The sequence below is a fragment of the Francisella sp. SYW-9 genome, assembly GCF_008711465.1.
GTDB lineage: Bacteria > Pseudomonadota > Gammaproteobacteria > Francisellales > Francisellaceae > Francisella.
The window spans coordinates 57,672-173,014 of the sequence record NZ_VXKQ01000030.1 but is presented as its reverse complement, the minus strand read 5'-3'; the positions used below and the strand labels follow the sequence as shown (position 1 = coordinate 173,014).

Genomic DNA, 115,343 nt, shown 5'->3' with positions numbered 1-115,343 from the left:
CAAGTAAAGAAATCGTTGTAAAACCTATGCTAGCAGAAGAGATCAAACAGGAGTGGTATATATAATGAAAGAATTAAGTCTTGAAAGATTATTATGCCCTATGCCTGTGATTAAGACACAAAATGCTTTAAGAAGTATGCAATCAGGTGAACAGTTGAAAGTAATATGTACAGATCCTGGGACTATGCATGATATACCAGCATGGTGTAAAGTTAATGATTATATACTTGTCAAAGCAGAGCAAGTAGAAGATAAATATGAATTTGTAATCGAGGTGAAATAGTGGATCATTCAGTTTTAAATGTATTGGTATGTGCAGCTTGTAGATCAAGCTTACATTATGATAAAGAGAATAAGTTATTAATTTGTAAGGCAGATAAGCTAGCATATCCAATTAAAGAAAATATTCCAGTAATGTTAGTTGAAGAAGCAAAGAAATTAACTTTGGAAGAGGTTAAAAAATATGACTAATATTCACGTTGTAATTCCAGCACGACTTAAATCAACACGTTTGCCTGGTAAGATGCTTGCTGATATTGCAGGTAAGCCTATGATTCAAAGAGTATATGAGCAGGTCTCTAAGTCGAAATTTAAAAGCATAATTATTGCTACAGATTCTCAGGAGATTAAGGATGTTGCAGAAGGTTTTGGTGCAAAAGTAATCTTAACAAGAGATGATCATGAGTCTGGTACAGATAGAATTGCTGAAGCTGTTACTAGTTTGGGATTTGATGATGAAGATGTTGTAGTTAATGTCCAAGGTGATGAGCCTTTAATACCAGTAGAGAATATTGAGCAAGCTGCGCAGTTATTAATAGATAAGCCTGAAGCTGTAGTATCTACTCTTTGTGAGAGAATCTTAGCTGCAGAAGATATCTATAATCTTAATAACGTTAAGGTAGTTTTTGATAAGAATAATTATGCATTGTACTTTAGTAGAGCTTCAATTCCTTTTGAAAGAGGGCATTCTGAGAATCTACAAGTTAATGTTTCGGAATTTTTTAGACATATTGGTATTTATACGTATAGGGTTGGCTTCCTAAAACATTATGCAGAACTGACTGTATCACCTATAGAAAAATATGAAGCACTTGAACAGCTTAGAGTTTTATATAATGGCTATAAGATAGCTGTTGCTCAAGCACTTAAGCCAACTCCTGCAGGTGTTGATACTCAGCAAGATTTAGATAAAATAAGGGGGCTTTTCAATGTTTAAGCTAGATTCTCGTTTAGAGGCTGATACTTTTGAAGTTTGTGAATATTTGGACTGTAAAATCTTAGTAATGAATAACTCTACGGTACCATGGTTTATAGTAGTGCCTTTTACAGAGAGAACGGAGTGGTATCAACTTGATGATTCTCAGCAATATAATATTAATGAGGTTATTAATAAACTCTCAGAGTTTCTTATTGAGGAATATAAAGCAGATAAGCTAAATGTAGCAACTTTAGGCAATGTAGTTAGTCAAATGCATTTACATGTAGTAGGTCGTTATGAAAATGATCCAGCTTGGCCAGCTCCAGTGTGGGGGAATATTGAATCTAAGCCTTATACAGAACTAGAGAAAAATAGTTTAATAGCGAGCGTTAAAAAAATATTTTAGATTTTATGTGTTCCTTGACAAGCTTTTGAGATATAAAAGTTTGGTCTTATATTAAATTTTGAATAGTAGTTACTTTCTAAGTAGTCACTATATTGTTTAACAATTTTGCTTGGTAAAAGATGTATTGTTGAACCACCAAAACCACCTCCAGTCATTCTAGCACCATAAACATTAGTAAAATCTTTTGATAAGTCAACTAGATAGTTTAGCTCGTCGCAACTAACTTTATAGTCATTTTTTAATGAATTATGCGATTGATACATTAGTTTACCTAGATTCTGCCAGTCTTGGTTTTGCATAGCTTTAGTCGCGTCAATTACTCTTTGATTTTCTGTAAACACATGTAGTGCTAATTTATAATCTTCTTCAGAGAAATTAGCTTTAGTATGTTCAAGTATTTGATTATCTAGTTCTCTTAGTGATTTTATATTGTTAAATTTTGCAATATTTTCACAAACCTGTCTGCGTTTATTATAGGCAGAATCAGCTAAATTATGCTTAATATTTGTATCTGCAATCAAAACAGATAACTCATCAAGCTCAAAAGGAATATTATTATGTTTGTCACTATCACAATCAATCATTGTAGCAGAATTCTCTTGTGAAAATATGCAAGCCATCTGATCCATAAGACCGCATTTAGTACCTATATAGTAGTGTTCAACTTTTTGAGCAATTTTTGCAAGGTCTAGTTTGGAGATGTTTAATTTATAAATTTCATTATAAGCATAAGATATTGCTGTATTTAGTGAAGCTGATGAAGATAATCCAGCACCGAAAGGTAAATCACTAAAGATATAAATATTAGCGCCTTTAATATTTGCTGAGAATTCTTCTTTGATAATATTTATAGTGCCTTTTATATAGTTTTGCCAAGTGTTAGATATCTCTTGTTTAGTCTTTGTTAGATCAAATGATGTTGAATCATCTAAGTTTTCACTATATACATTGACTATATAATCTTTTCTTTTTGCAATTGCGATAAATGTACCTTTATTTATAGCAAATGGCATTACAAAACCATTATTATAGTCAGTATGTTCACCAATTAAATTAACTCTACCAGGAGAGAAGAACATCTCTGGGGTAGTACTATACAAAGATTTAAAACGATTAACTAAATTATCTTTAATACAATTCATGACTATAACTCTCTTAATACTTGTGCTGCTAATTCAGGTGTAATATCTCTTTGAGATTCACCAAGCATCTCAAAACCTACCATAAATTTCTTAACAGTGGCAGAGCGTAATAAAGGTGGGTAAAAATGTGCGTGAACTTGCCAATGGTCAGATTCTTTAGCTCCTATTGAACCATGCCACCCCATAGAATATGGGAATGAAGTATCAAAAAGCTTATCGTATTTCACTAATAATGTTTTAAGAGCATTAGCAAGTGATACACTCTGTTCTGAAGTTAAAAAGTTTAGGTGTGAACATTTGAATTTTGGTAAAAGTAATGTTTCATAAGGCCATGTTGCCCAAAATGGTACAACAACTAGCCAATCATCATTTTGATAAATTATTCTTTCTTTTTCGTTAATTTCACGATTTGTATAGTCTAAAAGCATATTAGATCTATTCTTTTCAAAATATTCTTTTTGAGAATGTTCTTCTTTTTGAGCTTCAGTTGGTAAAAAGTCACAAGCCCATATTTGACCATGAGGGTGAGGGTTTGAGCATCCCATAATAGATCCTTTGTTTTCAAAAACTTGAACCCATTGGTACTTCTTGCTTAGAGCAGAGACTTCATCTGACCATAAATCAATTACTTTAGTTATGTCACTCTCTTGCATAGATGCCATAGTTAAGTTGTGTTTAGCAGAGAAGCAGACAACTTTAGCAACACCTGTTGCGCCACTTACTTGAAATAAATCATCATTGATCTCTAGATCTTTTGCTATTTTTTCTTTTGAAAGAGCCGAAAAATCATTTTCAAATATAAATGTCTCTTTAAAGTCTGGGTTTGTCTCGCCATTTGCTCTAGTATTTGTAGGACATAGATAGCAGTTTTCATCATACTCTGGACGTGTATCTTTTATATTTTCTTCAGATTGACCTTGCCAAGGTCTATTTAATCTATGTGGTGATACCAAAATCCATTCATTAGTTAATATATTTTTTCGACGATGGGAGAGTTTTATCTGAGAAATTTTTTGCGAAATATTCATGTCTATTTTCTATAAAAAGAGTTGTCTTGTATTTTATGTATAGTATATCATCAATATTATAAGTGTTAATTAAATTTAATATTCTAAACAATATAGGAAAACGTAGTATGCAAAATGTAAGTAAAATAAATTTTGTAGTCATTCGCGTGGCTATAATAGCAGCATTAGCTGGATTATTATTTGGTATGGATATCGGTTATGTCAATGGCTCTCTTGATTTTATATCAAAAACCTTTGGATTAAGTGTCGCTGAAAGTGGCCATGTTTCTAGTGTTTTATTAATAGGAGCTGCATGTGGAGCTTTAGTTAGCGGATTTTTATCAAAGCAGTATGGTCGTAGAAAGGTATTATTAATTGCAGCAGCTATTTTTTCTATATTTACTATTGTGGGGATTTTATCTCCCAACTATGAAACCTTTATTGGTTCAAGATTTATTCTAGGTATAGCAGTAGGTATAGCATCGTTTATTGCACCATTATATTTATCTGAAATTGCTCCAAAAGAGTTTAGAGGAGCATTAATCGCTCTTTATCAGCTAATGATAACTATAGGTTTATTCTTAGTTTTTTTAACAAACTCTGCTTTAGTAAGTACAGGTTCTTGGAGAGTTATGTTATCTGTATTAGCAGTCCCATCAATAATAATGTTTTTAGGTTGCTTAACTTTACCAAGAAGTCCTAGGTGGTTAGTTTTAAAAGGTAATGATGATGAGGCAGCTTTAGTTCTTAAAAAAATTAGATCATGTGAAATTGAGGCTTTAGAGGAGCATAAAGAAATTAAGCAAACTACGCATAGAGGTGTAAGTGTTTTTTCTTTACTTAAAAAGAAATTCTTTATAAAAGTTGTACTTTTAGGTATTGCTCTTCAAGCATTCCAGCAATTTACTGGTATGAATGCATTTATGTATTACTCAACAGATATCTTTAAATTAGCTGGTTTTACAAATCCTGCTACATCCACGATTGTTATTGGATTACTAAATATGCTAACGACATTCTTAGCTATTAAATATGTAGATAAATTTGGACGTAAACCAATTTTATATTTTGGTTTAAGCTTACTTATAATCTCTTGTATCGTTGTTGGATTTATTTTTAAAACACATTTTGTCTATGGTCAAGCAATGGTTCTATCACAAGCTTTACAGTGGACTGCTTTGATATTCTGCTTATTGTTTATTTTTGGTTTTGCAATATCTATGGGTCCTGTAATTTGGATTTTATGTTCAGAAATTCAACCTATAGAAGGTAGAGATTTTGGTGTTACGGCATCAACTATGAGTAACTGGATATGTAATGCAATTATAGGTAACTTTGCTCTTACTTGGTTAACATTCCATCCTGATAATACATTCTTTGGTTTCGCTATATCTTGTATAGTTTGTGTACTGTTTGTTAAATTCTTTGTGCCAGAGACTAAGGATGTTTCTCTAGAGGAAATTGAGAATAATTTAAGAGCTGGTAAATCTTTAGCAAAAATTGGACGTTAATAAAAATTTTATAAAATAATAATGGAGATAAAATGGAAGCACAAAAAGAATATAAAAGGATTGTATTTTTAATTGCTATAATAGCAGCTTTAGGAGGATTGCTCTTTGGTTTAGATCAAGGCTTTATTGCAAATGCAGGTAAAACACTAGATCATATTTATAATATGTCCCCTGGTAGTATTGCCGAAGGTAAATTTAATGGTATTCTAGCTTATGGTGGTATATTAGGTACAATTTGTAGTGGCTTCTTTACTAGATATTTTGGTAGAAAAAATACATTATTAATCGCAGGATTTTCATTTCTTATTGGTGCTTTGGTATCATCTTTATTACCTCCTTTGAATATACTTACAGCGTGTAGGTTTATTCTTGGCTTTGGTGTTGGTTTAGCTTCTTTTGCTACACCGCTATATTTGGCAGAGACAGCCCCTAAAGAGATAAGGGGTGCGATGTCTTCATTATTCCAATTAATGATAACGTTTGGTATATTTTTAATATGTTTAGTTAATGTAGTGATTGTTGAAGTATCAGGTCATACTAAAATATCATTAACTTTAATGTTTAGTGTTATTACATTATTTGCTTTTTTAATGTTTGTAGGTTGTTTTTTCTTACCTAAGAGTCCTAGATGGCTTATGATGAAAGATAGAGAAGGGGAAGCTCGAAAAGTATTAGCAAGACTTAGAAATAAAGATGAAATTGAGACAGAGCTTCAAGAGATGAGTCAAAATGATAAGCAAAAATCTCACTCTGTTAAAGAAGTGTTACGAAAAGGATTCTTTTGGAAAATACTTATTGTCGGTATAGTCATTCAGATGTTCCAACAATTAGTAGGTATTAATGCGATGATATATTATGCACCAAGTTTCTTACAAGGGGCTGGGCTAAATATAATTTTAGCAGGTATTGCAGTATTTCTTGTTAATTTTCTTTCAACATTTCCAGCAATTCGTTGGGTTGAAAAATGGGGCAGAAAGAAATTGTTAACTGTAGGTGCATTAACTATGGCTACAGCTTTGATAGTTGTTGCTATATGCTTTTATGCTCTTGATATTGCTCATGTTCATTCAGCATTCCCTAAATATATATTACTAATAGCATGCTTAGTATATATCTTTGGATTTGCTTGTTCTTGGGGGCCAGTTGCTTGGATTATTTGTTCAGAAATATTCCCGCAAAACGTTCGTGAGTTTGGTATGACTATTACAACAGTTATTAACTGGACTTTTGTTTGGATAGTTGTAGCATATTCAAATGTGATAATGGATGCAGGAAAATGGGGTAAACCAATGATATTTGTTAGTTATGCTATATTCTGTGTTATAGCGGTGGTTTTCTTGAAATTATTTGTACCTGAAACTAAAGGTGTAAGTTTAGAGAAAATAGAAGATAATCTAATCTCAGGTAAGAAACTTCGCGATCTTGGCCAATAGGTTAGCTTTTAATTAAGTTGTATATTTGACTTAAATAATGTATTCTTTCGGTTGTAATTACTAATAGTTAAATCAAAAAATAAGGAACTATAATTATGAAAGCTTCAGCTAGACATTTGCTAGTACAATCAGAATCTGAATGTCAACAAATCAAAAAAGACATAACTGAAGGTAAAATTACATTTGAAGAAGCAGCTAAAAAGCATTCTCTATGCCCATCTGGTGCTAGAGGCGGCGATTTAGGTACTTTTTCTCAAGGACAAATGGTTCCTGAATTTGATAAAGTAGTATTTAATGATGAGCTACACAAAGTTCATGGTCCAGTACAAACTCAATTTGGTTACCATCTATTAGAAGTTACATCACGCGGATAATTTAAATTTCTCATAATTTTCAAATTATTAATAAGATTTCTCATAATAAAAATTTACGGATAAAAATGAATTCTGAAACTAAAAAAGATTTTAGTCAGCTTGGACTAAGTCAAGATATCGTAGACACTGTTATTAAATTAGGATATGAAAACCCTACACCAATCCAACAGTATGCTATTCCATATATCTTATCGGGTAGAGATGTGCTTGGTCAAGCACAAACGGGTACAGGTAAAACAGCAGCATTTGCATTACCTCTAATAAACAACATGGATTTTGACTCTAGTGACAGAGCTCCTCAAGTTTTAGTATTAGCTCCTACTAGAGAGTTAGCTATACAAGTTGCAGAACAGTTTGAAGCTTTTGCAAAAAATATACCAAATTTAGATGTTACTTGTATTTATGGTGGTCAGGAATATGGATCACAGATTAGAGCACTTAAAAGAGGTGTTAAAGTTGTAGTTGGTACTACAGGTCGTGTAATGGATCATATTGAGAAAGGTACATTACAACTTGATAACTTAAGAGCACTAGTATTAGATGAAGCTGATGAAATGCTTAGAATGGGCTTTATTGATGATGTCAAATTTGTGCTAAGTCATGTATCAGATGAGTGTCAAAGGTTACTTTTCTCGGCAACGATTCCTACTGATATTGCTGATATTATACAAGAGTACTTAAGAAACCCTTGTAAGATACAAGTAAAAGCAAAAACAAAAACAGCAAATACTGTAACTCAAAAATTTATAGTAATTAAAGGTTTTAGAAAGATAGATGCTTTAGATAGGCTACTTGAAGTTGAAGAAACTGATGGTGTGATTATCTTTGTTAAAACTAAGACTAGTACAATTGAAGTTGCTGATAATTTAAAAACTCTTGGTTATAAGGTTGCAGCGATAAATGGTGATATGCAACAATCTCAAAGAGAATATATCGTTGATCAATTTAGAAGTTCTAAATCAGATATATTAGTGGCTACTGATGTAGTTGCTAGAGGTATCGATCTTGAGAGAATTTCCCATGTGATTAACTATGATATGCCTGGTGATACAGATACTTATGTACATAGAATTGGACGTACAGGTAGAGCTGGACGTGAAGGCATTTCTATCTCTTTAGTCCCTCTAAAAGAAATGAGGTTCTTACGTATCCTAGAAAGATTTACAGGATCTCCAATGCAAGAAGTCTTTATGCCAAGTGCAAAAGATTTAGCAGATAGTAGAATCGAGAACTTTAAGGCTAGAATAACTTCAGCGATAGATAAGAATAAATCTTTAGATAAATATAAAGATATAATTACAGGTATTCGCGATGAGTTAGAAATTGATTCTGATGAGCTTTTAGCTGTGTTGACACTACTAGCTCAAGGTAAGAAATCTTTCTTTCCTAGAGAAATACAAGCTAGAGATGATAAACCTCGCAGAGATAGAAATCCTAGAGATGGTAGAAAAAATGATAGGTTTGAGCGTAGAGGTGACCGTAATGATAGAAATGATCGTGGCGATAGACGCTTTGATAGATCAGAAAGAAAACCACGTAGAGCTCCAAATATAGATTTGACTACATATAAGTTAGAAGTTGGTCGTGATAATGACGTTCAGCCGAGAAATATTGTAGGAGCTATAGCGAATGAAGGAAATATAGATAGTAAGCATATCTGTAATATTTCTATTCAAAAAGATCATACTCTAGTGGATCTACCATCAAACTTACCTCCGAAAGTTGTGAATCACCTTAAAAGAGTGTGGGTTGCTGGCAAAAAGCTAAATATTACAGCTCAATAATTTTCTAATATTTTCCTACTTTCTAGAGAATAAAGCTCCTATAAACATTAGTTTTCTTTATATCATAAATTAAAAAAAATGGGGCTGTCCTAGATAAATTTTCTTAAAAATCTCTTGGTTTGATTCCAAAAATTCCCTATACCATTTATATAGTTATGCTTCTCTACCTCGTTGCTCTTTATGAGTTCCTCCAAAGTAATGGCTAGCAGTAGCCACTTTATTGATACTAATTGTTATGTAGTTCATGCTGTACTTCATGTTATAAATAATACTATTAATTTGTCTTGTTTGCAGGAACTTAACCTACTTTTTCTCATTAAAGCTATCTTAATATAACTTGGCTATCTGAGATAGACCTTTAATTACTATCATATCAAAACAAACCTTGGGACTTGTTTTTAAGTTTTTGTCTGCTATAATCTCAATCTTGCATTCTCAATGCAACCTATAAGGTTTGTTTGGGTGGGTTAAATTGTTATCAAACATTAAAAGGTAAAAGAATGAGAAAAATAAAGAAAAACCTAATTGTAGCAGCTGCTTTAGCTTCTATTAGTAGCATTTCATATGCTAATTGTACTTTAGACAATCAAAAAACTGGTTGGACGGGCTCCATAACTTTTCATTGTGATAAAGACACAGACTTATTACAAAACCCTGTAACCTTTAAGCTAAATAATAATGCTAAAGTAAATAGTGTATGGGGCATTGATGGCAAGCCAACAGTCACTGAGCAAGGGGGAAAAGCTGTTATTGCTATTCAAAAATGGTATCCAGAAGGTCAACCTTATATACTTCCAGCTAATAAATCTGAGACTTTATCATTCTCAGCTAGTACTAATCAATATAAAGTTACAGATTTTAGTATTGGGGATAATCCAAGTATTAGTTATGGTAAAGTATCATTTAAGCAAGGTGATGATAGTAAAAATATACCAGATAATGCAACTATAACACTTAATAAAATAGGCGATGACTCTAAGACTTATACTTTCAAGTGGTTTGATGTTAAAAATGGAGCATCACAAACTGTACTTAGCGGAGATTATACTGTGACTGCGACTACTGTTGATGGTTCGGCAATAAAAGTAGATCCTGCTAATATAAATATAAAGGAAGGCGCAACTGTAAATATAAGTTTAAACTATAGTGGTCAAGTTCAAAAAAGTAGTAAAGCAGAGTTTGTTTTAGGGGATGCTCCAGAAGGGGTTACAGCTGAAAAAATTGTTGCTAAAATTGTTAGTGATAGTGGGGCTGTACAAGATGTTGATTTGCCATGGGGTAAAACAACAGCTGTTGAGCTATCATCTGGACATACATATACATTTTCTGCTGATCCAATTAGTAATGAAGATGCTAAATATGACTTTATATTTAGTCCTAAATCTGTGACAACAACTCAAACGACTAAAGAATACAATGTTAATATTTCTACAGAAAAAACTCAGACATATCAAACTAAATTTAATGTATCTAATTTGCCAGATGCTCTAAGTACAAAGCTAATTATCACAAGCTTAGATCCTAATAATACTCTAACAAAGACTGTTAGTGTGAGTAATGGATTATCTCAACCAATTATGCTTCCTGTAGGTCAGTATAGTGTTGATGCAACAACATTATCTAGAGGTGAATATCAATATTCTTTACAGCAGAAGCAAATCACGGTATCTAGTTCTGGTCAAAATATATTTAATATTGCTTTTGATAAGACAAAAACAGAAGTAAAACATGTCAAAGGCTGGCCGAATTATATAGCTATGGGAGCTGTTACTAATGCTAATCCAACGAGTATATCTCAACTAGAAAATAGAAATGTTGATGCGATATTTAAATATGCTGGAGATGGTGGAAATGGGGATCCAGGAAAAATAGTTTTCCCAGTATACACTCAAAATACTATAAAACTAGCAAATGAACTTTCTAAAGCGAATAATCATGAAGTTAGACCTGTGATGGTTGTTTATACTGGGCAGATGAGTGGAGGTACAGCTTACACAGATTTTGATAGTGTAGATGTACTAGCTAAGCACTTTATTAACTTAATGCTTGTAGCTCAAGTTCTTGAAGGTAAAAATGGCCTTGATACTGACACAACAGGATCTATCATTATGAATCCTGATTTACTTGGTAATATTCAACAAAATAGATTATATAATCCAACGACTAAAGAAATTGGTGATATGAAAGAGATATATGTGAATGAATCTCTAAGAGAAGCATATTGGTTTATTCATACACCTCATAATTGGACATTCCACCTACAGAATGGTTCAGTTCTAACTATACATAATGAGACACCATATCAAGTCGTACGAGATGCTTATAATGGTAAGTTTAAGTCTAAAGGTATTTACTCTCCTTGGGACATTAAACAAGCTTTTGAAGATGAATCGGAGTCTATACTACAAAATGCTCCTACAAATCTACAAAATGCTAATTTACCAAAGTTTGAAAATAATTTTAATGGTTGGGTTCAAGCTACAAATTGGACTATCAAAAAAATGGCACCAGATGTAACATTTGGTTGGCAAGAGAATGTTTGGAATGTTAATTCTGCCAATTGGGTACATAAGTATTCAAATTATGAGCAAATAAAGTCTGAAATTACTGATCCTACCTTAAATCTATGGGATGATATCGGAGTTTATTCAGGAGAGTATAAGCCAGACTTTTTAGTATTTGATAAATATGAAATGGATGCATTACCTGCAGCGGCTGGAATTGGATATCTATGGAATCAAAGAGATTGGAAAAATTATCTAATGTATGTTCAGCAAATGAGTCAGGGCTTGGATGGTGTTCCTGTTATGTTATGGCAAATGCCAGGTGGACACTTACAAATAACTGATAGTAAGTATAGTGGCTATTCTCATGGTAGTACCGCGCCAGATTTCTTCTTTGGGGATGATAGATTAAAACCTAATTTGAGTAATGTGGAAGAATATATACAGAACATAGTATTGCCAAGTAGTGCATATCAGTGTGGAGATAGTTGTGGAGCGGTACAATATTTAAATAAATATAATGCTAATTGGCATACAAATCACTTATCTTTAGCTGCGCATAGTAATGTGTTTGCAATATTGTGGGGAGGTGGACAAACTACTAGTGTAGGAACATTCCCTCTAGCTGGAGGTGGAAGCGATTGGTTAGCGTCGAAAGTTAATAATTATGAGAAAAGCATATAGTTAACTCTATTCAAATAGGTTATATGCACAAAATCTAAATTAGATTGAAAATAACTAAACCTTTATTATTTAGAAGTTGAAAAGTAATAGATATTAAAGGTTTAATAAATTCTTCAATAATATAGTAGAAAATCAATTTATCAACGATCATGAATACATACAAAAAATAAATTTAGCTATGTTTGTTCTATTTGATTAATGAAACCTGTATAATTCATCGAACTATCTATTCAATTATAATTTTTACAAATGAGTAACTATATTTTTATAGTTTCTGCGCCATCAGGTGCTGGTAAAAGTTCTTTATTAAAAGCTTTTTTAGAAACACAAATAGGCAAAGATAACTTTGTAGTAGCTACTTCGCATACAACTAGAGATCCTCGAGTTGGAGAAACAAATGGCAAGGAGTATCATTTTATTTCTATTGAGACGTTTGAGCAAATGCTTAAAGAAGATGGTTTTATTGAGTATGCTAAGGTTTTTAAAAACTATTATGGTACATCAAAGGCTGAGATAGACATGTTATTAGCTGAAGGTAAGAATATAATACTTGAGATTGACTGGCAGGGTGCTCAGCAGACTCGATTGATATATGGTTCAAAAGCTAAGAGTATATTTATATTGCCTCCTTCAATGGATGAGCTAAGAAAACGTTTAGAAAAAAGAAATACAGATTCAAAAGAAACTATTGATTATAGAATGGACCAAGCTGAAGCAGAGATTTCTCATGCTGATGAGTTTGATTACCAGCTAATTAATGATGATTTTAGTCAATCATTGGAACAATTGTGTAAATATTTCGAAGAAAATATCCAAGGTTAAAAAGGAGCATTTGGATGTTAAATCAAGAATTAATAAAAGATAAAATATCACAAGCTAGACAGAAGTTACCAAACTTAAAAATTAAAGATATAGAAAAGCAGAAATATATCGATGAAATAAAAGTATTATTAAAACAAAACAATGCTTGTTTAGTAGCTCATTATTATGTAGATGCAGAAATCCAAGAGCTTGCAGAGCAAACGGGAGGGTTTGTTGGTGATTCTCTTGCTATGGCTAAATTTGGCTTAGAAAGTAAGTGTGAGACGTTAGTTGTCGCAGGTGTGAGGTTTATGGGAGATTCTGCTAAAATCTTGAGTCCTGAGAAAAAAGTCTTAATGCCAACTCTAGAAGCAGAATGTTCATTAGATTTAAGTTGTAATAATGGTGAGTTTAAGAAATTTATAGAAGAGCATCCTGATAGAGAGGTTGTTGTTTATGTAAATACTTCAGCTGAAATAAAGGCTTTAGCTGATTGGACAGTTACCTCTTCAAATTCTCTAGAAATTTGTTCTTATCTTCATAAGCAAAGTAAAAAAATCCTCTGGGGCCCAGATAGGTTTTTAGGTGACTGGATTGCAAAACAGACTGGTGCAGATATGCTACTATATGATGGTAGTTGTATTGTACATGAAGAGTTTAAGGCACAAGCATTAGATGATCTAATACTTGAGTATCCTGAAGCTGCAGTTTTAGTGCATCCTGAATCTCCAGCTGAAATTGTAAAAAGAGCAGACGCTGTTGGTTCAACTTCACAGCTAATAGCAGCAAGTAAAGAAATGGATAATGATAAGTTTATAGTTGCTACTGATACTGGTGTTTTTTATAAAATGAAGCAATTATCTCCGTATAAAGAGTTCATTCCAGCTCCTACTGCTGGCCGAGGTGCTACTTGTCAATCTTGTGCAAAATGCCCATGGATGAAGCTAAATCAGTTGAAGAATCTAAAAGATTGTTTAGTTTCGCAAGATAATCAAATCTTTGTAGATGAGGATGTACGTGAAAAAGCTCTTATCCCTTTAAATAGAATGATAAATTTTTAGGAAATACTTATGTCTAAAGTAATGCTAAATAATAATCAAATATCTGATGTTTCTAAGCATATTGTTGAAAAACTAGTAAAAGAATCTTTAGCTGAAGATGTTGCAGATGGTGATATCACAGCGCAATTAGCTCAGGATATTAATACTACGGCTTTTTGTATTACGCGTGAAGATATGATCCTTTGCGGTCAAAAATTTGCTAATGAAGTAATTAATCAAGTTGATAAGAGTATTCAAATAAAGTGGTTTTATAATGACGCTCAAAAGGTACCAGCAGGTGAAGAAATTTTTGAGCTAAAAGGAAATGCAAGAAGTATTCTTACAGCTGAAAGAACAATGTTGAACTTTATTCAAATGCTTTCGGCAACTGCAACAGCTACAAATAATTTGGTTAGACTAATATCTAACTATAAGACAAAACTACTTGACACTCGTAAGACTATACCAGGTTTTCGTTTGGCACAAAAATATGCAGTTAAATGTGGCGGTGGGTTTAATCATCGTATAGGTTTATTTGATGGCTATTTGATTAAAGAAAATCATATTCGCTCAGCTGGAGGCATATCTCAAGCTGTTGCAAAAGCCAAAGAGTTAGATAGTAGTAAAATTGTAGAAGTTGAAGTTACAAGTTTAGATGAGCTAAGCCAAGCGATAAATGCTGGGGCAGATATTACTATGCTTGATAACTTCTCAATTAAGGATATTTATAAAGCAGTTGGGCTTGCTAAAGATAAAGTTGCTCTTGAAGTCTCTGGTAATATAGATAGTGATACTATCGTAGAAATGGCAAAAACAGGTGTTGATTTTATATCTGTTGGTGCCATTACAAAACATATTAATGCGATAGATTTATCTATGCAGGTTCAAATATAAAATGAACGTTGAAAAATATGATGTAGTCATAGTTGGTGGCGGTTTAGCAGGAGTTATTGCTGCTATAGATTTAGCTGAACATGATTTAAATGTTGCAATTATCTGTGATAAGACAGTAAATTATTGTGCTAGCTCATATGCTCAGGGCGGAATTGCTGCGATAATATCAAAAGACGATACTATAGGCTCACATGTGACAGATACCTATATAGCAAGTGGAAATATTGCAAATCTTGAGAGTATAAATCAAGTTGTAAGTAATTCAAATTCTTCAATAAAATGGCTTGAACGACATGGTGTTGAGTTTGATAGAAATAGCGATGGAAACTATAATCTACATTTAGAAGGTGGTCATTCATTAGCAAGAATTCTTCATATCAAAGACTACACAGGAAGAGCTGTTATTTCAAAGTTATATGAGAGTCTTCACCAGTTTGAAAATATCTCATTATACTCAGAACATAAAGCATTTAGATTAATCAAAAAAGATGAAAAATGCATAGGGTTATATACTTATAATAGCAAGCATCAAGTAATCAAGTTTTTTGCAGAGAAGGTAATATTAGCATCAGGAGGAGCATCTGGTTTATATAAGTATGTAACTAATGCTACTGCTGGTAATGGTAGTGCGATGATTATGGCACATGATATAAGCTGTAAGTTAGAAAATTTAGAGTTTACACAATTTCATCCGACTTGTTTTTTTGGTAAAGGTGGAGAGCCTACGTTAATATCTGAGGCTATTCGTGGTAGTGGGGCAGTATTGGAGACAGAAAAAGGCATAAGAATCATGAAATCTATTCATGAAAGAAAAGATCTTGCTCCTAGAGATATCGTAGCCAGACAAATTTATATTAATATGCAAGCTGGACGAGATATTTATTTAAATGCTACTCATCTAAGTACTAGTCAGTGGCAAGATGAGTTTCCTTATATCTATGAAAAATTATTAAAAAATAATATCGATCCAACTATAGATAGGATACCTATATCACCGGCAGCTCATTATAGTTGTGGGGGAATAGTTGTTGATAAAAACTCTAAAACAAATATACAAAACTTATATGCTGTTGGTGAGGTTTCTTGTACCGGCTTGCATGGAGCAAATAGGTTAGCGAGTAACTCGTTATTAGAGTGTATAGTATATGCTTTAGAGGCGAGTAAAGATATATTAAATAATTTTTCAAAAGATAGATATCAAGATAATGAAAATCTAAAGCTAATTGATTCAAAAGAAGATTATTCTCAACAAATAGCTCAAATAAGGCAGCTAATGTGGGATAAGGTTGGCTTAGTCAGAAGACAGTCTGAGTTAGAAGAAGCATATCAACAAGTTAGTTTGCTTGAAAAAGCTATAGATAATGATACTGCTTTAGATAGCTTTGATATTAATATAGAAAATTATAGAAAAATTTTAAAGATGTCTAAGCTTACTATACAAAGTGCTATAGCAAGAAAAGAGAGTATAGGAAGTCATTATTTGAGAAGCCAGTAAAGGCTTATCCTTGATACATAGGCTATTTTGTTTATTTTTACTTGTTGCAGACTTTTAAATCTTTTTATAAAACTATAGTATTAAGATCATCTTCAACTTATTGATTTAGTATATGAAAAAGTATGTAGTATTTCTCTTAAGCTTTGTTTGCTGTTGTTCATCTTTTGCTATGGCTCATAATAATGTTGGCAAACCATCTGTAGAGACTTATAAAACTAAAATTTTAAATGCAGATCAGCAGATTATTGAATTGATAGCAGAGCGTAAGGGTTGGCGAAAAAAGATGCTAAAGCTTGAGAAGAAGCAAGGTACACCAAGCTATGATCCATTCAAGGATAAATCCTTGGACAAAACTCGTACATCTTTTGCGATACAGTATGATGTTTCCCCTAGACTAGTAGATGAGATTTTTAATATATTAAATACGCAGGATTTAAAAACTGCAGATCAAAGTTTTTAATAAAATATATGAGGTAATAAAATAACATGTCTATTTATGATTTTAAGCTTACATCAGGTGATGGATTAGAGTTCTATTTGCCAAAGAATAAGGTTTTACTAATAGTTAATGTAGCAAGTAAATGTGGTTTTACAAAACAGTATAATGGGTTACAGCATTTGCATGAGATATATCCAGATTTGGAAATTGTAGCATTTCCATGTAACTCTTTTGGTGGCCAAGAGCCGGGCAGTGATACTGAAATCAAAGAGTTTTGTAAGACTAATTTTGGTATTACATTTCCGATTATGAAAAAAACAAAGGTTAATGGTAAAGATTCAGAGCCTTTGTTTGAATATTTAAAAGAACAAGCAAAAGGGATTTTAGGTACAGAAAGAATAAAGTGGAATTTTACTAAATTTTTAGTATCAAAAGATGGTCAAACTGTTGTAAGATACGCACCTAAAACAATTCCTGAAGACTTAATTCCTGATATTGATAATTTCTTAAAAGATTAATTTTTTTCCTTAGATATCTAAAAATACTTAAACTTTCTTTAAAAAAGTATGAGGGTAGGAGCTAGAGAATGTATTGGCTTTAGAAGCTAGCTTAAGTAGAATCTTAGAGTTCATGTGTACACGTGTAACTAACATATAAACTAATAAAGTTTTTAAATTCAATAATAAAATTAGGAGTTAAAAGTGATTTCAACATCTCTTTCTTATATATCATCACTACTATTGATATGTAGTGTAATAGTACTTATTTCTAGTAAGTCTAAGTCAAAAATATTTGAATATTTTCCAGCTATTGTAATTATATATTTTTTGATAGTTATATTATCAATATTTGGGTTATGGAATACTCATTCTATAGAAATAAAACAAACTAAATCTCAACTTGAAGGTTTAATTTTACCTGTAATGTTGTTTTTGATGCTAATACGTTGTGATATTAGACTTGTAATTAAGCTTGGTAGAAAACTCTTGATAGCTTTCTTTGGGGCAAGTATTAGTATAATGATAGCTTTTATAATTATGTATCTAACTATTGGTAGATATATATCGCCAGATGCTTGGAAAGGTTTCTCAGCATTATCAGCTAGCTGGATGGGTGGTACTGGTAATATGATTGCCGTTAAGCAAGCTCTTAATACACCTGATAGTCAGATGGGATATATACTTCTTACAGACTCGATAAGCTATACTATTTGGTTTGCTCTTTTATTTGCTCTTATATCTCGTGCTAAGTTTTTTGACAAATGGACAAAGGCAGGTTCATTAGAGGAGCATATTAGTAAAGTTGACATCGATGATCCTTATAATTTAAAAGGAGATATTAATTTTGTAGGAATCTTTTTATTAATAGCTGTCGCATTTACGGCAACAGATATTGCAAGTATAGTAGCAGCATATTTACCACAAACAGCATTAATAACAACAAAGACATGGACTATTTTAATAGTGACATTCCTAGGGTTTATAGGAGCAATGACTCCTATAGCTAAGATAAGAAGTGATAGTATTATTGCTACTATATTTTTGTATTTTTTAGTTGCGTTAATAGCCTCAGGATCTTCATTTAAGGGCTTCTCTGAAGCACCAATATATATAGCATGCGGGATAATGATTTTAGTAATACATGCTATAATAATGACAATAATAGCTAAGATATTTAGGCTAAATCTTGCAATGTGTTCTATCGCTTCATTAGCTAATATCGGAGGTATTGCAGGAGCCCCTATTTTAGCAAGCGCTTATAGTAGAAGTTTAGTTTCTATAGCTGTAGTTATGGCTTTACTTGGATTTTTAGTAGGGACTCAAGGTGGTTTAATTGTAGCTAAAATACTTTCAGGATTTGCTGTATGAATAAAATAGTTGGTATAAAAACATCTATAGTAAAGATAGCTCTTAAAAGGACATTTGTAACAGCTGTGAGAAGCACAGATCATATTGATGCTTTGGTAGTTGAATTAGTCTTAGATAATGGATTAAAAGGTTATGGCGTAGCTCCAGCAACAACAGCTGTCACAGGTGACACTCTTCAAGGGATGAAATTTATTATAAATGAAATCTTTACACCAGTCATTAAAGGTGCGTATTTAAGTGACTATCAAGAGCTTTTACACCAGGCTTTTAGTAGAGTTATGTTTAATTCAGCAGCAAAAATGGCTGTAGATCTAGCCTTTCATGATTTATTAGCTAAACAAAAAAATATCTCTGTAGCTAATCTTCTTGGAGCAAAGAATAATACTATTGAGACTGATGTGTCTATAAGTTGTGGTACAGTTTCAGAGACTATACAAAATATTCAAAATGGAGTTGAGACTAACTTTTCAGCTATAAAGGTTAAAACCGGTGCTGATTTTAAAATAGATATAGATTTACTTAAAGCTTTAGATAACGAGTTTGATAAGAGTATTAAATTTAGATTTGATGCTAATCAAGGTTGGAGCATCGCTCAAACAAAACAGTTTATTGAAGAACTAAATAAATATAGCTTAAACGTTGAGATAATCGAGCAACCAGTTAAGTATTATGATATATCAGCTATGCATGAGATAACACAGTTTAGTAATATTCCAATAGTTGCTGATGAATCTGTGTTTAACTCTAGTGATGCTAAACGAGTTATAGATGAGAGAGCTTGTAATATGATAAATATTAAGCTTGCAAAAACAGGTGGTATTTTAGAAGCTAAAAAAATAAAGAGATTAGCTGATGAAGCAGGAATACCATGTATGGTAGGTTGTATGATGGAATCTCCCGCTGGAATCTTAGCTACAGCAAATTTTGCGTTAGCTGAAAATATTACTATAGCAGATCTTGATCCTCTAGATTGGGTTGCAAAAGATATTTATAGTGATTATATAACTTTCAATGAACCAAATATTATTTTAAAGGATAATTTAATCGGATTTGGATATAATCTATAAAAATAAATAAGTGTTTGTTGGTAAATGAAAACAGACAAAAGTTTAATACTCGTTCATGGCTTTATCAAAAATAGTAAAGACATGCGTAGCTTAGAGGGTTTCTTTAGGCAATACTATGATGACATTATATCTATAGATCTGCCCACTACTTTTGTTGGTATTGATGTTGCAGTTGCTAAGCTATGTCAAGTTATACAAAATATTCCTAAGACAAAATCTATCACATTTTTAGCTCATAGTATGGGTGGTATAATAGTTTGCAAAACTATAGATAAATTGCAGCTTGAAAATGTAGATAAGTGTGTATTTATAGCCACACCATTTAAAGGATCTAAGATTGCTGATTTTGGTGATAAAATTCCTTTTTATTCTAGAATATTAAAACCCAATAAAGAGCTAATGGTGACGGATAAGTATTTAGATATTTGCAATAAGGTCGCTACAAGGTTTCCAGTTGGTTTAATTGCTGGTAATAAGCATTCGAAATTTAATCTTTTAGCTAATTTATGTCTTAATAAAGGTCATGATGGTTTAGTAGAAGTAGAGTCAGCATTTGCTATTAATAGTAGTGATAGAGTTATTCTAAATAAGAACCATGGTGAGATTCATCATAATCCTGAAACATTTAATAAAGTAGAGAATTTTTTAAAAACAGGTAAGTTTTAGAGTTATAAATAAGAGTTTATTTCTAAATAGTAAAATAATATAGTATTAAGAATCTAGGTTAAGTTTTGCTACAGGAAATGAGTTTGTTGATATTTCATGTGAAAGAAGTGTATATCCAAAACTACTGGAAGATAGAGTAATTAGTATTGTAACTGAGAGAATTAGGTTTTTCATTTTATTACCTTTAATGAAATTTTTATGGTTGTCTAATTTGTATTATCACACCAATTTAGTTATATGTAAAACTAATATTCTTAATATATTATTATGTAAGCTTAGCTTACCAAGTAAGGTATTTAGATTTTTTTAAAAAAATTATTAACAAAGCTTTAATAATAATGTTTTAAGAGATGTTTATCTAAAATATATTTTCATGGTTTTTCTTATTTCTTTTTTAAGAATAATTGTAAGGAAAATGTAGAGTATTACAATAAGGGTTTCTATTGAGTTATCGACGTATATATTATTTTTAATAAGGCTTGTTAAAAATAAATGAATGCTAATAATCTATTATTAAGCTACAATTTATTTGAATTAAAAATAAAAGGAGATAATAATGAATGCAAAAAAAGTACTTTGTATAGGGTGGGAGCCAAATTCTGTAGACTATACTAAATATCCTGGAATGGATCCAGAAAAGCTTCGTAGTGTTCTTGAAGGAGATTTACAAAAGTTAAATGATATTGGTTATGATGCTCAGATGGGTTATATAACTAGTGAGGAAGCTGCTGTTAAGGAAGTTCGTGAGGTACTTTCTAACAACACTTTTGATATTATCCTGATAGGTGCTGGTGTACGTAAGGATGATAGTTGTTTTATTCTATTTGAAAAGTTAGTAAATGTGATACATGAGTCTGCAGCTTCTGCAAAATTATGTTTTAACACAGGACCTACAGATAGTGTTGAAGCCGTTCAGCGTTGGGACATTTAACTTATAATATTTAGTTTAAAAGAAAATTATCTTATTTTTCAAAAAATGTTAAATTATTTTTGCTTTAAGAAAACTTTAGGTGTAGATTTATAGTCTATAAACATAAACTATTTTGAGATTGTTTATGATAGATTGTAAGAGTTTGAGTCTAAAGTTATTTAGTGTAGCAGTATTGAGCATTCCAATTGAGAGCATGGCTCATGATCATGATGTATTTTCACATCATCAATCAAACCGATATGGTTATATAATAAAGGATAGAAATGGTTTAGATATTACGGATGTAGTTTTATCTGAGAGGTCTCCTTATTGTAGTAGCTATGTAGGGAACTATTTTGCTTCAGCAGATGATTTTAATTTAAATCAAAAAAACTCATCATATATGACAGTAAAAATTAATACTGAAGACTGTATTATTATTAGTAATGGAATTCCAAATCATACTTATGATGACGCTGATGTGGGAGCTTTTCCAAATAAAGTAGTGCCACAATACCAAATATATGCAATTTCGAAAAATCCTAAGCAGTTAGCTAAGCCGATTCCTTTATCTTTAAGGATGGATAATGCGATTATGCTAAATGGTGTTAAAGTAGATATCTTAGCTGCTGGTTGTTATGGGGTAGGTGATGGTAGGGTTGGTTGTTTTGATCCAAAGGCTAAATGGCGTTATAATCCAGCATATGAGGACTCTGATTTTATAATGGATACTCACCATGCTCACTCTCAGCCAGATGGAACTTATCACTATCATGCTTCACCGAATGCACTGTTTAAAGATAACTCGTCCGTAGAATCTCCTGTAATAGGCTTTGCCGCGGATGGCTATCCTATTTATGGCAGCTATATTAAGAATAATGGTGAGATTTTTGAGGTTAAATCTAGTTACCAACTAAAAAAAGGTAATCGCCCAGATACACCAGATAGTCCAGGAGGTAAGTATACAGGTGAGTTTGTTGATGATTTTCAATATGTCCCTGGAAGTGGTGATTTAGACGAGTGTAATGGTATGGAGTATGAAGGTAGCTATGGGTATTATGTTACTAAAGGGTTTCCATATATTATTAACTGTTTTAAAGGTGTGCCAAATAAATCTTTTATGAAAAAACCACCAAAACGCAGATTCTAAAAAATCATCGTATTAAAGTTTATATCTTTAGCTTATTATATTTATATATAGAGTTCTTTAGGTCCATAGATATGACTTTTCTAACTGAAAAACAAAATCGTGAAATTGAAGAGTATGCTATTGCACAAGGTTTAAACTTGATTGAGAATGCCTCTGATGAGATAGCTAAGCTTATTTTTGCAAAGTTTGATAAACAAAATAAAATCTTAGTAGCCGTAGGTGCTAGCAATAATGGTAGTGATGGTATTGCAGCCGCAATTAAGCTTTTAAATAATGGCTATAGTGTTGATGTTTATAGAATCTTTGCTAAGGGAAATAAGGATAATCAGTGCTATTATGAAGAGTTCTCAAAACTAAAAGCTCCTTTAGATAATCTACCAAATATTAGTGACTATGATGTAGTAATCGATGGAATATTTGGCATAGGGCTAGATAGAGATTTACAAGGGGATGTTTTAGAGCTAGTTAAATCCATAAATCAAAATGCAAAATATACCTTAGCGATAGATGTACCAAGTGGTTTAAGTGCTTTTAATGCTAAGGTATATGGTGAGGCAATCCAAGCCAATGAGACAATTACATTTTTAGCAGATAAGCAAGGTTTACATACCGGGAATGGCTTAGATTATGCTGGTAAGGTAACTGTTAAAGAGTTAATTAGCAGTGAAAATATCAAAATTAGTCAATCAGAGTATCAAGTTTATAAAAATCATATTCAAGATATAAATCTCGATAATATCCTCAGGAAAAAGAAAAATACCAACAAAGGCACTTATGGTAATTTAGCTATAGTTGGTGGTAATGTTGGTATGAATGGAGCTTTGCAGTTAGCTGGTAAAAGCTCGCTATATAGTGGCTGTGGCAAGGTCTCGATGATTTCTTTAGATAAAGATTTTCGTGCAGACATGTCTATGCCTGAGCTAATGACAAAGTCTTTGCAAAATATTCCTAAAAATCTAAATACTTTCTCGGCTTTGGTAGTAGGGGTTGGCTTTGATACAACTGATGACTCCGAAAAAGTTTTAGAGCTAATAATTGATAATCTAACTCAACCAACAATTTTTGATGCAGATGCTTTAAATAGAATCTCAACAAATCAGCAAATCAGAGAAAAGTTTATAAATATAGAGAATAAAATAATAACTCCACATCCAGCAGAAGCAGCAAGATTACTTGGCTGTACAACCAAAGAAATTCAAGAAGATAGATTTGCTGCAGTTAGATCCTTAGCTAAAAAATATAATACTATAGTCGTACTAAAAGGAGCTGGAAGCCTAATTTGTAAAGATAGTGAAATCTATATAAATACTACAGGTAATCAAGGTATGGCAGTGGCAGGGCAAGGAGATGTATTATCTGGGATTATAGGTGCATTTTTATCACAGGGTTTAGATACTCTATCAGCAAGTAGAGTAGCCGTGTATATTCATGGTTTAGCTGGAGATAATCTAGTTAAAAAACTAGGTGGCTATATTGGGATATTTCCAAGTAGAGTAGCTGAGGAGGTTTGTGAAGTTTTGAATAAAAATAAAAATTAATGGATTAGTCAGTATTTAAATATATGTAGGATTTAATTATTATGCGCAAACTTTATATAATTGGTAATGGCTTTGATATAGCTCATGATTTAAAAACTAGTTATAAAAATTTTTATGATTATTTAAAAAAACAGGAAATATTAGCTGAATTAAAAAGCTATATAGAAAGGATGGATAGCCAAGATTTGTTTCTTAATGAATTAATAGGAAATAATAAGGATGAAAGATTTTTCTGGACTAAATGGGAGAAATCATTTTCAACAGTAGCTATTTATGCAGCTGGAGATTTTAGCGAAGAAAAAGCGTCACAAATAAAAGATGAATTTACAAAATATCTTAATAAGTGGATGCTTGAAAAGATTACACCATGTTTATCAGAGTGGAAAGGTAAATATTTATTTGATGATAATGATCTTTTTCTTTCTTTTAATTATTTAGGCACTTTAGAAAAAGTATATTCCATTAGACGTGAAAATATTATTTATATACATGGTAAATCAGAAAATGAGGATTCAAAGTTAATATTTGGAAGTAGTAGTGTCCCTAAGCACATGCAGCTGCCAAACAGTAAAAAGTTTGAATTAAAGAGCTTGGGAAGCTTCACAGATGCAAAGAGCCTTGAAGAATATATTGCTATGCCAGATAAAATTACAATTCCAGCAGCAGAGCTTTCGAAAGTTTTTTATAAAGATATTTCAACAATTATTAATGAAAACAACTTAGAGGCAAAATATAAGAGTATTGAAGAAATTCATATCATTGGACATAGTATAGGTTGTTATGATTCAAAGTTGGACTTTTTAAGTAGTAACTCAAATATTGACGATGAATACTATGAGGTTTTACTTAAGAAGCTAGAAAAACTACAAACAGTAGTTGTATATGAGTATAAAAACACAGCACAAAATAAAATTAAAAAGTTAAAAGATTTTAATGATAAACTAGAGTATAAAATATTATGATAGTTAAGCTAAATTAGAAGTACTTGATTATGAATAAATTATTTATAGGATATAACAGCTAAAAGTTGGTTAAACTCTAAGGCGTAATATCATCAATCACATCGCCGACAATCTGAAAAGGTAACTTCAATATACAACTATTTAAACTAATACAACAAACAGCTAATGCAGCTACTAAAAATATTTTCTTTAATTTCATTTTCTATAAGATCAGTATTTAAACTTATTTATATAATACCTAAGAGATTTAAGCATTTGTAGATTTTATTTTAGTAATACTTGTTTAAGAGTATATTTGGTATAATTAGTATTAATAAATTTAGATTATCTATTTAGGTAAATACTGTGAAACACCAACTTAAATGGATGGCATGGGAGACAACTAGACGTTGTAATCTTAAGTGTGTTCATTGTCGTTCATCTTCAGAATGTGAGGTGCTTGGTCACCCTGATTTTTCTACTGAGGAAGGCTTTAGAATCATTGATAATATAGTCGAGTTTGCAAACCCTGTATTAGTCCTTTCTGGAGGAGAGCCACTTTTAAGAATAGATATCTTTGAGTTAGCAGAATATGGTGCTAGTAAAGGTCTACGTATGGCTTTGGCTACTAACGGTTCATTAGTTACAGATGAAATTTGCCAGAAAATCAAAAACTCAAGTATAAGCATAGTATCTCTAAGTATAGATGGTGCTACAGCTAAGACACATGATGACTTTCGTAGCCAAAATGGTGCATTTGAAGCAACTATAAATGCTGCAAAATTGTTTAAAAAACATGGTATACCATTTTTGATAAACTCATCATTTACCAAACGCAATCAGCATGAGATCAAAGATGTTTATAGGCTTGCAAAATCTCTTGAAACTACAGCATGGTATCTTTTTATGATAGTGCCGACAGGGCGTGGCGAAGAGCTTATGCAAGAGTTGATAGATGTTGATGATTATCAAGATATTTTAAATTGGCACTATGATATGGAAGCTGATGAGCAAGATATGCTTGTACGTCCAACGTGCGCGCCACATTATTATCGTATTCGCTTTGAGCGTAATAAAGAAGATAATGCAAAGGTTCGCTCACGTGCTCTTAGCTTTGGTACAGGTGGTGGTAAAGGTTGCATAGCTGGACAAAGTATATGTCTACTAGATGTTGATGGTAATGTCTATCTATGTAGTTATTTACCTGTTAGTGCTGGTAATGTTAAGGAAAAATCATTTGCAGATATTTGGCAAAACAGTGATGTAATGCACGATATGCGTGATTTTAGTGCTTATGAGGGTAAATGTGGCTCTTGTGAGTTTATCAAAATCTGTGGAGGTTGTAGAGCTAGAGCCTATAATATTCATGGTAGCTATCTTGCAGAAGAGCCATTTTGTAATCACATGCCGATTAGAATGCAATAATTAGTAAGAATGATTTTATTATAGATATTACTGTCTTTCTAAACCAACTACATCACTCATATTAACAATCTCAATAACTTCTTCTTTTGGTGTTGGCTTAATTATATGTTTGTTTGCTTCGGGAGGAAGATCTGTAAAGTTCATAGCATTTAGGTCATAACTAACATATCCTTCATTAATGCCTGCTGCATAAACTCCAGTAGGACTGTTACCTTGATATGCTGCAATATCTTTATATGAGACTATTAGGTTTTTTAGGTCTTTAATAGTAGTCCATAAAGTCATAGAAATCTCATATGGTGGTACAGATACATTATTAATAATTGATGAAGCATGGAAACAAGCTTCTCTATTTGATTGAGGTTCAGGAACTAGTTGTGAGAGGATGTAAGCTCTAACAAATCTAGATACACCACTAAAATCTCCAGGCATACCTATTAGTTGTGCAACTTCAGGACGAGAACTTGAGACAGTATCTTTATAGCTTATTGCTTTATCAGAAAATTTATTATTACTATTTTCAAAAGGTTCTAATAAAGATTTGTATTCTTTGATATTTTCTAAATGCCAGTCATAAGTAGGAGCATTAGTTAAGACATTACCTTTATTCTCATATACATTAACTTTTTCATCAATGAACTCTACAACAGCAGTATTACCTTTTGAATCTCTTAAGCAAAAATGTACGGGAATATTTTTCACAAATGTACCTGGCTTAAGCTCTAATGCACCACCGACTATTTGATGCTCAGATATAAGCTTCAGCGATTGAGGAACATCTTTTGCCATAGATAATAAAAAATTACCTATATAATAGATAGACAAAACATTTCTTTTATCTTCAGGATTAAAACTAGGGTGTTTTGTAACGTCTAGATATAAAAAACTAAATGATAAACCTTCAGTATTTAAACCATCTGTAAGACATTTGCCAAATGCTAATCTACCAAAAAAACCGTAGTGAGTCTTCCAACTAGTTAACTGAGAATCAGGTATTTTATCAGCATCAATAACTATGTCCATAGTATTATCAACACCTACATAACTTATACAATTTTGAAAAGCTATATTTATTGGGAAATCCATAGATCTAGCTTCTATTTTATACTTATTTTTATTTATAAAAACATTTGTACACATCGTCATCTCCTTTCTTATTTCATTACTAATGCTATACTTACAATAGTAATACTACATTATTTTGGAATGTATAAGAATGACTCAAAAATTTAATAAAATAATTATGTATCGTATGGTAACACCTGAGAAAACTTGTCCATATGGTCTAAAAGCAAAAGCTCTTTTTGAGGAAAAAGGTTGGCAGTTTGAAGATCATATTCTAAAAACTAGAGCAGAAACAGATGCTTTTAAGAAAAAATATAATCTAGAAACTACACCATTGATCTTTATTGATGGTAAGCAAATAGGTGGCTATAGTGATCTAGTTGAGTTTTTAGGTGAAAAATGAAAGATCAATTAAAGTATTTTGTTTATGAAACAAAAGTTTTACCTGAGCATATAGATCCAAATAATCATCTAAATAACATCGTATATCTACAATGGATGCAAGATATTGCAATTGCTCATGTGAAGGCTAATGGAGTATTTGATATTACAGAAACTAATGGTCTAACATGGTTTGCTAAAAAGCATACTATAGAATATTTAGCTCAAGGATTTTTAGGTGATGATATTGTCGCAGTTACATGGGTGGAGAGTATCACAAAGATCTCTACATTTAGAAAATATCACATTTATAGAAAGTCAGATAAAGCTCTTCTGTGTAAAGCAGATACTCTTTGGGTAATGGTAAATGCGCAAAAGGGTAGGCCTGAAAAAATTCCTTTAGAGCTAGTGGAAATCTTTGATAAATACAATAATTTCGAGATTGATGATATTAAAAATCTTTTTTAATTTTTCCTAAAATAAAGAATTTGCTATAGATTATTGTTAGTATATTTATATAAGTGTGCTGACATATTTAATTTAGTAGAGTTTAGTTTTGTTAAATTTCTCAGAAAAACAGTTAAAGTATTTACTACAAAATACACCAGATGGAATCCATATCATTGATCAAAATGGAGATCTTATATTTTATAGTGAATCTTTTATGAATAATCTTGGTTATAATCAAGATGAAATGTTAGATTTAAATGTGGTTGACTGGGATCCATTTGCTCCTAGTAAACAGCTTAGCTCTTTGATTTTGGATTTAATTGATAATCCAGAGATATTTACCTCAAAGCATTTGAAAAAAGATGGTACATTAGTAGATGTTGAGATAAATGCTAAAGGCGTTATTATTGATAATAAAAAATATCTTTTTGCCTCTCAGAGAACTATTCATACAAGAAATACAACACAAGTAGACTTAGCAAATAAGCTATTAACTAAAGAGAAAGCTAAATATAAGACTATCCTAGAGTTAGCATCTGATGGTGTTTTTATTATGGACTTTAAGGGTAAGCTTCTTGACTATAGTAAAAAAGCTCAAGATCTTTTAGGATATTCTGATGATGAAATGAAAGGCTTAAGTGTCTATGATTGGGACAGAAATATTACTACAGAAGAATACTCTCAAATAATCCAGGTTCTTAAGGAAGGACCTTTTGAGATAGAGAGAATACATACTAGAAAAGATGGCTCTAAATATATTGCTTTTATAACAGCAAATATCATTAATATTAAAGGTCAAGAGCTACTTTATGCGGCAGCTAGAGATATAACAGCACAGAAAGAAAGCCAAAGAACAATTATTGAGCAGAATGAACAGTTAGAAGCTATATTCCAGACTGCGTTAGGTGGGATTAGTTTATTAAGCTTAGATGGTAAATATGAGTTTGTTAATAATAAATATTGTGAGATGCTAGAGTATTCTAGTAAAGAAATTTTAGATAAAAGTACATTTGATTTTACAGATGAAGAATTTCTAGATGAGTATAAACATGTGTTTAAAGAGGTTGCTGAAAGGTCTATATATGAGGATTTTGAAATAGTTTGTGTAACCAAATCAGGTAAGTTAAAAAGACTAAGATCATCTATTGCTCTAATGCCAAATAATAGACAGCTTTTGATGACAACAGTTGATAATACTGATCTTTTTAATGCAATGAATATCATTAGAAAGCAGACATATACTGATGACTTAACAAAACTTAATAACAAAAGATCATATAATGAGCATATTAAAGAAAATTTAAAGCTATATGATAGATATGAAATGCCATTTTCTATGATTATCTTTGATATAGATTTTTTTAAGAAAATTAATGATAATTATGGACATTTAACGGGTGATAAAGTACTTACAGAGCTTGGAAGTTTAGTAACATCTAATATTCGTGGAACTGATATAGCATTTAGAATAGGTGGTGAGGAATTTGCATTAATCTTAAAAAACACTTCTTTAAATAATGCAACTATAGCAGCCGAGAAGCTTAGAATAGTAGTTGAGCAGGGGCTAAATACCATTAAAGATCAAACTATAACTATAAGTTTAGGTGTTACCCAAGTTATAAAAGGTGATACCACAGATAGTATTTACACTAGAGCTGACACTTGCTTATATACTGCAAAAAGACAAGGCAGAAATTGTGTCATATCATCTGTCTAAAATTTCACTTTATAATAAAATTTATGCTTATATCTGATTATGGCTATATAAATTAGTTAGCTATTTATCTTCTTTATACATTAATTAAGCCTAAATAATGGCTTTACATTTAACCATAAAGAATATAACTTTAAGTTATAGTATTACCATGTTTGAAGAGGGTTTGTGTGGGATTAAATATTGCAATACTTGAGACTTCAAGCTCTGAGTTAAAAGAAAAATTAAGTGACTTTACCCTTAGAGAGTTTTCAAAATCAGATGATGTCTCTAGAGATTTTGAAGAAATTGATGCTTTTGTGATTGACCATAATAAAGAGTCAGTCAATCTAGATATTTCAGATATTATTGAGATTGTTAAAAAAATTAGATCAAGTGCATATAGTTACCTTAAACCTATATTTTGTAATAATAGTGAGCTTACTAAATATACAGTAGAAAAATTTACAGACGCAAAAGGTTTGGTTAAATCTATCGAGAGTATTAATCAAGGAATCGCTAATATAGAGCAGGTTATTAAAAATATTAATAATGTCACAAATGATTGGCAAGCTCGATTTTTAGTATATCTATGTACGCGAAAATCAGCTAGAGATTTGACGCCATACAAAAATAGTTTTAAAGAAACATGTTATAGCTATCCTGTTTTAGATGTGTTTGTTCAAGATGATGATTTTAGTTATGATGAATGGATAAATGAGCTTAAAAATTTAAATATTATTAAAGTTAAGAAATTAATAAAATCTTTTTTATATTGCTCTAACTGTCCATCATCACATACTTTACTTTCCAAAAGATGTCCTGAGTGTCATAATGAAGATATCATTGTAGGTGTTGATGCTAAACATCCAGAGAACTACACGTGTAGAATGTGTGAAAGCGTATTTGTTAAACCAGAGTTTGTTTCAGAATGTGTGGGGTGTGGTACAGTAGCATCTGTGGAGCAAATGCGTAGACATAATATTATCGAATATACACTTACTAATAATGCTGAAGATCATATTAAAATGAATTTATTAAAATATTCGGTACCTGTATATGATGAAATAAACTATATTGTTCCTGAATTTTTTTATAGCCTTGTTGATTGGGCATATTCAATGCAAAATAGAGATCCAGCATATGAGTTCTCTTTGATACATATCAATATATTTGATTATATAGGAGCTGGTGATATTGAAGCTATATCTAAGGCTTTAAGGGAGATCTTAAGAAAAACTGATATGCTAACTAGGGTGTCTCAGCATGATATATGGTTATGGCTACCAGGGACCTCTCTTGAAGGTGCTGAAGTAGTTGTGAAGATGATTAAAGATGCTCATTTATCTGAAAGGGATAGGATTGAAGATTTAATTGATATAGAGGTATTTCACTCTAAAGAATTAAAAGATTTTCCTACTACAGAAAAGTTCATGCAGGGACTATCAGCAAAAGAATAGCGATATATTCTTGATCTTTATTTTTTATTAAAAACTTTCTTTATCATCTTTATAGCATATTTGAAAGTTTAGTTTCTTATAGAAAAGCCTTAAAAACGATATATAGTTAAAAATATTTTAACTGCTGTTTAGTATAAAATATGTTGTCTAGTTTATATCTCAAAATTATAATCAAGATAGTTACATTTTAAATCTATCTTAGATAATTTAAAAATTTTCTATATAAAGATTCTTTTTATAATGTATATGCCAAATATACAAGTAGGCTAAATTTAAGAATAGCTGTAGTTAATAAACTAACTTAGAGAGGGTGGTTATGAGTAAATCAATAGTTTCAGAGGGAAAGGCAAATATAATAAGCATAGACCTAAAGAAGTCCATGAGTAATCTTAAATATAAACTAGCTACTTTAAAGCTTGATAATGGACTTCTAAAAGAGTTCTCGGATAAGCTGCTTAAAAAGCCAAAACCCCACTTTGACGTTGATGATTTTAAAGAATACTTATCAATTAATGGTATATTATTTGATGATTTATCTAGTGAAGATATAACTAAGCTAATAATTAGTTACCAAAGAGAAAAAGATAATAGATTATAGAAGTTTATTTTATTTCTTGTTATTTTTTACTATTTCAACAGGTCCATGATCATCACAGTGATCGCCATGTGGATGATGTAACCTACCGTCAACGATATAGTCTATATGATCGCCATGAGGTAAAGACTCATGTCCACAATTTGGACCATGGACATGATCACAGCATTCATCTTTGATGGGTTTACAGCCATCTGGATTTTTTTCTGATACATCTAGAGTATGCTCATCGTAGTGATCCTCATGCTTGTGATGTAAGTGTCCATCATGTAAGTAATCATAATGATCACCATGTTTTATTTTTGTATGTCCACAACCATCTTTATGTTCATGGTCATGATTTTTATGTGTTTTACATTTGCTCATAATATATCTCCCTTTACTTGTTAAATCATATCTTTATGCATTTATTTTAACAGTTTTTGTCTTAAACCTTCAAATAAATATATAGTTGCGGCCTGAGCGACATTTAGAGATTCAATATCACTAAGAGTAGGAATCATAGTTTTTTCACCAACTGAAAAGTCTTGGATACCATTAGCTTCTTCACCTAAAACCAATACACTATCTTTTAACTTAAAGTTTTTATCATAGCAAGACACACCTTCATGAGGAGTAGTTAGCCAAATTTGATGATTTTTAAGCTTTGAAATGTTTTTTAGCTCTTTAAGATTATCAATATAGTTAAACCTTAAACTAAACTGTGCTCCCATGCCTGCACGTATTGCTTTAGGATTAAATGGATCCACAGAACTATTGACAAGAATTACCTCTGTTAATCCAACTGCTATTGCTGTACGGAGTATTGTACCAATATTACCAGGATCTTGGATTCTATCTAATACTAATGTGAAATCATCATCAAGCCTAAGTTCATCAAAGTTTTTTTTGTAAGCTAATATTAGAATTCCTTGTGAATTTTGAGTTTGTGATAGTTCATTAATATCTTTTTCAGAAATAGTGTATTTTTTGTCTACAGGATATAAGTCACTATCTGATTTTTCAGTCACTATTATTGTATGTATATCTGAATTTGGAAGTCTATGGATAGCTTCTTGACAGCAACGTAGACCTTCTATTATATAGTAAGAAGATTTTTTCCTGCCTTGAGAGGTATGAAGCTTTTTTATTTCTTTATGTAGTTTTTGTGTAAGAGTTTTCATTAGAATCATTTAAGATAAATTATTGTTTATATTTTATGTTTTTTATAATGATCTTTAAACAAGAAAAATATCTATTTTTGATATACAGGAAAAGACATGCTATGTTAAATAATTACTAGTAACAAGAAATATGAGATTTTATGCAAAGAGAAAAAGGGGCATATGCTCCAGTATTTTATCCGGCAATTATTTTAGCTTCGATACTAGCATTGTTAGGTATTATCTTCCCGGAGGCTTTTGCTAACTGTATGTCTATTGTCCAAAACTTGATTTTAGAAAAGTTTGGTTGGGCATATATCCTAGCTATGAGTGTTTTTGTTTGCTTATGCTTAATTCTAATGTTTAGTAGGTTTGGAGATATTAAGCTTGGCCAAGAACATGACCTACCAGAATATAGCAATATATCTTGGTTTGCGATGCTTTTTGCAGCTGGTATGGGTATAGGTTTGATGTTTTATGGTGTTGCAGAACCACTAAAGCACTTTTTAGCACCACCAAATATTTCCAATGATCAATTAGAAGTAGTTAAGCAAGCAATGAATACTACATTTTTCCATTGGGGTATAGAAGCATGGTCTGTATATGTCATAGTTGGTTTATCTTTAGCATATTTTTCCTATAGACATGATTTACCATTACTACCTCGATCAGTACTTTATCCTATATTAGGAGATAAGATATATGGTCCTTTAGGTCATGCTATAGATGTATTTGCAATTTTAGGAACATTATTTGGAGTTGCTACTTCTCTTGGATTTGGAGCTATGCAAGTAAGTTCAGGGATTAGTTTTTTAACAGGCCTTCCTGATACTATAAATATGCAAGTGATATATATTATATTTATTGTTGCTCTAGCAACCTTATCTGTAGCGTTAGGTCTTGATAAGGGAATAAAATTTTTAAGTAACTTTAATATAGTTTTAGCAGTACTATTGTTAGCTTTTATATTATTACTTGGTAATACCACAGGTTTAATACAAGATTATGTTCAAAATATTGGTTATTACTTAAGTACTCTGGTTAATCAGACCTTTAATCTTTATGCTTACAATAAAGAAAGTCAAGAATGGTTAAGAAGTTGGACTCTATTTTATTGGGGATGGTGGATAGCATGGTCTCCTTTTGTTGGTATGTTTATTGCTAAAGTTTCTAAGGGTAGAACTATTCGACAATTTACTGTGGGTGTTTTATTTATTCCTACTGGTTTTACATTTTTATGGATGACTGTTTTTGGCAACTCAGCTATTAGTATAGTTATGAATTCTAATGCTCAAAATCTTACTGATGCTGCTAGTAATAATATTCCAGTTGCTCTTTTTGAGTTTTTTCAATACTTTCCTTTTTCTACATTCCTTTCAATTATAGCTGTATTTTTGATAGTTACATTCTTTGTCACCTCTGCAGATAGTGGAGCATTAGTTATAGATATATTAGCAACAGGTAATGCTAAAAAATCAATAACTATACATCGTATTGCATGGTCAGTATTATGTGGACTTTTGGCTATTTCACTTATTTTTGCTGGAGGATTACAAGCATTACAATCTGCAACTATAATTAGTGCGTTTCCTTTATTATTTATCTTATTTTTAATGTGTATTTCATTAGTTAAATCTTTACGATTAGACTATCTTAGAGTTAGAAGTATTGAAACACATTCAACTGTTGTACAGTATGTAAAAGCAAATACATCTTGGCAAAAAAGACTAGAAGCTATAGCTTATAAACCATCAAGAGATCAAGCTATTAGTTTTTTACAAAAAGATGTTACAACCGCTGTTATAGAGGTTGCAGATGAAATGGAGAAAAATGGTATAGATACTGAAGTTTTAAGAGATCACGATCATATACAGCTGACTATATCGATAGAAGATAGTGAAGATTTTGTTTATAGTGTTATGCTAAGAACTTATCAATCTAAAAATGATACTACATATAATAGAGTAGAAGTCTTATTAAGCCACGGTGGGCAATATTATGATATTATGGGATATTCAAAGGATCAAGTAATTGCTGATATTGTTAACCAGTATGATAAGCATCTACACTATTTACATCTAGCTGTGGCAGATAAAGATATTGTTAATTAATAACAACATAACTAAGATTTAGTATCCAAGCAAAGCTTATCCATACAAGATAAGGTGTAAGCAAGTATCCAGCAGTTTTACTAATATTATTAAATATTCTTATATTCCAAACTAGGAAAATCCACAATATAGTCATTTCTAGTAATGCTAAATCTAGCTGATGCCAGCAGAAAAAGACAAAACTCCACAAGAAGTTAAGTCCTAACTGGATAGCATAAACAATAAAAATTTTTTCTTTGAGTTGTCCTTTCAAAAACACTAACCATCCTGAGATAGCGATCATAATATATAAAATACTCCATACAGGTGCAAATACCCAATTAGGTGGAGCAAAAGAAGGGCTATTTAGATGAATAAACCAGGTCGGTATATTATGAGCTGTCAGAGCACCAACTAACATACCAACACCTAGAATTATAATTATAAATATAGCTAATAATATATAATCTTTTAGCTTTATATTACTATTCATTTTTTACTCCTATATTTGCTACAAAATATCTACTAATATCATCTAAATATTGTAGATTAGAATATACTTTTGCAAAAGTTTGTATAATAATTATTAACAATATTTAATACATAGAGGTGTTAGAGTGTTTAAAACAAAAAGTTTAACTCCAAAAGAATACGAGATTATAATCAACAAAGATACAGAACAACCATTTACAGGTAGGTATAATGATTTAGATCAAAAGGGTATATATATCTGCAGAAACTGCGCTACACCTTTATTTAAAGCTGATAGTAAGTTTATCTCAACTTGTGGTTGGCCTAGTTATGATATCCATATAGATAATAATGTCAAAGAACTTCCTGATGTCGATGGTAGAAGAACAGAAATCTTATGTAATACTTGTGATGGACATTTAGGGCATATTTTCCATGGCGAAGGTTATACAAAGCTAAATACGCGTTATTGTGTAAACTCAGCGTCTGTTGATTTTATAGCGAGTGAAAGTTTTGGTGAAACTGAAGAGATAATAGTTGCAGCAGGATGCTTCTGGGGTGTTGAATACTATATGAAAAAACTTGATGGAGTTTTATTTGCTGAATCAGGTTATTGTGGTGGGGATCAGCCATATCCAAACTATAAACAAGTATGTAATGGTGACACAGGCTATCTAGAAGTTGTCAGGATAATATTTGATAAAACAAAACTTAGTTTAGAATCTTTATTAAAGTATTTCTTTGAAATTCATGATTTTGAACAAGCTAATGGCCAAGGTCCTGACATTGGTGAGCAATATAAGTCAGCTATTTTCTATTATGATGAAGAGCAAAGGCAAGTTGCAGAGAATATTAAAGATACTCTAATTGATAAGGGGTATAGTGTAGTTACAGAAGTTAGAGAAATGAAGCCTTTTTATGTAGCGGAAGATTATCACTTAGACTACTATATGAAGCAAGGTTCATTACCTTACTGCCACACACATAAGAAAATATTCTAATCAAGTTTTTACTGGAAATAATCTATTTTTAATCACCATAAAAATAAGTATAGATAAAATTACAAATCCTAATTGTTGTATAGGAATTTCTATCATTAAGTTAGAAATAGATGAAAAACTAATAAGAAAACCAGCAAAACCAGCTGCTATGAATCTTAGTAATCTTACAATGGCATTTCCAGCTGCAAAACCTTCTTTTAATAAATCAATCGCTTTTGTTGTTGTGATAATATTTATTAAAGAAAAGCTTATTGTTGCAAAGGCATTCAGAATTATAAAGAGATAAATATTATTAAGGTAAGTTGAGCTTATAATATTAGCAATTAATATTACAACTACAGAAGCATAGCTCATAAAAATAAAATATTTTTCATTAGAAGAATTTATTTTATTTTTTATATAATAACTAGCTAATACAACACCACAGATATTTAGGGCAAAAAGTATACAGAATCCAATATATCCTAATTTATAATATCCAATAATTAAATTAGAAGATGAGCTAATGAAGCTGAAAAATGCTCCAAAGCAAAGACCACTAGCTATTGAAGTTATTATAAATGGAGGGTTTATTAAATGTTTAAAATAAACTTTGAAACTATATGGCAAGCTCTTTGATCTATTTTTTGACATAAGAGTTTCAGGTATTGTAAATGATATTATAACTAGGATGATTCCATAAATAGTTAAAAAGTGGAAAATATCTTGCCATCTTCCTGTCATGTATATAATGACACTTCCTATAATTGGAGCAACTATAGGAGCTATCATAAATATCATAGCCATTGTAGCCATCATTTTTATGAGTTTTTGGCCTCTATAGCAGTCTTTTAGTATGGCAGATGCGGCTATAGCAGCAGGAGAGTCTCCTAGGCCTTGCATAAATCTCATAAATATTAGCATATCGAAATTATGAGTGAACGAGCATAATATGGTACTTAATACATATATAAGCATCCCAATGATAAGTATGTTTTTTCTTCCAAATCTATCTGATAATGCTCCCCAAAAAACCATACCGACACCAAAACCGATAAGGTAAGTTGAGATTGTTATAGATAGAATACTAACATCTATTTGAAAGAAACTACTAATACTTCCAAATGCAGGAATATATGTGTCAATAGCAAAAGGTGGTAATGCAACAAAGATTACCACAAAGAAAACAAGGTACTTACTACCTTTTCTTAGCTGGTACATTTTAAACATCGATTATTTAATAATTTAGAGTATATTATTATAACAAATAAATTTGTTTTATAACGTGAATTTATATACCTTGGAAGAAATTAAATATTAGATTTATTTAGATGGATTTGTAGAGGTAGTCTTAGCAGCTGTTGAATTACTATCACTAGCTTTAGCTTTATTTATAGCTTTTTGGATATTCGCTGCACTTGTATAACCACCAATTACAGTAGTATTATTAGCATTAGCATCTTTAAGTGGCGCAACTACTAAGAAAGGAGTACCTTGGATATTAAGATCTTTGAAGCCCATTTGTAAAGTAGATTTCACATGATCTGCTATTTTATCATCTTTAATAGCTTTCTTAACAGCATCAACCTTTGCACCAGCTTGTGTAGCTACTTTATTTACAGTTGAATCTGTAAGTTTACCTTCATCTTCGCCTGTAGCAAATATACCATTATGATACTTAACATAAGCATCAGCACCATATAACTTATATATAGCTGTACCAACTTCAGCAGCATATTCAGATGCCGGAGCTCTTTGACCAAAAATTGGGAATTCGCCAAAGACAACTTGAACATCGCTGTTATCTTTCATAATTTTTTCAATCTCAGGAGCTACTTTTGAGCAGTACATGCACTGATAGTCAAAGAATTCATATATTACAACATTAGGACTTTTAACATCTGATTTAGGTGTTAAATCTGAACTGTATATACTATCTTTAACTTTAAGGAAGCTAGCTACTCTTTTTTGGCTCATCTCTGTCATCATCGCTTGACGAAGTGAATCCATATTATCCTTAACCTCTTGCTCAGAGATTTCTGGTTTCTTAGCTTTCATAGCATCTTCAAACCCAGCTATCACTCGATCTTTATATATGCCGTAGCTTTTTAGATTTGGATCTTGAGCAATGCTAGATCCCATGCCGTAGCCAATTGTATAGCTTGCGTTAGATTTAACGTTATCACTATTAGTGTCAGTTGTTTTTTGAGTTGTAGCTACTGTAGAACCCGAACCTGTCTTAGCACTAGTTGTTGAAGAAGAATTATCACTACCACCATTAGAACAAGCAACTAAGCTAGTTGTAATAGCTGCTACAGCTAATGCTTTTAAAAGTTTTTTCTTAGTCATTTCTTACTCCTTTAGCCAATTACTTATTTTGCACTTTTTTGTGCAGCCATAGCTTGTTTTTGGAAATCCATCATAGCCGTCTGCATTTGTTCAGGAGTTAGTTTAGGTTTTTTTGAATTAATACCGTCTTTTAAACCATCAATAACTTGCTGATTGTCAGCAGTAACGTTATTTTGTTGCATTTGAGCTTGTAAAGTTTTACCCATTGTATATCCAACTGAGTAACTTATGTTAGATTTTGTATCTGTTGCTGCAAAACTAGAACTAATTAAAGCTCCAGCTACTAATGGAGCTACAAGTAGAGTCTTAGTTAATTTCATTATTCAAATTCTCCTTTGTTTTTATAAAAGTATTCTCTAGCAATTCTAACAAACAATACATAAATCACAATCATTTATGTTCTTTTTGAGCTAATCTTTGTTGTTTGTTTATCGCCCAGTTAATATGCTCTAATAATAGAGGGTTATTTCTAAAATCATCTTTTTTGGCTATCAAAGCTTGAATATTTCTCTCAATATATGGTGAATTTCCTATTGCTATGGCTATATTCCTCATCCAAGCATCATAGCCTATTCTGCGAATAGCAGATCCTTGGGTATATTTATCAAAGTCATCTCTTGTCCACGCAAATAGCTCTAGTAAAGGTTTGTTTACTAAAAACTCTCTTTGTTGGAAATCTTTTTCAGTTGTCATCGGCGCATCGTTATTAAAGGGACAAACTAATTGACAATCATCACAGCCGTATATTCTAGTTCCTATCTTATCTCTAAGTTCTAGTGGTATAGCATTTTTATTCTCAATCGTTAAGTATGAAATACATTTGCGAGAGTCAATCATTTTTCCTGGCTGTATTGCTCCAGTAGGACAAAGCTTGATACATGCTTGGCATTTACCACAAGAGTCAATATGTTTTTCTAAGTTAGGAAGTTTAGATAAGTCTAAATTACTATATATAACACCAATAAAGAAGAATGATCCTTGAGTTTTGTTCATCAGCATAGAGCTTTTACCTTGCCAACCAAGACCAGCTTTTTCAGCTAGAGGTCGCTCTAATACAGGAGCACTATCTGTAAATACTCTAAATTGATGTCCACCTGTTAGCTCATCAATATATTGCCCTAGTCTTTGTAACTTCTTTTTCATTACTTTATGATAGTCGCGTCCATGAGCATATATTGAAATATCAGCTGTATTACTAGGAGTTCTTAATTTTTGGACTTCAGATTTTATTGATACTGGTCGATTAAGATAGTTTAGTGTGGCAACAATGACACTGTTTGTGCCAGGAACTAGCTCATCTGGGATATATCTTTTTGAACCATGTTTAACCATATAATCAAGATCTGCATGATATCCTTTTTCTATCCATTGATTATAATATGGTATATATTCAGAAAGATCACAGTCAGCTTTTGATATCGATGATAAGTTTAGCTCGTTGAAGGCGTAGTCTTTAACTTTCTGCCACTGTTGTAAAGAAAGCTCAAGCTTCATAATTAGCTGTCAGTGCGTTTGATGTCCCAAAGTTTTTCTAATGCATATAGATTTCTAGTTTCTTCAAGCATTATATGAGCTACAATATCTCCGGTATCTACTAAGATCCAGTCAGATTTATTATCACCTTCGATACCTAAAATAGAGACTTTGTTCTTTTTAAGTTCTTGTTCAAGGTTCTTTGAAAGAGCCTTAGCGTGAGTGGTTGATGAAGCTGTACAAATGACAACCTTATCCATCATATCTGTAAGATGCTCAACATCTATAGTTTGGATGTCTAATCCTTTTAGATCATCTAGTGCTTCTGTCACAATATGTAACCTTTGGTCTGTAGTCATAAATATTAAATTAGTTTTAAGTTCTATAATTTTGATCTAAGATTATAACACAAGTTATAACTGAAGTTGCGCACTAAACATAAATTTGAGCATAAAGACAAAGTATTATATGCAAGGCAGGTTTTTATTAGCATAGCAGTAGCTATGGTGATAAAGTTCTAACGCAGTCAGATGATACTTAGCTTTTTGTCCTTTGGATGATATAATTTGCATTAAATAACGTCGTTATCAAGATTTGAAGCTACTAGTAGCTCTTGACCTTATTTCCTAGTTCTTCAACGCAACGTATAACACTCAAAATATATTTAGTGCGTAACTTCAGTTATAATAAAATAATGGTATCATTATCTAACTTAAGATTTTAGGAGTGCGGCTATGAAGAAGAAAAGTTTATTTTTATTTCTATTACTAGTAATTCTAACGGCTACTGGTTTATTTTTGTTTTATAGATTTGCACAATGGTATGAGCAATTGCTTGGTTCAATTTTCTCTTATATCGTCATGATTAGTTTAGCTTTATTTATATTTGCACCATTTAGATTTATTAAAGATAAAAAGGCAAATATAAATATATTTAGTTATATTAAATACTTAGGTGTTACAGTATTAGTCTTAGTAAAATTTGTAGTTAATATTTTAAAAGAGATTGTTTTAACATTTAGCTATATACTTACAAGAACCTTCTCAAACAAAAAATTTTCTGAGCCTAAAAAAGGATCTCCTAAACAATCAGATCAGGAATCATCACAAGAATAAATGCAATATACATCTGAACAACAAAAAATCATTAACCATGATATCAAAAAGCATGCTTTAGTCTCGGCTGTTGCTGGTAGTGGCAAGACACAAACGCTTATTGCTAGAATTGAGTACTTAATATCTAAAGGAGTCGTGCCAAATAAAATATTGGTATTAATGTATAATAAGTCTGCCCAACTTGATTTTGCAAATAGACTGAAAAAAGTTTTAAAACCTAAAATTTCTAGATTTATTAACGTTCGTACAATGCATTCTTTAGGTAATAGCTTTTTACAAGCTTTTGCTAAAGCTGGCTATGTAAATATTGAAAAAATTCTTAAAGAATATGAAATTGATAGTATTATCCAAAAACTATTAAAACTATACCAAAAAGAATTTAAAATAACTAAAGATATTGATAATGAAAGAGTGGAGAACTTTAAAGAGTATATTTCACTTCTTAAATCAGATCTTGCTTTAAATAATCAAAGAATAAAAGATTTAAATGCGAAAGAAAAAAAGCTTTTAGATAAAATTTTTGTTGAGTTTAATAAAGAATGTGAAAAGCAAAAAGCAATTACATACGATGATATGATATATTTGCCAGCAAAGCTATTTGAAAAAGATAGTTCAAGTGTGGCTCGAGCAAATAACTTATATTCATATATAATTATCGATGAGTACCAAGATATAAATCAAGCACAGCAGTTTTTTCTAAAATGCTTGGTTGGCGATAATACCTATGTAATGGCTGTTGGAGATGTTGATCAAACTATCTATCAATGGCGAGGGTCAACTCCTTACTATATGTTAGAGGGATTTAAAAAAGATTTTAAAAATGTAACGCAATATAAATTATCTTACACTTTTCGCTATGGAGATTTGGTGTCTCTTATGGCAAACAATATTATTACTAATAATAAGAAGCGTCATGATAATCTCTGTATAACATATCCTAAGCTAAAAGATAAAACTACAGATATTAGTATTTTAGATAATAGTGATAAAGTTGTTTTAAAGTTAAAGGCTTTGATTGATAGTGGTGTAAAAGCAGATCAGGTTGCTATATTAGTGCGAAAATATAATTCGACAACAGTTTTTGAGCTTAGCTGTTTATATAATGATTTAGCATATAATGTTGTTGCTGATAAAAATATCTTTAGCGAGAATCTTTTTAAAGCAATATATGGCTATTTGATGTTATTTAACAAAGGTTACGGTTTTGAAAAGCATACTATAGAACAGCGTGTTGAATTTATAAAATCAATGCTAGATTATCCATCACTATACTTAAAAAAAGATACTAAGCAAAAATTAGCACAAGAAATAGCTAAAGATGTCTCACAAGCAATGACTTCAATAGCAGATCTTACAGAAACAGTAGATAAGCCTTTTAAAGAAAAAAATATATTAGCAGTTGCCAGTAGTTGGAGAACTATTTTTAACAATACTAGAATAAAGAAATCTGATCGGGCAATAAACTTTATTTTGGAAAATCTAGACTTAGAAAAGCAAATTTCTAAAGTTTCAGGGGAAACCCATTCAAGTAAGTCAAAGCTTCAGATTATAGATGGTATAGCTAGTTTTGCTAAAAGTAAAAAAAGCTCATTAGTTGAATTTATTGAGTTACTACATAATCTTTATCTTAAATCAAACCAACAAGATAGTAATGATCCAGATCAAATTCAAATAATGTCAATGCATAGGGCAAAAGGTCTTGAGTGGGACTATGTGGTAGTTCATGATGTAACAGAAGGTGGGTTTTTCGGTGATAAAAATACCAAAGTCTCGGATGATATCCTTGAAGAGGAGAGAAGATTATTCTATGTTGCTATTACTCGGGTTAAAAAGCATCTATTTATAGTTTCGGCTGATGATATAAGTAGGTTATCTGCATGGTATCAAATAAAAAAGAACTCTTATCCTAAGGACTTGAAATGTAAAAATAGTCTAAGATTCCTTTATGAAGGGAATTTAGTTGAGAGTGAGAATTATTTAGAGAATTTTAGCTCTTTAGAAAATGCAGATATAAAAAATAAAATTATAAAAAAATATCACCAAAAAGTTTCAAATAATTAATTAACTTGAAGGTTGTAGGTTAGCTTCGTAGTCATTAATTTGATCTTCTTTAGGCTTTGGTTTTGGCTGTTTAGCATTTGGGTCAAAAGGTTGGTCTGATATTTGTAGAGAAGGCTTAGATATTTGTTTGCCATCTTTTGTTTTACCTATCCAGTTGCCATCTTTTGTTTTCTTAGCTTGAAAATCTTTCATAATTTCGAGATATTTTTTCCAACACTCTGCTTTATATATTGTTTTCTGTCCATTATTTATGATTTTTTTAGTCCATGTTTTTCCGTTATCTGTAGATATTTCATATGTCATTAGACAATAGCTTGAAGGTTTAGGCATAGCTGCAAGTTCAGCAGCTTTTTTCGCTTCTTCTTGTTTTTTTAATACTGATTTATGGTGAAAATAATATCCTGTTGAGGCAATTATTATTAGTAGTATAGCCACTGTTACTAAAATAGCTAGAATCTTACTTTTTTTATTTTTCTTCATTTTAAGGATTTTAAAATAACGATATAGACAAGATTATATATGTAATTATAGTTAAATGCGATCAGTAGAGTTTATTTTATTTAGTAAAATGGTTTATAATATTGTCTGTTTTATATTTATTTAATTAAGAAACCTGTAGCACATCTACTTGAAAGGTAAATCATGATTACTACTAAAGAATTACGTAATAAGTTTATAAATTATTTTAAGTCAAAAGATCATTCTCATCAACCAAGCTCATCGTTAATTCCATTTGGTGACGATACTCTGCTTTTTACAAATGCAGGGATGGTTCAATTTAAAGATGTTTTTCTAGGGGCTGAGAGAAAAGATTTTTCTCGTGCAGTAACTGTACAGAAATGTCTAAGAGCTGGTGGTAAACATAATGATTTAGACAATGTTGGTTATACTGCAAGACACCATACATTTTTTGAGATGCTTGGTAATTTTAGTTTTGGTGATTATTTTAAAAAAGAAGCTATTGAGTTTGCTTGGGAATTTTTGACTAAAGAAATCAAACTTCCTGAAGATAAGTTATGGGTGACTATATATGCTACAGATGAAGAGGCTTTTGATGTTTGGCATAATTATATTGGCTTAGCCGAAGAAAGAATTATCCGTATAGATACAGCTGATAATTTTTGGTCAATGGGAGATACAGGACCATGTGGACCATGTACAGAGATTTTTTATGATCATGGCGAGGATGTCGCTGGAGGCTTACCAGGAACTCCTGAAGAGGATGGTGATAGATATATTGAAATCTGGAATATTGTATTCATGCAATATAATCGTCATGCTGATGGTAGTACTACAGATTTACCTCGACCATCAGTTGATACAGGTATGGGATTAGAGCGAATAGCAGCTGTTCTTCAAGATGTTCATAATAACTATGATATAGATCTATTTCAGGCACTAATCAAAAAGGCTCAGCAAATTATAAATACTACTGATAATAACTCAGCATCATTAAAAGTAATTGCAGATCATATTCGTTCATGCGCATTTTTAATAGCTGATGGCGTTTTACCATCTAATGAAGGTAGAGGCTATGTTTTACGTAGAATTATTCGTCGTGCTATTCGTCATGGTAATAAGTTAGGTGCGAATGATGTATTTTTTTATAAGCTTGTTAATGAGTTGATTAATCAAATGGGACAAGCCTATCCACAGCTTATAGAAAAAAGAGAACTTATAGAAAAAACCTTAATAAAAGAAGAAGAGCTTTTCTTAAAAACTATTGAGAACGGTATAAAAATATTTGAAGCAGAAATAGAAAACTTAAAAGGTAATACGATTTCTGGAGATGTTGCTTTTAAACTTTATGATACTTATGGTTTCCCTTTAGATTTAACTGCAGATATGGCGAGAGAAAAAGGTTTAAAAGTTGATGAATCTACTTTCCAAAAACTAATGCAGGAGCAAAAACAAAGATCAAAAGATGCTGGTAAATTTAATATTGATTATAACAATGTAATTAGCTCACAAGTTAAAACTGAATTTAAGGGATACTCTACTTTAATAGAAGATGCTAAAGTTCTTGAGATTTATCAAGGTGGGAATGCTGTAGATAGTTTAACAGAGCATTTAAAAGCTGTTATAATTCTTGACAAAACTCCTTTTTATGCTGAATCTGGCGGTCAGATCGGTGATAAAGGTATCCTTGAGGGAGTTGGTGTAGAGTTTATTGTTGAAGATGTGCAAAATTCTGGTAATGCTATCTTACATATAGGTGAAATCTCTAAAGGAACTTTGCGTGTAAATGATGAGGTAACTGCAAGAGTAAATGATCATCAAAGATTAGCTGTGGCTGCAAATCATAGTGCGACACATTTGTTACATAAAGCCTTAAAAATTGTATTAGGAAATCATGCAGAGCAAAAAGGATCATTAGTTGATGCAAGAAAACTAAGATTTGATTTTACTCATGATAAAGCTATTCCTAGAGATCAAATTCAACAAATTGAAACTTTGGTAAATAGGCAGATTAGACTAAATTATTCTGTCAACATTATAGAGACCTCTCAAGAAAAAGCTAAAAATATGGGCGCAGAAGCTCTTTTTGGTGAGAAGTACGGTGATATAGTTAGGGTTATAGTGATGGGTGATTTCTCAATAGAGTTTTGTGGTGGTACTCATGTGAGCCGTACTGGAGATATTGGCTTATTTAAGATAATTTCAGAAGGAGGTATTGCTTCTGGAGTTAGGCGAATCGAAGCAATAACTACACAACAGGCGATAGATTATACTTTTGATATGGAAAATAAAATTGCGACTATCAAAGAGTCTTTAAAGGCAAATGATAGTAATGTTTTTGATAAGCTTAAATCTTTATTAGAGCAAGTTAAAAATCAAGAGAGACAAATTGCTAAATTAAAGAAAGATTTATTATCAGGATCAAGTAGTGATATTAAAGAACAAAAATATGGTGATAAAACTGTAGTAGTTGCCAATATTGAAGGCGTAGATGTAAAAACTTTGCGTGAAAAAATAGATGATTATAAATCTAAAGATGATAAGATAGTCGTTGTTTTAAGCACTATAAACTCAGGAAAAGTCCAGTTTGTAATTGGTGTAAGTAAAGCTTTAACCGCACTAATAAATGCTGGCGATATTGCAAAAGAGCTTAGTGGCTATATTGATGGTAAAGGTGGAGGTCGTCCTGATATGGCTCAGGGTGGTGGTAGTAACTCGGCAAATATCAATACTGCTTTAGCTGAGGTTGAAGAATTCATTTATAAAAGTATAAAAGAGTAATATTTTGAAAATAACACGTAGATATTTATCAATATTTTTAGGCATATTTTTTTGTAGTTTTGGCTATGCTAAAGGTATTGTGTCTGACTATACTACGACTATTAAGCAAGCTGTAAAAAATTCACCACAGTATAAATATATTGGTTATCAATTAGATTCTCAACAAATGAGTCCAGCTATTCAGCTAGGTAAATTATTACCAAGGGTAGATATTGGAGGATCGATAACTGCTGGAGATATATTACAGCATAAAGGAAATGATGGTGGAGATTTAGGTACGGGTAGCTTCAATGGAATAGAGGGGCTAGTTACATTAACTCAACCATTATTTGATTATGGTGCTTATAAAGATCTACAATCAGCTCAAGAGACTGCTCAATTTGCACAACAAGACTATAGAACAAATTATCAGCAGTTCTTATATGATGTTAGTTATGCTTATTTTAATTTGGCAAAGGCTATAAAAAATGTTCAGTACAACTCTTATAACTTAAAATCCAATAAACAAAGTTATAATGAGTTACAAAATAAATATGATTCAGGTGTTGCTGATATTGCAGATTATGAAACAGCAAAGGCTAACTATTATATAGCTCAGGCTGATTATGCAGCAGCAAAGAGGGAACAAAAAGTAGCTAGAGCCCAATTACAGAAATTTACAAATAATATGGATGATGTAGTTTTATATAGCAATAAGTTTAAAATTAAAAACCCATCTCCAGATACAGAAGAAGGTTGGGAAGAGCTTGCGATGAGAAGCAATCCTTCATACCTTGGTTCTATGCATACTAAAGAAAGTAAGTATTATGATTATCAGTCAGTTACAGGTACTTTCATGCCAAAGATTAATTTTGAAGTTAAATATTCTCCTGGGTTTAATGAAGTAAGCTCATTAGGTAACCCTGTTTATGATTTTGTATTACCTTCTCAAGGCACTGTAAATGCCTTTTATTTTGGGCTTAATCTAACTTGGAACATATTTGCTGGTGGAACCAATTATGCTCAGCTTAAAAAAGCAGCATATGATTATCAATCTTCTGAGTTTAATATGATTCAAACAGGACGGGTTGCTGAAAATGATGCGATGTATGCATTTAGATTTGTACAGCTAAAAAGAAAAGAAGTTATGAATCTACGTAAAGGTGTTGCGGCGGCTAGAATAGCTTATGAAAAGTATAAACAAAGATATGAACAGGGTACAACAACTATTACGCAGTATTTCATACTATTAAATGATTATTATAAAAGATTAATTCAGCTAAATAATGCTGAGTTTGATTATGTCATGGGTTTTTTAAGTCTTTATAAAACTGCTGGTATTTTAACAGCAAGTACAGTTCAAGACTTTAATAGTTGGCTAATCTTAGATCAAGATGTGGAGTTATAAAAAATGTATATATCAACAAAATTGACTTGCTTTTCACAAGATAAGGATTCAAGCTCTTTACCTATTTTTTTAATTAAAAAAGATAACTTTGCTAATTGGTTAAAACAACAAAGTAGCTTTTTACAAAACTTTGTAAAGCAGTTTGACAATAACAAGACTATTTTTGTGGCTCCTAACTCAGATGGTAATGTCGATAAAGTTATCTGCTTGGTATCAAAGTCTATGTTTAGTGTTGCTGATTTACCTACACAGTTACCATCTGGCGATTATCATATAGAGCACTCAGATATCCATGATTTAAATCTTTACTATATCGCATTTGCATTAGCGTGTTATAAGTTTGAAAGATATAAATCAAACGTATCTGACATAGACATTAAATTATTTTTACCTCAAGAATATCAACATATTTTAATAAATGTAGAAGCAAACTATATTGTAAGAGATATGATAACAACTCCTGCTGAAGATATGGGGCCTGCTGATATATCAGAGACTATAAAGAAACTAGCTAAGCAATTTGGTGCTGAATTTGATGAGATTGTTGGTGAAGAGCTTGCAAATCAAGGCTATATGGGAATATATAGTGTTGGTAAAGGTAGTCATCGTCCACCACGTTTAGTTAGGCTAAATTGGGGAGATAATAGACATCCTAAAGTTTCAATTGTAGGTAAAGGAGTTACTTTTGATACAGGAGGTTTAGATATAAAACCTGCCGCAGCAATGCTTCTTATGCTAAAAGATATGGGAGGCGCAGCAAATGCAATAGGTCTTGCATATATGATAATGAAGTATAAGCTACCTGTGAATTTAAGTTTAGTGATACCAACGGTTGAGAACGCTGTAGATGCTAAGTCATTTAGACCTAGTGATATAGTTAAAATGAAAAACGGTACAACTGTTCAAATAACTAATACTGATGCAGAAGGTAGGCTCATATTAGTAGAACCTTTGTATGAAGAGGCTCAAAAGAAACCGGAATATTTGATAGATTTTTCAACTTTAACAGGCTCTGCTAGGGCTGCTGTAGGACCAGAGATATCAGCTTTTTTCTGTAATAATAATGAAGTTGCTAATGAAGTTTATAAATATGGTGAATCTATGCAAGATTATGTATGGAGATTACCATTAGCAGATTGCTATAGAAAAAGCTTAAAAACAGAGTTTGCAGATATTTCTCACTGTGATTTATCGCCATTTGCTGGAGCTGTGAAAGCAGCTCTATTTATGGAGCATTTTGTTGGTGAAAATGATGATGCTCCAAATTGGATACACTTTGATATGATGGCATGGAATGCTTCTAGTACTCCCGGGAAACCTAAGGGAGGTGAGATGATGGCTGCTAGAGCTATGTTTGAATTGCTTAAAGATAAATATAAATCTAATTAGTATTTTAGCCATAAATTCTCTCAATATTTATCTTAAAAAATAGTGATTACTTATTTACTTAGATATATTTCAAACGGTATACTCTAATAATTATGACATAAATTTTATTAGAATATGCAACAGTCAATATTAGAACAGCTTAAGAAAGTTACTATGGTAGTAGCTGATACAGGTGATTTTGAATTAATAAAAAAGTATAAACCAGTTGATGCAACTACAAATCCTAGTCTAATTTTGAAAGCAGTAAAAGACAAAAAATACTCTGATTTAGCAAAGCAAACTATTCAAAGCGTTAAAGAAAAAAATCCAAATTTAAATACCGATGAATTAGTTAAAGAAATATTGATAGAAATACTAGTTACATTTGGTATTAAGATACTTGAAGTTATTGATGGTAAAGTATCAAGTGAAGTTGATGCTAGAGTATCTTTCAATGCAGCAGAGACGATCGACTATGCTAGAAAAATTATAGCAAAATACGAAGATGAAGGTATTAGTAAGGGTCGTGTGTTAATAAAGATAGCAGCTACCTGGGAAGGTATAAAAGCAGCTAAAATCTTGCAAAAAGAAGGTATCAATTGTAATTTGACACTAATTTTTGATAAAGCCCAAGCTCAAGCATGTGCAGAAGCAGGAGTTTATTTAATATCTCCATTTGTTGGCAGAATTACTGATTGGCAAATTAAAGAAAATAATTTAGTAGGGTTCCCTGATATTAAAGATGATGATGGTGTTAATTCGGTCAAAGCCATTTATAATTTTTATAAATCTCATGGCTTTAAGACTATTGTGATGGGAGCAAGCTTTAGAAATGCCGAGCAAGTTATAGCTTTAGCAGGTTGTGATGCTTTAACAATTTCTCCAGCACTACTAGAGGAATTAGAGCAAAGAAAAGAGCCTCTTGAGAGAGCTTTAACAGATAATTTAGATGTTTCAAATCAAGATCCAGAGCTTACAGAATCAAAATTCCGTTGGTTACTTAATGAAAGTGCTATGGCTACTCATAAGCTATCAGAAGGAATTAGACAGTTTGCAAAAGATACAGTCGAGCTAGAAAATATTATTAAAGAAAACATATAATAAGGACCTTAGCATGAGAAAAATTTTATTATCATCAATATTGACTTCCATTCTTATTGTGCCAGCATTTAGTGCAATCCCTGTAAATGATTCTAATAATGATGGTGAGATAGATGGCACAGAATTAGCACAAACTCCTGATCTAAAAACAGGTTTGAAGAATAATGTTAATTCTGAGTCACAAAGATACAGTAATGTAAAGGTAGCAGAAAAAGAAGATCAAGATTTAAAAACTCATGCAATGGGAATGCATAGAAAGCATCATAGTAATTATGCAGAAACACAGGAGAATTCTCGCCCAAAGTTTGGTAAATCTGATGATAGTGAAGCCTATCATGTGAAGACTAAAAAAGAAGATTCTGAAGATGATAATCCAAATTTAGCAAATCTTACAACGCCAGAGCAAAATAATTTATCAGTATCAGATAAAGATGCTACATTAAATAGGCAGATGATGTTAAATGGTCCACAAGGTGGTATACAAAATAATCAACCTCCTGGTATTGGAGGCACTAGCGCTAATTATTAGTTGCATCACTCTAAACATTCTTTGCATAGTTTCTTTAAATATACTAAAATCTACTAGTTAAAATATTCTACTATAGTTAGGTTTTGTTATGATTTTTCAATATGATAATTTTCAAATACTAGAAGTTAATGGTGTAGATACTAAAAAGTTTCTACAAGGACTAGTTACAGCAGATTTGAATATATTATCTCAAGATAATGATATTTTATTGACAGCTTTTGCAAATTTAAAAGGACGTATTATTTCGCTTTGTTTTGTTAAATTTATTGCAGAGGATAGATTATTACTATCTGTTGAAGAGAGTGTTGTTGACGGATTGCTAGTATGGCTAAAAAAATATGGTATGTTCTCGAAAGTTACTTTTTCTATAAATGATAATTATTCACTATTTTTTACAAAAGATGGCTTTTTAAATCATGATGTTTTAGAAAAAGATAGCTTAGTATCTAATAGTAATTTTGAGCAGGTGCAAAAAGAGAATATTATTAATAAATTAGCTATTATCAATGCTCAAAATTTTGAGCAGTTTTTACCTGCTGAGTTAGAGTTAGATAATGTTGAAAATGTAGTTTGTTATACAAAAGGTTGCTATATGGGCCAAGAAGTAATAGCTAGAATGCACTATAAAGCTAAGCTAAAAAAAGAGCTTGCAGTAGTAAAATCTCAATCTAACATTGTCGAAACTGATCTAAAAGATGAAAATAATAAACCATTAGCAAACGTTGTAAATAAAGTATTTATTGATAGCGAATGCTATATGCTTGTGGTTTTTCATAAAGAAGCGACAGAGCAAGAATATAAGCTGAATAACGACCAAACTATAGTTAGATGCTAGACTATCTAAATCCACAGCAACAAGAAGCTGTTAGATATACAAGTACACCATTATTAGTATTAGCGGGTGCTGGTAGTGGAAAAACTAGCGTTATTATTGAGAAAATTTCTTACCTTATTGAAGAATTGCTATACCCTGCAAAAAGTATTTTGGCTGTTACATTTACAAATAAAGCAGCTAAGGAAATGCAAGAAAGAGTTAAATCCCGCTTAGATAAGGAAAAATCAAAAGGTCTTGTTATCTCAACATTTCACTCTCTTGGACTATCTATTTTAAAAAGACATTTTTCAGAGCTCGGATATAAGAAGAATTTTACACTTTTTGATAGTTATGATTCAGCGACATTAATATATGATATTGCGTATGATCAGTATCAATTACCTAAACAAAATACAGGTTTTATTCAGTCAAAAATATCATTTTGGAAATCTGCTTTATTAACACCAGATGAAGTTCAACCCAAAGATGATTTAGAAAAGCAAGCAGCTTTTGTCTATAAAGAGTATCAAAAATATTTAAGATCATATAATTCATTTGATTTTGATGATTTGATATTCCAGCCAATTCAGCTATTTAGAAATCATCATAATATCCAAAAATTATGGTCAGATAAGTTTAGATACATCTTAATTGATGAATACCAAGATACTAATGAGTCACAATATCAGCTTTTAAAGTATCTAACTCAGAATAAAAATAAATTTACAGTAGTTGGAGATGATGATCAGTCGATATATGCTTGGAGAGGTTCACGTCCAGAAAATTTACGCCATTTACAGGAAGATTTTCCAAATCTTAAAGTTATAAAATTAGAACAAAACTATCGTTCAACAGGTAGGATTTTAAATGTTGCTAATAAACTAATAGAGAATAATAGTCATATTTTTGAGAAGAAGTTATGGTCTGCAAAAACTTATGGTGAGCAAATAAAAATAATTAGTTTAATAAATGATGAAGATGAGGCTCAATTTATTGCAAGTGATATCTTTTTTGATAGGGTAAAAACTAACTCTAGAAATTCGGATTATGCAATTTTGATTAGAAGTAACTATCAAGCTTATCTTTTGGAAAGATATATGCAGATGCATAAGATTCCATATACTATAAGTGGAGGGAGTTCATTTTTCTCAAAGACTGAAATAAAAGATATTATTTCTTATCTAAGGTTAATAGTTAATCCTGATGATGATAGGGCATTTTTACGTGTGGTAAATACTCCTAAAAGAGAGGTTGGTAGTGCTACGATTCATAAGTTAGGAGAGTATGCTAGTGAGCATCACTGTAGCTTTTTCCATACTTTATATAATCTAGAGCATTTTGAAATACGTGAATTTACAAAAAAGAAATTGCTAAACTTTAAAAGCTTGATTTTGAATACTCAACAAGAAATTGTTTCAAGCATTTCAGCAGTAGAGTTAAAAAAGATCTTACATACATTTATTGATAATATCTCATATAGACAGTGGCTAATTGATTCTAGCTCATCTGAGAAGCAGGCTGAGTTTAGGTATGCTAATGTAATGGAGGTTATAAACTGGATAGTTAATCAACTAGATGAATCTTATAATGGACTTGAGTCATTATCCTCAGTGCTAAACAAGATGCTTTTGATTGATATCTTAGATAGGGATAATGAAGATAAAAATGACAATCAAGTTCAGATAATAACTATGCATGCTTCAAAAGGACTTGAGTTTAGAAAGGTTTATATAATGGGTATGGAAGAGGGAATATTACCTCATCAGCAAAGTATAGAGGAAGAGTCTATAGAGGATGAACGACGTCTTGCATATGTAGCCATTACAAGAGCTAAAGAAAACTTAACTATAACAATGACTAAGCATCGAAAAAAATTTGGTGAGAAACAAGTCTCAACACCAAGTAGATTTATCGATGAACTACCAGAAACGGATTTATATTGGGTAGGTACAGAGAAAGAATGTGCAGAAACTCGCAAAGAAAACTCAAAACAAAGTCTTTCAGCTTTAAAAAATATGTTTGGTTAAATTAATTACTTCTAGCCTCCTTTGAGACAATAATAACACCACGAGGCTTATCTGAAGATGAATCTTTAGCTTGGATTGCTTTATATAGGTCAGAAGTTTTGATCCATGCTGGAGGATATTTATATCTAGCGACATCCATAAGTAGCCACATATCTTCGTTAGGATTATATGCTGCTAATGGAGAGAAATGACCGCCACCTTGAGCTCCCATATCTGTGCGCTTATAGTTGATTATTATATATTTACCATCTTTCATGCTATCTAGAAGTTCATTTTTAAACACTTTTTCATTTGAAAATTCATTAGCATGAGTAACTATTGCATTTGCTTTTACACCTACTGTTTCTTGTCTATTTATTATTTCTGCTGTTTGTTCGATAGTAAGACCTCTAGCATATACAAATTGAGGAGTTATTTTATCCTTTATTAAATCTTTATTATAGAAAATATTATTTTGATCAAATATTGAGTATTGCATATGTGCTGGAGCTAAAGCTGGCTCTATACCTAAAGCGTTAAGAACCATAACGTCTGAAGCGGGTCCACAAAAGGTAGTGCCATTTTCAGTAGTAAAGTATTTCGCGAGTTGCCAATATTGTTGAGAATATTTTTCTGGAGCAGTCTTTAGTAGTTTTTGACCTTGAGGGCTAGAAAAAGCTATAGTATTCTTTGGAAGAATTAATGGTTTTGCATAAATACTAATAGAAAATGAAAATATAAGTGCACAAAATAAGATTATTTTATTCATATATGTTCTTGATTGCTTTGTTTTGACTTTATTAGAGCATGGATAAAGCAATATGTAAAGAAAGTCAAATTTCTATTTTAGAGTCCTAATTATTAAATAATTAATAAAAATTTAATGGTATAGTTGTAACTATGATAATATTCTTTAGTATTAAGTCAAAAAGGAAGTTATTTTGATTTCAATAGGAAAATATAACAACTTAAAAGTTTTAGAAAAGAAATCACAAATTTTAATTTTAGATGCTTTAGAGTTAGGTCAAGCAATATTATCAATATCAGAGCTTGAACATACTCCAGAAGTTGGTGATAGCTTAGAAGTTTTTTTATATCATAATTCAAAAGTAGAGCTTATTGCTACAACTAAAAATGTTCCAACAGTAGGTCAAGTTGCTTATTTACAAGTAAAGAATCTAACAAAAATCGGTGCTTTTTTAGATTGGGGTTTAGAAAAAGATTTATTTGTACCATTAGCAGAGCAACATCGTCCTTTTGAAGTAGGTAAGTCGTACATTGTTTACTTATATCTTGATAAAATTAATGGACGAATTACAGCATCTTCAAAAATTAATAAATTTATCAAAGATTATGCAGGTGATGATTTAAAGCCTAATCAAGAAGTAGATCTTATAATTGCTAACTCTACAAATATTGGTTATAAAGCGATTATAAATAATCTATATTGGGGAATAATCTATAGTTCAGAAGTCTTTAGAAGATTAAGCTTTGGACAGTCTATAAAAGGTTATATTAGAAATATCCGTGATGATGGACGTATAGACCTATCATTACAGTTAGTACATAAAGATTTAGATAAAAATGCTATACTTGTCGAAAAATATCTTATAGAGCATGAGGGCTCAGCATCATTTAATGATAAATCTGATCCTGAGGATATAAAAAGAGAGTTTGGTATAAGTAAAGCAGCATTTAAACGAGCTATTGGGACTCTTTTAAAGCAAAAGAAAATTCTAATTAAAGATAATGGTATTTATTTGAATGGTTAGAATTTTATAAATCTTTATTTATTTTTTGCAGTCTGACGAGCTTTTTCTTTTGCTTGTTGTTTTTTTAGTTTATTTATTTCAGCTAATTTTTTAGCCCCATCACCAACATGAGAAAAGCCTCTTTCTGCAGCTAATTGTGATTGTTTCTCACGCTCTGCAAAGCGAGATTTTTGCTTTTCTGTAGCTTTATCATAACAGTGATGACAACTTATTCCTTTTTCGTATTCAGGACGCTTTTTATCTTCTTCTGTAATTGGCATACGACAAGCAAAACATTGATCATAATGTCCTTTTTCTAAATCATGATTTACAGCTACTCTTGAATCAAATACAAAACATTCACCTTGCCACATTGACTCTTCTTTTGGAACTTCCTCAAGATATTTAAGTATTCCACCTTGTAGATGATAAACCTCATCAAAACCTTTAGCTTTCATTAAAGCTGTAGATTTCTCACATCTAATACCACCGGTACAAAACATAGCTACTTTTTTATGTTTTTTAGGATTTAAATTTTCAGCAACATATTCAGGGAATTCTCTGAAGTTTTCTGTATGAGGATTTACAGCATTTTTAAATGTGCCTATTTCGATTTCATATTCATTACGCGTATCTATAAGAAGTGTTTCTGGATCTGAGATTAGTGCGTTCCAATCTTTTGGTTTTACGTATTGTCCACAGACTTTATTTGGATCTATTTCATCGATACCTAAAGTAACAATTTCTTTTTTTAGTTTTACTTTTGATCGATAAAAAGGCATTTCCTCATGGTATGATTCTTTATAATCAATATCTGCTAGGCGTGAATCAGACTTTAGATACTCTAATAAACTATCAATACCGTGGCGAGACCCAGCTACAGTACCATTAATTCCCTCATTTGCTAAAAGCAGTGTACCTTTAACGTTATTTTTTATCATTACATCTAGAAGAGGTTGGCGCATAGCCTCAAAATCATTTAAGGTAACAAATTTGTACATTGCACATACAATTATTTGTGACATAGAAATTCCCGAATTTTTTAATTAATATAAATAAAGATTTGCTATTATAACAAATATTATAATGTTTTTGTAATGTATGATTTCTCTAGGATATTATATTTGAAGAGCTTATTATAATGGAATATTCTTCCACAGGTCCAACTAAAGCTGTTTTAAACTTTAAAATACTCAAATTCTACAAATTATAAGCTCAAAAACTTATAAAATATTAAATTTTGTCTCTTTGCTGTTCTACTTTGTCTTAAGATGCTTTATTATTTTGAGACTACATATTTAAATTGATAATTAGAATGTTTTTTAAAAATCTTACAGCATTTAAAATCTTAGATATTAATATGGATATCTTTGAACAGTCCATAAATAAGTTAAATTTTGTTTCTTGTAGTAACTCTCAAAAGTCTTCTAGAGGGTTTGTAAATCCTTTTATAAAAGAAGATGATAATGTTTTATTTAAATTTAACCATCTTGTAGCTTTTTGTCTTCTTAGTGAGGAAAAAATACTTCCTGCTCAAGTTATAAATCAACAAGCACAAGAATATATAGAAGAGCTTGAATTAACTCGATATGTTAGTAAGAAAGAAAAAACTCAGATTAAAGAAGATATGGAGCAGCGCTTGTTGCCACAAGCTTTTAGTAAATTTAAAAAGATTTTTGGTTATTTAGATCTAACGAATAATCACCTTGTTATTGATAGCGTTTCAGATAAGCAAATAACAGAAGTTTTAGATCTGTTGCAAAGATGTGAAGCTAGGTTTGAGCCAGTAATAAAAGAAGAGACAGATATCTTAACAGATTGGTTAGTTGAAAATACACATCCTTTAGATGTAGAAATAGCCGAAAAATGTAAGCTAACTAGCGCAATAGGTGATAGCATTGCAAATATCTCATGCCAAGGAAGCTCAATGCTAAATGATAACATTAAATCTTTTATCGAAGGTGGTGGATATATTACTGAGCTAGCAATAGTTTGGCGTGAGCAATTAGCAATGACTGCAAATACTAAGCTACAGTTTAAGTCTATAAAATTTTTAGAAGGTATCAGGGACTTAAATAAAGAAGATAATCATGGCCATGAGGTTGATTTATTGTTAATGGCAGATATATTCTCGGAGCTTCTAAATACTATGCAAGATTGGGTAGTAGAAGAAGAGCAAATATTATAGAGATAAACTATATGATACTAAGTGATAATCAGTTAAAAGCGTACGAGTATGGTTTAGCACATCATCCAAATTTAAATCAAAATTGTAAAATATTTTTAGAAAAGGATATTTTAAAGCTAGAGCTAGCCGAACATAATAGCAATGTTACAAAATTATTCAAACATGATAATACTAAAGCAGGGTTAGTTGCATTGCTTAAAAGTGATGAGGTCAAAAGTTTACTTGGTTTTGATTTTTCTAATCTAATCGCTATCATGTGTATCAGATAATTCTAGAAAAATATGTTAAATTAGTTAATATTTAAAATTTTAAGAGTCAAATAATGCAATATATTTCAAAAGAGAAAATTAAAGTTAGCCAAGCATCAAATGGTGAAGATATATTTATAGAAAAAATTACAATAAAAGGTTCTGATCCTCAAGCTCCAAGCGTATATATGCAAGCAAGTATGCATGCATCAGAATTGCAAGGAAATGCTGTAATGATTAAACTTTTAGAGTATTTAAAAAAACACCAACCTAAAGGAGATATTTGTCTAATTCCACAGTGTAATCCTATTGGTGCAGATAATTTTATCGGAGCAGGGCATCAAGGAAGATTTGATTCAGCAACAGGAGATAATTGGAATAGATATTATTTTAATCCAGAAATAGACTATAAAGCTTTTGTAACAGAGCATTTAGACTCATCAACCGCTGAATATAAAAAAGCCTTTGAGAAACTTTTAGCTGAAGCTATAGACAAAGAGCTTGAACAAGAGTGGTTTTTATCTCGAGCGAAACGACTAAACTATACAGTCCAAAAAGAAGCTCAAAAGGCTGATTATGTTTTAGATTTACATACGGATACTGACGCGACTACATATATTTATACTCCTGAGTTTGCTAAAAAAACAGCTGAGCTTTTTGGTTATAAGCATACATTAGTAATTCCTAATGAATTTACAGGAGCACTAGATGAGGCAATCTTTGTTCCATGGTGGAAGCTTCAAGAAGAGTTTAAAGCACAGGGTAGAGATGAGGATACTCTTAAAGAATGCTTTACCTTAGAATTAGGATCTGAAGAGTATATTAACTTTGATGATGCTACTATGCAGACTCAAGGAGTATTAAACTATTTAAAATCTAAGAATGTAATTGATTCATCTTTTGAGATTGATAGATTACATAGTGAGATAATCCATCATGATATATCTAACTACAAATCCGTTCGAGCAGTCGAAGGAGGACTATATGAGTGGTTTGTGAAAGCAGGAGATTACTTTAAAGCAGGTGAGGTTGTTGGACAGTATATTCAAACTTCAACAATGGAAGTTAAGCCTCTTAAGTTTCCTTTTGGTGGAACAATAATTAGTGTTCATATTAAGGGCGCTGTTTGTCAAGGGACTCAGCTTTTAAATCTTGCTATTCATTAATTAATCATTATCAAAAATTTTATTTAAAATATTTTCTAAGTTTAAAAGTATATAAATCGCAGTTTAGATGCTTGTTATTTATAAATCGTCGTGATTTAATTTTTTATTCTTAATTGTAAATTAATGTTTAGATGAAAAAGATTATATCAACTTTACTACTAATATCATTTTTTATTATTAACAATGGATATGCCTCTAAATTATTTCTTATAGGTGGCGATTTGGATGGGAACTATCCGCAGATTTATAATGATATGGCTAATATTATCGGTTTTAAACTTGATAGAAGCATTTCTTGTGGCTCATGGAATACTTCTAAGTGTCCTAAAGTTGCAATAATTACTTCAGCAGCAGATAGCTCTGCAGATGGTGATAAGCTTTCATATTCTTTCTATAAGAAGGTTTTTGAAGATAATGGATTTATAACAGCGCATATTACTGCTCATATAGATAATTATAAAAATGCTACTAACTTATCTACAATTGCAGGTAAAAGAAATAAGAAAATTATTAATCAGGCTAATATAATATTTTTTAATGGAGGAAATCAAGCATTTCATTCAAGAACATGGCTAAAGAATGATGGTTCTTATAATCAGCTAATGAAAATTATACATAAGAGATTTGAGCAAGGTGTTTTAGTAGCAGGAACTTCTGCAAGAATGGCTGTTCAGGGGCAAATTACATTTGGTGGAGCAAATGATTCAGATAGTAACTCATTTGGTATTATGTATTTCCATACAAGCCAAGGACTTGCTAAAAAACATGTTAAAGATGGAACTATAAATGGTACTAGTTTTAATGATACTAGAGTTAATCCTAATCCAAATTTAGTTCAGCTGCAGCAAAAACAGAATGGTGGAGAGATGTCAGGTTTTTCATTTGCACCAAATAATGTAATCTTAGATACGCATTTTGGTATACTAGGTAGAATCGGTAGATTAATCTCGGCGATGATAGATACAAATAAAAGTATAGGTATAGGGATTGATCAGGAAGATACTGCATTACTATTAGAAAGTGATGGTAGTAAAAATAATAAATTTACTGCGACAGCCTATGGTAAAAATGGGGTTTATATCTTCTCTACAATAGGTTCAAAAATCGCTAGTAAGAATGGTTTTATTAGAGTTAGTAATGTTACCATGAATTACTTAAGTGCAGGAGACAAAGCTAATTTTAATAAAGGAAAAGTGAAAGTAATTAGTTCAAAAAATAAGCATAGAATTAATCCTACTCTTAATTTACCGATTACTACAAAGGGTATACTTGCGCCATATAATGTTTTTAATACTATTTCTAAATTAGCAAAAAATAAAGCCAACGTAGCTATAGGTAAAACATTAACACCTCATGGCTATCCTAAAAATACTCCTATATTTGAGTTTATATTCCGTAAAGAAAAAGATTACCAAGCTTATTGTATTATAGATAATAATAAGTGTAAAAATGGCTATGGAGATTATACTATCAAAAATTTATTAGTTAGTATAAAGCCTCAGTAGTATTTAATAATTATATCTTTCTAGTTTCTTCTAAAGCTTACTAAATATATTTTTTACTGTTAGAATATAAATGTTATTAGATTAATTTATTTTATAAGATGGCTAAGAAATATTTATCAGTTATAGCGATATTGTTTTACTCAACTTCTTTTGCAAATATATATGAGTCAAATAATAATGGTGTACCGACTTTTTCAAATGTTGATACTAAAGGTGCTAAACAAGTAAATGTTGAAAAGCCTCAAATGGTCAACTCATATAATCAAATATCTAATGGACCATCTGTAAATGGCAATGAGCAAAGAAGGGATGAAATTGTTTGGAAAAATCAAGGATCTTCTGAAGATAGAAGACCTAACCAAAATCTAAAAAATTTAGAAGGATCATTAGAGAGCTTTGCAAGAAGTTATGAAAGCCAAGATCAGTCAAGAAGATAAATTATATTTTAAGTATTTTATTAATTAAAGATTATTATAAAAGTGAAAATTGAGATTCTTCTTTACTTTTATTGTCTGATTTAGCATTACGTCTTTGTTGAACAGCTTGAGATAACATTTCAAGCATTTTGATAGTATCATCAAAGTCAACACACTTATCTGTAACACTTTGACCATAAGCTAATGGTTTTTTGTTTATATCTTGGTTTCCAGCAACAAGGTTACTTTCGATCATCACACCGAAAACATCGTTACCAGTTTTGATTTGCTCACAGATATCAGCTAATACTGAAATTTGTTTTGTATGATCTTTTTGGCTATTACCATGACTACAATCAATCATTACTTTCGTATCTAAATCAGCCTTTTTAAGCTTGGCAATACAGCTATCAACATCTTCTTTTTTGAAGTTTGGTCCAGAAGCTCCACCACGTAAGATTACGTGACCATTTTGGTTACCTTTAGTTGCAAAGATAGCTGTTGATCCAGATTTTGTAGTACTTAAGAAATGATGAGGATAAGTAGCAGATTTAATAGCATCTACAGCTACTTGTACATCACCATTCGTAGCGTTTTTAAAACCAATTGAAGCAGAAAGACCAGAAGCTAACTCTCTATGTACTTGGCTTTCAACAGTTCTTGCACCGATTGCACCCCATGTTATAAGCTCTGCAAAATATTGAGGAGTTATAACATCTAAAAATTCAGTTGCGCATGGTAGTCCCATATTTGTAACATCTGATAGTAATGTACGAGCAAGTCTTAAGCCTTTATTGATATTGTATGAGTTATCAAGATCTGGATCGTTTACTAGGCCTTTCCAGCCAATAGTAGTACGAGGTTTTTCAAAGTATACTCTCATGATGATTAGAATATCTTTTTCAAACTTTTTAACTTGTTCTTTTAGTCTAGTTGCATATTCAATTGCAGCTTCTGTATCATGAATAGAGCAAGGTCCTACGACAACTGCAACTCTATCATCTCTACCGTGAACAATATCTGCGATCTCTTTACGAGATTTTTTTACAGTATCAAAAGAGGTTTTTAGCAGAGGTATATCTTGGATTAGAACTTCCGCAGGAATCAATACTTTTTCCTTTTTTATATTTATATTAGAAACTTTATCAAAGTTTTTATCACCTATCATTGACTTAGATATCCTTATTTATTTTATGTATTCTTATTTTCTTTTACCTAGAAGGCCAGACATATTACCCATACCCTGCATAGCAGACATACGCTTCATCATATTTGCCATGCCACCTTTTTTACCAACGACACTTTTCATCATTTTTTTCATTTGAGTGTGCTGTTGTAGTAACTTGTTTAGATCTTGAATAGTTGTTCCAGAACCTTTGATGATTCTTTGTTTTCTACTATGTTTGATCAGCTCAGGTTTTTTACGTTCAAGAGGAGTCATTGAGTCAATCATTGCCTCAATCTTCTTAAACATATCATCTCCAACATTTCCAGGAACCGCAGCAGGCATGTTAGGTAGTTTAGACATGATAGAGTCTACACCACCCATTTTTTTCATTTGGATAATCTGTGACTTAAAATCTTCTAGATCAAAGCTTTTACCACTTTTTAGTTTTTTTGTAAGCTTGGCAGCAGATTTTTTCTCAGTTTTTTGTTCAATATTCTCAATTAAACTAAGAACATCTCCCATCCCTAAAATTTTAGAAGCAACTCTATCTGGATAGAATGGTTCTAAGGCATCTGTTTTTTCACCAACACCTAAAAACTTAATTGGCTTACCTGTTATTTCTCTAATTGATAGGGCGGCACCACCTCTAGCATCACCATCAGTTTTAGTCAAAATCACACCAGTTAGCTCTAGAGCATCATTAAATGCTTTAGCTGTAACTGCGGCATCTTGACCAGTCATACTATCAACTGTAAAGAAAGTCTCTATTGGATTAGCAATTTTATGAATTTGCTTAATTTCGCTCATCATATTTTCATCGATATGTAGTCTACCTGCAGTATCGATGATTAGCACATCAGCTAGTTTAGTTCTTGCTGATTTAATTGCTTCTGTAACTATATAATCAGGTTTTTGACTTACATTTGACTCAAAAAAGTCAACTTCTAAGCTATTTACTAAAGTCCTTAACTGGTCAATAGCTGCAGGTCGATAGACATCGGCACTGACTACCATAACCTTTTTCTTATGTTGTTCTTTTAAGTATTTAGCAAGTTTTGCTGTAGATGTAGTTTTACCAGCGCCCTGTAAACCAGCCATTAATATAACTGCAGGAGGCTGTGTTTTAAGGTTTATTGGTACTGCTTCTTCACCAAGAGCATTTTCAAGCTCTTTTTTTACAAAAGATATAAATGTTTGATCAGGAGTTAAGCTCTTTTTAACTTCTTCTCCTATCGCTTTTTCTTTTATATTAGCTATAAATTTTTTAACAACAGGCAATGCAACATCAGCCTCTAATAGTGATACTCTAATATCACGTAAGGCTGATTGAATATTTTCTTCTGTAAGAGATGTTTGTCCTTTTATTTTTTTAAAAGAGGACTGTAATTTATCTGATAAACTAGTAAACATATGTCTATAAGCTTTCCAACTCTTTATGAGTAAATTATTACGATAAGCGAAATATTAACATTTTTAGATGCAATATACTATCTAACAAATAATACTTATCAAGATTATTATAAATAAAATCAAGCAAATAAGTATATATGTGTAATTTTTTTCTTTTATGAAAAATATTAATTCTAAAAAAATTCTTAATAATGGCGAAATGATAATAAGTAATATACCAAGATTGATCAGTTCAAGTGATGAGCTAGAACCTTGAGAGATTCTATATATAGCACCTGTGATTAAAGCTAATATAGCAATTCCTAAATTTAACTTCAATATCTTACAAATAGCTATATTTTTCAATTTACTCTCAAATTGCAAAAAAATCTTTAGTATAAAATTATTATAATCAAATTTTGGAGATATAGTACAGTTAAATGTACTTTAATTGTAGCTCGTGCAGAAACTTAGATAAATGTTGTTTACTCAGTGAGATTCTAGTGATATAACTAATGTATAAGGTTTGAAGGAGATGCTTATGAAAGAAGTGATAATATTAGGTGCCGGTAGAGTTGGTTCTTTAACTAGTTGCTTACTGGTAGAAAGTGGCGATTATATAGTCCATTTAATTGACAAAACTATTCCGAATAATAAACCAGTCTTAGAAAAAAATGTCGAAAACCTCAAATATGTTGAGTTAGATGCGACTGACTTAGAAGAGTTAGGAAAGTATATAAAACTTCATAATATTAAAACTATAATCTCTTGTTTACCATTTTTCTTTAATAAGGGTATTGCAAAATTAGCAGGTAAACTAGAGGTGAATTATTTTGATTTAACTGAAGATGTTGAGGCGACTAACTATATCAAAGATATAGCAAGTAATGCAAAAAATAATTTCTTTGCTCCTCAGTGTGGCCTAGCTCCAGGCTTTATTAGTATTGTATCTAATAACCTCATGAAAGAATTTCAATCCATTGATACTGTACGTATGCGTGTAGGAGCGTTACCTTTAAATGTTTCAAATACTTTACAATATGGATTAACATGGTCAACAGAAGGGTTGGTAAATGAATATGCTAAGCCTTGTGAAGGTGTTGTTGATGGTAAAAAAAGAACATTAGCTCCATTAGCAGATGTTGAGGAAATAAAAATTGATGGTCTTACTTATGAAGCATTTAATACCTCTGGTGGTATTGGTTCAATGATAGAAACCTATGCTGGCAAGGTTAAAAACATTAACTATAAGAGTATTCGCCATCCTGGCCATTGTGAAAAAATGAAGTTCCTAATGCAAGATATGAAGTTGGGGGATGATTTAGATACTATGGTTAAGGTCATGGAAAATGCTATACCAAGAATCAACCAAGATATAGTTTTAATTTATGTATCTGTTGATGGTGTTCGTAAAGAGGTAAAAGCGGAACGACATTTTGCCCAGAAATATCCTTCGAAAGTTATGTTTGCTAAGCATTTTTCAGCTTTACAATTAACAACAGCTACAAGTTTATGTGTAAGTATAGATTTATTACTTAATTCAAAAGATAAGCCAAGTGGTTTTATAAATCAAGAATCTATATCTTTAGAAGATTTCTATAATAATCAATTTGGTCAGTACTATAGAGATTCAGGACTTTTAATACAAGCAGACTAGTAAAATTCAAAAAGGTGGATAAATGAGTATTTTAAAAGAGTTAAACTTAGGTTTAGAAAAGTATATAAATAATGATGTCAGTAATGCTATTGAAACTTATAGCCCAGCTGATGGCAAGCTTTTGGCGAAGGTAGAGAATCATGGTCTAGAGGTTATGCAAGAGGCTATTTCAAAAGCTACAGATGTTGCTAAGAGATGGCGTCAAGTACCTGCTCCTAAGAGAGGTGAATTGGTACGTTTGATAGGTGAAGAGCTGCGTAAAAATAAAGATCATCTCGGTAGTTTAGTTTCTTTAGAAATGGGTAAATCTAAACAAGAGGGTGATGGTGAAGTTCAAGAGATGATTGATATGGCGGATTTTGCTGTTGGCCAATCAAGAATGCTTTATGGTGCGATGATGAATTCCGAGCGCGATGAGCATCGTATGTATGAACAATGGCATCCTTTAGGAGTTGTTGGTGTAATTTCTGCTTTTAACTTCCCAGTTGCTGTATGGTCGTGGAACGCATTTATTGCAGTGATTTGCGGCAATACAGTTATTTGGAAGCCATCTGAAAAAACTCCGCTATGTTCTATTGCTGTACATAATATTTGTCAAAAAGTTATTAAAGAGTATAACTATCCTGAGATTTTTCACACAGTAATTTCTAAAGAGATCGAAGTATCAAAGCTTTTGGTAAATGATGAAAGAGTTAATTTAGTATCATTTACAGGCTCAACAAAAGTTGGGCAAGATGTTGGGCAACAAGTAGCTAAAAGATTTGGTAAGAGTATTTTAGAGTTAGGTGGTAATAATGCAACAATTATTGATGAAACAGCTAATTTAAAACTTGCTATCCCTGCTGCTGTATTTGGAGCTGTTGGTACAGCTGGACAAAGATGTACTTCTTTAAGAAGGCTGTTTGTACATAAATCTATTTATGAGTTAGTCAAAGAAAAAATGGTCAATGCTTATAAGCAGATAAAAGTTGGTGATCCATTAGATCAGAATAATTTAATGGGGCCTGTAATTGATCAAGCATCAGTTGATAACTTCACAAAAACTGTAGCTGAGGCTGTTAATCAAGGTGGAAAAATCTTAACAGGTGGAAAAAGAATTGAAAAAGAAGGTTTCTTTGTTGAGCCAACAATTATTGAAGCTAAAGTAGATATGCCAATAGTAGCAGAAGAAAACTTTTGCCCAATATTATATATAATGCCTTATTCAGATATTGAAGAAGCTATAGAGTTAAATAACTCAGTCAAATATGGTTTATCAAGCTCTATATTTACTGATAATCTACAAAATGCTGAAAAGTTCTTATCTAGCTTAGGTAGTGATTGTGGTATTGCTAATGTAAATATTGGAACTTCTGGAGCTGAAATTGGCGGTGCTTTTGGTGGTGAAAAACATACTGGAGGTGGCCGTGAAGCTGGCTCAGATGCTTGGAAAGCATATATGCGTAGGCAAACTAATACCATCAACTATGGTAGGGATTTACCGTTAGCTCAAGGCATTAAATTTAACTTAGAGGAGTAGTCGATATGAGTGTAGACATTTTAGAAAAGCTATGGGATCAATATATGACACATAATCCTCATGCAAAAGATATCTATGATCTCTTTGTCAAAAATGGGGAAAATCCTGAAAATGATCATATTGCTCTAAGGACATTAGATGATGATAGAATAAATATCCATAAGCTAGCACAAGCATTTATTTCTAAAGGATATAAAATCTGCAATGATTATGATTTTGAGGTCAAAAAACTTAAAGCAATACATCTTGAACATAGTGATGAAACTCAACCTAAGGTTTTTATTAGTCAACTTTTAACAAAAGAGTTCTCTGACAATTTACAAAAGACACTTAGTAAATGTGTTGATTCAATTCCACAGAATTTAATAGACAAGCCAGAAGAACTTTTACTATCAGGTACTAGTTGGCAAATTAATTATGAAGTGTATAAAAAGCTTTTAGATGAATCTGAGTATGCTGCTTGGTTTTATGCTTTTGGTTTTAAAGCAAATCACTTTACTGTTTTCATTAATCAGCTTAAAAACTTTGATGAAGTTGCTGAAGTTAATGATTTTCTTAAAGAAAATGGCTTTAAACTTAACTCCTCTGGTGGAGAAATCAAAGGTTCTCAAGCTGATTTATTAGAGCAATCAAGTACAATGTCAGGTTTAGTTGAGGTTAATTTTGTAGATGGTAAAAAACAGATTCCATCTTGTTATTATGAGTTTGCAAAGCGCTATAAAGATAGTGACGGTAAGCTATACCAAGGTTTTGTTGCTAAATCTGCTGATAAAATATTTGAAAGTACTAACACTAAGTAGCGTTATGATCTAATTAAGAGTTCTTAGAAATTATTTTTACTAACTTATCAAAAATATCATCATATACAGAACTTTTTCTCATAACTAAATCTATTTCTCGATAAAACTCTGCGTTATCAACAGTTATATACTTAATATTTTCTGTTTTTGTGCAAGCTATTTTAGGTATTAATGTTACTCCTTCATCAATAGAGACCATCTGTCTTAATGTCTCTAAGCTACTGCCTTTAAAATCTCTATTATTAAAATCATCTAACTCACAGAGCTTTAAGGTTTGATCACGAAGACAGTGGCCTTCATCAAGAATCATAAGATTTTCTTTAACCAGATCTCTAACACATATACTTTTACCTTTTGATATTGGATTATTCTTAGCTACAGCAGCATAGAACTTATCTTTTAAAACCATTTTTCTTTTGAATTGGTAATTGTCTGTTGGGGTTGCTAAAAGGGCAAAATCAATTTTTCCTTGATCAAGCATATCTACAAGTATATCTGTCTTTTCTTCAATTACAGAGATACTTATATTTGGTATTTCTTGTTTTATTATTGGTAATACTTTAGGCATTAAATATGGGCATAAGGTTGGAAAAGCACCAATAGCAATTCTTATTTTATCGTTCTCAAGTAATAGTTTTGATATTCTTTGTAAATTGTTTACTTCATCAAGAATCTTATATGCTTGGTTAATTATTTTAATCCCACGTTTTGTTATTAGAACCTGTTTAGAACCTCGCTCGAATATCTGTACTCCAATATATTCCTCAAATTTTTTTATTTGCATACTTAATGCTGGTTGACTTACAAAGCACCTTTCAGACGCTGTAATAAAGCTTTTAGTCTCATATACTGAGATGATATATTCAAGTGTACGAGTATTCATATAAGTAAATCTTATTGTAATGATAAGTATTATATATTTTAAATTATGTTTTATACTTATACAATATACAGTGAATCTTAACAAAGCAAGGAGCTAAACATGACTAAAAGAGTACCTAATGTAACTTTTAAAACTAGAGTTAGAGATGAAAGTATTGGTGGTTCTAATCCATTTAGATGGCAAGATGTAACTTCAGCAGATATCTTTGATAATAAAAGAGTAATAGTATTTTCATTACCTGGAGCATTTACACCAACTTGTTCTACATATCAGCTACCAGGATTTGAGAATAATGCAGCTAGATTTAAAGAACTTGGTATCCAAGAGATTTACGTTTTATCTGTAAATGATAGTTTTGTTATGAATAAGTGGATCCAGGCTCAAGATGTTAAAAATATTAAGCCAATTCCTGATGGTAATGGTGAGTTTACTCAAGGTTTAGATATGCTTGTAGATAAATCTAATCTTAGTTTTGGTAAAAGATCATGGAGATATGCTATGATCGTAAATAATGGTGAAATCGAGAAGATGTTTGTAGAGCCAGGTAAACGTGATAATGCTGAAGATGATCCATATGGTGAGTCTTCTCCAGAAAACTTATTAAAATACTTGGAGTCTAAGTAAGTAATGAAAAAAGTTGTTTTAATAGGAGCTTCAGGGACTATTGGTTCTGCTACATATGAAAGTTTAAAAGTAGCTGGTTATGAAGTTATTACAGCTAGTTTCTCTGGTGAAAAGACTGATTTTTCTGTAGATATACAAGATCCTAAGTCTATTAAAAACCTATTTGAAAAAGTAGGTGGTTTTGATGCTTTAGTTTCTACTACAGGAAAGGTTGCCTTCAAAAGTATACAAGAGATTGAGCAACAAGACTGGGATTTAAGTTTAAGTAACAAACTTCTAGGACAGATAAATCTTGTTCAAATTGGATCAAAATATATTAATGAAGGTGGTTCTTTTACATTAACTACTGGAATATTAAATGTTGAGCCAATAGCTATGGGAAGCATAGCTGCAACAGTTAATGCTGGTTTAGAGGGGTTTATTAAAGCTGCTATTTTGGAATATAAAAATTTCCGTATTAATACAGTAAGTCCGACAGTCGTTGAAGAGGCTTTAGGCAAGTATGGACCATTTTTTGTTGGATATAAACCTGTAAAAGCTGAAGAAGTTGCACAGGCTTATTTAAAATCAGTTGCAGGCATTGCAAATGGCCAAGTTATAAAAGTAGGTTTTTAATAATTTTTTCTAACAATTTTCTAATGAGTTAATATTTCTAAATTTGTTAACTTATACTATATCTTTGATACTACTGTATCGAAGACTTCTTTTATTGATAGGTTTGATGTATCTATAATTATTGCATCGTCAGCAGGTCTTAATGGCGCAGTTTTACGATTGCGGTCTTGGAAATCTCTCTTTTCAATATCTGCTAAGATTTTATCAAAATTAGGATCTAATCCTTTAGATTCTAACTCATCAAATCTTCTTTTAGCGGTAACTTTTGTATCAGCATCAAGAAAAAATTTATATTTTGCATCAGTAAAAACTACTGTGCCCATATCTCTACCATCTGCCACTAACCCTTGCTCTGTTGCAAATTCTCTTTGCTTATCTAATAAAATTTCTCTTACAGAAGGGTAGGCTGCAACTTTTGAAGCAAGCATACCTGTTTGTTCAGTGCGAATCTCTTTTGTTACATCTTTATCATTAAGAAATGCTTTAACAATATTATCTTCAATTTTAAAGCTTATATTTAAACTTTCTAAGGTTTGATATACGTGTGATTCACTTTCAAGGTCAGTATTATTGTTATAACAATGAAGAGCAGCTAATCTGTAAATAGCACCACTATCCAGTAACTCATAATTTAAATATTTTGCTAATGCTTTAGCTAGCGTACCTTTACCAACGCCGCTAGGTCCATCGATTGTAATAATTTTATAATTGTTCATTTTCAAAATCCTGCATAAATCTAACTAGTTTTCTAACATCTTCAAGAGATACTGCATTATATAAACTTGCTCGACAACCACCTATATTACGATGACCTTTAAGTCCATAAAAGCCTTTTTTATCAGCAGAGGATAAAAACTTATCGGTTAATTCAGAAGTTGGTAAATGAAAGATAACATTCATATTTGAGCGATATTCTGGTTTAATATCATTTTTATATATCTTTGAATTATCTATAGCTGAATAAAGTAAATCTGCTTTTTGATTATTAAATTCTTCAACCTTGTTTAAGCTCGCATAGCTCTTAATTAGATATTCTAATGTAAGCTCAAATGTCACCCATGATATAACGGATGGAGTGTTATAAACTGAATTTGATTTCTTAGTAATAAAATAATCAAAAACCACAGGTATATTTGCTTTTTGCTGAATTAAAGAATCTTTAATGATCACTATTGTTAAACCAGGAATACCAGCATTTTTTTGAGCGCCAGCATAAATTAAGCCATAATCAGTAACATTTATGGGCTTTGATAAAAAGCTTGATGACATATCACAAACTAATTCTGTGTTACATGATTTAGCTAATTTGTTGATTTGGAAACCATCTACAGTTTCATTGTCTGTATAGTATATATAGTCGTACTTATTAGAAGTGAAGTTTTCAGCTATATTTTCATCATATTTAACTGCTGTTACATCAATGAATTTATTTGCCTCTTTTGCAGCTTTTTCAGACCATTGACCACTACATACATATAAAGCTTTATTGTATTTATTTGATAAATTCATAGGGATAGTAGCAAATTGGGCAGTGGCCCCAGCCTGCATTAGTAGAATTGAGTAATTATCTGGGATATTTAATAAGCTTCTTAAGTTTTTTTGTATAGCGTCATGAACTTCATCAAAAACTTTATCTCTGTGAGATATTGATAGTAACGAAACTCCGGTGTCTTTGTAGTTAGTCATCATTTGCTGAAGAGCTTGTATAATGGAACTAGGTACGACAGCAGGGCCAGCGCAAAAATTTATTTTCATTTAGTAAAATAATGATTAAATATTTTGAAGTTAATTGTAACATAACTAATATAGCTAAATACATATAAAAGTACTAGGTATTTAAGCTTGATATCATTAATCAGAATATTTTTTGAACCTATTTTTTTATCCTATAACTGTCATCATAGGATCGTTCCGTTAGCAATCTTAAAATTTGATTCTATGATCAAGTTGTAGAATAACCAGTTTTTGGGAGTGCTATAAGATCCTTAAGTTTTGTTAGAAGTATTATTTAGAATTAGTTTTTAACCAATTTCTTGGTTTAATATAATCATATATCTTAGCTTCCTCAGAGTTTTTTTCAGGATGCCAGTTGTATTTCCATGTTGCCATAGGAGGCATAGAAGATAGTATAGATTCTGTACGTCCACCACTTTGTAAACCAAATATAGTACCTCTATCAAAGACTAAATTAAACTCTACATATCTACCTCTACGATAAAGTTGGAAATCTTTATGCTTTTGTGTATATGCAATATTTTTTCTTTTTTCTATTATAGGTAAATAAGCATCTAAATATGAATTTGCACAGTCAGTTACAAAGTTAAAACATTCATCAAATGATTTGTCATTTAAATCATCAAAGAATAATCCGCCAATACCACGACATTCATCACGATGCTTTAGATAAAAATAATCATCACACCATTCTTTAAATTTAGGGTAATAGCTTTTATCATGTTTATCACAAGCATCTTTAGCTGTTTGGTGCCAATGTATAGCATCTTCTTTAAATGGGTAATAAGGAGTTAAATCAAAACCTCCACCAAACCACCAAATAGGATTATCTGTATCAGCCCCAGCAACAAAAATTCTAAAGTTTGCATGAGATGTTGGTGCAAAAGGGTTGCGAGGATGTATAACAAGGGAAACGCCTGTTGCTATAAATGATTTACCTGCAAGATCTTGTCTTTTGGCGGTAGCTGACGGTGGTAAAGCATCACCGTGAACTCTTGAAAAAGCTACAACACCTTTCTCAAAGATATCTCCTCCTTCTATTATCATTGAATTACCATAACCTTTAAGTTTCTGATCAGGAGTGTTGGGTTTTTGCCATTTATCGTTGACGAATTTTGCATTATTAGTTTCATACTTTTCTAATGCTGTGGTAATATTTTGTTGAAGTTGTATTAAAAAATTTTCAAATTTTGAGATTTTTTTTTGCATTACTTTAACCTTATAATTAGATTGCTATTTAGTAAATTTAATAGCAGAAGGGTTAGGGTTAGGGTTAGTTTATTGGTACTATTTTACCAGTAGGGGAGTAAAATTGCTTGTAAAAAATAAAGGCTTTGGAACTAAAGAAATTATATTGTTAGTTATATTCGTAATAATAATTATTACTTCAATATTTTTTGTTTATTTGAATCATAATTATACAGCAAGGTTGTCTAATGAAATATCAAGGCTTAATTTATTTAAAACTAGAGTATCAACCGAGTTGATCTATGGAAATGGTACTGTAGAGAAGCAAAGCTCAAAAAATGATTTATATGCGCTTGTAAATATTTCAGCTAATAAAAACTATCAAAATATCAAATCACAAAATATTTATATAAGAAACAATGGTCAGATTATAGCAAGGCTAGATGATACATATTTAGGTAAGGGCAGTATAGTATTGACACCTTATGTTAAGTCTAGACATAAAGTAGAAGATCCATATATAATCTGGGATTGTTTAATTATTTCAAATAAAAATATTCCTCAGTTCTTAATGCCAAATAACTGTATTATAAAATTAATTTCAGAATAGTGTTGCTTAATAATTGATTGGTGTTATTATTAAAAAATAACAATAGCAATATGAAATGCTTAAATTAAAGATTTCATTTCTTATAGTAAAGTTAATATTAGTTATTTAATTTAAAAGGAGAATTAAAATGCTAAGAGTCAGGAGTGCTGGTTTATACATGTTGTTTTTGTGTCTGATTTATACAAATATTTCAATAGCATCTACAATAGAGCAAAATAATGATGGTAGTACACTAAGAAAACAGGAAAACGGAATTGTAAAAGTTACTGAGGAAAATGGGAAAAAACATAAAGTATATTTTTATAAAAAAACACCTTATGCACTGTGTAGTAAAGCTTTATGTACTTGGAAAAAAGGTAAAAGAGCAACATGTTTTTGCCCAGTAATATATCCTTCTAAATTAGATAATAGTGACTCTTGGATGGGAGCATCATTGTCACCATATGACTCAGAAAGAACTACTAGCACTTATAATAAAAATGGTAAAATGAATACTGTTGTTTCAACATTTTCACTTGCAAATATTATAAGTGTAGGAAAAATATCAGCATGTCCAGCTAAAGGTAATTTAGAATATTCTTGGGCTGATTGTTTTGGTGTGCGATGTGATGTGACACAAAATCCTAGTGTAGCAGAATGTAAATGCCCGGTTAAGCAATCTAAAGATTATATATCAATGGGAGTTAAATCTGAAAATCTATGTTTTACAGGTAGTCCTGATGGTAAAAATTATTCATATGGATGGTCAGCAGAGGCTCTAGAAATGGGTGCTCGCAATCAAGATATTCTAATGAGTTTTTATAAGAAATATTTTCCAGGAAGCCCCCCTACTAAGATTAGCTTTAAAAAATAAATAGCTCTACTATTATGAAAACATAAGCTAAGTTCAAAATAGATAAAGAAATACTTGTAATAAAATATAAGGAGATGATATGAAAGTAAAAGCGTATGGTGTGGAGCTAGCTAATGAAAAGTTGAAGCCCGTTAATATTCAAAGAAGAGACTTATCGAAAAATGATGTTGAAATTGATATTTTATATTGTGGAGTTTGTCATAGTGATATACATATAACTAGAGATGAATGGCTTTTTCATAAATCAATTTTTCCTATGGTTCCTGGGCATGAGATTATTGGAAAGATAACAAATATTGGTAATAACGTTGATAACTTTAAAATTGGAGATTATGTTGGAGTTGGTTGTATGGTTGATTCATGTCGAACATGCAACCCATGTAATCAAGGGCTAGAGCAGTACTGTGAAAAAGGTTTTATTGCTACTTATAGTTCAGAGTATCCTAAGCATAATGAAATAACTCAAGGAGGGTACTCTGAGAAAATAGTAGTTGATAAAGATTTTGTATTAAAAGTGCCAAAGAACTTAGATCTAGCTGGAGCAGCGCCATTACTTTGTGCTGGTATTACAACATATTCTCCTCTTGCTCATTTACAAGTAAAACCAAATGATAAAGTTGGTGTCATTGGTTTAGGCGGATTAGGACATATGGGGATAAAAATAGCTAAAGCTATGGGGGCCGAGGTTACTATGATTACAACTTCAGAATCAAAAGCTCAAGATGGTCTTAAGTTGGGAGCTGATAAAGTGCTTATATCTAGAAATAAAGAAGATATAGGTAAGCACTCTAGCTATTTTGATGTTTTGCTAAACACAATACCTGTAGAACATGATTTAAATCCATATTTACAACTTTTATCAATAGATGGAACTATGTCTATGGTTGGCTCATTTAATGCAAATGATCCTATATTAGGAGCTAATTTGATATTTAACCGTAGAAGCATTAATGGATCTTTAATGGGAGGTATTAAAGAAACCCAAGAGATGTTGGATTTTTGTGGCAAGCATAACATAACAGCAGATATTGAAACTATTGATATTAAAGATATTAATAAAGCTTTTGATAGGATGTTAAAAAATGATGTTAAATATAGATTTGTAATAGATATGAAATCATTAAAACAAAGTACTAATCCTTCAAATATAGATATTTAAAGAAGGAAATTAAGTATGAAATATTTTTTAAAGATATTTTTTTTTATGATGATATGTAATGTTTTATTTGCATCTATATATGAGACAGATATAAATGGAGTTCCATCATTTTCAAACTCATATAAAGGACATAGTGGAGAAAAAATCAATATAGATCATATAAATACTATAAAGAATAACTCTTATAATAAAGATCAAATAGGAAGTTCCAAAAGTCATTATGTAGTGAAACAAAAAGATAAAAAAGATGCAGGTCCAGAAATGGAAGTATCTCATCCACGAGTAATTCATGATGCAAATAATAACTATAAATATAGGCATTTACAGAAAGATCATAGAGCTCAAGATAGGAATCATAATAAAGGTTATAATAAACCTAAAGTAACTGCTAATAAGGATCAAAAAGATAATTACCAAGAAAAATCTTATCAATCACAATATGACAAAAAAAGTGATTTAATATCTCAAAAATCTCATAATAATGACTTTAATATGAAAAAATCATCTTCTATAAATAAGAGAAATAATTAGTAAAGCTATATTTTAGATTGCTATTTTTAATAAATATCAGTATAATCCACTCTTGCTCTTTGCTATGCAAACAATTGTTTTATTTGTGTAGCTTATCAGTAAAAAAACTTAAAGAAAATGATAAACCGTAAGGAGTTTATAGCAATGAAACATTATGAAATCGTTTTAATGATTCACCCTGATCAATCAGATCAGTTAGAAACAATGCTTGGTAAATACCGTAGTATTATCGAAGAAAAAGGTGGAAAAATCCATAGATTCGAAGATTGGGGACGTCGTCAGTTGGCTTATCCTATAGAAAAACTTCACAAAGCACACTATGTGTTATTTAACGTTGAATGTGCTACTGAGTCATTAGAAAAGCTTCAAGAGTCTTTAAAGTATAACGATGCTGTACTACGTCGTTTAATAATCTCTCAAAAAGAAGCTGTAACTGAGCCATCTATAATGATGCAATCAAATGAAAAAGAAGTAATTTAATTAGGGGTATTTCAAAATGAGTCGTCGTAAAGTTTGCCGTTTCACTGTTGAAGGCGTAAAAGAAATTGATTATAAAGATGTAAATAAGTTAAAAGCTTATATTACTGAAACTGGTAAGATTGTTCCTAGTCGTGTAACAGGTACATCTGCTAAGTATCAAAGACAGTTGTCTACAGCTATTAAAAGAGCTAGATTCTTAGCATTATTACCATACTGTGATCGTCACTTTAACTAATACCGGAGGTTGATTACAATGCAAGTTATTTTAAAAGAAAAAGTTGAAAATCTTGGTGTATTAGGTGATATCGTAAATGTAAAACCTGGTTATGCTAGAAACTTCCTTATCCCTTTTGGTAAGGCTGTTCAAGCTACAAAAGCAAACATCGAAGTTTTTGAAGCTCAAAAAGCTGAACTAGAAAAAGCTGAGAAAGCTAGATTTGATGCAGCAGTTGTTACAGCTGATTCTATCAAAGATAAAGTTTACACTATCGAAGCTCAAGCTGGTGATGGTGGTAAGCTATTTGGATCAGTAGGTACTGCAGAAGTTGCTGAAGCTGTTTCTAAAGAGTCTGGTAAAGAGATTGAGAAAAGCCAAGTTCGTATGCCAGAAGGTGTTATTAGAACTACTGGTGAGTTTGAACTATCAATCCATGTTTATACAGATGTAGATGCAGACATTAAAGTAAATGTTGTAGCAATGCAAAGTTAGTTTTATAATAGTCTAACTAACACATATATCTTGATAAATATAAAAACCATGTGTTAGGCATGGTTTTTTTGTATTTAATATAAGGGTTTTTTGAAGTCTATGGATCATCAATTTAAAGCTGCTGAGACTACTTATTCACTTGAAGCAGAAAAAGCTATTTTGGGAAATATACTTTTAAATAATCAAAATATAGAATTAGTTGAAGATTTACTTTTGACTGATGATTTCTTTGACAAAAGACATAGAATTATCTATAAACAAATAAATACTCTAAATCAAGCAAACACACCTTTTGATGTTTTAATATTAAGTGAGTATCTTGCTACTGATGGGCTTCTTGATGAGGCTGGTGGAGAGGCTTATATTGTTGATTTGGTAGCAAATACACCATCAGTATCAAATATTAAAACATATGCTAATATCGTAAAAGACAAAGCTAAACTTAGAAGCTTGCAAAATAGTGTAAATGATATAGTTCAAAAAATATATTCAGCTGACTCAAAAAATCCAGATGAGGTCATTGATTATGCTGAAAGTAGAATTTTAGATATTGCTAAAGAGAGAGAAACCCTTACAAAAGGTCCTGAGTCTATCAAATCTGTGATCCCAAAACTTGTAGATCGTATGAGTGCTATTGTTGATGCAGGCACTGGATTAACAGGACTTTCGACAGGCTTTATTGATTTGGATAAAATGACTTCAGGATTACAGAGAGCTAATTTAGGAATTATAGCAGCTAGACCATCTATGGGTAAAACTGTACTTGGTATTAACATTGCTCAAAATGTTGCAAAAATTTCTGAAAAGCCAGTGCTAGTTTTTAGTTTAGAGATGCCATCAGAAGATATTGTAACAAGGATGCTAGCAAGCCAAGCTCGAGTTGAGATGAATCTTCTAAAAGAGTGTAATCGCCTAAATGATGCACATTGGGTTAAAATCACAAAAGCAATGAAAGATCTTAGTGATATGCCTTTGTATATAGATGATACATCTGGCTTAACTCCAGCTGAAATGCGTTCTAGAGCGCGTAGGTTATACAATGAGCATGATGGTTTATCAATGATTTTGATAGATTACCTTCAGTTGATGAAAATTCCTGGCTATGAGACAAATAGAACCCTTGAGGTATCTGAAATTTCAAGATCATTAAAAGCTTTGGCAAAAGAGCTTGATATACCTGTTATAGCATTATCACAGCTAAACAGGGCGGTAGATGATCGTAAGGATAAGCGTCCAATGATGTCAGATCTAAGAGAGTCTGGTGCGATTGAGCAGGATGCCGATTTGATTATGTTTATTTATAGGGATGAAGTCTATAATAAAGATAAAGAAGATAATAAAAACCTAGGTGAGATAATTATAGGTAAGCAACGTAATGGGCCTATAGGTGCAGTCCATGTTAGGTTTGATGGGCAGTTTGTTAGCTTTGCTAATTTGACTAATGAAAATGATAATATTTTACCAGGTGATATTGGTTACAACGAGTAGCCTTTTATAAGATTGATAAGAGATATTTTATGCAACAAGAAAAAACAAATTTACTTGGTCTTAACCAAAAAACAATGGAAAACTTTTTCGTTTCTATTGGAGAGAAAAAGTTTCATGCTAGACAAGTTTTTAAGTGGATTCATAAAAAGGGCGTTATAGATTTTGATGCTATGACGGATTTAGGGAAAAACTTGCGTGCTAAATTAAAGCAGCAATCAGAAATAGTTGTTCCTAAAGTTGTATTTAGTAAAGCATCTAAAGATGGCACACATAAGTGGTTGATAGATGTTGGTGGCAGTGCTGTTGAGACAGTTTTTATACCTGAGGAAGGTAGAGGAACTTTATGTGTATCTTCTCAAGTTGGATGTACTTTAAATTGTAGTTTTTGTTCTACTGGTAAGCAAGGATTTAATAGAAACCTATCATCGGCAGAGGTTATATCTCAACTTTGGATTGCAGCTAGAACATTATCAAAAAATAGTGGTGAACATGACTTTAGTGTCACAAATATCGTTATGATGGGTATGGGTGAGCCATTAATGAATTTTGAAAATGTAGTTCCTGCAATGGATATTATGATGGATGATTTAGCTTATGGTTTATCTAGACGTAAAGTAACTTTAAGTACTTCAGGTGTTGTACCAAGAATATATGATTTACTTGAGCAATCTGGAGTATCACTAGCGGTATCATTACATGCTCCAAATGATACGCTTAGAAATGAGATTGTACCAATTAATAAGAAATATAATATTGAAGAGCTCTTAGATGCGTGTAAATTATATGCAGAGAAAGGGCCTCATAAGCATATAACTTTTGAATATACGTTAATGCAAGAGGTTAATGATAACTTGTCAGACGCAGAAGAGCTTGTCGAGCTATTAAGATCTCGTGAAGTTCCTGCTAAAATAAATTTGATTCCTTTTAATCCATATCCAGGAACTCCATATAAAAAACCTAGTGGAAATAGAATCCATAAGTTTAAGGAGTATTTGCAACATAGGGGCTTTGTCACTACAGTTAGAAAAACTCGTGGTGATGATATTGATGCAGCATGTGGACAGCTTGCAGGTGATGTGATGGATAAAACAAAAAGAAAAGAGAGATATTTGAAAAAGATTGGAGATACTGATGAGAATTAATCTTAGAAAGATTCTTACCTTAGCTATAGTAGCAAGTACTTTATCTGCGTGTGCAACTGGATCTCGAACAGATGCTTCCTCAGCTCAACAAAATACTAATCAAAGTCAAAATAGTTCGAATGATATAGTTGATGGTAATACTGCAGAATATACAGTTCCAGCTACGACTAAAAGGAAAGCTAATTTTAAAAAAGCTACTGAGTTATATGCTGAGTTAGCAATTACTTATGCGAGTGAAGGATATCTTGATATGGCTAAAGATAGATTAATTCGCGCACAAAATTTAGAAAAGCAACATGGTTATGACTTGGCAATTGTTGGGTATGCTGCAGGCTATTATTATCAAACTATAGGTGTTAATTCTATTGCAGAAAAATACTATAGCAATACGGTAGATGATCACTCTAATAATTTTGAGGCAATAAATTTTTATGCTCAATTCTTATGTAAAGAAAGAGATGAGTATAAACAAGCTGAAAAGTTATTTGATAAGTCATTATATTTATCAGATAACGATAATATGGCTCAGACTTTATTCCTATATTCAGAGTGTGTATATAAACAAGGTAATAAAGATCAAGCTTTAAAGCTTATGATCAGGGCAAATAAATTTAGGACAAATTATAGATCAGCAAAATTACGTTTAGCGCAGATGTATTTTGAAAGAAAAGAGTATAAAAAATGCTATAAAGTTATTTATAGTATGAGTGATGATAAAGAGTTTTTCTATAACAAAAAAGTTCTTGAATTAAGACTCAAACTAGCAGAATATGCTAATAACAGAAGTGAAATTGCGACAATTAAGCTTATTCTATCTTCTAGTGACTATAATAATAATGATATGAATCAGTTTTTTTCAAAAGCTGATATGGGAGATATAAATAATGCGAAAGCTAAATAGGTTTGATGATAAAAAGGCGCCAGAGAGGTTGCAAAAAATACTTGCTAAATATGGAATCGGCTCTAGAAGAAAGATAGAAGAGTTTATTCAACAAGGTAGAGTAAGAGTTAATGGCAAAGTAGCTACAATAGGTGACAAAGCTACTGATAATGATAAGATTAGCTTTGATGGAAAAGCTTTGCATCTATATGGTCAACCAATGACTAGACCTAGAGTTGTAATTTACCATAAAAGAGAAGGTGAAGTTTGTACAAGTAAAGATGAGAAAGACAGAAAGACAGTTTTTGATTCGTTACCAAAACTAGCAAAATCTCGTTGGATAATGGTAGGTCGTTTAGATATAAATACTACTGGTTTATTGCTTTTTACTACAGATGGAGATCTTGCTAATAGACTGATGCACCCTTCATATGAAATAGAAAGAGAATATGCAGTTAGAGTTTTTGGTGAGCAGCTATCTGAAGAGACAATGAAAAAGCTTAAAGAGGGTATACAACTTGAAGATGGTGTGGCTAAATTTAATCATATAAAATTTTCAGGTGGAGAAGGGGCAAACCTTTGGTATTATGTAACTCTTTCTGAGGGGCGAAATAGAGAAGTTAGAAGAATGTTTGAAGCTATTGGAGTAACAGTTAGTAGGTTAACTAGAGTTAGATTTGGAGAAATTAATTTACCTAAATTTGTATCTAGAGGTAAAACACTGGAGCTTACTCCTTCAGAGGTTAATAGACTTAGAAAATCTGTTAAACTTAAAGAATATTCTTTTCCAAAAAAATTAGTTGATAGGTTAGAGAAAAAGTAATGAGTTTTGAAAATCAGTTAAGTGATATTTTTGATTTGGATATTTGGGAGTTAAAACCTCAATATAAGTCATCTAGTCAATCACAGGCTGATTTTGAAAATAATACTATCAATTCAGAAGAATCTATTGTTAGTCTTAAACAAGAGGTAGATGTAACTAAAGAACTAGTCTATACGAATAGTATTGATAGTAATAAAATTATTAATATATTCATTCAAAAAGATCTTAATATCCAATTTTTAAATAATATTGTAGATGGTTTATTCTTTAATTCAAAAGTAAGTATTTTTAGAGTTCAATCCTCTGATATCCAATTAGAGTCTAAAGAAGTTAATCTTTTTGAGAAAGATTTTATATTAGATAGTGATAAACTGTTAAGTGTACAAAATAAAAAGTATATATTATCAAAACTATATGAACATGCAGATTTTAAATCTAAATAGTTCGTATTTTGATAATGTTATCAGTCTTATTCGATTATCAGATAAAGATTTTAGCTGGTCAGATCAGCAGATTTTAGACTCATTGGGTCAAGATTTAGTTATTGGTTTAATCGAAAATCATAAATTAAAAGCGCTAGCGATTTTTAGTTGTATTTTTGAAACAGCTGAGCTTTTGTATATTTGTGTTGATAAATCTAATCAAAATAAAGGTTTAGGTTATAAAGTTCTTAAACAATCTTTTACATACTTGTTAAGTCAAAAAGTTACAGAAGTTTTTTTAGAAGTAGATGTAAATAATCATGTAGCTATAAAACTTTATAATAAGCTTGGTTTCAAAAAAATATCTAGACGTAAAAACTATTATAAAAGGCAAGATGGTAGTTGTAGCGATGCATTAGTTTATAAGTTTAAAATAAGCTAAGCTAAATAATATTAAAATACTAAAAACTATGATATATTGTGTCAGTAAGACAGCAGGGGTGCTATCAAACGATAGCTGAGAAGAACCCTTAGAACCTGATCTAATTAATATTAGCGTAGGGAGTTTGTTTGATATATCTTTAATTAAAAGAAAGGTCACTCAAACTTCTATTATTTGCCAAATAATAGGAGATTAACATTGGAAAATTTTGGTTATATAACTTTAAATATATCATTAATACTTTATTTTGTACATTTCTTGCCTCAGACTATTCATAATCAGTTTAAACATAAAACCTCTGAGATTAGTCTTTGGACACATTCACTGATGATATTTGCAAATGCATTAGATTTAATTTATGCAGTAGGATTTAATTTACAGTGGCAATATGTACTTATAGATATTATTTTATTGTGTTTTTTAACTATTCAGCAGTTCCAAATTTTAAATGATAGAAGGCAAAGAAAGATAATCATTCATACCATATTGATTTTGATCTTTTTAGCATTAATAGCGTTAACTATTTTTTTAATTAAGTTAGATAAAATGTATTTACTATGGTTTGGCTCAATAAGTGGTGTGATTTATAATATTTATTATCTTCCTCAAATTGTTAAAAATTTCCTACAGAAAGATGCTCAAGGATTTAGTATTTTTTATTTGGGACTCTTAGCTATCAATATTTTATGTGATATAAATAGTGCTTTCTTTTTACATTGGCCTATTGTTTCACTGCTTGTTTCTTGTAGTATGCTTATTTTAGTTGCGATACAAATATTTCAATATTTATATTATAAAAACCTATTTTTAGAACCTACATTAAGTAAGGCCTAAACAAATTATAAACTTTTGAATAGTTTATGTTAGAATGTCTGCTAGTCATACATAGTAATTTTAGAATAATATCGTAATGAGAAAGACATTTAAAACAATATTTTTTTTAGCTATTTGTTTAGTATTTAGTAGCTCGTTTGCTAATACTAAAACTTCTTATACACCATATGAGATAGGTCAGTCATTAGGGAAAATTTCACATAAAAGTTTTAAGTCTATGAAGACTGAGTTATCAAAGAAGGATTTTATTGCAGGATTTGATGATACTATCTTAGATAAGAAGCCCAACCTCAATAAAATATCTGATCAAGATTCATATGAAGTAGGTATGATTATTGCTACTCAATATAAATTAAACCTTAAAAAGTTAATTAAGGTTGATAAGAAAAGCTCTCAAGAGTTTGTTAAAGGGTTTAATAGTGCTGCAGATGCGGATAATACTAAACTAACAGCTCAGGATAAACAAATACTAGCAAACTTTAAGAAATCAGATGATCAAGATGAGTAAAAATAGCATAATTAATTAATATTTTATTGATAAATAAACTACGCTACTTTATTCTTAATCCTAATTAATTATCTATATTTTTTACAATGGAAAAACTTAAAGATATCCAAACTCTTATTGAAAGTGATATAAAAAACAATAATCAGTTTATTATAAATTCTCTTTCTTCAGATGTTGTCCTCATTAACCAGATTAGTCACTATATTATAAATAGTGGTGGTAAAAGATTGCGTCCGCTTTTGGTTATGCTTTTTTCACGAGCGTTAAATTACCAAGGTGATAAACACCTTGCTTGCGCTGCTATTATTGAGTTTATTCATACTGCGACATTATTACATGATGATGTGGTTGATAACTCAGAATTACGTAGGGGCAAAGAGACAGCTAATAATGTTTTTGGTAATGCTGCGAGTGTTTTAACGGGAGACTTTTTATATTCAAGAGCTTTTCAGATGATGGTTGGTTTAGATAATATGCAAATTATGCAGATACTAGCTGATGCAACAAATAAAATCTCTGAAGGAGAAGTTTTACAGCTTCTAAATGCAAGAAATTCTGAGCTTACTGAAAAAGACTATACTAATGTTATATATTGTAAGACAGCAAAGCTTTTTGAAGCAGCATGTGAGTTATCTGGAGTGATTAGTTTAGATAAAGATAATTATCAAAAACATCAAGAAAATATTAAAAGTTATGGTGTTTATTTGGGTAATGCATTTCAGATAGCTGATGATGTTTTAGATTATGTTTCAGATGCTGAAAGCTTAGGCAAGAATATTGGTGATGATTTAGATGAGGGTAAAATGACTTTACCTACAATTTACGCACTTGCTAATATTAATCAAGAAAAACAAACAATACTAAAAAAAGCTATAGAAGAAGGTCAATATGATATTGATGAGATTGTAACTATAGTTAAAAATAGTGGTGCAGTAGAGTATTCATATAAAGTTGCCTGTCATTATGCCGATCTAGCAAAACAATCTATAGGTTTCTTACCAGAGTCTGATTATAAACAAGCTATGATATTATTATGTGATTTAGCTGTAAAAAGAAAAAGCTAGATTATTTTCTCATTAAATAATTTATTATGAAAAACTCTTAACAGTTATTTTGAAAGAAAGAGCTTGGTTTGGACCTATAGCTGCAGGAGCTCTTGTTCCATAAGCTGTATCTGGAGCACAATATAGGATAACTGTAGAACCTGTAGGGATCTGTGGTATTGCATCTTTCCAGCACTGGATTAGATTTGTAAGAGGGAATGAAACACCTTTACTTGAATCAAAGCTTGAGCCTATAAGTTTACCATCTTTAATAGCTTTAACAGCTTTTTGACTATCTTTTGCATATACAACAGCAGGAGTAGTTCCATCATATGCGATTGTTACTTTGCTATCGGCATTTGGCTTTTTACCGCTACCTTTTTTTATCATTTGATAGTAAACACCATCATTTACTTTAGTGATTCCATCAATTTTTGAGATTTCACTAATCAGTTTTTCTGAATTTGATTTATTCTGTTTAGCTATATCAACCTGTTTTTTTATTAATTTATTTTTTAGGGTTTGCATGTTTTTTTGAATTTGATCTTCTGATAGCTTAGGTTTGTTACCTTTTAAAGCATCTTCAAAACCTTCAGCAGCTTTTGAATTATCTATACCAAAATTTTGGTTAGCTATTCCAGAGCCAATTTGATAGCCTATAGTATAGCTAGCTTGAGATTCAACTTTTATTCCAGTTGGTGCTTTAGTATCACTATATGCACTAGCAGTTAACCCTATTAGTGAGCATGACGTAAGAGCCATTATTTTTTTTAGATTCATGTTTTCTCCTTGTCTATCTTTGTATATCATTTTTTGAAATATTAAAAAAATCAAAAAGCTCTTTATCCAACATTTGTGATGGAGATATATTTGAAAGAGCCTTAAATATTACATTCTTTCTATCTGGATTTTTTTCTTCCCATTTGTTTAGCATATCTTTTATGAATACTCTTTGCAAATTATCTTGAGAACCACATAAATTACATGGAATAATTGGGAAGTCTTTTAGCTCAGAGTATTGTGATGTTTCTTTTTCACTAACAAAAGCAAGAGGGCGAATTACTATGTTTCTTTTATCATCACTTAGAAGTTTAGGAGGCATTGCTTTGATTGTGCCGTTATAGAATATATTTAAAAAGAATGTTTCGATAATATCATCTCTATGATGGCCTAGAGCAATTTTTGTTATACCATTTTCTTCAGCAAAGTCATATAAGATGCCACGGCGCATCCTTGAACATAAGCCGCATGTTGTTTTACCTTCTGGAATTACTTTTTTAACTACACTATATGTATCTCTTTCAATAATATGAAAATTAACTTCTTTTGATTTTAGATAGTTTGGTAGTATTTCCTCTGGAAAGCCTGGTTGCTTTTGATCCAGATTAACAGCAATTATATCAAATTTTATAGGTGCTTTTTGTTGTAATAATAGTAGTATTTCAAGTAAGCAATAAGAATCTTTGCCTCCTGATAAGCAGACCATTATCTTATCACCATCTTCAATCATATTATATTGGTTAATTGCTTGAGCAGTTTTTCTAAGAATTTGTTTTTCAAGTTTTTTTAGATTTTGTTTATTAGTATCAGTCATTTTTTTCTAGAAGTTTTTGTTTTAAGTCTGTTGGGAGTTTTTGTAATCTAGATGTCTTTGAGTTATAGCATGCTAGCTTAGCTTTTGCTTTAGTAACTATCTTATCATCACCAAGAATTCTTATTTCATAATCAAATTCAATGCTTGCGGCACCTATTTTAGAAATATATTGAGTAACTTCTATTTTATTTGGGTGTTGTAGCGCTAATATATATTTACAGCTTTGTTCAGTAATTACTAGTTGAATAGAGTTTTCTTTAGCCCAATTCATTAATCCTGTGTTTTCGTATGCCCAAGTTGTTCGAGCTTCTTCAAAATAATCAAAATATTTGCCATTATTAACATGATCATTCTTATCAGTATCTGACCAACGAACATTAGTTATAATTTTAAATGGTTTTGAATTCATTTTATTGCCTCAGATTAGAAGATATAAGATAGTAATGGCTTACGAGGTATTTCGCAACTTTCTAGTTGTGCTGAATATTTTCTAGCAACATCGGCAGTTTTACGCGCATAATTTTTTAAGAAAGAGTTATTTCTATGACTACCACGTTTATAACCGCCAATACCTTCATGATAAGCAAGATATAGATCATAAGTATTTGTTTTACTAATACCTGTCTTATTATGAACATCATTTAGATACCAGCCAATAAAATCAACTGCATCAGCATAGTCTGAGCGTGAAACAAAACTTTGTTTAGTTTGTTTTTTATAATGGGCCCAAGTTCCATCTAATGCTTGAGAGTAACCGTATGCGCTAGAAGCACGTCCTTTAGGAATAAATCCAAAGTAGTACTGCATCGAGGGTTTAGCATCTGCTCTAAAAGAAGATTCCTGTCTTACAAAAGCCATTTGTACATTTAGTGGAACTCCCCAACGATTATAAGAGTCAACCATGTCATAATACCAATCTGGGTATTGATGAATAATACTACAAGCATTATTTATGTTTCTAGGTTGAGCTGTTGTACAAGATCCTAAGATTGCTATAGTTGAAATTACACCTACTAGTCTGATTATTTTTTTCATTATAAATACCTATAAAAAACACCTACTACTTTATCCTGAAATCTACGCGCATTATAACGATCTGAACGTTTTAAATCATTTAACATTATTGAGAATGTTATACGATGATTCTTTGCAGTTAAAACATATCCAGAAAGAGTTGATACTCCAGAAAGAGTACCTGTTTTAGCATGAACCTTACCTAGAAGTTTTCCTCCCATTCTATAAGCGATAGTGCCATTCATTCCTGATGCTGGTAAATAATGATATAACTTTTTACCAACAGGACTGTTAAATGTTTTAGTTAGGAAATGAACCATAAAATCTGGAGATACTCTATCAAGCTGAGAAAGCCCTGAGCCATCATACATTGTTAGCGCTGAAGTATTTAGGCCTAGTTTATTATATATGATGTTTTGAACAGCTTTGGTTCCAGCTTTAGTTGACCCAACACCTGTTTTTTTAAGAGCTACAGTGTTTAGGATTGTTTCAGCATATAGGTTATCTGAGCGTTTAAGAGTTTTATCTATTATATAGCCAATTGATGCTGAAGAAGTTGTTAGTTGTGCAGGATAGCCTTTAGGTACTCTACTAGCTATTGAGACACTGCCATGTCTTATTCCATCACTATTTAAAAAATCTTTTATAGTCTCTAGAGTTTTTAAGGCAGGGTTTTTTATTGCTAACTCAAACATTCTTTCAGCTGCTCTGGATAAGTATCCGCTAATATGCACAACATTATTATCATCCATGTAAATGACAGTCGCCCTAGAAGCGCTTGTATACTTTGTAGTATTTTCAATAGTAATATTACTAGCATTACTTAGTTTTATTACTCGAGTAGATAAGCTATTTGGATTTTTTGCTAGTTTAATAACTGTACAGTTTCTATTCATTGTAAAACTAGATGCAGGAGCTCCATAACAAAAAGAGCTATCTTCTTTTGACCATCCTTGTGGAACATATGGTCCAGAGAATACTCCTACTAAATATATATCTCCTGTTACTCGATTTATGCCTTTTTCTGTTTTTATTCTCTTAATAAGTTTTGCAAGTTGTGTTCCTGTTAAAGATGGATCACCTGAGAATTGTATATACATATCACTATATAGAGTATGGTTTTTAACTCTATCGGAAGGGTAGTTTACCGATGTTGTAAATCTAAAGTTACTAGGAAGAGTAAAAAGAGCTGCAACCATAGTGAAGACTTTATTGTTACTGGCTGGTTTCATCGCTCTATTTTTTGCATAAGAGTATAGTTCTTTGCCTGAATTTGTTCTTTCGGCAGCTATAGCTATTTTAGCATCTGACAAGCCGTATTTTTTTACTAGGTATTGAATTTCGCTACGTGTACTAGCTGCCAAAGCGCTACTAATAGATATAGTAAATATAGATAGTATTATTAATAACTTAGTTCTTTTATACAAAATTCTTAATCCGTATAGTTTTTTCAATACAATATTAACTTCAGATAATAGCATTTTATATGATATAAATACAGCTGAACATTATAAGTTTTATACTAACTTTAAATCTCTATTAGACTCTTGAATTTGCTATAAAACCAAGACTTGTATTTATACAATCATATGATATAATCGCTATTTGTAAAAATTATCGTGGGCATAAGCCCTTAGTTTTTTAAGAACTGATAAACTGGCATTTTAAGTGAGGTGAGAGAGTATGCCAAGCGTTAGAGTTAAGGAAAGAGAACCTTTTGATGTTGCTCTTAGAAGATTCAAGAGATCTTGTGAGAAAGCTGGAATAGTATCTGAGCTACGTCGTAGAGAGTACTTCGAAAAGCCAACTTGGGCACGCAAAAGAAAAAAAGCTGCAGCTGTTAAAAGAGCTCATAAGAGCAATATAATGGCTAGAAGATAGTTTTTTATTTAAACCACCTCGAGAGCATAAAGCTCTCATCTTTCACTAGGAATCCTTTTTTAAAATGTCACAAATTTTTGATCAACTGACTCTTGATATGAAAGAGTCTATGAAAAATAAAGATAAAAATAGATTAACGACTATCCGTATGGCTATGTCTGCTATCAAGCAAAAGCAGATTGATGAAAAAATAGACATTACAGATGAGATTGTAATAGCAGTTATTACAAAAATGATTAAACAAAGACAAGACTCTTACAATCAATATATCCAAGCAGATAGAGCTGAGCTAGCTGAGGGCGAAAAAAGAGAGATTGAAGTCTTAACTCAATATATGCCTAAACAACTTAGTGATGAAGAAGTTGTAGCAATAGTTCAGAAAGCTATCGAAGCTGTAGGTGCAACATCTATGAAAGAGATGGGCAAGATTATGGCAAATGTGAAAAAAGAATTAGCAGGAAGAACAGATATGAGTAAAGTTAGTGCTATAGTAAAATCTAATTTAGTGTAATAACTTTACTTTTGACATCAATATGGCAAAGAGAGTTTCAAATACTTTTATAAAAGAGCTGGTGGCTAGTGCCGATATAGTTGATGTCGTCTCAAGATACGTTAATTTAAAGAAATCTGGTAAAAACTACAAAGGTTGTTGTCCTTTTCATAATGAAAAAACACCTTCATTTTTTGTAACACCAAGTAAGAACTTTTTTCATTGTTTTGGTTGTCAAGAGTCGGGAGATGCCCTTACTTTCGTCAAGAAAATTAATAATTTAGAGTTTATAGATGCTGTAAAAAGCTTAGCTGAAATAGTTGGTAAACCTGTTGAGTACGAAAACTATTCTCAAGAGGATATACAAAAAGAGCAGTTGTATAATAGATGTATTAGTTTTTTAGAAGTTGCTCAAAAATATTATCGTTGGAATTTAGGTAATTCAGCAACTAAAGATAAAGCTATAAGCTATCTTAAGAAAAGAGGTATTGACTCCAATTTAGCAAAAAGTTTTGGTATTGGATACTCTTCTGAAGGTTGGAATAATATTACACAGCTTGCTAAGTCTGCTAAAGTTGGCGAAGAAGTTTTAATTGATTCAGGATTAGCAATAAAGAATGATAAAGGAAATATCTATGACCGCTTTAGGGGGCGAATTATGTTTCCTATTCGAAATATTCAAGGAAATGTAATTGCTTATGGCGGGAGGGTTATAGATGATACTGATGGTGTTAAATATATAAACTCGCCAGAGACCATAGTTTTCCAAAAGAATAATATTTTATATGGTTTATATGAATATCGTGAATATAAAAAGAAAAATCCAGAAAATCTAATACAGAGCTTAGTCGTAGTGGAAGGGTATATGGATGTAGTAGGTCTAGCGCAATATGGTTTTTATAATGCTATTGCTACATTAGGAACTGCTTTTTCACAAAATCATGCAAAGATTCTTTTCCGAGAAACAAACTCTGTTGTTTTATGTTTTGATGGCGATTTTGCTGGACAAAAGGCAGCTCTTAGAACAATTAAAATAGTTTTACCTATACTAGATGGAAATAAAAAATTAAAAATTCTAACCTTACCTGATGGTAAAGATCCTGATGATTTTATCAAAAATTATGGTTTAGAAGAGTTTACTAATACTTTAGGTAATGCTTTACCTGTTGCAGAATTTTTAATAAGGAGTTTTATAGATGGCAAAGACCTTAGTAGGGCAGAATCTAAGGCAGAGGTCATAGAAAACCTTAAAAATTTCTTATCTGATGTTGAAGATAATATTTATTCAGAAAGTATTATAGCGACAATTGCTGAACAGATAGGAATAAAAACAGAACAAATTAAAAAGTTATTAAAAATACGTAAGCATAATGTTTATGAAGGTTTGAGTAGTACAAATTTAAATGTTGTTAAGCAGAAAAAGCTTTCAAGAGACTTGCGACTTGAGGAAAAACTACTTGCAGAATTATTTGTAAATATTGAGGATTTTCGTATTTTATATCAAAATAATGATTTCGAGATTTTTTCTGTAACGAAAAATCTTGATTTTTTAATAAAAAGCTTGAAAATTTTAAAAGAAGACTCCTTTAATGAAATAGAGGCTGTTATACTTATACAGCTATTGGCAGAGGATTATCCTGACTACAGAGAGTACTTCTTTGAATTATTAAGCTATGGTATTAATAATACTAGCAAGAAGTCTGATGGCGAAGATTATTGTGATCAGATGTTAAAAGATTTAAAAAGGATTGAAAAAGAAAGTAGAAAATTAAGGATTAACTATTTGAAAGACTTACCATTTAGGACAGATCTTCAGCAAATGGAAATCAAATATCTACTTTCAAAATTAAATAATTAAATGAATAATAATCTATTGGAGTATTAGATGACAAGAGAAGATTTACTCTCAGATCTGAAAGATTTAATAATTGATGGTAAAGAGAGAGGATATTTAACCAGAGCTGATATATTAGATGCTTTGCCTGGAGATGTTTCTGAAGATCCAAAAAAATATGAAGAAATAGAAGCAATACTTGTTGATGCAGGTATTGATGTCTATGATAGAACTCCTGAAATAGAGGAAGAAGACGAGAGAAAGGTCAGTGAGGCAAACCTTGATGATTTAAGAGGTAAAACATCAGATCCAATTCGTATGTATATGCGTGAGATGGGGATAGTTGATCTTTTAGATAAAAGAGGTGAGACTGATATCGCTATTAGGATAGAAGAGGGTACTACAGAGGTTTTTAGTACAATCTTAAGCTACCCTATAGTTATAAAAACATACATTGAGAGATTCCGTGAGTTAGAGGAAAAGGCTCAAGAGTATATGTCGTCTCAAGATATAGAAGAAGAACCTGTTGCTAAATATATTCGTTTTAATGAAATTATGGCAGGGTTTAGTGATGAACAAGCAGCTGAAGAAAAAGTTGCAGAAGATGATCATGATGAAAAAATTGATACTCAAAGAGCTTATGAGTTCTTTACGAATCTTGAAAAGATCTTTGAAGAGTATCAAGAGAAGCCTTCTAAAAAGCTTTACAACAAAATTGTCAAAGAATTTGAATGCTTAAGACTTTCAACGTCTCATTTGCAAAAATTAGTAGACTATATTAGGCTTCCTTATGCACGAGTTAAAGAATTTGAAAGAAAAATTTTAAGGCTATGTGTTGAGAGAGCAAAAACTCCTAGAGCGGAATTCCTAAAGGCATATAAAATTGGTTCTACTGATTGGCTTGAGCCTTTAACAAAGAAATATAGATTTAACGATAATATTATTCGTGAGGTGCAAAACCTTACTAAGCAAATTAATCAATTCCAAAGTCTAATGATGATGGAGATCTCTGAGCTTAAAAATGTTAACGTTGAGATTTCAAAGAGTGAAGCTAAAATTACTCAAGCTAAAAAGGAGATGATTGAAGCAAACTTAAGACTAGTTGTTTCTGAGGCGAAAAAATATACCAATAGAGGCCTTCACTTCTTAGATATTATCCAAGAGGGTAATATAGGTTTAATGAAAGCGGTAGATAAGTTTGATTATCGTAAAGGATTTAAGTTTTCTACTTATGCTACCTGGTGGATTCGTCAGGCTATTACTCGTTCGATTGCTGATCAGGCTAGAACTATTCGTGTACCTGTTCATATGATTGAAACAATCAACAAGGTTAATAGAATTAAGCGTCAAATCTTACAAGAAAAAGGTCGTGAAGCTACAGAAGAAGAGATTATCGAATATACTCCAAATATGACTAAAGATAAGCTTAAAAAGATTCTGAATATTTCACATACACCTATTTCTATGGAAAGCCCAATTGGTGATGATGAGGATTCTACAGTAGGTGACTTTATTGAGGATAAGAATAACTACTCTCCAATAGAAGCTGCTAACTTAGAAAACTTAAGAGAAGCTATTAAAGAGCTTATAGATACTGGTTTAACAGAAAGAGAAGCTAAAGTTCTGATGATGCGTTTTGGTATCGGTATGAATACAGATCACACATTAGAAGAAGTCGGTAAACAGTTTAATGTGACCAGAGAGCGTATTAGACAGATTGAAGCAAAAGCTCTTAGAAAACTTAAGCATCCGTCTAGATCAGCTTTCTTAAAAACTTTCTTATAATTTTTATCTTTTAATAACTAAGCTAATTTTAACTTGGATTTCTATAGTTTTTATTAACTAAAAAATTTGATCTTATCCTTATCTAAGGATGATGTAGCCAAAACCATATAAAAAGTAGTATGTATTGTGTCAGGTGGTCACTGAGCGTAGTCGAATGTGCTTGACCACATAATCCACATAATCTAACAAATAAATTGAATACAAGCTATTTGATCATGTACTATTTTAAACATAGTGAGCTATATCAATAGTCTCTTTTACTTTTTACTATAATAGTTAATTCAAAATTTGTGATTTCTAACTTAATATTAATATTTTTTAATCAAAAATTTCATCAAAATTTAGTATATCTAAAATAGCTATCTAAGTCTTACAAATAAATTGTATTTATAGTTTTTAGCTTCTAATATAAATCTTAGAGTATTTAACTTTTGTTCAGGATTAAAAAAATGAGAAAGCTACTATTAATGCTAGCATTAGCAATCCCAATGATGGGATATTGTGGATTTATTGATTGGATAACTGGGTATCCAAAGGTTAAAGCGAAGATAGAGAAGCAACTTGAGCAGAAATATCAAGGAGATAAGTTTGAAGTATTGGACTTAGAATATTCAAATAACCTTAAAGGTTATAATTTTAAAGCTAAAGATATTAGCAAGGATCTTACAGCAGAAGGCTCATATTTTCCTAAGACGGGAATAATCTGGGGAAATGGTTTTAAAAAACAAATGATGCAAAAATATTTGGAAGAGATGATAAAACCTTATATTTTGGAAGTAAGTAAAAATTATTATTTTTCTGGTTTTATATCTTATGTTATTCCATCGCCAATGACGAAGTATAGAAGTAGTATGATTGATAAGGTTTTAGGTTATCAATATGATCAAGGTGTTGACTTAAAAAAATGGATTGCTAAATATCATCAAGAAGGCGTACTATCATTTGATATAAAAATACAATCTAAACGAGACCCTCAATCAATTTATAAAGTTATAAAGATGACTTATGAAATAAATAAGTATCTACAGTCACTTAAAATGGGAGAGTATGGATTTTCAATATCAACATTTGATGTGCCTAATGGTTTTAATATTAATAAGTGGTATAAAGTTAAAAAAGCAGCTCATTCATCATCTGTAAACCCTGATAAAGATTTATATAAGTATGCATGGGGATATTTTGGTGTTTCATCTTGTCCATCTAATGGTAAATGGGGTAAAGCATGTGAGACAGAGCCTCATAAAGATGCGAGAGGATATACAATAAAGGATACTAATGGCAATAAGCTATTTCCAGCAAAAAGATTGGCTGATCATATTCATAGTATCCAAGATATAGCCAAATATTTTGAAATGTACAATTATGGTAAGCCAGACGTTGAAACATGGGAAACCCATGGAATGAAATATTCAGAGAAACATACTTATTATAAATGGAAAGCAATATATGGAAGAAGCGTTACACCACTAGATAAAACCAAATATTATCCAGCAGTAGAAAAATTAATATTAGAGAATAAAAAGTAGAAGGAAATTATTATGTCAAATCAATTAGCAGGTTCAAAAGCAGATAAATCAGCAATGTTAAATTTTTTGGAGTATTCACATACATTAAATCATGTTGATGTTTCAGATAAAGCTCAGGTTAGATTATATGATCATTTTTATGATAAACAAGGTAATTTATATTCAGCAGATAAAATAGGAGATAAGGCACATGAGTATCTCAAAGACAACGGTACAGCAAGCCTTCAACAAAGCTTAAAAGATGCAACAATTGTCGATGCTATTAATAAAGATAATTATGTTGGTGTAGCAGTTAAATTTAAGGATGATAGTAAAGTCTATGTAAGTGGTAGAGGTTCTGATAATATTCAAGATTGGCTAGTTACTAATGCGAGTATTGCAGTTGCTCAATATGCTCCTGACTTACCTGTAATTGATATGCCTTTAGCTGAAAAGAATGCAGCTAATGAATTTGCGTTAAGAATATATGAAAAGTATAAAGATTTGGTTTTAACAGGACATTCTCAATCAGGATATTTCTCTCAGGAGCAGGGCGCATATTTGATCAGTAAAAATCTTAATTCTGCGAATACAATTCAAGTAGAGACATTTAACTCTCCTCAAGCTGGTAAATATATCAAAGATTATTTTGGTCAAGAAGTTTTTGATAAGGTTGGATCCGTTACAATCAATAATAATATTTCTGCTGATAAGGTTCATCTTATTGGAGAGCGAGTAGGTAAGGAAGTAACATATTATAGTACAGCAGATAATGCACTTAGTGCGCATTCAAGCAGTATGTTTGTATTTCCCAATCAAAGTACATTTGACCCAGGAAACAATAAATACCTTAACTCAAATGGAAATCTAAGCGAAATAGTATTAGCAGATAGATTAACACTTTTAGATAATGTTATAGAGAGTCAAGAGGGCTTATTAGCTAATAATAGTAGCGTTGAAAATATATGGCTTAAGACATTAAATGATACAGATTTTGCAGATAATACTAATCCATACAAAATTATAGAAGCAGCTACGTTAGAAAAGCAAGGTTTACAGAATATGCTAGGTAACTTAGATGGTTATGATTATGTAGCATCAAATTATCAAAGTATTGATCTTGCTAATGATATGATGCTAGCTTCAGTTGGTGGAAATCAAGGAGAGTCTTTAATTAACGCTATAGTAGATAGTGTAAATAGGCTACCTACTACAGAAGCAAAAGCTCAGTTTGTAAAGTCATTACAGAGTAGTGATCTAATCGATAATTTATTTGGAGTTGAGGGTTCAGAAGACGTTACTTTAGATAGTATTATTTCAGATAAATTTATTGATGCCAACACCCAACTCTACGGTGACCCATTAGTCGTTGATCTTGATGGCGACGGCCAGCTTGAGACTAGGGATGCAACAGGAGATATTTTATTCGACCACTCAGGAAACGGCCAAGCAACTGGAACTGGGTGGATCAACGCTGAGGACGGTCTGCTAGTTCGCGATATTGACAACTCTGGCACTATCGATAGTGGTAGGGAGTTACTCGGAGATAATACCATAAAGTCAGACGGCACTAAAGCAGTAGATGGCTTTGATGCTTTGAGAGATTTAGATAGCTCAGGAGACGGGATTTTTGATGCAAATGACTCAGCATTTTCTGAGGTCAAGGTATGGCAAGATGTCGATCAAGACGGTGTGACAGATGAGGGAGAGTTACTAAGTCTAGCAGAGGCAGGTATAGAGAGTATCGATCTAAATGCAAATAGTGTAAATCAAAATGTTGAAGGTGGTATATTACGTAAGACATCTACAGCTACAACTACAGATGGCACGACTACAGCAGTAGGAGCAATGGATTTTGCTGAGAATAAATTCTATAGTAGATTTGCAGATGAGTTAGAAATATCTCCGGAGTTAGAAGGCTCAATTAATGTAGCAGGCCAAGGAGCTTTAAGAAGTCTACATGAGGCATCTAGTTTATCGTCAGAGTTAAATACTTTGTTACAAGATTTATATTCTGGTAATACTCCAGTTACGGATAGCGCAGTACATGAAGTATTGCTTGAATGGGCAAAATCAGCAGAGAACTTTACTACATCCTTAGAGTTACTAGATAGTTATACATTAGAAGATGGTACGCAGATTAATCTAGACGTTTCTGATCGAGTCAAAACAATAATTGAAAAGACAGCCGTGCTAGAGGCAGTAAACGGTGAGAGATTGCTGGAGTATCAGATAACTAATAGTGGTGGTAAATATAGTGTAAATATCCGTACAGGCGTTGAGACTTCAGATTTTAGAATTGGAGGTGCTGATGTTTCAAAAGGTAGTGAGGTTAGCTTAAATGATTGGGATTTTCATAGATTAGCAGATAGTGGTAGAACAACAGTTATTAACGAAGGCTATGCAAGCCTATTTAGTTCAGTCAAGGAGTCTATCCAAGTAAGTTATACTGATAATGAAATAAAACCATTCTTACTAGAAAACATATCATTTGAATTAGATGATGCAGGAGAGGTAGCACTTAATTTTGATAGTATTAATGAAGCTATAGCAGATAAGATTAAATCTACTCTGTCAGATGGGATTAACTTTTTTAATAAACTAGTAGATTATCGAGATAATACAATTTTGACAGATAATTGGAATAGTCAAGGATTATTAGAGAATGATATTCCAGCAGCACTATCAGAAGTTTTGGATGCTAATGTTGTATTAAATAATGCAGAGAAAATGAATTTTTTAGTTGATGGTAGGCTATATACTATAGATTCATTAGTTGGTGCAGATTCTTCTGACTTTATATTGGGTACAGACTTTTACGATAGTATTAGTGGTGGAGATGGGAATGACTATGTAGAAAGTGGAGCTGGAGATGATTATATAGATGGAGGAAATGGAAACGATATAATCTATGGTGGAAAGGGAAATGATACACTTCAAGGAGGCTATGGTAATGATAAGCTGTATGGAGGAGAAGGAGATGATACTATCCATACAGGAAGTTGGTTAGATCTCACATCAAACTATGTAGAAGGTGGTCAAGGCAACGATACAATCATTTCGAATTGGGGAGCTAGGAATAATACTTATAAATATAATTTAGGTGATGGCTTTGATGTAATTAAGAATCAAGGTATTCATTTTGATCATAACTATAGAGATCATCGAGTATTATTTGGAGAAGGAATATCTCAAGAGAATGTAGACTTTCAAAAGCAAGGTAATCATTTAGTTATTATAGTTAATGGAGATGAATCTCAGGGAATGAGATTAGATAACTTTTATTTAAATGAGGCTAGATATAGATCACCAGTTAATAGATTTGAGTTTGATGATGGAAGTATTATAAATGCTTCTGATTTAAACTTTGATATTGTAGGAACATCTGAAGATGATATTTTATCAGGTTCTGATTGGTCAGAGTCTCTTATTGGGAATGAAGGAAATGATACTCTAAAAGCTGGAAAGGGTAACGATACCTTACAAGGTGGCCAAGGTAATGATAAATTATATGGGGATGATAATAATGATACCTTAGAAGGTGGACTTGGTGATGACTACCTAGATGGAGGCCCACATAATGATGTTTTAATAGGAGGAGAAGGTAACGATACACTCCAAGGAGGCTATGGTAATGATAAGCTGTATGGAGGAGAAGGAGATGATACTATCCATACAGGTAATTGGTTAGATCAGAAGTCAAATTATGTAGAGGGAGGTCAAGGTAATGATACGATTATTTCAAATTGGGGAGCTAGTGGAAATACATATAAGTATAATCTAGGAGATGATTTTGATGTTATTAAGAGACAAAGTACAAGTAGTGTATATGCGCATAGAAATCATAAGGTATTGTTTGGCGAAGGTATAAGCTTCGAAGATTTAAGCTTTGCTAAACAAGGAAATCATTTAGTAGTTACAATTGGTGGCGATGATAGTCAAGGGATAAGGATTGAGAATTTTTATCATTCAAGTAGTAGTTATTACTCACCAGTAAATAGATTTGAATTTGCTGATGGAACTGTACTTGGTATGTCAGATATTAAGATAGGCACAGATCAATCAGATACTTTAATCGGTAATGATAATAATAATTTTATATATGGTATTGATGGCGATGATATTATCTCAAGTGGCGAAGGCTCAGATATAATCTCTGGTGGAGCTGGTAATGATTCAATTAGTGTTTCAGGAACAGGAAATACTATAAAATATAATCTCGGAGATGGCTTTGATAATATTAAATCATTAGGCAAAAATCTTGGTTATAGTGATAAGGTTGTTTTTGGTGAAGGTATCACTCAAGAAGATTTAAGCTATAACCAAGATGGTAATGATTTAATTATTAATGTCAAAGGTGATGAAACACAGGGATTTAGACTAGTTAATTTTGGTGTTGAGCAAGGTAGTAATATTGGTAGCTTTGAATTTGCGGATGGTACACTGGCTTCTCCTAGAGATATATTAGATCAGATGAATAAACCAGAACCTACACATATAGGAACAGATTTATCAGAAAAGATAGTCGGTACAAATGATGTAGTAGATGTTGTCTACGCTGGAGCTGGGGATGATACAGTTTACCTAGGTTCAGGAGATGATATAGCAGATGCTGGTGATGGTAATGATATAGTTAAAGCTCTAAATGGTGGAGATAATACTATAGATGGTGGATCTGGTAACGATAGAATGGAAACTGGGGCAGGTTTAGATAAATTATCTGGAGGCTTGGGCGATGATATTATTAAAGCTGGGGCTGGTGATGATGTAATCACTGGCAGCTTAGGTAATGATGATATCAGTGGAGAGTTAGGAAATAATATTATTAACTATAATCTAGGTGATGGGCTTGATACGATTAGAGCGGCTAAATTAGATGTTACAAAGCAAACAGATAAGATAGTATTTGGTGAAAATATTTCCCAAGATGATGTTCAGTATTTACAAAGAAATGAAGATTTATTTGTTCAAGTAGGAGCAGACTCTGAGCAAGGATTACTTGTTAAAAAATTCTATGCTAAAAGTGGTTATCAAACTAAAGTATCAGGCTTTGAATTTGCAGATGGTAGCTTTAAGGCTATAGAAGATATACAGCCAGTAACATTAGGTACAGATTTAGCAGAAAAGATAGTTGGTACAAATGATGTGGTAGATGTTGTCCATGCAGGAGCTGGAGATGATACAGTTTATCTCGGTTCAGGGAATGATATAGCAGATGCTGGTGATGGTAATGATATAGTTAAAGCTCTAAATGGTGGTGATAATACTATAGACGGAGGAACTGGTAACGATAGAATAGAAACTGGAGCATGTGCGGATAGATTATCTGGAGGCTTAGGTGATGATATTATTAAAGCAGGAGCTGGTGATGATGTTATCACTGGAGGCTTAGGTAATGATGATATTAGTGGAGAGTTAGGAAATAATGTTATCAACTATAATCTAGGAGATGGACTAGATACAATCAGGGCAGCTAAGCTAGATGTTACAGATCAGACAGATAAGATAGTATTTGGTGAAAATATATCTCAAGATGATGTTCAGTATTTACAAAGAAATAAAGATTTATTTGTTCAAGTGGGAGCAGATTCTGAACAAGGCTTACTTGTTAAAAAATTCTATGCTAAAAGTGGTTATCAAACTAAAGTATCAGGATTTGAATTTGCAGATGGAAGTTTTAAAGCTATAGGAGATATTCAACCAGTCACATTAGGTACAGATTTAGGAGAAAAGATAGTTGGTACAAATGATGTAGTAGATATTGTCCATGCAGGAGCTGGAGATGATACAGTTTATCTCGGTTCAAGTGATGATATAGCAGATGCTGGTGATGGTAATGATATAGTTAAAGCTCTAAATGGTGGTGATAATACTATAGACGGAGGAACTGGTAACGATAGAATAGAAACTGGAGCAGGCTTAGATACTTATAATTATTCAACTGGAGATGGAAATGATACTATTAATCTAGCAGGAGATAGCTCTACAGATACACTAAAGTTAAATGATATTTCAAAGGATGATATATTATTTTCAAGATCAGATAATGACTTACTGATAGACTTTAGTGATCAGTTATCCTCATTAATTGTAGATGACTATTTTGAATCACAATATAATAATGACTCACTTATTATAGATACAAATGATGAGTTTCAGATGTTGTTAGGAGCCAATGCGAATAAGATGGCAGAGATATTGGCAGCAAACACCTCAAGTAATGAAGATATTGATGGAGGTAGTGTAGATGGTAGTAATCAAGTCACGACTCAAGTTGATGCATCACAGTTAGCTGATTTATGGGTGCCTAAAGAGAAAATAAATATCTAAAAAAATATTAAGATTTATTTTATTATTTGCATAGCATATCAATAACTACATAAATTAAAATGAATCTAAACAACCATATTGAAACTGTTTCTGGACATACTTTAACAATCTTAATTCCTATAGGCGTCCCAATAATAGAACCTACTAGTAAGCCTAAAAATGCTGGTAAATATAAATATCCTAAGCTATATGCTGGAATCCCAAGAGCATGGTAGCTTGATACAAGCATTGTAACAGTTGCTATTAATGCTACAGGGACTGCTGTTGCAGCAGCCATGGCTGCAGAGTTTTTCATTGGATAGTTATAATGTTTCATATATGGATTAACAATACTTGAGCCTCCAATTCCTACAATGCTTGATAATAATCCTGTAGCTCCACCCAAAAAAGTACATGATAGTTTTGATGGCATTATTATACCAGAGGTAATGGAAGATTTTCTAAATTTAAATGTCTTGAAAAGGCTTACTAAAAGAATTATTGCAAATAATATTTCAATTGCTTTTGCAGGCATCATTTCACTAAATATAGTGCCAAATATTGCTCCAATAAAGATCGCAGGTATTGCATTTTTTAATATCTCAGTTACTAAGTGATTATTTTTATAATGTTTATAAGAGTTGTAAAGAGCGTTAATCATTATAAATGCAAGAGATGTTGAAACTGCTAAATGAATTGCTATTTCACGCGATATACCTTGATACTTACAAACAATTAACATTAACGGAATAATGATAGCTCCTCCACCAGCTCCTATCCACGCAGATAAGGTACCGGTAATAATTCCACCTATGAAATAAGTTAGTAAAACTAATATGAACATAATATGAATTTCCAATTAAAATAGTATGAATTTATTATAAAAGTATTTATGCTATATGTATAATGAATAAAATTTATGCCTATTATTCTATAATGGAATCGATAAAAAACTTGCAAGCTTTCCTTGCTATTGTTGAGGCTAGATCTTTTACAGATGCAGCAAATAAATTATTTATTACGCCAGTAGGTAAAAGTCTTATACCTTATGCAACGAATCTGATTGATGCATGGAATAATATTCAACGAAAAGTTGAGTCTTTAAAATATGATGTATCTGGAGAGTTAAAAATTAGTTGTAATTACCAAATTTCAATAGACTTTCTACCTAAGATTCTTAAATTGTACGTTCAAAAATATCCTAAAGTTGATATCAAAATTGATTCTACATGTTCACTACCAATTATTAAAAAATTAATGAGTTTGATATTGATATTGGTTTAATAACAGCAAATGAAATTACCCACGAGGATATCCAATCGTATATATTTGAAAGAAAGCAAGCTGTTGCAGTTATTGCAAAAGATCATCCTTGTTGGCAACTAAAAGATCATATGATTGAGAGGTTAGGTGATATTTCTTTGTTGTTACCGTCTTATAGAAATGTGTATTATGAAATTTCTAAAGATTTAACAGAGAAATATAAGATTACTCCTCCAATAATTGAAGATATAAATCAATTAGTAGTCATTCAAAAACTTACTGAAGCTGGAGTGGGGTGGTCTATAGTAAGTGAAAGCATGGTTTCAGATAAACTTAAAAAAATACCAATAATGAAAGATAAGTTTTATATTAACAATGCTTGTATCTATAATAAAAGAAAAGAGCTTTCACGTCCTGCAAAAGCTCTTCTTGATATATGTAAAGAATATACATCAAATATATAATCATTCAATGTTATAGATTAAAGATATTTTTTATGCTAATTTGTAATTGATTTTAATATATTTTTATGGGGTTACATGAAAAAGGTATTATATACAATTTTACTGATTTCATATTTACTTACTCTTAATAGTTGTTTATTTGTACCATATGCTGTTGAGCAAGAAGCTGAGTATTCTGAAAATTTTGATTATTCTGTTGTGCAAGTTAGCTATGCCGTTCTAGATTTATTTAGAAATAATAAAAATATCACATTAACTAAGAAAGTAATTACTGATGAAAGAGCAGTTATCGAAGGCAAGGTTAACTCCAAAAAGTATCAAGGTACTTTTAGTGTTAATATATATGAGATTACAGAGCATGCTGCAAAATTAGAAATTAAGTATGATATCTTTGGTAATAAAGTAAGATCAAGAGAGCTTTTAGAAAAAGTTAGAAAGGAGCTACAGAGTAAATATTCTTAATTACTTATAAGCTTGAGAAATTCATCAATATATTGTTTTTGAACTTTAGCCACATCAGTATTTCTAAAATCACTAATTTGACACATTTTAAGTCCACTATATCCACATGGATTAATGTAGCTAAATGGAGTTAGATCCATAGCTGTATTGATAGATATACCATGGTAAGTTTTCCCCTGTTTAACTCTAAGACCTAGAGAAGCTATTTTTCTATTATCTATATATATGCCATGAGCATTTTCTATAGTATGAGCATTTAGATCATAGTACTTTTTTAGCATATTTAGACAAGCTTGCTCAATTATGGAAACAAGTTTTTTAGCGCCTAGTTTATTCCTCTTAACATCAAGTAAAAAATATATAACTGCTTGGCCCGGGCCATGATATGTAACTTGACCACCACGATCAGTTTCTACTATTGGTATGTTGTGAAGGTTAATGATATGTTCAGGTTTGCCATGTTTGCCTTGAGTAAATATACAAGGGTGCTCAACAAGCCATACTTCATCAATAGTATTTTCAGTACGATTTGCAGTAAACTCAATCATATCTTTAAATACTTGAGAATATTCCTGTAAACCAAGATCTTTTTGTTGAATTTGCATAATATATTTTGTTTATTTTTAAATAATATTTTATAGAACCATATGTACTTCTGGGTGACCAGAAATCTCTTTATATATATTATCTAGTTGCTCTTTGCTATCAGCTGTGAAAATAGCTGTTATTGATATGTATTTACCAGTTTTACTTTCTTTTGTATTAAAATCTATTTCATCATGATTAGGTACATACTTTTCAAAAACGCTTAATATAAATTCAACAGTCTCTTTTTGAGGGTTTGCCATTATCTTTATTGGAAACTGGCAAGGAAACTCAAAAAAAGTTTCTTTATTTTTATTATCAGACATTATTTATTCCTTATTTAAATTACTAGTTACCACCAGCCTTTCTGAGAGACATTATTTTGTGCAACTACTGGAACACTTGCTATTTTTTCTTTTAGGCTACCAACTGTAATTACAAGGTTTCCTACTTGTTGTCCTTTAGTTACTGGAGCTTTAAGGCCAGGAGTAAATTCGATACCTTGTTTTAAATGAGGTATATAAGCTTTAGCAACTGTTTTATAAATATTTTGATTTGAAGTAACAGTTATTTTTTGTCCTGCTTTTGCATTAGGAATATTATTTGCACTAATAGTTACAGGTGAGTTTGCTTTATATAGCAATACATTTTGATATTTTGTTAAAGCATATCTTAGTAATTTAGCTGATTCAGAATCTCTTTTTGCAGAACTATCTGTTCCAAGAACTACAGATATAAATCTTTCGCCATCTTGTTTGGCAGAAGAAACTAGACAGTAGCCAGCGGCGCTAGTATGTCCTGTTTTCATTCCATCGGCACCATCAAATGTAAATAGAAGTTTGTTTCTATTGTTTTGTAGTACAAAATTATCACGTTTAGGGAATAGTTTAGTACATTTGCTCTTCGTTGAGTCATCTAAATCACTAGCTGTATAACTTTGCATAACTTCACCATTAGAGCGGTCAAATTTAGGTAAACATTGTTTACGATCTGCGATGCTTACGGAAACTTGTTTTGTTGCATTCCAAACAAGACCTTTATTATCATAAACTTTATATGCTTCTGGGAAGTTGTATATATATGATCTTGCTAATAGGGCCATGTCATGAGCAGTAGTGTACTGAGTGCCTCCAGGTAAACCATCTGGGTTTGCAAAGTGAGTATTATTCATCCCGATAGCTTTAGCAGTTTGGTTCATTAGATCAGTAAACGCTTCTGTAGTACCGCCAATGTATTCAGCTAGAGCGATAGTTGCATCATTTCCTGAAACTACATCCATACCTGTTACAAGATCTTTAACAGAAACTCTAGCACCAGCTCTTACATACATTTTTGAACCACCAGTACTTGCTGATTTTTGGCTGATTGGAACCATTGTATCCCATGTAAGGTTTCCAGCTTTAATTTCACTAGCTACTATGTATGAAGTCATCATTTTAGTCAAACTAGCTGGTTCTCTTCTAACATCCATGTTCTTTTGGCTTACTATATCACCAGTACGATAGTCCATCGCTACCCATGCAGCAGCATCTAATTGAATATTTACAGGTTTTACTATAATTTCTTTTTGTTTTACGCCACTGACACCATTAAAGTAAGGGTCAGAGCTTGCAGAGATGTTTGGTGCTGCAATAGCTATAGATGTTGTTAAGCTAGCTGTTAGCAAAGCTATTTTTTTTAAATTCATATCATTACCTCTTTAAAATTTATTAAAGCATATAAAATTGTCAAATCATTATTCGGCTATTTTAATATTTATGCAATATAAATACAAAGTTTTTTATGTTAGACTCTCACATAGTGTATCAGGTGTCTATAATTTAGCAAAAATAAAGGAGAAATTACGATGCTAAAAAATATACCTTGTGGAAAAGATATTCCAAATGATTTTAATGTTGTGATTGAAATACCTCAGGATAGTGATCCAATTAAATATGAATTTTGCAAAGATAGCAATATGATTGTCGTTGATAGATTTATGTCTTCTACAATGAGATATCCAGCTAACTATGGTTTTGTACCAAATACTTTATATGATGATGGTGACCCAATAGATGTATTAGTTATTGCACCATATCCTTTAGCTGTAGGGTGTGTTATAAACTGTAGAGCAGTAGGTGTTTTTAAAATGGAAGATGATGGTGGGGTTGATGCTAAGATTGTCGCTGTACCAACTCCTAAGTTGACTAAAGAATACGATCATATTAATGACGTTGAAGATATTCCAGAAACTTTAAAACGTAAAATTGAGCATTTCTTTACACATTACAAAGATCTTGATTCTGGTAAGTGGGTAGAAGTTGATGGCTGGGATAATGCTGATTTTGCAAGAAAAGAAATTGAAAAGTCAGTTAAAAATTATAAATAATATATTATAATAACTAGCTATTTATTTCGTTGGCTAGTAGATTTAAGCCTATTAAGTAAATTACTAATAATCTTTTGTTCTTTAATATTTTTGTCTTTTCCTATTTGTGATAATATCTTTAATTGAAATAGGGATTTTATATAAGTTAGATAAATGAAAACAAATAAGTCAAAAAATATCAAATTATTAATACTTGATGTTGATGGAGTATTAACAGATGGTAAGATAATTATTTCTAATGATGGTAATGAGTACAAAAACTTTGATGTTAAGGACGGTTTAGGACTTGTTTTATTACAGAAACTAGGTTTGAAGGTTGCTATTATAACAGGTAAAAGTTCACAGATTGTTGCCGATAGGTTTACAAGTCTAGGACTAAGATCCAAAGATATTTTCCAAGGACAGAAAAATAAACTTGAAGCTTATAATATACTAAAAGAAAGATATGCTCTTGAAGATCAATATATAGCATATATGGGTGATGATTTACCTGATATAAGTTTAATGAATAAAGTAGGTGTTTCAGCAGCTCCTGCAGACTGTATTGATATAGTAAAAAGCTATGCTGATTATGTTTGTCATCACAAAGGTGGTGATGGAGCAGTTAGAGAGTTTTGTGAATATTTAATAAAACATTTAGGCTTATATGATAAAGTCATTAATGACTTTGTTGGGTTAGGTGGAGTAAAATAAAAGATAATGAAATTTTTTACTAAATATTCTTTTTTAGCAAACACTATTTCTATTGTTGTTGTAGTTGCTTCAATAATGTATATAAGTTATAAAGCTCTTGAAGGAGGCATAAGCCCGAATGCAAAAGAAAAAATTAAAAGTAGGATTGAATTAACAGCTTATAACTTTCACTATAATGAATATGATAAAGAAGGTGATATAAAAACAAACTTTGTTTCTGAAAAGTTAGAGCAGTATACTAATCAAGATGTGAAAATGACAAACCTTATTGAGAAAAGTTATAAGAAGGAAACAGGTAAGAAAACTTGGCAAGTCAAATCTAAATATGGGTTCTCAAGTAAAGAAACTAATGAAAATCTGATACATCTATATGATGGGGTTGATGCTATTATGTACTTGAAGAAAAAAGAAACTAATAAAAAAGAGCAAACCTCATCAGATGATGGTGAATACTCTCCAAGTAAAATATATATAAAGACTTCAGAGATGTATTATAACAGCCAAACTAAGGACTTCTATAATAACAAATTTGTTAAAATGTATGATCCTAAAACAGGCAATAATACAACAGGTATAGGAGTTAAGGGTAATGCAGAATCAAAAGTTATTAACCTTAATCAAGATGTAAGGAGCTACTATGCGTCAAGCTAAATTAATGCTAGTTGCTCTTGGGATATTTTCATTATTTAATACTTCATTTGCGATAGATTCTAATGCTGCTATAAAAGAGGATAACGTTACAGCAAATGAAACAGAAGATAATTCTGCTAATAACACATTTAAAGAGTACGGACCAATAACTATTTGTTCCGACAGAGCTGTATATGAAGCAAATAAGAATCGGTTGACTTACTATGATAATGTCTTTGTCATGCAGATTCATCACAAGCATATACTATGCCATAAACCACGAATAGTAAAAAAAGGTGTCCAATATTTTGAGAGGGACAAAAAATATTCTTTTCCTCAGCTACAAAAAAAATGGCTAGAAGAAGCTAAAAAACTTTGTGATAGTGAGAAAGAGTGTAATTTTATTTCTGGTCAAAAGCTTGTTGTACAGTTGAATAAAGATAAAAAAGTTCAAACGTTAACTATGGATTCTGAAGGCTTGGATAGATCACAGTTTTATACATACCCAATAGGCTCTTCACCAAACTTTATTGATAGTGAAAAAATTACTCGAGGACCTGTTGGTGGAGTTGCTAAGAAAATTATATATAATGTGGTAAAAAAGAGTTTAGAGTTAGATAAAAAAGCAAATGTTATCCAGCATGATAATAAATATAGAGGTGAGAAAATCATCTATGATATGAAACATGATTTGGTCTCAATTCCAGGAAGTAGAAATAGGCGTTCAACTATTGTATTAGAAGGTGTAACAAAGGCAACTAAGGTTAAAACAGGGCTAAAACCAATTTCTGAGTATAATAAAGCTCCTAAACGGAGAAAAGATCCTGGTATTATTAGTGTTTTAGCAAATTAGATTATAGGTTTAAGATGGAAAAATATACGTTAGAAGCAAAAAGACTAGGTAAAAAATATGGCTCTCGATGGGTTGTGAATAACGTTTCTATGAAAGTTTCAACAGGAGAGATTGTTGGACTGTTGGGTCCTAATGGCGCTGGTAAAACAACATCTTTTTATATGATTGTTGGATTAGTTGCCGCAACTCGTGGAAAAGTTCGTATGGGAGATGAGGATGTTACTAAAATGCCTATTCATCTAAGAGCTAGAAGAGGATTGGGCTATCTACCACAAGAGGCGTCAGTTTTTAGAAAATTAAGTGTTGAAGATAATATTGTTGCTATTTTAGAAACACGTAAAGATTTGAAGAAAAATCAGATTGATGAAAAACTAAATGAATTGTTAGATGAGTTTAGTATTCAGCATATTCGTAAAAGTTTGGGTATGGCACTTTCAGGTGGTGAAAGAAGAAGGGTTGAGATAGCTAGAGCGTTAGCTATGGATCCTAAATTTATTCTTCTTGATGAGCCATTTGCAGGGGTTGACCCTGTTTCTGTAATAGAAATTAAAGAAGTTGTGCGCCATTTAAAGGATCGTGGTATTGGTGTATTGATCACTGATCATAATGTACGTGAAACGCTCGATATTTGTGAAAGAGCATACATTGTAAATGCTGGGAACATGCTAGCAGCGGGTACTCCTGAAGAGGTTCTAGAGGATGAAACTGTTAGGAAAGTATACTTGGGAGAAGACTTCAAGCTATAGGTGATTATGAATATAGATATATCCAAATCAAAAGTAATATGTGTTGGGCGAAACTACGTCGAGCATATACAAGAGCTAAATAATGAGATTCCTGAAAATCCTGTTATTTTTTTTAAACCAAATTCAAGTATTTCTAAATCATTAAAGTTATCAGAGAAAAGAGAAACTCATTATGAGTGTGAGATAATATTTAGTTTTGATAAAAAAAATAAGATAAAAGCTGTTGGTGTGGGATTAGATTTAACAGATAGAAAGTTACAGTCAAAGCTTAAAGCTAAGGGTTTGCCTTGGGAATTGGCTAAGGGTTTTGATAATAGTGCTGTAATTAGTAATTTTGTTGAAATATCTGAGAGTGAGATATCAAGTTTGAGTTTTAAAGCATATAAAAATGATATTCTTATACAGCATGGTAATTATGAATTAATGATGTATAAGCCTGATCAAATTATTAAATTTTTAAAAAATAATGATATTTCAATATGTGAAAATGACTTGCTAATGACAGGCACACCTAAAGGTGTTGGTGTGGTAAATGCTGGAGATAAGTTTAAAATAGAACTTTTTTGTGGCGATAATAAGATTATAGAAACAAGGTTTTAGGTATATACAAATATGTGGGCAATTGTAGGAAGTAGTGGTTTTGAATCTTTTGATGATTTTGAGATTATAGAAGAGCTATCTAGAGAGACTCCTTTTGGGCTATGTTCAAATGGTTTGTTTAAAATAAAAATAGAAGGTACAGAAGCTTTATTCTTAAATAGGACAGGCTTAGAAGAAAGCATATTACCTCATCAGATAAATTATAAAGCTAATATTTATGCTTTAAAGAAATATGGCGCGACTTCAATTATTGCACTATCTTCGGTTAGAAGCTTAAGAGATGAGCTAAAGCCTGGTGATATGGTTATTCCATATCAGTTTATAGATAGAACAAAATCCTTACGTGAATTTACTTTCTGTGAACAAGGTCTTTTAAACTATGTATCTTTATCAAAGCCTATTACAGAGAGTATTGCTGAAGAAATTAGAGAGAAAAAAGAAGAGTTTGAGTTTGATATTCATTTTAAACAAAGTTATGTTTGTATTGAAGGGCCTCAATTTCCTACTATAATCGATGCTAAATGTTTTCAAAGTATGGGAGGAGGTGTTATAGGAATGACAGCTTTCCCAGAGTTTGCATTAGCAAGAGAAGCAGGTCTTAATTATATAAGTTGTAACTTTATTGTTGATTATGTACCGTGGTCATATGATGTTAGAAATTTGTATAATGTTTTAGAAATCAGAGAAACTAATAACTTAAAAGCAGAAAAGTTACTTAAATGGTTAGTAAACAATTTACCATTTTATGCTGAAAATGATTGTCATGAACTTGGAATTGCAAGATATCTATCTACACCAATTGAATCCCTAGCGCCGAGTAAAAAAGCTTGGTTAAAAGTTATTGCAAAAGATAACTCGAAACATGAGAAAGCAAGAGAAGCAGAAGTTCTTAAAAAAGTTCCAGATCTATATGGTGGTATCAAAGCAATTCCTCCGAAGCTTCAAGACTTACTTACTTTTATTGGTAAATATGATCGTGAAGGAAATCGAAAAGATATTGATGCGACAAGAAAAGCAGCTGCTTCATTAAGCTTATATAGCTATATAAAAGAATCTATAGAAAATGTTGAACATATTGAGATATCTCACGAAGATGGTCACAATATTCCTGTTAGAGTATACACTCCTAATACTCAAGAAAAATTAAAAGCAATAGTGTTTTCTCATGGAGGAGGGTTTGTTTCAGGAACATTAGATTCATTTGATGCTTTTTGTAGAAAGCTCGCATTGACAACTAATAGAGTGGTCTTTTCTGTAGATTATAGGCTTGCTCCAGAGCATAAATTCCCTGCAGGATTAAATGATGTTGAATATGTTGTAGAACATGTTTTCAAACATTCTAAGAAGCTTGGTATATCAAGAAAAGGGTTTACTTTAATGGGAGATAGTGCTGGAGCTAATTTAACTGTATTAGCTACACATAATCTTTTACAAGCAGATAAAGTAAAAATAGCAAATAATATTATTTTATATCCATCAGTTGATTTATCACATATGCCAACTAAATCATTAGATGACTTTGAAAGTGGTTATATCTTAACAAAAGCAAAAACGATGTGGTATTCGGAACTATATGTTCCAGAAACAATGGATAAACGCTCCCCAGAGATTTCTCCATTTTATATAAAGAAGCTAGAGAATATGCCTCGCACTCTAGTTATGACAGCAGGCTATGATCCATTAAAGGATGAAGGATTATTATTCGCTGAAAGACTTCTTAGGCATGATGTTGAGGTTCAGCATTATCATTTTGATAGTTTGGTGCATGGATTTATTAATTTCTCAAAACTTATTCCTAAAGAAATGAATGTTTTACATTCAAGAGTTGTTAAATTTCTAGGGTAATAACCATATTTATAGAAATTTGATGGTGTAAATTTTTCTGAAAGTAACTACATCTGAAATTATAATGTAGTTTATATTGATTAGATTATAAATAATTTAAAGGCGAGAATTTTATGTCTCAAGCTATACTTTTTTTAAATGGTAAGGTTGATTTGGCTTTTTGTGAGCAGTATATAGAAGATAGCTATTGTAATTTAGATATTTTCTGTGCCGATGGAGCATATGAGAAAATAAAAAAATCTGAAAAGTTAAGTGCAAAGATTAAAAAGGTGATTGGTGATTTTGATTCATTTGCTGTATCTGATGATGACCTATTTTTGATTGATGAAGATCAGTATTCTACTGATTTTGAGAAATCTCTTAATTATCTAATTTCTCAAGGAGCCTCAAAAGTGTTTGTATTTGGTGCTTCTGAAGGCGAAATGGATCATTTTTTATGTAATATATCCATAGCTAAAAATTATATAAAAAAAATAAATATAGAGTTTGTTGATATATATTCAAAATACTTTTTTATACCAAAGAATTTTTCTATAACAGGTGTAAAAGGCAAAATGTTTTCGGTGATGCCTTTTGGATCTGCACAAGATATATATTATAATGGCTTAAGGTATCAGTTAAGTGGTGAAAGCTTAAGTATAGATACTAGTACAGGTGCAAGAAATTATGCTATAGAAGATATGGTTACGATATCGTATTCTTCAGGAGATATTTTATTGTTTATATCGCACGCAAAATATAAGGATAGATTAAATGCTATTTTGTAATGAAGCTAAAAAGCAGCTAAAGCAACAAGATGTTAATTTAAAAACAGAATTTGAAAAAGATAGTGATAGAGTCAATAAGCTGTCTTTGAATTATGATGGTGTATATTTTGATTTTTCAAAAAATCTTATCAATGAATCAATTTTGACAGATTTATTACAGTCAGCTGAAAACTCAAAACTCAAAGAAAAGGTTTCACAGATGTTTGCAGGTGAGAAAATTAACTCTACTGAAAATAGAGCTGTATTACATACGGCATTACGTGATTTTTCTAACACTCCTTTAGTTGTCGATGGGCAAGATATTCGTCAAGAAGTCAAACAAGAAAAACAACGAGTGAAAGAGCTTGTTGAAAAAGTTACATCTGGAAGCTGGAAAGGTTTCTCTGGTAAGAAGATTACAGATGTTGTAAATATTGGCATTGGTGGTTCTGATCTGGGTCCTAAGATGGTTGTTAGAGCTTTGCAGCCTTATCATTGTATGGGTCTTAAAGTGCATTTTGTGTCAAATGTAGATGCTGATTCATTATTACAAGCCTTACATGTTGTTGATCCAGAAACTACTTTGTTTATAGTTGCATCAAAGTCTTTCTCTACAGAAGAGACTCTTTTAAATTCTATATCAGCTAGAGAGTGGTTGCTTGATCATTATGAAGATTCTAAAGCCGTTGCAAATCATTTTGTTGCGATATCAAGTAAGTTAGATAAGGTTGAAGAGTTTGGTATAGATCTAGAACATTGCTATAAAATGTGGGACTGGGTTGGCGGTCGCTATTCACTATGGTCATCTATAGGTATGTCAATAGCTTTTGCTATAGGCTATGATAATTTTGAAAAATTACTAGCCGGTGCATATTCTGTTGATAAACATTTTAAAGAAACTGATTTTAGTAGAAATATTCCGGTGATAATGGGATTATTAGGTAGTTATTACTCATGTGCCTATAATAGCCAATCTCAAGCATTATTACCTTATGATGAAAGATTATGTTACTTTGTAGACTACCTTCAGCAGGCTGATATGGAGAGTAATGGTAAATCTGTAGATTTAGTTGGGCAAGATGTTAATTATCAAACTGGGGTAGTTCTGTGGGGCGGTGTTGGGACAAATGGACAGCACGCTTTTCATCAGCTATTACATCAAGGTAATGTTTTTATTCCAGTAGATTTTGTAGCTGTTGCAAACAGTCATCATAATTACCAAAATCATCAACAGGCTTTACTTGCAAACTGTTTTGCTCAGTCTCAAGCACTAATGTTTGGACAATCGTATAATATGGTTTATAATGAGCTCTTAAAATCTGGTTTACGTGAGTCTGAAGCTGAAAAATTAGCTCCTCACAAAGTAATACCAGGTAATAGGCCAAGCACAACTATTTTATTGGAAGAGCTAAGCCCATATTCATTAGGACAGCTAATAGCATTATATGAGCATAAGATATTTGTTCAGGGTGTTTTATGGGATATTAATAGTTATGACCAATGGGGTGTTGAACTTGGTAAAAAGCTAGGAAAGAATATTTTAAAAGCTATGAGTGATGGCTCATCAGATGAATATGAAAATCTAGATGATTCAACCAAGCAACTTATAGCTAAGGTTAGAAGTTAGAGAATGATTTTTTGTAAAAGGAAAGGTTTTTCATTAGTTGAGGTTATGGTAGTTATTGCTATTATGACAATACTTATGATGACTGCTATTAGCTCATTTACCTTTTACTATAAAACATTTGCTGAAACTCGCCTTACTAACTTACAAAAAATGCTTGAATTTGCTGTCATAAAGGCACGTACAGATAGTAAAACTGTTATTGTTTGTGCTGCAACACCTGATAGTTTTGATTCAAATGGTAAGTTAGATGAAAATACTTTTAGCTGTACAAATTCAACATCATGGAGTGATGAACCTCTTGTTGCTTTTGAGAGTGATGATGGAACAGATACTTACAATGGTGAGGATGATAATATAATTGCGAATTTACCGAAAGGGCATGGAGGACATCTCTTTGTTAATTTATCAGGTAGCCCAAGCTATGTGAAAATTAGTCCTAATGGGTTTATGGCAACAGGAAATGGAAATATTACATATTGTGATAAATCTAACAAGTACCAAGCAGCTTTAGTTATTAATTTAGTAGGTAGGGTTGTTTATACAGATAGCAAAACGAAAGATGGTGGCGGACTGTATACTTGTGGATAGCTTTTATGTTTATTGATTAGAGGAGAAATACAACAATGACTAATGGTAGAATACCTATGACTCCAGCAGGAGAGCAAGCTTTAAGAGCAGAGTTAGATCAACTTAAAAAAATTGAGAGACCTAATATTATTGAAGCTATTGCTGAAGCGCGTGATCATGGTGATTTAAAAGAAAATGCTGAATATCATGCTGCAAGAGAGAAACAAGGTATTATAGAAGGTAGAATTAAAGATATCGAATCAAAACTTTCAAATGCTCAAGTTATTGATGTAACAAAAATTTCAGCCAATGGTATGGTTATCTTTGGCTCAACTGTTACTGTTATGAATATTAATACAGAAGAAGAAACAACTTATAAGATCGTTGGCGAAGATGAAGCAAGTATTGATAATCATAAAATATCTGTAGCAGCGCCTCTAGCTCGTGCTTTAATAAAAAAAGAAGAAGGTGACGAGGTTGTTTTAGACACTCCAAAAGGTAAAGTAACTTACGAAATTGTAGAAGTAGAATATAGGTAATATTTATTACTTCAAAGTTACTTGTAATTAATGTACTTTTTGCGAATTTAAATATTAAAATAAAGTTTTTGTGAAACTATTAAGATAAGTAGCTAGAATTAAATTTATTTTTATTTATAAG

General features: G+C 31.4%; 118 protein-coding genes, 1 pseudogene and 1 riboswitch (1 of these 120 only partly in view). Of the genes and pseudogenes, 87 read left to right on the top strand and 32 right to left on the bottom strand.

Translation table 11 applies throughout. The features are described 5' to 3' along the window. The 5 genes in view from F3D62_RS11205 to F3D62_RS11185 are tightly spaced (each overlapping or abutting the next) and all read left to right on the top strand, a layout consistent with a single transcriptional unit that may run on beyond the window. A protein-coding gene (locus F3D62_RS11205) for a tRNA (5-methylaminomethyl-2-thiouridylate)-methyltransferase (RefSeq protein WP_150468337.1) crosses the window boundary here: on the top strand, positions 1 to 65 show its end. 982 nt of this gene lie to the left of the window's left edge; 65 of the gene's 1,047 nt are visible here — the last part of the coding sequence; the start codon falls outside the window, past its left edge; it ends in the stop codon at positions 63 to 65. Beyond that, positions 65 to 283: a sulfurtransferase TusA family protein gene (locus F3D62_RS11200; protein ID WP_150468336.1), complete on the top strand. Its 219-nt coding sequence runs from the start codon at positions 65 to 67 to the stop codon at positions 281 to 283. Before F3D62_RS11205 ends, F3D62_RS11200 begins: the two co-directional genes overlap by 1 nt. After that, positions 283 to 471 (top strand): Trm112 family protein, encoded by a 189-nt coding sequence (locus F3D62_RS11195; RefSeq protein WP_150468335.1) that lies wholly within the window; start codon positions 283 to 285, stop codon positions 469 to 471. The genes F3D62_RS11200 and F3D62_RS11195 overlap by 1 nt, the downstream gene beginning before the upstream one ends. After that, the gene (kdsB, locus tag F3D62_RS11190; RefSeq protein ID WP_150468334.1) at positions 464 to 1,216 is read left to right on the top strand and encodes a 3-deoxy-manno-octulosonate cytidylyltransferase; all 753 of its coding nucleotides are present in this window, start codon (positions 464 to 466) and stop codon (positions 1,214 to 1,216) included. The genes F3D62_RS11195 and kdsB overlap by 8 nt, the downstream gene beginning before the upstream one ends. Beyond that, positions 1,209 to 1,604, top strand: a complete 396-nt coding sequence (locus F3D62_RS11185) for an HIT domain-containing protein (protein WP_150468333.1) — start codon at positions 1,209 to 1,211, stop codon at positions 1,602 to 1,604. The genes kdsB and F3D62_RS11185 overlap by 8 nt, the downstream gene beginning before the upstream one ends. Here F3D62_RS11185 and galK read toward each other — a convergent pair. Beyond that, complete coding sequence (galK, locus tag F3D62_RS11180; RefSeq protein WP_150468332.1) at positions 1,601 to 2,746, bottom strand: galactokinase; 1,146 nt, start codon at positions 2,744 to 2,746, stop codon at positions 1,601 to 1,603. The two genes, F3D62_RS11185 and galK, sit on opposite strands and share 4 nt — an antisense overlap. Before the next feature lie 2 nt (positions 2,747 to 2,748). Further along, complete coding sequence (locus F3D62_RS11175; RefSeq protein ID WP_150468331.1) at positions 2,749 to 3,774, bottom strand: UDP-glucose--hexose-1-phosphate uridylyltransferase; 1,026 nt, start codon at positions 3,772 to 3,774, stop codon at positions 2,749 to 2,751. A gap of 107 nt (positions 3,775 to 3,881) precedes the next feature. Between F3D62_RS11175 and F3D62_RS11170 the strand changes: the two genes are divergently transcribed. From F3D62_RS11170 to F3D62_RS11100, 14 genes are all read left to right on the top strand, one after another. After that, positions 3,882 to 5,264: a sugar porter family MFS transporter gene (locus F3D62_RS11170; protein ID WP_150468330.1), complete on the top strand. Its 1,383-nt coding sequence runs from the start codon at positions 3,882 to 3,884 to the stop codon at positions 5,262 to 5,264. Positions 5,265 to 5,296: 32 nt separating this feature from the next. Next, positions 5,297 to 6,697, top strand: a complete 1,401-nt coding sequence (locus F3D62_RS11165) for a sugar porter family MFS transporter (RefSeq protein ID WP_150468329.1) — start codon at positions 5,297 to 5,299, stop codon at positions 6,695 to 6,697. A 95-nt stretch (positions 6,698 to 6,792) separates the two neighbouring features. Further along, positions 6,793 to 7,071 (top strand): peptidylprolyl isomerase, encoded by a 279-nt coding sequence (locus F3D62_RS11160; protein WP_150468328.1) that lies wholly within the window; start codon positions 6,793 to 6,795, stop codon positions 7,069 to 7,071. 65 nt (positions 7,072 to 7,136) lie between these two features. After that, positions 7,137 to 8,855 (top strand): DEAD/DEAH box helicase, encoded by a 1,719-nt coding sequence (locus F3D62_RS11155; RefSeq protein WP_150468327.1) that lies wholly within the window; start codon positions 7,137 to 7,139, stop codon positions 8,853 to 8,855. Positions 8,856 to 9,355: 500 nt separating this feature from the next. Beyond that, positions 9,356 to 12,043 carry a hypothetical protein gene (locus F3D62_RS11145; protein ID WP_150468326.1) on the top strand — a complete coding sequence of 896 codons (2,688 nt, stop codon included), beginning with the start codon at positions 9,356 to 9,358 and terminating at the stop codon, positions 12,041 to 12,043. Positions 12,044 to 12,292: 249 nt separating this feature from the next. Continuing rightward, on the top strand, positions 12,293 to 12,865 hold the full coding sequence (gene gmk / locus F3D62_RS11140; RefSeq protein ID WP_150468325.1) for a guanylate kinase: 573 nt from the start codon (positions 12,293 to 12,295) through the stop codon (positions 12,863 to 12,865). A gap of 14 nt (positions 12,866 to 12,879) precedes the next feature. Next, on the top strand, positions 12,880 to 13,905 hold the full coding sequence (nadA, locus tag F3D62_RS11135) for a quinolinate synthase NadA (protein ID WP_150468324.1): 1,026 nt from the start codon (positions 12,880 to 12,882) through the stop codon (positions 13,903 to 13,905). A gap of 9 nt (positions 13,906 to 13,914) precedes the next feature. Continuing rightward, a complete protein-coding gene (gene nadC, locus F3D62_RS11130; RefSeq protein ID WP_150468323.1) occupies positions 13,915 to 14,778 on the top strand; it encodes a carboxylating nicotinate-nucleotide diphosphorylase in 864 nt (287 codons plus the stop codon). Between the two features lies 1 nt (position 14,779). Further along, on the top strand, positions 14,780 to 16,273 hold the full coding sequence (gene nadB, locus F3D62_RS11125) for an L-aspartate oxidase (RefSeq protein WP_150468322.1): 1,494 nt from the start codon (positions 14,780 to 14,782) through the stop codon (positions 16,271 to 16,273). Positions 16,274 to 16,385: 112 nt separating this feature from the next. Further along, positions 16,386 to 16,733 (top strand): chorismate mutase, encoded by a 348-nt coding sequence (locus F3D62_RS11120; RefSeq protein WP_150468321.1) that lies wholly within the window; start codon positions 16,386 to 16,388, stop codon positions 16,731 to 16,733. Between the two features lie 26 nt (positions 16,734 to 16,759). Then, positions 16,760 to 17,230, top strand: coding sequence for a glutathione peroxidase (locus tag F3D62_RS11115; RefSeq protein ID WP_150468320.1), 471 nt, complete (start codon positions 16,760 to 16,762; stop codon positions 17,228 to 17,230). Between the two features lie 183 nt (positions 17,231 to 17,413). Beyond that, positions 17,414 to 18,580, top strand: a complete 1,167-nt coding sequence (locus F3D62_RS11110) for a DUF819 domain-containing protein (RefSeq protein WP_150468319.1) — start codon at positions 17,414 to 17,416, stop codon at positions 18,578 to 18,580. Further along, positions 18,577 to 19,647, top strand: coding sequence for a dipeptide epimerase (locus F3D62_RS11105; protein ID WP_150468318.1), 1,071 nt, complete (start codon positions 18,577 to 18,579; stop codon positions 19,645 to 19,647). Before F3D62_RS11110 ends, F3D62_RS11105 begins: the two co-directional genes overlap by 4 nt. 24 nt (positions 19,648 to 19,671) lie before the next feature. Further along, positions 19,672 to 20,313, top strand: a complete 642-nt coding sequence (locus tag F3D62_RS11100; protein WP_150468317.1) for an alpha/beta hydrolase — start codon at positions 19,672 to 19,674, stop codon at positions 20,311 to 20,313. 45 nt (positions 20,314 to 20,358) lie between these two features. Here F3D62_RS11100 and F3D62_RS13065 read toward each other — a convergent pair whose 3' ends face one another. Then, a complete protein-coding gene (locus F3D62_RS13065; RefSeq protein WP_263478762.1) occupies positions 20,359 to 20,487 on the bottom strand; it encodes a hypothetical protein in 129 nt (42 codons plus the stop codon). A gap of 382 nt (positions 20,488 to 20,869) precedes the next feature. Between F3D62_RS13065 and F3D62_RS11095 the strand changes: the two genes are divergently transcribed. The 4 genes from F3D62_RS11095 (at position 20,870) to F3D62_RS11080 (ending at position 24,873) form a co-directional block, all read left to right on the top strand. Further along, complete coding sequence (locus F3D62_RS11095) at positions 20,870 to 21,244, top strand: hypothetical protein (RefSeq protein WP_150468316.1); 375 nt, start codon at positions 20,870 to 20,872, stop codon at positions 21,242 to 21,244. 124 nt (positions 21,245 to 21,368) lie between these two features. Beyond that, on the top strand, positions 21,369 to 22,373 hold the full coding sequence (locus F3D62_RS11090) for a YHYH protein (protein ID WP_150468315.1): 1,005 nt from the start codon (positions 21,369 to 21,371) through the stop codon (positions 22,371 to 22,373). 71 nt (positions 22,374 to 22,444) lie between these two features. After that, positions 22,445 to 23,911 carry an NAD(P)H-hydrate dehydratase gene (locus tag F3D62_RS11085; RefSeq protein ID WP_150468314.1) on the top strand — a complete coding sequence of 489 codons (1,467 nt, stop codon included), beginning with the start codon at positions 22,445 to 22,447 and terminating at the stop codon, positions 23,909 to 23,911. Positions 23,912 to 23,952: 41 nt separating this feature from the next. Beyond that, entirely contained in the window at positions 23,953 to 24,873 is a 921-nt protein-coding gene (locus F3D62_RS11080; protein WP_150468313.1) for an AbiH family protein, read from the top strand. A gap of 76 nt (positions 24,874 to 24,949) precedes the next feature. Here the strand turns inward: F3D62_RS11080 and F3D62_RS13060 are convergent, their stop codons facing one another. Next, positions 24,950 to 25,072, bottom strand: coding sequence for a hypothetical protein (locus F3D62_RS13060; protein WP_263478761.1), 123 nt, complete (start codon positions 25,070 to 25,072; stop codon positions 24,950 to 24,952). Between the two features lie 146 nt (positions 25,073 to 25,218). Here F3D62_RS13060 and F3D62_RS11075 point away from each other — a divergent pair, with 146 nt between their 5' ends. Next, positions 25,219 to 26,277, top strand: a complete 1,059-nt coding sequence (locus F3D62_RS11075) for a radical SAM/SPASM domain-containing protein (RefSeq protein ID WP_150468312.1) — start codon at positions 25,219 to 25,221, stop codon at positions 26,275 to 26,277. A gap of 27 nt (positions 26,278 to 26,304) precedes the next feature. On the opposite strand, the gene F3D62_RS11070 is transcribed toward F3D62_RS11075, so the two are convergent. Further along, positions 26,305 to 27,417 (bottom strand): linear amide C-N hydrolase, encoded by a 1,113-nt coding sequence (locus F3D62_RS11070; RefSeq protein ID WP_150468311.1) that lies wholly within the window; start codon positions 27,415 to 27,417, stop codon positions 26,305 to 26,307. A gap of 76 nt (positions 27,418 to 27,493) precedes the next feature. On the opposite strand from F3D62_RS11070, the gene F3D62_RS11065 reads away from it, so the two are divergent. From F3D62_RS11065 to F3D62_RS11045, 5 genes are all read left to right on the top strand, one after another. Then, complete coding sequence (locus F3D62_RS11065) at positions 27,494 to 27,745, top strand: glutaredoxin domain-containing protein (RefSeq protein WP_150468310.1); 252 nt, start codon at positions 27,494 to 27,496, stop codon at positions 27,743 to 27,745. Then, positions 27,742 to 28,191 carry an acyl-CoA thioesterase gene (locus tag F3D62_RS11060; protein ID WP_150468309.1) on the top strand — a complete coding sequence of 150 codons (450 nt, stop codon included), beginning with the start codon at positions 27,742 to 27,744 and terminating at the stop codon, positions 28,189 to 28,191. Before F3D62_RS11065 ends, F3D62_RS11060 begins: the two co-directional genes overlap by 4 nt. A gap of 88 nt (positions 28,192 to 28,279) precedes the next feature. After that, positions 28,280 to 29,890 (top strand): sensor domain-containing diguanylate cyclase, encoded by a 1,611-nt coding sequence (locus F3D62_RS11055; protein ID WP_150468308.1) that lies wholly within the window; start codon positions 28,280 to 28,282, stop codon positions 29,888 to 29,890. Positions 29,891 to 30,057: 167 nt separating this feature from the next. After that, positions 30,058 to 31,326 (top strand): hypothetical protein, encoded by a 1,269-nt coding sequence (locus F3D62_RS11050; RefSeq protein ID WP_224732685.1) that lies wholly within the window; start codon positions 30,058 to 30,060, stop codon positions 31,324 to 31,326. Between the two features lie 316 nt (positions 31,327 to 31,642). Beyond that, positions 31,643 to 31,924, top strand: coding sequence for a hypothetical protein (locus F3D62_RS11045; RefSeq protein WP_150468306.1), 282 nt, complete (start codon positions 31,643 to 31,645; stop codon positions 31,922 to 31,924). 9 nt (positions 31,925 to 31,933) lie between these two features. On the opposite strand, the gene F3D62_RS11040 is transcribed toward F3D62_RS11045, so the two are convergent. Together F3D62_RS11040 and F3D62_RS11035 are read right to left on the bottom strand one after the other, a co-directional pair. Next, positions 31,934 to 32,287, bottom strand: a complete 354-nt coding sequence (locus F3D62_RS11040; protein WP_150468305.1) for a hypothetical protein — start codon at positions 32,285 to 32,287, stop codon at positions 31,934 to 31,936. 41 nt (positions 32,288 to 32,328) lie between these two features. Continuing rightward, on the bottom strand, positions 32,329 to 33,084 hold the full coding sequence (locus tag F3D62_RS11035) for a TrmH family RNA methyltransferase (RefSeq protein ID WP_150468304.1): 756 nt from the start codon (positions 33,082 to 33,084) through the stop codon (positions 32,329 to 32,331). A 140-nt stretch (positions 33,085 to 33,224) separates the two neighbouring features. On the opposite strand from F3D62_RS11035, the gene F3D62_RS11030 reads away from it, so the two are divergent. After that, positions 33,225 to 35,174, top strand: coding sequence for a BCCT family transporter (locus F3D62_RS11030; RefSeq protein ID WP_150468303.1), 1,950 nt, complete (start codon positions 33,225 to 33,227; stop codon positions 35,172 to 35,174). Here F3D62_RS11030 and F3D62_RS11025 read toward each other — a convergent pair. Further along, positions 35,167 to 35,646 carry a TspO/MBR family protein gene (locus F3D62_RS11025; protein ID WP_150468302.1) on the bottom strand — a complete coding sequence of 160 codons (480 nt, stop codon included), beginning with the start codon at positions 35,644 to 35,646 and terminating at the stop codon, positions 35,167 to 35,169. The genes F3D62_RS11030 and F3D62_RS11025 overlap by 8 nt on opposite strands. Before the next feature lie 124 nt (positions 35,647 to 35,770). Between F3D62_RS11025 and F3D62_RS11020 the strand changes: the two genes are divergently transcribed. Beyond that, entirely contained in the window at positions 35,771 to 36,625 is an 855-nt protein-coding gene (locus tag F3D62_RS11020; RefSeq protein ID WP_150468301.1) for a bifunctional methionine sulfoxide reductase B/A protein, read from the top strand. Here the strand turns inward: F3D62_RS11020 and F3D62_RS11015 are convergent, their stop codons facing one another. From F3D62_RS11015 to rsfS, 5 genes and pseudogenes are all read right to left on the bottom strand, one after another. After that, complete coding sequence (locus tag F3D62_RS11015; RefSeq protein ID WP_150468300.1) at positions 36,626 to 37,825, bottom strand: Bcr/CflA family efflux MFS transporter; 1,200 nt, start codon at positions 37,823 to 37,825, stop codon at positions 36,626 to 36,628. Between the two features lie 114 nt (positions 37,826 to 37,939). Continuing rightward, positions 37,940 to 38,953 (bottom strand): annotated as a pseudogene (locus tag F3D62_RS11010) (DsbA family protein); the annotation flags it as partial. A gap of 23 nt (positions 38,954 to 38,976) precedes the next feature. Further along, positions 38,977 to 39,273 (bottom strand): FKBP-type peptidyl-prolyl cis-trans isomerase N-terminal domain-containing protein, encoded by a 297-nt coding sequence (locus tag F3D62_RS11005; protein ID WP_150468298.1) that lies wholly within the window; start codon positions 39,271 to 39,273, stop codon positions 38,977 to 38,979. Between the two features lie 70 nt (positions 39,274 to 39,343). Further along, the gene (gene queG / locus F3D62_RS11000; RefSeq protein WP_150468297.1) at positions 39,344 to 40,447 is read right to left on the bottom strand and encodes a tRNA epoxyqueuosine(34) reductase QueG; all 1,104 of its coding nucleotides are present in this window, start codon (positions 40,445 to 40,447) and stop codon (positions 39,344 to 39,346) included. Positions 40,448 to 40,449: 2 nt separating this feature from the next. Then, positions 40,450 to 40,785: a ribosome silencing factor gene (rsfS, locus tag F3D62_RS10995; RefSeq protein ID WP_150468296.1), complete on the bottom strand. Its 336-nt coding sequence runs from the start codon at positions 40,783 to 40,785 to the stop codon at positions 40,450 to 40,452. Positions 40,786 to 41,160: 375 nt separating this feature from the next. Here rsfS and F3D62_RS10990 point away from each other — a divergent pair, with 375 nt between their 5' ends. Together F3D62_RS10990 and F3D62_RS10985 are read left to right on the top strand one after the other, a co-directional pair. Next, complete coding sequence (locus tag F3D62_RS10990; protein ID WP_150468295.1) at positions 41,161 to 41,541, top strand: hypothetical protein; 381 nt, start codon at positions 41,161 to 41,163, stop codon at positions 41,539 to 41,541. Next, entirely contained in the window at positions 41,542 to 43,602 is a 2,061-nt protein-coding gene (locus F3D62_RS10985; RefSeq protein WP_150468294.1) for an ATP-dependent helicase, read from the top strand. It abuts the gene before it with no gap. On the opposite strand, the gene F3D62_RS10980 is transcribed toward F3D62_RS10985, so the two are convergent. Further along, on the bottom strand, positions 43,603 to 44,082 hold the full coding sequence (locus F3D62_RS10980) for a hypothetical protein (protein WP_150468293.1): 480 nt from the start codon (positions 44,080 to 44,082) through the stop codon (positions 43,603 to 43,605). Between the two features lie 162 nt (positions 44,083 to 44,244). On the opposite strand from F3D62_RS10980, the gene alaS reads away from it, so the two are divergent. The 7 genes from alaS to F3D62_RS10945 all read left to right on the top strand — a co-directional run bounded on the left by alaS (position 44,245) and on the right by F3D62_RS10945 (position 54,068). Then, on the top strand, positions 44,245 to 46,842 hold the full coding sequence (alaS, locus tag F3D62_RS10975) for an alanine--tRNA ligase (protein ID WP_150468292.1): 2,598 nt from the start codon (positions 44,245 to 44,247) through the stop codon (positions 46,840 to 46,842). Between the two features lie 4 nt (positions 46,843 to 46,846). Next, a complete protein-coding gene (locus tag F3D62_RS10970; protein WP_150468291.1) occupies positions 46,847 to 48,229 on the top strand; it encodes a TolC family protein in 1,383 nt (460 codons plus the stop codon). A gap of 3 nt (positions 48,230 to 48,232) precedes the next feature. Beyond that, complete coding sequence (locus tag F3D62_RS10965) at positions 48,233 to 49,618, top strand: M17 family metallopeptidase (RefSeq protein ID WP_150468290.1); 1,386 nt, start codon at positions 48,233 to 48,235, stop codon at positions 49,616 to 49,618. 114 nt (positions 49,619 to 49,732) lie between these two features. Continuing rightward, positions 49,733 to 50,698 (top strand): transaldolase, encoded by a 966-nt coding sequence (gene tal, locus F3D62_RS10960; protein ID WP_150468289.1) that lies wholly within the window; start codon positions 49,733 to 49,735, stop codon positions 50,696 to 50,698. A 13-nt stretch (positions 50,699 to 50,711) separates the two neighbouring features. Then, a complete protein-coding gene (locus F3D62_RS10955; protein ID WP_150468288.1) occupies positions 50,712 to 51,227 on the top strand; it encodes a hypothetical protein in 516 nt (171 codons plus the stop codon). A gap of 88 nt (positions 51,228 to 51,315) precedes the next feature. Beyond that, entirely contained in the window at positions 51,316 to 52,062 is a 747-nt protein-coding gene (locus F3D62_RS10950) for a YgfZ/GcvT domain-containing protein (protein ID WP_150468287.1), read from the top strand. Then, on the top strand, positions 52,056 to 54,068 hold the full coding sequence (locus tag F3D62_RS10945) for a UvrD-helicase domain-containing protein (RefSeq protein ID WP_150468286.1): 2,013 nt from the start codon (positions 52,056 to 52,058) through the stop codon (positions 54,066 to 54,068). Before F3D62_RS10950 ends, F3D62_RS10945 begins: the two co-directional genes overlap by 7 nt. A 1-nt stretch (position 54,069) precedes the next feature. Here the strand turns inward: F3D62_RS10945 and F3D62_RS10940 are convergent, their stop codons facing one another. Beyond that, positions 54,070 to 54,816 carry a phytochelatin synthase family protein gene (locus F3D62_RS10940; RefSeq protein WP_150468285.1) on the bottom strand — a complete coding sequence of 249 codons (747 nt, stop codon included), beginning with the start codon at positions 54,814 to 54,816 and terminating at the stop codon, positions 54,070 to 54,072. Positions 54,817 to 54,988: 172 nt separating this feature from the next. Between F3D62_RS10940 and F3D62_RS10935 the strand changes: the two genes are divergently transcribed. Then, a complete protein-coding gene (locus F3D62_RS10935; RefSeq protein WP_150468284.1) occupies positions 54,989 to 55,819 on the top strand; it encodes a S1 RNA-binding domain-containing protein in 831 nt (276 codons plus the stop codon). A gap of 14 nt (positions 55,820 to 55,833) precedes the next feature. Here the strand turns inward: F3D62_RS10935 and F3D62_RS10930 are convergent, their stop codons facing one another. Further along, positions 55,834 to 56,823 carry a rhodanese-related sulfurtransferase gene (locus F3D62_RS10930; RefSeq protein ID WP_150468283.1) on the bottom strand — a complete coding sequence of 330 codons (990 nt, stop codon included), beginning with the start codon at positions 56,821 to 56,823 and terminating at the stop codon, positions 55,834 to 55,836. 290 nt (positions 56,824 to 57,113) lie between these two features. Here F3D62_RS10930 and rdgC point away from each other — a divergent pair, with 290 nt between their 5' ends. From rdgC to F3D62_RS10905, 5 genes are all read left to right on the top strand, one after another. After that, positions 57,114 to 57,986, top strand: coding sequence for a recombination-associated protein RdgC (gene rdgC / locus F3D62_RS10925; protein WP_150468282.1), 873 nt, complete (start codon positions 57,114 to 57,116; stop codon positions 57,984 to 57,986). Between the two features lie 11 nt (positions 57,987 to 57,997). Next, complete coding sequence (locus F3D62_RS10920) at positions 57,998 to 58,255, top strand: hypothetical protein (protein WP_150468281.1); 258 nt, start codon at positions 57,998 to 58,000, stop codon at positions 58,253 to 58,255. Positions 58,256 to 58,305: 50 nt separating this feature from the next. After that, positions 58,306 to 59,400 (top strand): M14 family metallopeptidase, encoded by a 1,095-nt coding sequence (locus F3D62_RS10915; protein WP_318010100.1) that lies wholly within the window; start codon positions 58,306 to 58,308, stop codon positions 59,398 to 59,400. Between the two features lie 131 nt (positions 59,401 to 59,531). After that, a complete protein-coding gene (locus F3D62_RS10910; protein ID WP_150468279.1) occupies positions 59,532 to 60,905 on the top strand; it encodes a cyanophycinase in 1,374 nt (457 codons plus the stop codon). 98 nt (positions 60,906 to 61,003) lie between these two features. Then, a complete protein-coding gene (locus tag F3D62_RS10905; protein ID WP_150468278.1) occupies positions 61,004 to 61,342 on the top strand; it encodes a hypothetical protein in 339 nt (112 codons plus the stop codon). 34 nt (positions 61,343 to 61,376) lie between these two features. On the opposite strand, the gene F3D62_RS10900 is transcribed toward F3D62_RS10905, so the two are convergent. From F3D62_RS10900 to F3D62_RS10890, 3 genes are all read right to left on the bottom strand, one after another. Then, positions 61,377 to 62,489, bottom strand: coding sequence for a 3-deoxy-7-phosphoheptulonate synthase (locus F3D62_RS10900; RefSeq protein WP_150468277.1), 1,113 nt, complete (start codon positions 62,487 to 62,489; stop codon positions 61,377 to 61,379). Positions 62,490 to 62,522: 33 nt separating this feature from the next. Then, positions 62,523 to 63,899 carry a signal recognition particle protein gene (ffh, locus tag F3D62_RS10895; RefSeq protein WP_150468276.1) on the bottom strand — a complete coding sequence of 459 codons (1,377 nt, stop codon included), beginning with the start codon at positions 63,897 to 63,899 and terminating at the stop codon, positions 62,523 to 62,525. Positions 63,900 to 63,980: 81 nt separating this feature from the next. Continuing rightward, the gene (locus F3D62_RS10890) at positions 63,981 to 64,217 is read right to left on the bottom strand and encodes a DUF1634 domain-containing protein (RefSeq protein WP_224732686.1); all 237 of its coding nucleotides are present in this window, start codon (positions 64,215 to 64,217) and stop codon (positions 63,981 to 63,983) included. Between the two features lie 202 nt (positions 64,218 to 64,419). On the opposite strand from F3D62_RS10890, the gene F3D62_RS10885 reads away from it, so the two are divergent. From F3D62_RS10885 to F3D62_RS10875, 3 genes are read left to right on the top strand one after another with little or no spacing between them, the layout of a single operon-like run. Continuing rightward, positions 64,420 to 65,535 (top strand): saccharopine dehydrogenase family protein, encoded by a 1,116-nt coding sequence (locus F3D62_RS10885; RefSeq protein WP_150468274.1) that lies wholly within the window; start codon positions 64,420 to 64,422, stop codon positions 65,533 to 65,535. A 22-nt stretch (positions 65,536 to 65,557) separates the two neighbouring features. Further along, positions 65,558 to 67,054 (top strand): aldehyde dehydrogenase family protein, encoded by a 1,497-nt coding sequence (locus F3D62_RS10880; RefSeq protein ID WP_150468273.1) that lies wholly within the window; start codon positions 65,558 to 65,560, stop codon positions 67,052 to 67,054. A 5-nt stretch (positions 67,055 to 67,059) separates the two neighbouring features. After that, positions 67,060 to 67,854, top strand: a complete 795-nt coding sequence (locus F3D62_RS10875; RefSeq protein ID WP_150468272.1) for a DUF1338 domain-containing protein — start codon at positions 67,060 to 67,062, stop codon at positions 67,852 to 67,854. 13 nt (positions 67,855 to 67,867) lie between these two features. On the opposite strand, the gene F3D62_RS10870 is transcribed toward F3D62_RS10875, so the two are convergent. After that, positions 67,868 to 68,737, bottom strand: coding sequence for a LysR substrate-binding domain-containing protein (locus F3D62_RS10870; protein ID WP_150468271.1), 870 nt, complete (start codon positions 68,735 to 68,737; stop codon positions 67,868 to 67,870). A gap of 99 nt (positions 68,738 to 68,836) precedes the next feature. Here F3D62_RS10870 and F3D62_RS10865 point away from each other — a divergent pair, with 99 nt between their 5' ends. Further along, the gene (locus F3D62_RS10865; protein WP_150468270.1) at positions 68,837 to 69,361 is read left to right on the top strand and encodes a peroxiredoxin; all 525 of its coding nucleotides are present in this window, start codon (positions 68,837 to 68,839) and stop codon (positions 69,359 to 69,361) included. A 3-nt stretch (positions 69,362 to 69,364) separates the two neighbouring features. Next, complete coding sequence (locus F3D62_RS10860) at positions 69,365 to 69,976, top strand: short chain dehydrogenase (protein WP_150468269.1); 612 nt, start codon at positions 69,365 to 69,367, stop codon at positions 69,974 to 69,976. Positions 69,977 to 70,032: 56 nt separating this feature from the next. Here the strand turns inward: F3D62_RS10860 and cmk are convergent, their stop codons facing one another. From cmk to hemF, 3 genes are all read right to left on the bottom strand, one after another. After that, on the bottom strand, positions 70,033 to 70,692 hold the full coding sequence (cmk, locus tag F3D62_RS10855; protein ID WP_150468268.1) for a (d)CMP kinase: 660 nt from the start codon (positions 70,690 to 70,692) through the stop codon (positions 70,033 to 70,035). Next, positions 70,679 to 71,731: a 3-phosphoserine/phosphohydroxythreonine transaminase gene (serC, locus tag F3D62_RS10850; RefSeq protein ID WP_150468267.1), complete on the bottom strand. Its 1,053-nt coding sequence runs from the start codon at positions 71,729 to 71,731 to the stop codon at positions 70,679 to 70,681. The genes cmk and serC overlap by 14 nt, the downstream gene beginning before the upstream one ends. A 249-nt stretch (positions 71,732 to 71,980) precedes the next feature. After that, on the bottom strand, positions 71,981 to 72,919 hold the full coding sequence (gene hemF, locus F3D62_RS10845; RefSeq protein ID WP_150468266.1) for an oxygen-dependent coproporphyrinogen oxidase: 939 nt from the start codon (positions 72,917 to 72,919) through the stop codon (positions 71,981 to 71,983). Positions 72,920 to 73,022: 103 nt separating this feature from the next. On the opposite strand from hemF, the gene F3D62_RS10840 reads away from it, so the two are divergent. The 16 genes from F3D62_RS10840 to F3D62_RS10765 all read left to right on the top strand — a co-directional run bounded on the left by F3D62_RS10840 (position 73,023) and on the right by F3D62_RS10765 (position 84,843). After that, positions 73,023 to 73,508 (top strand): transposase, encoded by a 486-nt coding sequence (locus tag F3D62_RS10840; RefSeq protein ID WP_224732684.1) that lies wholly within the window; start codon positions 73,023 to 73,025, stop codon positions 73,506 to 73,508. Between the two features lie 127 nt (positions 73,509 to 73,635). After that, on the top strand, positions 73,636 to 74,361 hold the full coding sequence (locus F3D62_RS10835; protein ID WP_150468265.1) for a hypothetical protein: 726 nt from the start codon (positions 73,636 to 73,638) through the stop codon (positions 74,359 to 74,361). Positions 74,362 to 74,440: 79 nt separating this feature from the next. After that, a complete protein-coding gene (locus F3D62_RS10830; protein ID WP_150468264.1) occupies positions 74,441 to 75,520 on the top strand; it encodes an NAD(P)-dependent alcohol dehydrogenase in 1,080 nt (359 codons plus the stop codon). A gap of 15 nt (positions 75,521 to 75,535) precedes the next feature. Further along, on the top strand, positions 75,536 to 76,051 hold the full coding sequence (locus F3D62_RS10825) for a hypothetical protein (RefSeq protein ID WP_150468263.1): 516 nt from the start codon (positions 75,536 to 75,538) through the stop codon (positions 76,049 to 76,051). A gap of 144 nt (positions 76,052 to 76,195) precedes the next feature. After that, complete coding sequence (gene rpsF / locus F3D62_RS10820) at positions 76,196 to 76,531, top strand: 30S ribosomal protein S6 (protein ID WP_150468262.1); 336 nt, start codon at positions 76,196 to 76,198, stop codon at positions 76,529 to 76,531. A 16-nt stretch (positions 76,532 to 76,547) separates the two neighbouring features. Further along, positions 76,548 to 76,766 (top strand): 30S ribosomal protein S18, encoded by a 219-nt coding sequence (gene rpsR / locus F3D62_RS10815; protein ID WP_070083940.1) that lies wholly within the window; start codon positions 76,548 to 76,550, stop codon positions 76,764 to 76,766. Positions 76,767 to 76,784: 18 nt separating this feature from the next. Beyond that, complete coding sequence (gene rplI / locus F3D62_RS10810) at positions 76,785 to 77,240, top strand: 50S ribosomal protein L9 (protein ID WP_150468261.1); 456 nt, start codon at positions 76,785 to 76,787, stop codon at positions 77,238 to 77,240. Positions 77,241 to 77,339: 99 nt separating this feature from the next. Then, on the top strand, positions 77,340 to 78,728 hold the full coding sequence (gene dnaB / locus F3D62_RS10805) for a replicative DNA helicase (RefSeq protein ID WP_191092606.1): 1,389 nt from the start codon (positions 77,340 to 77,342) through the stop codon (positions 78,726 to 78,728). Positions 78,729 to 78,757: 29 nt separating this feature from the next. After that, positions 78,758 to 79,870: a 23S rRNA (adenine(2503)-C(2))-methyltransferase RlmN gene (gene rlmN, locus F3D62_RS10800; protein WP_150468259.1), complete on the top strand. Its 1,113-nt coding sequence runs from the start codon at positions 78,758 to 78,760 to the stop codon at positions 79,868 to 79,870. Next, a complete protein-coding gene (locus F3D62_RS10795) occupies positions 79,860 to 80,771 on the top strand; it encodes a pilus assembly protein PilF (RefSeq protein ID WP_150468258.1) in 912 nt (303 codons plus the stop codon). The genes rlmN and F3D62_RS10795 overlap by 11 nt, the downstream gene beginning before the upstream one ends. Further along, the gene (gene rluB, locus F3D62_RS10790) at positions 80,755 to 81,573 is read left to right on the top strand and encodes a 23S rRNA pseudouridine(2605) synthase RluB (protein WP_150468257.1); all 819 of its coding nucleotides are present in this window, start codon (positions 80,755 to 80,757) and stop codon (positions 81,571 to 81,573) included. The genes F3D62_RS10795 and rluB overlap by 17 nt, the downstream gene beginning before the upstream one ends. Further along, on the top strand, positions 81,573 to 82,016 hold the full coding sequence (locus tag F3D62_RS10785; RefSeq protein WP_150468256.1) for a chloroquine resistance protein: 444 nt from the start codon (positions 81,573 to 81,575) through the stop codon (positions 82,014 to 82,016). The genes rluB and F3D62_RS10785 overlap by 1 nt, the downstream gene beginning before the upstream one ends. Beyond that, positions 81,994 to 82,437, top strand: a complete 444-nt coding sequence (locus tag F3D62_RS10780) for a GNAT family N-acetyltransferase (RefSeq protein ID WP_150468255.1) — start codon at positions 81,994 to 81,996, stop codon at positions 82,435 to 82,437. Before F3D62_RS10785 ends, F3D62_RS10780 begins: the two co-directional genes overlap by 23 nt. A 44-nt stretch (positions 82,438 to 82,481) precedes the next feature. Next, a riboswitch (TPP riboswitch) is annotated at positions 82,482 to 82,577 on the top strand. 58 nt (positions 82,578 to 82,635) lie between these two features. Beyond that, positions 82,636 to 83,271, top strand: coding sequence for a PQ-loop repeat-containing protein (locus F3D62_RS10775; RefSeq protein WP_150468254.1), 636 nt, complete (start codon positions 82,636 to 82,638; stop codon positions 83,269 to 83,271). Positions 83,272 to 83,347: 76 nt separating this feature from the next. Then, complete coding sequence (locus tag F3D62_RS10770) at positions 83,348 to 83,779, top strand: hypothetical protein (protein WP_150468253.1); 432 nt, start codon at positions 83,348 to 83,350, stop codon at positions 83,777 to 83,779. Between the two features lie 86 nt (positions 83,780 to 83,865). Beyond that, the gene (locus F3D62_RS10765; RefSeq protein WP_150468252.1) at positions 83,866 to 84,843 is read left to right on the top strand and encodes a polyprenyl synthetase family protein; all 978 of its coding nucleotides are present in this window, start codon (positions 83,866 to 83,868) and stop codon (positions 84,841 to 84,843) included. 24 nt (positions 84,844 to 84,867) lie between these two features. Here the strand turns inward: F3D62_RS10765 and F3D62_RS10760 are convergent, their stop codons facing one another. The 5 genes from F3D62_RS10760 to dacB are packed head-to-tail and all read right to left on the bottom strand — an operon-like array spanning position 84,868 to position 88,857. Next, positions 84,868 to 85,602: an FKBP-type peptidyl-prolyl cis-trans isomerase N-terminal domain-containing protein gene (locus tag F3D62_RS10760; protein ID WP_150468251.1), complete on the bottom strand. Its 735-nt coding sequence runs from the start codon at positions 85,600 to 85,602 to the stop codon at positions 84,868 to 84,870. 13 nt (positions 85,603 to 85,615) lie between these two features. Continuing rightward, positions 85,616 to 86,416, bottom strand: a complete 801-nt coding sequence (ttcA, locus tag F3D62_RS10755; RefSeq protein WP_150468250.1) for a tRNA 2-thiocytidine(32) synthetase TtcA — start codon at positions 86,414 to 86,416, stop codon at positions 85,616 to 85,618. Then, positions 86,409 to 86,825: an acyl-CoA thioesterase gene (locus F3D62_RS10750; RefSeq protein WP_150468249.1), complete on the bottom strand. Its 417-nt coding sequence runs from the start codon at positions 86,823 to 86,825 to the stop codon at positions 86,409 to 86,411. The genes ttcA and F3D62_RS10750 overlap by 8 nt, the downstream gene beginning before the upstream one ends. Positions 86,826 to 86,839: 14 nt before the next feature. Next, positions 86,840 to 87,451 (bottom strand): transglycosylase SLT domain-containing protein, encoded by a 612-nt coding sequence (locus F3D62_RS10745; protein WP_150468248.1) that lies wholly within the window; start codon positions 87,449 to 87,451, stop codon positions 86,840 to 86,842. Beyond that, positions 87,451 to 88,857 carry a D-alanyl-D-alanine carboxypeptidase/D-alanyl-D-alanine-endopeptidase gene (gene dacB / locus F3D62_RS10740; RefSeq protein WP_150468247.1) on the bottom strand — a complete coding sequence of 469 codons (1,407 nt, stop codon included), beginning with the start codon at positions 88,855 to 88,857 and terminating at the stop codon, positions 87,451 to 87,453. Before dacB ends, F3D62_RS10745 begins: the two co-directional genes overlap by 1 nt. 256 nt (positions 88,858 to 89,113) lie before the next feature. Between dacB and rpsU the strand changes: the two genes are divergently transcribed. The 6 genes from rpsU to F3D62_RS10710 all read left to right on the top strand — a co-directional run bounded on the left by rpsU (position 89,114) and on the right by F3D62_RS10710 (position 101,255). Further along, entirely contained in the window at positions 89,114 to 89,311 is a 198-nt protein-coding gene (gene rpsU / locus F3D62_RS10735) for a 30S ribosomal protein S21 (protein WP_150468246.1), read from the top strand. Positions 89,312 to 89,375: 64 nt separating this feature from the next. Beyond that, positions 89,376 to 89,822: a GatB/YqeY domain-containing protein gene (locus tag F3D62_RS10730; RefSeq protein WP_150468245.1), complete on the top strand. Its 447-nt coding sequence runs from the start codon at positions 89,376 to 89,378 to the stop codon at positions 89,820 to 89,822. 22 nt (positions 89,823 to 89,844) lie between these two features. Beyond that, positions 89,845 to 91,659 (top strand): DNA primase, encoded by a 1,815-nt coding sequence (gene dnaG, locus F3D62_RS10725; protein WP_150468244.1) that lies wholly within the window; start codon positions 89,845 to 89,847, stop codon positions 91,657 to 91,659. Between the two features lie 27 nt (positions 91,660 to 91,686). Next, positions 91,687 to 93,420, top strand: a complete 1,734-nt coding sequence (gene rpoD / locus F3D62_RS10720; RefSeq protein ID WP_150468243.1) for an RNA polymerase sigma factor RpoD — start codon at positions 91,687 to 91,689, stop codon at positions 93,418 to 93,420. Positions 93,421 to 93,869: 449 nt separating this feature from the next. Next, on the top strand, positions 93,870 to 94,946 hold the full coding sequence (locus F3D62_RS10715; RefSeq protein WP_150468242.1) for a hypothetical protein: 1,077 nt from the start codon (positions 93,870 to 93,872) through the stop codon (positions 94,944 to 94,946). Positions 94,947 to 94,958: 12 nt separating this feature from the next. Next, positions 94,959 to 101,255 (top strand): calcium-binding protein, encoded by a 6,297-nt coding sequence (locus tag F3D62_RS10710; protein WP_150468241.1) that lies wholly within the window; start codon positions 94,959 to 94,961, stop codon positions 101,253 to 101,255. A gap of 22 nt (positions 101,256 to 101,277) precedes the next feature. Here F3D62_RS10710 and F3D62_RS10705 read toward each other — a convergent pair whose 3' ends face one another. Further along, positions 101,278 to 102,078 (bottom strand): sulfite exporter TauE/SafE family protein, encoded by an 801-nt coding sequence (locus F3D62_RS10705; RefSeq protein WP_150468240.1) that lies wholly within the window; start codon positions 102,076 to 102,078, stop codon positions 101,278 to 101,280. Between the two features lie 92 nt (positions 102,079 to 102,170). Here F3D62_RS10705 and F3D62_RS10700 point away from each other — a divergent pair, with 92 nt between their 5' ends. The 3 genes from F3D62_RS10700 (at position 102,171) to F3D62_RS10690 (ending at position 103,423) form a co-directional block, all read left to right on the top strand. Next, positions 102,171 to 102,518, top strand: a complete 348-nt coding sequence (locus F3D62_RS10700) for a LysR family transcriptional regulator (protein ID WP_150468239.1) — start codon at positions 102,171 to 102,173, stop codon at positions 102,516 to 102,518. Further along, positions 102,488 to 102,961 carry a LysR family transcriptional regulator substrate-binding protein gene (locus F3D62_RS10695; protein WP_150468238.1) on the top strand — a complete coding sequence of 158 codons (474 nt, stop codon included), beginning with the start codon at positions 102,488 to 102,490 and terminating at the stop codon, positions 102,959 to 102,961. The genes F3D62_RS10700 and F3D62_RS10695 overlap by 31 nt, the downstream gene beginning before the upstream one ends. A 75-nt stretch (positions 102,962 to 103,036) precedes the next feature. Further along, positions 103,037 to 103,423 (top strand): DUF3568 family protein, encoded by a 387-nt coding sequence (locus F3D62_RS10690; protein ID WP_150468237.1) that lies wholly within the window; start codon positions 103,037 to 103,039, stop codon positions 103,421 to 103,423. On the opposite strand, the gene lipB is transcribed toward F3D62_RS10690, so the two are convergent. Genes lipB through F3D62_RS10675 form a run of 3 tightly spaced genes read right to left on the bottom strand, consistent with a single transcriptional unit; the run spans position 103,420 to position 105,695 of the window. Continuing rightward, on the bottom strand, positions 103,420 to 104,031 hold the full coding sequence (gene lipB, locus F3D62_RS10685) for a lipoyl(octanoyl) transferase LipB (RefSeq protein ID WP_191092607.1): 612 nt from the start codon (positions 104,029 to 104,031) through the stop codon (positions 103,420 to 103,422). The two genes, F3D62_RS10690 and lipB, sit on opposite strands and share 4 nt — an antisense overlap. Before the next feature lie 27 nt (positions 104,032 to 104,058). Beyond that, on the bottom strand, positions 104,059 to 104,334 hold the full coding sequence (locus F3D62_RS10680; RefSeq protein WP_150468235.1) for a YbeD family protein: 276 nt from the start codon (positions 104,332 to 104,334) through the stop codon (positions 104,059 to 104,061). A 26-nt stretch (positions 104,335 to 104,360) separates the two neighbouring features. Further along, positions 104,361 to 105,695, bottom strand: coding sequence for a D-alanyl-D-alanine carboxypeptidase family protein (locus F3D62_RS10675; RefSeq protein ID WP_150468234.1), 1,335 nt, complete (start codon positions 105,693 to 105,695; stop codon positions 104,361 to 104,363). A 159-nt stretch (positions 105,696 to 105,854) separates the two neighbouring features. Between F3D62_RS10675 and ppa the strand changes: the two genes are divergently transcribed. From ppa to greA, 11 genes are all read left to right on the top strand, one after another. Further along, positions 105,855 to 106,376, top strand: coding sequence for an inorganic diphosphatase (ppa, locus tag F3D62_RS10670; RefSeq protein WP_150468233.1), 522 nt, complete (start codon positions 105,855 to 105,857; stop codon positions 106,374 to 106,376). A 153-nt stretch (positions 106,377 to 106,529) separates the two neighbouring features. Then, a complete protein-coding gene (locus F3D62_RS10665; protein WP_150468232.1) occupies positions 106,530 to 107,069 on the top strand; it encodes a KdsC family phosphatase in 540 nt (179 codons plus the stop codon). A gap of 6 nt (positions 107,070 to 107,075) precedes the next feature. After that, positions 107,076 to 107,720: an LPS export ABC transporter periplasmic protein LptC gene (gene lptC, locus F3D62_RS10660; RefSeq protein ID WP_150468231.1), complete on the top strand. Its 645-nt coding sequence runs from the start codon at positions 107,076 to 107,078 to the stop codon at positions 107,718 to 107,720. After that, positions 107,707 to 108,552, top strand: a complete 846-nt coding sequence (locus F3D62_RS10655; RefSeq protein ID WP_150468230.1) for an LptA/OstA family protein — start codon at positions 107,707 to 107,709, stop codon at positions 108,550 to 108,552. Before lptC ends, F3D62_RS10655 begins: the two co-directional genes overlap by 14 nt. Before the next feature lie 14 nt (positions 108,553 to 108,566). Next, a complete protein-coding gene (gene lptB / locus F3D62_RS10650; RefSeq protein ID WP_150468229.1) occupies positions 108,567 to 109,298 on the top strand; it encodes an LPS export ABC transporter ATP-binding protein in 732 nt (243 codons plus the stop codon). Between the two features lie 6 nt (positions 109,299 to 109,304). After that, on the top strand, positions 109,305 to 109,898 hold the full coding sequence (locus tag F3D62_RS10645) for a fumarylacetoacetate hydrolase family protein (RefSeq protein ID WP_150468228.1): 594 nt from the start codon (positions 109,305 to 109,307) through the stop codon (positions 109,896 to 109,898). A 12-nt stretch (positions 109,899 to 109,910) separates the two neighbouring features. Beyond that, complete coding sequence (locus F3D62_RS10640) at positions 109,911 to 111,743, top strand: alpha/beta hydrolase fold domain-containing protein (RefSeq protein WP_150468227.1); 1,833 nt, start codon at positions 109,911 to 109,913, stop codon at positions 111,741 to 111,743. A gap of 113 nt (positions 111,744 to 111,856) precedes the next feature. Continuing rightward, positions 111,857 to 112,510, top strand: coding sequence for a thiamine diphosphokinase (locus F3D62_RS10635; protein WP_150468226.1), 654 nt, complete (start codon positions 111,857 to 111,859; stop codon positions 112,508 to 112,510). Next, positions 112,497 to 114,116: a glucose-6-phosphate isomerase gene (gene pgi / locus F3D62_RS10630; protein ID WP_150468225.1), complete on the top strand. Its 1,620-nt coding sequence runs from the start codon at positions 112,497 to 112,499 to the stop codon at positions 114,114 to 114,116. Before F3D62_RS10635 ends, pgi begins: the two co-directional genes overlap by 14 nt. Positions 114,117 to 114,119: 3 nt before the next feature. Further along, positions 114,120 to 114,704, top strand: a complete 585-nt coding sequence (locus F3D62_RS10625) for a GspH/FimT family pseudopilin (RefSeq protein WP_150468224.1) — start codon at positions 114,120 to 114,122, stop codon at positions 114,702 to 114,704. A gap of 35 nt (positions 114,705 to 114,739) precedes the next feature. Continuing rightward, on the top strand, positions 114,740 to 115,222 hold the full coding sequence (gene greA, locus F3D62_RS10620) for a transcription elongation factor GreA (RefSeq protein ID WP_150468223.1): 483 nt from the start codon (positions 114,740 to 114,742) through the stop codon (positions 115,220 to 115,222). The last annotated feature ends 121 nt before the right edge of the window (positions 115,223 to 115,343 follow it).

Coding starts and splice junctions, on each gene's coding strand:
- F3D62_RS10645 (WP_150468228.1), top strand. CDS start 109,305: ATGAATATAGATATATCCAAATCAAAAGTAATATGTGTTGGGCGAAAC.
- galK (WP_150468332.1), bottom strand. CDS start 2,746: ATGAATTGTATTAAAGATAATTTAGTTAATCGTTTTAAATCTTTGTAT.
- F3D62_RS13060 (WP_263478761.1), bottom strand. CDS start 25,072: ATGAAATTAAAGAAAATATTTTTAGTAGCTGCATTAGCTGTTTGTTGT.
- rsfS (WP_150468296.1), bottom strand. CDS start 40,785: ATGACTACAGACCAAAGGTTACATATTGTGACAGAAGCACTAGATGAT.
- F3D62_RS10680 (WP_150468235.1), bottom strand. CDS start 104,334: ATGTCTGATAATAAAAATAAAGAAACTTTTTTTGAGTTTCCTTGCCAG.
- F3D62_RS10770 (WP_150468253.1), top strand. CDS start 83,348: ATGAGAAAGACATTTAAAACAATATTTTTTTTAGCTATTTGTTTAGTA.
- alaS (WP_150468292.1), top strand. CDS start 44,245: ATGATTACTACTAAAGAATTACGTAATAAGTTTATAAATTATTTTAAG.
- rplI (WP_150468261.1), top strand. CDS start 76,785: ATGCAAGTTATTTTAAAAGAAAAAGTTGAAAATCTTGGTGTATTAGGT.
- F3D62_RS10880 (WP_150468273.1), top strand. CDS start 65,558: ATGAGTATTTTAAAAGAGTTAAACTTAGGTTTAGAAAAGTATATAAAT.
- F3D62_RS10860 (WP_150468269.1), top strand. CDS start 69,365: ATGAAAAAAGTTGTTTTAATAGGAGCTTCAGGGACTATTGGTTCTGCT.
- nadA (WP_150468324.1), top strand. CDS start 12,880: ATGTTAAATCAAGAATTAATAAAAGATAAAATATCACAAGCTAGACAG.
- F3D62_RS10715 (WP_150468242.1), top strand. CDS start 93,870: ATGAGAAAGCTACTATTAATGCTAGCATTAGCAATCCCAATGATGGGA.
- hemF (WP_150468266.1), bottom strand. CDS start 72,919: ATGCAAAAAAAAATCTCAAAATTTGAAAATTTTTTAATACAACTTCAA.
- F3D62_RS10965 (WP_150468290.1), top strand. CDS start 48,233: ATGTATATATCAACAAAATTGACTTGCTTTTCACAAGATAAGGATTCA.
- F3D62_RS11005 (WP_150468298.1), bottom strand. CDS start 39,273: ATGAAATTAACTAAGACTCTACTTGTAGCTCCATTAGTAGCTGGAGCT.
- F3D62_RS10640 (WP_150468227.1), top strand. CDS start 109,911: ATGTGGGCAATTGTAGGAAGTAGTGGTTTTGAATCTTTTGATGATTTT.
- rpsU (WP_150468246.1), top strand. CDS start 89,114: ATGCCAAGCGTTAGAGTTAAGGAAAGAGAACCTTTTGATGTTGCTCTT.
- F3D62_RS11030 (WP_150468303.1), top strand. CDS start 33,225: ATGCAAAGAGAAAAAGGGGCATATGCTCCAGTATTTTATCCGGCAATT.
- rlmN (WP_150468259.1), top strand. CDS start 78,758: ATGCAACAAGAAAAAACAAATTTACTTGGTCTTAACCAAAAAACAATG.
- F3D62_RS11160 (WP_150468328.1), top strand. CDS start 6,793: ATGAAAGCTTCAGCTAGACATTTGCTAGTACAATCAGAATCTGAATGT.
- ttcA (WP_150468250.1), bottom strand. CDS start 86,416: ATGACTGATACTAATAAACAAAATCTAAAAAAACTTGAAAAACAAATT.
- F3D62_RS11165 (WP_150468329.1), top strand. CDS start 5,297: ATGGAAGCACAAAAAGAATATAAAAGGATTGTATTTTTAATTGCTATA.
- gmk (WP_150468325.1), top strand. CDS start 12,293: ATGAGTAACTATATTTTTATAGTTTCTGCGCCATCAGGTGCTGGTAAA.
- F3D62_RS11070 (WP_150468311.1), bottom strand. CDS start 27,417: ATGTGTACAAATGTTTTTATAAATAAAAATAAGTATAAAATAGAAGCT.
- F3D62_RS10885 (WP_150468274.1), top strand. CDS start 64,420: ATGAAAGAAGTGATAATATTAGGTGCCGGTAGAGTTGGTTCTTTAACT.
- F3D62_RS10830 (WP_150468264.1), top strand. CDS start 74,441: ATGAAAGTAAAAGCGTATGGTGTGGAGCTAGCTAATGAAAAGTTGAAG.
- nadC (WP_150468323.1), top strand. CDS start 13,915: ATGTCTAAAGTAATGCTAAATAATAATCAAATATCTGATGTTTCTAAG.
- F3D62_RS11090 (WP_150468315.1), top strand. CDS start 21,369: ATGATAGATTGTAAGAGTTTGAGTCTAAAGTTATTTAGTGTAGCAGTA.
- F3D62_RS10900 (WP_150468277.1), bottom strand. CDS start 62,489: ATGATAGGTGATAAAAACTTTGATAAAGTTTCTAATATAAATATAAAA.
- F3D62_RS10990 (WP_150468295.1), top strand. CDS start 41,161: ATGAAGAAGAAAAGTTTATTTTTATTTCTATTACTAGTAATTCTAACG.
- F3D62_RS11035 (WP_150468304.1), bottom strand. CDS start 33,084: ATGAAAACTCTTACACAAAAACTACATAAAGAAATAAAAAAGCTTCAT.
- F3D62_RS10710 (WP_150468241.1), top strand. CDS start 94,959: ATGTCAAATCAATTAGCAGGTTCAAAAGCAGATAAATCAGCAATGTTA.
- F3D62_RS10655 (WP_150468230.1), top strand. CDS start 107,707: ATGCGTCAAGCTAAATTAATGCTAGTTGCTCTTGGGATATTTTCATTA.
- F3D62_RS10730 (WP_150468245.1), top strand. CDS start 89,376: ATGTCACAAATTTTTGATCAACTGACTCTTGATATGAAAGAGTCTATG.
- F3D62_RS11040 (WP_150468305.1), bottom strand. CDS start 32,287: ATGAGCAAATGTAAAACACATAAAAATCATGACCATGAACATAAAGAT.
- dnaG (WP_150468244.1), top strand. CDS start 89,845: ATGGCAAAGAGAGTTTCAAATACTTTTATAAAAGAGCTGGTGGCTAGT.
- F3D62_RS11015 (WP_150468300.1), bottom strand. CDS start 37,825: ATGTACCAGCTAAGAAAAGGTAGTAAGTACCTTGTTTTCTTTGTGGTA.
- kdsB (WP_150468334.1), top strand. CDS start 464: ATGACTAATATTCACGTTGTAATTCCAGCACGACTTAAATCAACACGT.
- F3D62_RS10825 (WP_150468263.1), top strand. CDS start 75,536: ATGAAATATTTTTTAAAGATATTTTTTTTTATGATGATATGTAATGTT.
- F3D62_RS11170 (WP_150468330.1), top strand. CDS start 3,882: ATGCAAAATGTAAGTAAAATAAATTTTGTAGTCATTCGCGTGGCTATA.
- F3D62_RS11155 (WP_150468327.1), top strand. CDS start 7,137: ATGAATTCTGAAACTAAAAAAGATTTTAGTCAGCTTGGACTAAGTCAA.
- F3D62_RS10665 (WP_150468232.1), top strand. CDS start 106,530: ATGAAAACAAATAAGTCAAAAAATATCAAATTATTAATACTTGATGTT.
- F3D62_RS10865 (WP_150468270.1), top strand. CDS start 68,837: ATGACTAAAAGAGTACCTAATGTAACTTTTAAAACTAGAGTTAGAGAT.
- F3D62_RS11175 (WP_150468331.1), bottom strand. CDS start 3,774: ATGAATATTTCGCAAAAAATTTCTCAGATAAAACTCTCCCATCGTCGA.
- F3D62_RS11145 (WP_150468326.1), top strand. CDS start 9,356: ATGAGAAAAATAAAGAAAAACCTAATTGTAGCAGCTGCTTTAGCTTCT.
- ppa (WP_150468233.1), top strand. CDS start 105,855: ATGCTAAAAAATATACCTTGTGGAAAAGATATTCCAAATGATTTTAAT.
- ffh (WP_150468276.1), bottom strand. CDS start 63,899: ATGTTTACTAGTTTATCAGATAAATTACAGTCCTCTTTTAAAAAAATA.
- F3D62_RS10905 (WP_150468278.1), top strand. CDS start 61,004: ATGGCTAAGAAATATTTATCAGTTATAGCGATATTGTTTTACTCAACT.
- rluB (WP_150468257.1), top strand. CDS start 80,755: ATGCGAAAGCTAAATAGGTTTGATGATAAAAAGGCGCCAGAGAGGTTG.
- F3D62_RS11100 (WP_150468317.1), top strand. CDS start 19,672: ATGAAAACAGACAAAAGTTTAATACTCGTTCATGGCTTTATCAAAAAT.
- F3D62_RS10870 (WP_150468271.1), bottom strand. CDS start 68,737: ATGAATACTCGTACACTTGAATATATCATCTCAGTATATGAGACTAAA.
- F3D62_RS10690 (WP_150468237.1), top strand. CDS start 103,037: ATGAAAAAGGTATTATATACAATTTTACTGATTTCATATTTACTTACT.
- lptC (WP_150468231.1), top strand. CDS start 107,076: ATGAAATTTTTTACTAAATATTCTTTTTTAGCAAACACTATTTCTATT.
- F3D62_RS10635 (WP_150468226.1), top strand. CDS start 111,857: ATGTCTCAAGCTATACTTTTTTTAAATGGTAAGGTTGATTTGGCTTTT.
- F3D62_RS10705 (WP_150468240.1), bottom strand. CDS start 102,078: ATGTTCATATTAGTTTTACTAACTTATTTCATAGGTGGAATTATTACC.
- lptB (WP_150468229.1), top strand. CDS start 108,567: ATGGAAAAATATACGTTAGAAGCAAAAAGACTAGGTAAAAAATATGGC.
- F3D62_RS11065 (WP_150468310.1), top strand. CDS start 27,494: ATGACTCAAAAATTTAATAAAATAATTATGTATCGTATGGTAACACCT.
- F3D62_RS11025 (WP_150468302.1), bottom strand. CDS start 35,646: ATGAATAGTAATATAAAGCTAAAAGATTATATATTATTAGCTATATTT.
- F3D62_RS10910 (WP_150468279.1), top strand. CDS start 59,532: ATGAAAAAGATTATATCAACTTTACTACTAATATCATTTTTTATTATT.
- F3D62_RS10745 (WP_150468248.1), bottom strand. CDS start 87,451: ATGAAAAAAATAATCAGACTAGTAGGTGTAATTTCAACTATAGCAATC.
- F3D62_RS10980 (WP_150468293.1), bottom strand. CDS start 44,082: ATGAAGAAAAATAAAAAAAGTAAGATTCTAGCTATTTTAGTAACAGTG.
- F3D62_RS11185 (WP_150468333.1), top strand. CDS start 1,209: ATGTTTAAGCTAGATTCTCGTTTAGAGGCTGATACTTTTGAAGTTTGT.
- F3D62_RS11045 (WP_150468306.1), top strand. CDS start 31,643: ATGAGTAAATCAATAGTTTCAGAGGGAAAGGCAAATATAATAAGCATA.
- F3D62_RS10785 (WP_150468256.1), top strand. CDS start 81,573: ATGAGTTTTGAAAATCAGTTAAGTGATATTTTTGATTTGGATATTTGG.
- F3D62_RS10625 (WP_150468224.1), top strand. CDS start 114,120: ATGATTTTTTGTAAAAGGAAAGGTTTTTCATTAGTTGAGGTTATGGTA.
- rpsF (WP_150468262.1), top strand. CDS start 76,196: ATGAAACATTATGAAATCGTTTTAATGATTCACCCTGATCAATCAGAT.
- F3D62_RS10940 (WP_150468285.1), bottom strand. CDS start 54,816: ATGAATAAAATAATCTTATTTTGTGCACTTATATTTTCATTTTCTATT.
- F3D62_RS10875 (WP_150468272.1), top strand. CDS start 67,060: ATGAGTGTAGACATTTTAGAAAAGCTATGGGATCAATATATGACACAT.
- dnaB (WP_191092606.1), top strand. CDS start 77,340: ATGGATCATCAATTTAAAGCTGCTGAGACTACTTATTCACTTGAAGCA.
- F3D62_RS10795 (WP_150468258.1), top strand. CDS start 79,860: ATGAGAATTAATCTTAGAAAGATTCTTACCTTAGCTATAGTAGCAAGT.
- F3D62_RS11060 (WP_150468309.1), top strand. CDS start 27,742: ATGAAAGATCAATTAAAGTATTTTGTTTATGAAACAAAAGTTTTACCT.
- F3D62_RS10920 (WP_150468281.1), top strand. CDS start 57,998: ATGATACTAAGTGATAATCAGTTAAAAGCGTACGAGTATGGTTTAGCA.
- tal (WP_150468289.1), top strand. CDS start 49,733: ATGCAACAGTCAATATTAGAACAGCTTAAGAAAGTTACTATGGTAGTA.
- F3D62_RS11115 (WP_150468320.1), top strand. CDS start 16,760: ATGTCTATTTATGATTTTAAGCTTACATCAGGTGATGGATTAGAGTTC.
- F3D62_RS11095 (WP_150468316.1), top strand. CDS start 20,870: ATGAATGCAAAAAAAGTACTTTGTATAGGGTGGGAGCCAAATTCTGTA.
- F3D62_RS10700 (WP_150468239.1), top strand. CDS start 102,171: ATGGAATCGATAAAAAACTTGCAAGCTTTCCTTGCTATTGTTGAGGCT.
- queG (WP_150468297.1), bottom strand. CDS start 40,447: ATGAAGCTTGAGCTTTCTTTACAACAGTGGCAGAAAGTTAAAGACTAC.
- rpsR (WP_070083940.1), top strand. CDS start 76,548: ATGAGTCGTCGTAAAGTTTGCCGTTTCACTGTTGAAGGCGTAAAAGAA.
- F3D62_RS10765 (WP_150468252.1), top strand. CDS start 83,866: ATGGAAAAACTTAAAGATATCCAAACTCTTATTGAAAGTGATATAAAA.
- F3D62_RS10760 (WP_150468251.1), bottom strand. CDS start 85,602: ATGAATCTAAAAAAAATAATGGCTCTTACGTCATGCTCACTAATAGGG.
- F3D62_RS10945 (WP_150468286.1), top strand. CDS start 52,056: ATGCTAGACTATCTAAATCCACAGCAACAAGAAGCTGTTAGATATACA.
- F3D62_RS11105 (WP_150468318.1), top strand. CDS start 18,577: ATGAATAAAATAGTTGGTATAAAAACATCTATAGTAAAGATAGCTCTT.
- F3D62_RS10780 (WP_150468255.1), top strand. CDS start 81,994: ATGCAGATTTTAAATCTAAATAGTTCGTATTTTGATAATGTTATCAGT.
- nadB (WP_150468322.1), top strand. CDS start 14,780: ATGAACGTTGAAAAATATGATGTAGTCATAGTTGGTGGCGGTTTAGCA.
- greA (WP_150468223.1), top strand. CDS start 114,740: ATGACTAATGGTAGAATACCTATGACTCCAGCAGGAGAGCAAGCTTTA.
- F3D62_RS10835 (WP_150468265.1), top strand. CDS start 73,636: ATGCTAAGAGTCAGGAGTGCTGGTTTATACATGTTGTTTTTGTGTCTG.
- F3D62_RS11080 (WP_150468313.1), top strand. CDS start 23,953: ATGCGCAAACTTTATATAATTGGTAATGGCTTTGATATAGCTCATGAT.
- F3D62_RS10950 (WP_150468287.1), top strand. CDS start 51,316: ATGATTTTTCAATATGATAATTTTCAAATACTAGAAGTTAATGGTGTA.
- pgi (WP_150468225.1), top strand. CDS start 112,497: ATGCTATTTTGTAATGAAGCTAAAAAGCAGCTAAAGCAACAAGATGTT.
- cmk (WP_150468268.1), bottom strand. CDS start 70,692: ATGAACAATTATAAAATTATTACAATCGATGGACCTAGCGGCGTTGGT.
- serC (WP_150468267.1), bottom strand. CDS start 71,731: ATGAAAATAAATTTTTGCGCTGGCCCTGCTGTCGTACCTAGTTCCATT.
- F3D62_RS11200 (WP_150468336.1), top strand. CDS start 65: ATGAAAGAATTAAGTCTTGAAAGATTATTATGCCCTATGCCTGTGATT.
- F3D62_RS10955 (WP_150468288.1), top strand. CDS start 50,712: ATGAGAAAAATTTTATTATCATCAATATTGACTTCCATTCTTATTGTG.
- F3D62_RS11120 (WP_150468321.1), top strand. CDS start 16,386: ATGAAAAAGTATGTAGTATTTCTCTTAAGCTTTGTTTGCTGTTGTTCA.
- F3D62_RS10675 (WP_150468234.1), bottom strand. CDS start 105,695: ATGAATTTAAAAAAAATAGCTTTGCTAACAGCTAGCTTAACAACATCT.
- F3D62_RS11085 (WP_150468314.1), top strand. CDS start 22,445: ATGACTTTTCTAACTGAAAAACAAAATCGTGAAATTGAAGAGTATGCT.
- rdgC (WP_150468282.1), top strand. CDS start 57,114: ATGTTTTTTAAAAATCTTACAGCATTTAAAATCTTAGATATTAATATG.
- rpoD (WP_150468243.1), top strand. CDS start 91,687: ATGACAAGAGAAGATTTACTCTCAGATCTGAAAGATTTAATAATTGAT.
- F3D62_RS10985 (WP_150468294.1), top strand. CDS start 41,542: ATGCAATATACATCTGAACAACAAAAAATCATTAACCATGATATCAAA.
- F3D62_RS10750 (WP_150468249.1), bottom strand. CDS start 86,825: ATGAATTCAAAACCATTTAAAATTATAACTAATGTTCGTTGGTCAGAT.
- F3D62_RS13065 (WP_263478762.1), bottom strand. CDS start 20,487: ATGAAAAACCTAATTCTCTCAGTTACAATACTAATTACTCTATCTTCC.
- F3D62_RS10930 (WP_150468283.1), bottom strand. CDS start 56,823: ATGTCACAAATAATTGTATGTGCAATGTACAAATTTGTTACCTTAAAT.